This is a genomic window from Streptomyces sp. NPDC093510 (assembly GCF_040683555.1).
Taxonomy (GTDB): Bacteria; Actinomycetota; Actinomycetes; order Streptomycetales; family Streptomycetaceae; genus Streptomyces.
The window spans coordinates 171,736-278,733 of sequence record NZ_JBFBEE010000009.1 but is presented as its reverse complement, the minus strand read 5'-3'; the positions used below and the strand labels follow the sequence as shown (position 1 = coordinate 278,733).

The 106,998-nt window shown below is 70.7% G+C and carries 94 protein-coding genes, 2 tRNA genes and 1 riboswitch (1 of these 97 only partly in view); of the genes, 56 read left to right on the top strand and 40 right to left on the bottom strand.

Annotated features, from left to right (window positions below):
• Positions 1-386 precede the first annotated feature (386 nt).
• Positions 387-2,795: a DEAD/DEAH box helicase gene (locus tag AB0N81_RS17020; RefSeq protein ID WP_365358861.1), complete on the bottom strand. Its 2,409-nt coding sequence runs from the start codon at positions 2,793-2,795 to the stop codon at positions 387-389.
• 463 nt (positions 2,796-3,258) lie between these two features.
• On the opposite strand from AB0N81_RS17020, the gene AB0N81_RS17015 reads away from it, so the two are divergent.
• Positions 3,259-3,996 (top strand): ferritin-like fold-containing protein, encoded by a 738-nt coding sequence (locus tag AB0N81_RS17015; protein WP_365358859.1) that lies wholly within the window; start codon positions 3,259-3,261, stop codon positions 3,994-3,996.
• A gap of 128 nt (positions 3,997-4,124) precedes the next feature.
• On the opposite strand, the gene AB0N81_RS17010 is transcribed toward AB0N81_RS17015, so the two are convergent.
• The 4 genes from AB0N81_RS17010 to AB0N81_RS16995 form a co-directional block, all read right to left on the bottom strand.
• A complete protein-coding gene (locus AB0N81_RS17010; RefSeq protein WP_365358857.1) occupies positions 4,125-4,394 on the bottom strand; it encodes a hypothetical protein in 270 nt (89 codons plus the stop codon).
• Positions 4,395-4,596: 202 nt separating this feature from the next.
• Entirely contained in the window at positions 4,597-4,824 is a 228-nt protein-coding gene (locus tag AB0N81_RS17005) for a DUF3107 domain-containing protein (RefSeq protein ID WP_055565193.1), read from the bottom strand.
• A gap of 139 nt (positions 4,825-4,963) precedes the next feature.
• Positions 4,964-5,605, bottom strand: a complete 642-nt coding sequence (locus AB0N81_RS17000; RefSeq protein ID WP_362999487.1) for a TetR/AcrR family transcriptional regulator — start codon at positions 5,603-5,605, stop codon at positions 4,964-4,966.
• A 189-nt stretch (positions 5,606-5,794) separates the two neighbouring features.
• Positions 5,795-6,022 carry a hypothetical protein gene (locus AB0N81_RS16995; protein WP_365358854.1) on the bottom strand — a complete coding sequence of 76 codons (228 nt, stop codon included), beginning with the start codon at positions 6,020-6,022 and terminating at the stop codon, positions 5,795-5,797.
• A gap of 190 nt (positions 6,023-6,212) precedes the next feature.
• Here AB0N81_RS16995 and AB0N81_RS16990 point away from each other — a divergent pair, with 190 nt between their 5' ends.
• From AB0N81_RS16990 to moeZ, 12 genes are all read left to right on the top strand, one after another.
• Positions 6,213-7,214 carry an alpha/beta hydrolase gene (locus AB0N81_RS16990; protein WP_365358852.1) on the top strand — a complete coding sequence of 334 codons (1,002 nt, stop codon included), beginning with the start codon at positions 6,213-6,215 and terminating at the stop codon, positions 7,212-7,214.
• A gap of 8 nt (positions 7,215-7,222) precedes the next feature.
• Positions 7,223-8,725, top strand: coding sequence for a DUF3152 domain-containing protein (locus AB0N81_RS16985; RefSeq protein ID WP_365358850.1), 1,503 nt, complete (start codon positions 7,223-7,225; stop codon positions 8,723-8,725).
• A gap of 69 nt (positions 8,726-8,794) precedes the next feature.
• Complete coding sequence (locus AB0N81_RS16980) at positions 8,795-8,887, top strand: Ms4533A family Cys-rich leader peptide (protein WP_365358848.1); 93 nt, start codon at positions 8,795-8,797, stop codon at positions 8,885-8,887.
• Positions 8,888-9,072: 185 nt separating this feature from the next.
• The gene (locus AB0N81_RS16975; protein ID WP_365358846.1) at positions 9,073-10,803 is read left to right on the top strand and encodes an ABC transporter substrate-binding protein; all 1,731 of its coding nucleotides are present in this window, start codon (positions 9,073-9,075) and stop codon (positions 10,801-10,803) included.
• Entirely contained in the window at positions 10,800-11,735 is a 936-nt protein-coding gene (locus tag AB0N81_RS16970) for an ABC transporter permease (protein WP_365358844.1), read from the top strand. The genes AB0N81_RS16975 and AB0N81_RS16970 overlap by 4 nt, the downstream gene beginning before the upstream one ends.
• The gene (locus tag AB0N81_RS16965; RefSeq protein ID WP_365358842.1) at positions 11,732-12,730 is read left to right on the top strand and encodes an ABC transporter permease; all 999 of its coding nucleotides are present in this window, start codon (positions 11,732-11,734) and stop codon (positions 12,728-12,730) included. Before AB0N81_RS16970 ends, AB0N81_RS16965 begins: the two co-directional genes overlap by 4 nt.
• On the top strand, positions 12,727-14,439 hold the full coding sequence (locus tag AB0N81_RS16960) for an ABC transporter ATP-binding protein (protein WP_365358840.1): 1,713 nt from the start codon (positions 12,727-12,729) through the stop codon (positions 14,437-14,439). The genes AB0N81_RS16965 and AB0N81_RS16960 overlap by 4 nt, the downstream gene beginning before the upstream one ends.
• A gap of 202 nt (positions 14,440-14,641) precedes the next feature.
• Complete coding sequence (locus tag AB0N81_RS16955; RefSeq protein ID WP_365358990.1) at positions 14,642-16,510, top strand: DUF3492 domain-containing protein; 1,869 nt, start codon at positions 14,642-14,644, stop codon at positions 16,508-16,510.
• The gene (locus AB0N81_RS16950) at positions 16,507-18,081 is read left to right on the top strand and encodes a hypothetical protein (protein ID WP_365358838.1); all 1,575 of its coding nucleotides are present in this window, start codon (positions 16,507-16,509) and stop codon (positions 18,079-18,081) included. The genes AB0N81_RS16955 and AB0N81_RS16950 overlap by 4 nt, the downstream gene beginning before the upstream one ends.
• 150 nt (positions 18,082-18,231) lie before the next feature.
• Positions 18,232-19,188 (top strand): NAD-dependent epimerase/dehydratase family protein, encoded by a 957-nt coding sequence (locus AB0N81_RS16945; RefSeq protein ID WP_365358836.1) that lies wholly within the window; start codon positions 18,232-18,234, stop codon positions 19,186-19,188.
• Positions 19,176-19,922, top strand: a complete 747-nt coding sequence (locus AB0N81_RS16940) for a spherulation-specific family 4 protein (protein WP_365358834.1) — start codon at positions 19,176-19,178, stop codon at positions 19,920-19,922. Before AB0N81_RS16945 ends, AB0N81_RS16940 begins: the two co-directional genes overlap by 13 nt.
• A 63-nt stretch (positions 19,923-19,985) precedes the next feature.
• On the top strand, positions 19,986-21,164 hold the full coding sequence (gene moeZ / locus AB0N81_RS16935) for an adenylyltransferase/sulfurtransferase MoeZ (protein ID WP_365358832.1): 1,179 nt from the start codon (positions 19,986-19,988) through the stop codon (positions 21,162-21,164).
• A 65-nt stretch (positions 21,165-21,229) separates the two neighbouring features.
• On the opposite strand, the gene AB0N81_RS16930 is transcribed toward moeZ, so the two are convergent.
• The 3 genes from AB0N81_RS16930 to AB0N81_RS16920 form a co-directional block, all read right to left on the bottom strand.
• Positions 21,230-22,804: an alpha/beta hydrolase gene (locus tag AB0N81_RS16930; RefSeq protein WP_365358830.1), complete on the bottom strand. Its 1,575-nt coding sequence runs from the start codon at positions 22,802-22,804 to the stop codon at positions 21,230-21,232.
• 71 nt (positions 22,805-22,875) lie between these two features.
• Positions 22,876-24,426: an alpha/beta hydrolase gene (locus AB0N81_RS16925; RefSeq protein WP_365358828.1), complete on the bottom strand. Its 1,551-nt coding sequence runs from the start codon at positions 24,424-24,426 to the stop codon at positions 22,876-22,878.
• A gap of 138 nt (positions 24,427-24,564) precedes the next feature.
• Positions 24,565-27,372, bottom strand: a complete 2,808-nt coding sequence (locus AB0N81_RS16920) for a lysylphosphatidylglycerol synthase domain-containing protein (protein ID WP_365358826.1) — start codon at positions 27,370-27,372, stop codon at positions 24,565-24,567.
• Between the two features lie 173 nt (positions 27,373-27,545).
• Here AB0N81_RS16920 and AB0N81_RS16915 point away from each other — a divergent pair, with 173 nt between their 5' ends.
• The 6 genes from AB0N81_RS16915 to nudC all read left to right on the top strand — a co-directional run bounded on the left by AB0N81_RS16915 (position 27,546) and on the right by nudC (position 38,567).
• The gene (locus AB0N81_RS16915; protein ID WP_365358824.1) at positions 27,546-27,935 is read left to right on the top strand and encodes an MGMT family protein; all 390 of its coding nucleotides are present in this window, start codon (positions 27,546-27,548) and stop codon (positions 27,933-27,935) included.
• A gap of 167 nt (positions 27,936-28,102) precedes the next feature.
• A complete protein-coding gene (locus AB0N81_RS16910; protein ID WP_365358822.1) occupies positions 28,103-31,633 on the top strand; it encodes an ATP-dependent DNA helicase in 3,531 nt (1,176 codons plus the stop codon).
• Positions 31,634-31,769: 136 nt separating this feature from the next.
• Positions 31,770-32,468 carry a hypothetical protein gene (locus tag AB0N81_RS16905; protein ID WP_365358820.1) on the top strand — a complete coding sequence of 233 codons (699 nt, stop codon included), beginning with the start codon at positions 31,770-31,772 and terminating at the stop codon, positions 32,466-32,468.
• 83 nt (positions 32,469-32,551) lie between these two features.
• Positions 32,552-36,139 (top strand): UvrD-helicase domain-containing protein, encoded by a 3,588-nt coding sequence (locus tag AB0N81_RS16900; RefSeq protein WP_365358818.1) that lies wholly within the window; start codon positions 32,552-32,554, stop codon positions 36,137-36,139.
• 10 nt (positions 36,140-36,149) lie between these two features.
• Complete coding sequence (locus AB0N81_RS16895) at positions 36,150-37,553, top strand: dipeptidase (RefSeq protein WP_365358817.1); 1,404 nt, start codon at positions 36,150-36,152, stop codon at positions 37,551-37,553.
• Positions 37,554-37,619: 66 nt separating this feature from the next.
• Entirely contained in the window at positions 37,620-38,567 is a 948-nt protein-coding gene (nudC, locus tag AB0N81_RS16890) for an NAD(+) diphosphatase (protein ID WP_365358816.1), read from the top strand.
• Positions 38,568-38,588: 21 nt separating this feature from the next.
• On the opposite strand, the gene AB0N81_RS16885 is transcribed toward nudC, so the two are convergent.
• On the bottom strand, positions 38,589-38,831 hold the full coding sequence (locus AB0N81_RS16885) for a mycoredoxin (RefSeq protein ID WP_365358814.1): 243 nt from the start codon (positions 38,829-38,831) through the stop codon (positions 38,589-38,591).
• A gap of 69 nt (positions 38,832-38,900) precedes the next feature.
• On the opposite strand from AB0N81_RS16885, the gene AB0N81_RS16880 reads away from it, so the two are divergent.
• From AB0N81_RS16880 to AB0N81_RS16860, 5 genes are all read left to right on the top strand, one after another.
• Entirely contained in the window at positions 38,901-41,192 is a 2,292-nt protein-coding gene (locus AB0N81_RS16880) for an ATP-dependent DNA helicase UvrD2 (RefSeq protein WP_365358988.1), read from the top strand.
• 162 nt (positions 41,193-41,354) lie between these two features.
• Positions 41,355-41,696: a hypothetical protein gene (locus AB0N81_RS16875; protein ID WP_365358812.1), complete on the top strand. Its 342-nt coding sequence runs from the start codon at positions 41,355-41,357 to the stop codon at positions 41,694-41,696.
• Positions 41,697-41,865: 169 nt separating this feature from the next.
• Entirely contained in the window at positions 41,866-42,234 is a 369-nt protein-coding gene (locus AB0N81_RS16870; RefSeq protein ID WP_055555173.1) for a WhiB family transcriptional regulator, read from the top strand.
• Complete coding sequence (locus AB0N81_RS16865) at positions 42,231-42,554, top strand: hypothetical protein (RefSeq protein WP_365358810.1); 324 nt, start codon at positions 42,231-42,233, stop codon at positions 42,552-42,554. Before AB0N81_RS16870 ends, AB0N81_RS16865 begins: the two co-directional genes overlap by 4 nt.
• Positions 42,555-42,671: 117 nt before the next feature.
• Positions 42,672-42,863, top strand: coding sequence for a hypothetical protein (locus AB0N81_RS16860; protein ID WP_365358808.1), 192 nt, complete (start codon positions 42,672-42,674; stop codon positions 42,861-42,863).
• 36 nt (positions 42,864-42,899) lie between these two features.
• Here the strand turns inward: AB0N81_RS16860 and AB0N81_RS16855 are convergent, their stop codons facing one another.
• The 3 genes from AB0N81_RS16855 to AB0N81_RS16845 are packed head-to-tail and all read right to left on the bottom strand — an operon-like array spanning position 42,900 to position 45,662.
• Positions 42,900-44,315 carry an AarF/ABC1/UbiB kinase family protein gene (locus AB0N81_RS16855; RefSeq protein WP_365358806.1) on the bottom strand — a complete coding sequence of 472 codons (1,416 nt, stop codon included), beginning with the start codon at positions 44,313-44,315 and terminating at the stop codon, positions 42,900-42,902.
• Positions 44,316-44,356: 41 nt separating this feature from the next.
• Complete coding sequence (locus AB0N81_RS16850) at positions 44,357-45,547, bottom strand: TOMM precursor leader peptide-binding protein (protein ID WP_365358986.1); 1,191 nt, start codon at positions 45,545-45,547, stop codon at positions 44,357-44,359.
• Entirely contained in the window at positions 45,510-45,662 is a 153-nt protein-coding gene (locus tag AB0N81_RS16845) for a hypothetical protein (protein ID WP_365358804.1), read from the bottom strand. Before AB0N81_RS16845 ends, AB0N81_RS16850 begins: the two co-directional genes overlap by 38 nt.
• A gap of 105 nt (positions 45,663-45,767) precedes the next feature.
• Between AB0N81_RS16845 and AB0N81_RS16840 the strand changes: the two genes are divergently transcribed.
• From AB0N81_RS16840 to AB0N81_RS16825, 4 genes are all read left to right on the top strand, one after another.
• Positions 45,768-46,391 carry a M48 family metallopeptidase gene (locus tag AB0N81_RS16840; RefSeq protein ID WP_365358802.1) on the top strand — a complete coding sequence of 208 codons (624 nt, stop codon included), beginning with the start codon at positions 45,768-45,770 and terminating at the stop codon, positions 46,389-46,391.
• Between the two features lie 117 nt (positions 46,392-46,508).
• On the top strand, positions 46,509-48,176 hold the full coding sequence (locus AB0N81_RS16835) for a TerD family protein (protein ID WP_365358800.1): 1,668 nt from the start codon (positions 46,509-46,511) through the stop codon (positions 48,174-48,176).
• An 11-nt stretch (positions 48,177-48,187) separates the two neighbouring features.
• On the top strand, positions 48,188-48,868 hold the full coding sequence (locus tag AB0N81_RS16830) for an AIM24 family protein (protein WP_365138632.1): 681 nt from the start codon (positions 48,188-48,190) through the stop codon (positions 48,866-48,868).
• Positions 48,869-48,884: 16 nt separating this feature from the next.
• On the top strand, positions 48,885-49,640 hold the full coding sequence (locus AB0N81_RS16825; protein WP_365358798.1) for an AIM24 family protein: 756 nt from the start codon (positions 48,885-48,887) through the stop codon (positions 49,638-49,640).
• Between the two features lie 65 nt (positions 49,641-49,705).
• Here AB0N81_RS16825 and AB0N81_RS16820 read toward each other — a convergent pair whose 3' ends face one another.
• Both AB0N81_RS16820 and AB0N81_RS16815 read right to left on the bottom strand, forming a co-directional pair.
• Positions 49,706-50,230 carry an NUDIX hydrolase gene (locus tag AB0N81_RS16820; protein WP_365358796.1) on the bottom strand — a complete coding sequence of 175 codons (525 nt, stop codon included), beginning with the start codon at positions 50,228-50,230 and terminating at the stop codon, positions 49,706-49,708.
• Positions 50,227-51,696 (bottom strand): zinc-dependent metalloprotease, encoded by a 1,470-nt coding sequence (locus AB0N81_RS16815; RefSeq protein ID WP_365358794.1) that lies wholly within the window; start codon positions 51,694-51,696, stop codon positions 50,227-50,229. The genes AB0N81_RS16820 and AB0N81_RS16815 overlap by 4 nt, the downstream gene beginning before the upstream one ends.
• A gap of 191 nt (positions 51,697-51,887) precedes the next feature.
• Here AB0N81_RS16815 and AB0N81_RS16810 point away from each other — a divergent pair, with 191 nt between their 5' ends.
• The 4 genes from AB0N81_RS16810 (at position 51,888) to AB0N81_RS16795 (ending at position 55,021) form a co-directional block, all read left to right on the top strand.
• Complete coding sequence (locus tag AB0N81_RS16810; protein ID WP_365358792.1) at positions 51,888-53,000, top strand: SDR family oxidoreductase; 1,113 nt, start codon at positions 51,888-51,890, stop codon at positions 52,998-53,000.
• 114 nt (positions 53,001-53,114) lie between these two features.
• Positions 53,115-53,576, top strand: a complete 462-nt coding sequence (locus AB0N81_RS16805; protein WP_365358790.1) for a molybdenum cofactor biosynthesis protein MoaE — start codon at positions 53,115-53,117, stop codon at positions 53,574-53,576.
• A 122-nt stretch (positions 53,577-53,698) separates the two neighbouring features.
• On the top strand, positions 53,699-53,869 hold the full coding sequence (locus AB0N81_RS16800; protein ID WP_365358788.1) for a hypothetical protein: 171 nt from the start codon (positions 53,699-53,701) through the stop codon (positions 53,867-53,869).
• Positions 53,870-53,929: 60 nt separating this feature from the next.
• Positions 53,930-55,021 (top strand): PDZ domain-containing protein, encoded by a 1,092-nt coding sequence (locus tag AB0N81_RS16795; RefSeq protein WP_365358786.1) that lies wholly within the window; start codon positions 53,930-53,932, stop codon positions 55,019-55,021.
• Between the two features lie 78 nt (positions 55,022-55,099).
• Here AB0N81_RS16795 and AB0N81_RS16790 read toward each other — a convergent pair whose 3' ends face one another.
• Positions 55,100-55,639 (bottom strand): PPA1309 family protein, encoded by a 540-nt coding sequence (locus AB0N81_RS16790; protein WP_365358784.1) that lies wholly within the window; start codon positions 55,637-55,639, stop codon positions 55,100-55,102.
• 159 nt (positions 55,640-55,798) lie between these two features.
• Between AB0N81_RS16790 and AB0N81_RS16785 the strand changes: the two genes are divergently transcribed.
• The 4 genes from AB0N81_RS16785 to AB0N81_RS16770 all read left to right on the top strand — a co-directional run bounded on the left by AB0N81_RS16785 (position 55,799) and on the right by AB0N81_RS16770 (position 61,134).
• Positions 55,799-58,792, top strand: a complete 2,994-nt coding sequence (locus AB0N81_RS16785; protein WP_365358984.1) for a UPF0182 family protein — start codon at positions 55,799-55,801, stop codon at positions 58,790-58,792.
• A gap of 50 nt (positions 58,793-58,842) precedes the next feature.
• A tRNA-Met gene (locus AB0N81_RS16780) sits at positions 58,843-58,916 on the top strand.
• Positions 58,917-59,149: 233 nt separating this feature from the next.
• Positions 59,150-60,970, top strand: a complete 1,821-nt coding sequence (locus AB0N81_RS16775) for a sel1 repeat family protein (RefSeq protein WP_365358782.1) — start codon at positions 59,150-59,152, stop codon at positions 60,968-60,970.
• Positions 60,971-61,060: 90 nt separating this feature from the next.
• Positions 61,061-61,134 (top strand) — tRNA-Met (locus tag AB0N81_RS16770).
• Positions 61,135-61,226: 92 nt separating this feature from the next.
• Here AB0N81_RS16770 and AB0N81_RS16765 read toward each other — a convergent pair.
• The 4 genes from AB0N81_RS16765 to AB0N81_RS16750 all read right to left on the bottom strand — a co-directional run bounded on the left by AB0N81_RS16765 (position 61,227) and on the right by AB0N81_RS16750 (position 64,739).
• Complete coding sequence (locus AB0N81_RS16765) at positions 61,227-62,363, bottom strand: ABC transporter substrate-binding protein (protein ID WP_365358780.1); 1,137 nt, start codon at positions 62,361-62,363, stop codon at positions 61,227-61,229.
• Positions 62,364-62,482: 119 nt separating this feature from the next.
• Positions 62,483-63,379: an ABC transporter permease gene (locus AB0N81_RS16760; RefSeq protein ID WP_365358778.1), complete on the bottom strand. Its 897-nt coding sequence runs from the start codon at positions 63,377-63,379 to the stop codon at positions 62,483-62,485.
• Positions 63,376-64,152, bottom strand: coding sequence for an ABC transporter ATP-binding protein (locus AB0N81_RS16755; protein WP_365358776.1), 777 nt, complete (start codon positions 64,150-64,152; stop codon positions 63,376-63,378). The genes AB0N81_RS16760 and AB0N81_RS16755 overlap by 4 nt, the downstream gene beginning before the upstream one ends.
• A gap of 170 nt (positions 64,153-64,322) precedes the next feature.
• Positions 64,323-64,739 (bottom strand): Fur family transcriptional regulator, encoded by a 417-nt coding sequence (locus AB0N81_RS16750; RefSeq protein ID WP_365358773.1) that lies wholly within the window; start codon positions 64,737-64,739, stop codon positions 64,323-64,325.
• A gap of 138 nt (positions 64,740-64,877) precedes the next feature.
• Here AB0N81_RS16750 and AB0N81_RS16745 point away from each other — a divergent pair, with 138 nt between their 5' ends.
• A complete protein-coding gene (locus tag AB0N81_RS16745; protein ID WP_365358771.1) occupies positions 64,878-66,347 on the top strand; it encodes a catalase in 1,470 nt (489 codons plus the stop codon).
• Positions 66,348-66,413: 66 nt separating this feature from the next.
• Here the strand turns inward: AB0N81_RS16745 and AB0N81_RS16740 are convergent, their stop codons facing one another.
• Both AB0N81_RS16740 and hisN read right to left on the bottom strand, forming a co-directional pair.
• Positions 66,414-66,821 (bottom strand): CBS domain-containing protein, encoded by a 408-nt coding sequence (locus AB0N81_RS16740; RefSeq protein ID WP_365358769.1) that lies wholly within the window; start codon positions 66,819-66,821, stop codon positions 66,414-66,416.
• 214 nt (positions 66,822-67,035) lie between these two features.
• Positions 67,036-67,836, bottom strand: a complete 801-nt coding sequence (hisN, locus tag AB0N81_RS16735; RefSeq protein ID WP_365358767.1) for a histidinol-phosphatase — start codon at positions 67,834-67,836, stop codon at positions 67,036-67,038.
• A 181-nt stretch (positions 67,837-68,017) separates the two neighbouring features.
• On the opposite strand from hisN, the gene AB0N81_RS16730 reads away from it, so the two are divergent.
• Positions 68,018-68,623, top strand: a complete 606-nt coding sequence (locus AB0N81_RS16730; protein WP_365358765.1) for a TetR/AcrR family transcriptional regulator — start codon at positions 68,018-68,020, stop codon at positions 68,621-68,623.
• Positions 68,624-68,651: 28 nt separating this feature from the next.
• Here AB0N81_RS16730 and AB0N81_RS16725 read toward each other — a convergent pair whose 3' ends face one another.
• The 4 genes from AB0N81_RS16725 to AB0N81_RS16710 form a co-directional block, all read right to left on the bottom strand.
• Positions 68,652-68,975: a multidrug efflux SMR transporter gene (locus AB0N81_RS16725; protein WP_362996345.1), complete on the bottom strand. Its 324-nt coding sequence runs from the start codon at positions 68,973-68,975 to the stop codon at positions 68,652-68,654.
• 112 nt (positions 68,976-69,087) lie between these two features.
• Entirely contained in the window at positions 69,088-70,098 is a 1,011-nt protein-coding gene (gene rsgA / locus AB0N81_RS16720) for a ribosome small subunit-dependent GTPase A (protein ID WP_365358764.1), read from the bottom strand.
• A gap of 16 nt (positions 70,099-70,114) precedes the next feature.
• Complete coding sequence (aroA, locus tag AB0N81_RS16715) at positions 70,115-71,464, bottom strand: 3-phosphoshikimate 1-carboxyvinyltransferase (protein ID WP_365358762.1); 1,350 nt, start codon at positions 71,462-71,464, stop codon at positions 70,115-70,117.
• Positions 71,465-71,496: 32 nt separating this feature from the next.
• Positions 71,497-72,231: a M50 family metallopeptidase gene (locus AB0N81_RS16710; protein ID WP_365358760.1), complete on the bottom strand. Its 735-nt coding sequence runs from the start codon at positions 72,229-72,231 to the stop codon at positions 71,497-71,499.
• A gap of 49 nt (positions 72,232-72,280) precedes the next feature.
• Here AB0N81_RS16710 and AB0N81_RS16705 point away from each other — a divergent pair, with 49 nt between their 5' ends.
• The 10 genes from AB0N81_RS16705 to AB0N81_RS16660 all read left to right on the top strand — a co-directional run bounded on the left by AB0N81_RS16705 (position 72,281) and on the right by AB0N81_RS16660 (position 82,362).
• Positions 72,281-73,096, top strand: a complete 816-nt coding sequence (locus AB0N81_RS16705) for an SOS response-associated peptidase (protein ID WP_365358758.1) — start codon at positions 72,281-72,283, stop codon at positions 73,094-73,096.
• Between the two features lie 19 nt (positions 73,097-73,115).
• The gene (locus AB0N81_RS16700) at positions 73,116-73,754 is read left to right on the top strand and encodes an alpha/beta family hydrolase (RefSeq protein WP_365358982.1); all 639 of its coding nucleotides are present in this window, start codon (positions 73,116-73,118) and stop codon (positions 73,752-73,754) included.
• Positions 73,755-73,985: 231 nt separating this feature from the next.
• Positions 73,986-74,669 carry a sigma-70 family RNA polymerase sigma factor gene (locus tag AB0N81_RS16695; RefSeq protein WP_365358756.1) on the top strand — a complete coding sequence of 228 codons (684 nt, stop codon included), beginning with the start codon at positions 73,986-73,988 and terminating at the stop codon, positions 74,667-74,669.
• Positions 74,666-74,974, top strand: coding sequence for a mycothiol system anti-sigma-R factor (gene rsrA, locus AB0N81_RS16690; RefSeq protein WP_365358755.1), 309 nt, complete (start codon positions 74,666-74,668; stop codon positions 74,972-74,974). The genes AB0N81_RS16695 and rsrA overlap by 4 nt, the downstream gene beginning before the upstream one ends.
• Before the next feature lie 141 nt (positions 74,975-75,115).
• Positions 75,116-76,462: an HD-GYP domain-containing protein gene (locus AB0N81_RS16685; RefSeq protein ID WP_365358753.1), complete on the top strand. Its 1,347-nt coding sequence runs from the start codon at positions 75,116-75,118 to the stop codon at positions 76,460-76,462.
• A complete protein-coding gene (locus AB0N81_RS16680) occupies positions 76,459-77,718 on the top strand; it encodes an HD domain-containing protein (protein WP_365358751.1) in 1,260 nt (419 codons plus the stop codon). Before AB0N81_RS16685 ends, AB0N81_RS16680 begins: the two co-directional genes overlap by 4 nt.
• Before the next feature lie 137 nt (positions 77,719-77,855).
• Positions 77,856-78,836 (top strand): hypothetical protein, encoded by a 981-nt coding sequence (locus AB0N81_RS16675; RefSeq protein WP_365358749.1) that lies wholly within the window; start codon positions 77,856-77,858, stop codon positions 78,834-78,836.
• Positions 78,837-78,899: 63 nt separating this feature from the next.
• Positions 78,900-79,550 (top strand): peptide deformylase, encoded by a 651-nt coding sequence (gene def / locus AB0N81_RS16670; RefSeq protein WP_365358747.1) that lies wholly within the window; start codon positions 78,900-78,902, stop codon positions 79,548-79,550.
• A gap of 314 nt (positions 79,551-79,864) precedes the next feature.
• Positions 79,865-80,989 (top strand): epi-isozizaene synthase, encoded by a 1,125-nt coding sequence (gene cyc1, locus AB0N81_RS16665; protein WP_365358745.1) that lies wholly within the window; start codon positions 79,865-79,867, stop codon positions 80,987-80,989.
• Positions 80,986-82,362, top strand: a complete 1,377-nt coding sequence (locus AB0N81_RS16660; RefSeq protein ID WP_365358743.1) for a cytochrome P450 — start codon at positions 80,986-80,988, stop codon at positions 82,360-82,362. The genes cyc1 and AB0N81_RS16660 overlap by 4 nt, the downstream gene beginning before the upstream one ends.
• A gap of 99 nt (positions 82,363-82,461) precedes the next feature.
• Here AB0N81_RS16660 and AB0N81_RS16655 read toward each other — a convergent pair whose 3' ends face one another.
• From AB0N81_RS16655 to AB0N81_RS16620, 8 genes are all read right to left on the bottom strand, one after another.
• Positions 82,462-83,484, bottom strand: a complete 1,023-nt coding sequence (locus AB0N81_RS16655) for a ribonucleotide-diphosphate reductase subunit beta (protein ID WP_365358741.1) — start codon at positions 83,482-83,484, stop codon at positions 82,462-82,464.
• Positions 83,484-85,892, bottom strand: coding sequence for a ribonucleoside-diphosphate reductase subunit alpha (locus tag AB0N81_RS16650; protein WP_365358739.1), 2,409 nt, complete (start codon positions 85,890-85,892; stop codon positions 83,484-83,486). Before AB0N81_RS16650 ends, AB0N81_RS16655 begins: the two co-directional genes overlap by 1 nt.
• Before the next feature lie 129 nt (positions 85,893-86,021).
• A riboswitch (cobalamin riboswitch) is annotated at positions 86,022-86,152 on the bottom strand.
• A 54-nt stretch (positions 86,153-86,206) separates the two neighbouring features.
• Positions 86,207-86,722, bottom strand: coding sequence for a GNAT family N-acetyltransferase (locus tag AB0N81_RS16645; RefSeq protein ID WP_365358737.1), 516 nt, complete (start codon positions 86,720-86,722; stop codon positions 86,207-86,209).
• Between the two features lie 81 nt (positions 86,723-86,803).
• Positions 86,804-88,432 (bottom strand): monocarboxylate uptake permease MctP, encoded by a 1,629-nt coding sequence (mctP, locus tag AB0N81_RS16640; RefSeq protein WP_365358735.1) that lies wholly within the window; start codon positions 88,430-88,432, stop codon positions 86,804-86,806.
• Positions 88,429-88,683, bottom strand: coding sequence for a DUF3311 domain-containing protein (locus AB0N81_RS16635; protein ID WP_365358733.1), 255 nt, complete (start codon positions 88,681-88,683; stop codon positions 88,429-88,431). Before AB0N81_RS16635 ends, mctP begins: the two co-directional genes overlap by 4 nt.
• 121 nt (positions 88,684-88,804) lie before the next feature.
• Positions 88,805-89,002, bottom strand: coding sequence for a YbdD/YjiX family protein (locus AB0N81_RS16630; RefSeq protein WP_365358731.1), 198 nt, complete (start codon positions 89,000-89,002; stop codon positions 88,805-88,807).
• The gene (locus AB0N81_RS16625) at positions 88,999-91,149 is read right to left on the bottom strand and encodes a carbon starvation CstA family protein (protein ID WP_365358980.1); all 2,151 of its coding nucleotides are present in this window, start codon (positions 91,147-91,149) and stop codon (positions 88,999-89,001) included. The genes AB0N81_RS16630 and AB0N81_RS16625 overlap by 4 nt, the downstream gene beginning before the upstream one ends.
• Before the next feature lie 112 nt (positions 91,150-91,261).
• Complete coding sequence (locus AB0N81_RS16620; protein ID WP_365358978.1) at positions 91,262-92,047, bottom strand: GntR family transcriptional regulator; 786 nt, start codon at positions 92,045-92,047, stop codon at positions 91,262-91,264.
• 326 nt (positions 92,048-92,373) lie between these two features.
• On the opposite strand from AB0N81_RS16620, the gene AB0N81_RS16615 reads away from it, so the two are divergent.
• From AB0N81_RS16615 to AB0N81_RS16600, 4 genes are all read left to right on the top strand, one after another.
• A complete protein-coding gene (locus tag AB0N81_RS16615; protein ID WP_365358729.1) occupies positions 92,374-93,648 on the top strand; it encodes an extracellular solute-binding protein in 1,275 nt (424 codons plus the stop codon).
• A 94-nt stretch (positions 93,649-93,742) separates the two neighbouring features.
• On the top strand, positions 93,743-94,732 hold the full coding sequence (locus AB0N81_RS16610; protein ID WP_365358727.1) for a sugar ABC transporter permease: 990 nt from the start codon (positions 93,743-93,745) through the stop codon (positions 94,730-94,732).
• Positions 94,729-95,559 (top strand): carbohydrate ABC transporter permease, encoded by an 831-nt coding sequence (locus AB0N81_RS16605; protein ID WP_365358725.1) that lies wholly within the window; start codon positions 94,729-94,731, stop codon positions 95,557-95,559. The genes AB0N81_RS16610 and AB0N81_RS16605 overlap by 4 nt, the downstream gene beginning before the upstream one ends.
• A gap of 6 nt (positions 95,560-95,565) precedes the next feature.
• Positions 95,566-97,074, top strand: coding sequence for a glycoside hydrolase family 3 protein (locus AB0N81_RS16600; RefSeq protein ID WP_365358723.1), 1,509 nt, complete (start codon positions 95,566-95,568; stop codon positions 97,072-97,074).
• A gap of 138 nt (positions 97,075-97,212) precedes the next feature.
• Here AB0N81_RS16600 and nagB read toward each other — a convergent pair whose 3' ends face one another.
• Together nagB and AB0N81_RS16590 are read right to left on the bottom strand one after the other, a co-directional pair.
• Positions 97,213-97,998 carry a glucosamine-6-phosphate deaminase gene (nagB, locus tag AB0N81_RS16595; RefSeq protein ID WP_365358721.1) on the bottom strand — a complete coding sequence of 262 codons (786 nt, stop codon included), beginning with the start codon at positions 97,996-97,998 and terminating at the stop codon, positions 97,213-97,215.
• 242 nt (positions 97,999-98,240) lie between these two features.
• Positions 98,241-99,011: an SDR family oxidoreductase gene (locus AB0N81_RS16590; RefSeq protein WP_365358719.1), complete on the bottom strand. Its 771-nt coding sequence runs from the start codon at positions 99,009-99,011 to the stop codon at positions 98,241-98,243.
• Positions 99,012-99,104: 93 nt separating this feature from the next.
• On the opposite strand from AB0N81_RS16590, the gene AB0N81_RS16585 reads away from it, so the two are divergent.
• Positions 99,105-99,722, top strand: a complete 618-nt coding sequence (locus AB0N81_RS16585; RefSeq protein WP_365358717.1) for a TetR/AcrR family transcriptional regulator — start codon at positions 99,105-99,107, stop codon at positions 99,720-99,722.
• A 313-nt stretch (positions 99,723-100,035) separates the two neighbouring features.
• The gene (locus AB0N81_RS16580) at positions 100,036-101,502 is read left to right on the top strand and encodes a PAS domain-containing sensor histidine kinase (RefSeq protein ID WP_365358976.1); all 1,467 of its coding nucleotides are present in this window, start codon (positions 100,036-100,038) and stop codon (positions 101,500-101,502) included.
• Positions 101,503-101,711: 209 nt separating this feature from the next.
• Here the strand turns inward: AB0N81_RS16580 and AB0N81_RS16575 are convergent, their stop codons facing one another.
• Together AB0N81_RS16575 and AB0N81_RS16570 are read right to left on the bottom strand one after the other, a co-directional pair.
• Positions 101,712-101,969, bottom strand: a complete 258-nt coding sequence (locus AB0N81_RS16575) for a WhiB family transcriptional regulator (RefSeq protein ID WP_016639615.1) — start codon at positions 101,967-101,969, stop codon at positions 101,712-101,714.
• Between the two features lie 316 nt (positions 101,970-102,285).
• Positions 102,286-103,254 carry a diacylglycerol kinase family protein gene (locus tag AB0N81_RS16570; RefSeq protein ID WP_365358715.1) on the bottom strand — a complete coding sequence of 323 codons (969 nt, stop codon included), beginning with the start codon at positions 103,252-103,254 and terminating at the stop codon, positions 102,286-102,288.
• 80 nt (positions 103,255-103,334) lie between these two features.
• Between AB0N81_RS16570 and AB0N81_RS16565 the strand changes: the two genes are divergently transcribed.
• Complete coding sequence (locus tag AB0N81_RS16565) at positions 103,335-103,793, top strand: hypothetical protein (protein WP_365358713.1); 459 nt, start codon at positions 103,335-103,337, stop codon at positions 103,791-103,793.
• A gap of 17 nt (positions 103,794-103,810) precedes the next feature.
• On the opposite strand, the gene AB0N81_RS16560 is transcribed toward AB0N81_RS16565, so the two are convergent.
• From AB0N81_RS16560 to AB0N81_RS16550, 3 genes are all read right to left on the bottom strand, one after another.
• Positions 103,811-104,842 carry an RNA polymerase sigma factor SigF gene (locus AB0N81_RS16560; protein WP_362996290.1) on the bottom strand — a complete coding sequence of 344 codons (1,032 nt, stop codon included), beginning with the start codon at positions 104,840-104,842 and terminating at the stop codon, positions 103,811-103,813.
• Complete coding sequence (locus tag AB0N81_RS16555; protein ID WP_030780840.1) at positions 104,839-105,252, bottom strand: anti-sigma regulatory factor; 414 nt, start codon at positions 105,250-105,252, stop codon at positions 104,839-104,841. The genes AB0N81_RS16560 and AB0N81_RS16555 overlap by 4 nt, the downstream gene beginning before the upstream one ends.
• Positions 105,253-105,498: 246 nt before the next feature.
• Positions 105,499-105,759: a UBP-type zinc finger domain-containing protein gene (locus AB0N81_RS16550; RefSeq protein ID WP_365358711.1), complete on the bottom strand. Its 261-nt coding sequence runs from the start codon at positions 105,757-105,759 to the stop codon at positions 105,499-105,501.
• Positions 105,760-105,805: 46 nt separating this feature from the next.
• Between AB0N81_RS16550 and AB0N81_RS16545 the strand changes: the two genes are divergently transcribed.
• Positions 105,806-106,998: the 5' portion of a Na+/H+ antiporter gene (locus tag AB0N81_RS16545; RefSeq protein ID WP_365358709.1), read on the top strand. It continues 406 nt past the right edge of the window; only the first 1,193 of its 1,599 coding nucleotides appear in the window; it begins with the start codon at positions 105,806-105,808; the stop codon falls past the right edge of the window.

The window sequence follows — 106,998 nt, the reverse complement described above, 5'->3', positions numbered from 1 at the left end:
TCCGCCGCGTCGGGTGCGCCCGCCTTCGTCCGCCCCCCACGTCGGCCCGGCCGCGCTCGGCTGTTCACGACTTGCTCGTCGAGCGGGTCCCGAGTCCCGCCGCGTCGGGCGCGCCCGGCTTTGGACGTTTGCCCGCGTCGGGCCCGGCCGTGCTCGGCCATCTGCGGTTACTTATCGGTGGTCGGCGGCTTGCGACTTGCTGACCGCAGCCATCTGCCTGCGGTCGTTTTCCCGCGTCGGTCTGCGCGCGGCCGCCTGTCCCGGTCGGCTCAGCCGCGACGGGGCGTGGTCGCCGGGCGGGTGAGGTGGTGGCTTGGCCTGGGGGTGGGAAGCGTGAAGGCCCGCCCCCGGGTGGGGGCGGGCCTTCGGAGTGGCGGGAGGCGGAGTTAGCTCTCCGCGGTCTCCACCGGCTCTGCCTTCTTGCGCGTCCGTCGGCGCGGTGCCGCTGCCGGGGCAGCCTCGGCCTCTGCCGTGTCCGCCGGGGCGGCCGCGGCCTTGCGCGTACGACGGCGGGGCGTGGGCTCCTCCGTCGCCTGGGCCGGGATGCCGGCCTCGGCGGTGTCGACGGCCTTCGCCGCCGTCTTGCGGGTGCGGCGCTTGGGCTTCTCGGCTTCGGGCGCGGTGGCTTCGGGGGCTGCCGCCTCGGTGGCCTTCTCCGCTGCCGTCTTGCGGGTGCGGCGCTTGGGCTTCTCCGCTTCGGCCTCGGTGGCCTCCGGGGTGACGGTCTCGGTGGCCTTCTCCGCCGCGGTCTTGCGGGTGCGGCGCTTCGGCTTTTCGGGCTCCGCCTCGGGGGCTGCCGCTTCGGCGACGACCTTTTCGGCTGCCGTCTTGCGGGTGCGGCGCTTGGGCTTCTCCGCTTCGGTCTCGGTGGCCTCCGGGGTGACGGTCTCGGTGGCCTTCTCCGCTGCCGTCTTGCGGGTGCGGCGCTTCGGCTTCTCCGCCTCCGCCTCGGGGGCTGCCGTCTCGGCGACGACCTTTTCGGCTGCCGTCTTGCGGGTGCGGCGCTTGGGCTTGTCCGCCTCGGTCTCGGTGGCCTCCGGGGTGACGGTCTCGGTGGCCTTCTCCGCTGCCGTCTTGCGGGTGCGGCGCTTCGGCTTCTCGGGCTCCGTCGCTGCCTCGGGCTCCGTGGCCTCCGGGGCGGCGGGCTCGGGGGCCTTCTCCGCCGCGGGCTTGCGGGTGCGACGGCGCGGCTTCGTCGGGGCCTCCGGCTCGGCGACGGGGGCCGCGGCAGGTGCTGCCGGGGTCTCCGTCTCGACGGCCGTGGCCTCGGACGCGGCCACGGCCTCCGACGCGCCACCGGCGCGGGTGCGCCGACGGCGGCGCGGGGTGCGCGGCTCGGTCACCTCGGCGACAGGAGCGGCCTGGGCGACCGGAGCGGCCTGGGCCGTCGAGGTCTCCGGAGCCGTCGGGGCCGACGTGGTGGTCGTGTCGAGCGGGGTGCCCGCTCGCGTACGGCGGCGGCGACGCGGCGTGCGCGCGGGGCGCTCACCCTCGGCGGCCGCCGGGCCCGAACGGTCCCGGTCACGGTCGCGGTCGCGATCCCGGCCACGGTCGCGGTCCTGCGTACGACCACCGCCGGAACGGCCACCACGGCCGCGCCCACCGGTCTCGCCGAGGTCCTCGACCTGCTCCGCGCCCAGACCCGCACGGGTCCGCTCGCCACGCGGCAGAACACCCTTGGTGCCCGCCGGGATGTTCAGCTCCTCGTACAGGTGCGGGGAGCTTGAGTACGTCTCGACCGGGTCGCTGAGGCCCAGGTCCAGCGCCTTGTTGATCAGCTGCCAGCGCGGGATGTCGTCCCAGTCGACCAGCGTGATCGCGATGCCCTTGGCACCCGCGCGGCCGGTGCGGCCGATGCGGTGCAGGTACGTCTTCTCGTCCTCGGGGGACTGATAGTTGATGACGTGCGTGACGCCACCGACGTCGATGCCGCGCGCGGCGACGTCCGTGCAGACGAGCACGTCCACCTTGCCGTTGCGGAACGCGCGCAGGGCCTGCTCGCGCGCGCCCTGGCCGAGGTCGCCGTGCACGGCGCCCGAGGCGAAACCACGCTTCTCGAGCTGCTCGGCGATGTCGGCGGCGGTCCGCTTCGTACGGCAGAAGATCATCGCGAGTCCACGGCCTTCGGCCTGGAGGATGCGCGAGACCATCTCGGGCTTGTCCATGTTGTGCGCGCGGTACACGTGCTGCTTCGTGTTCGCGACGGTCTGGCCCTCGTCGTCCGGCGCGGTGGCGCGGATGTGCGTGGGCTGCGACATGTACCGACGGGCGAGGCCGATGACGGCGCCCGGCATGGTCGCCGAGAACAGCATCGTCTGGCGCTTCGCCGGAAGCATGTTGATGATCTTCTCGACGTCGGGCAGGAAGCCCAGGTCGAGCATCTCGTCGGCCTCGTCGAGGACGAGGCACTTGACGTGCTTGAGGTCGAGCTTGCGCTGGCCCGCGAGGTCGAGCAGACGGCCCGGGGTGCCGACGATGACGTCGACGCCCTTCTTGAGGGCTTCGACCTGCGGCTCGTAGGCCCGGCCGCCGTATATGGCGAGGACGCGGACGTTACGCGCCTTGCCGGCGGTCAGGAGGTCGTTCGTCACCTGCTGGCAGAGCTCGCGGGTGGGGACGACGATGAGAGCCTGCGGCGCCTCGGTCAGCTGCTCGGGGGTGGCGCGGCCCGCCTCGACGTCGGCAGGGACGATCACGCGCTCGAGGAGCGGGAGGCCGAAGCCGAGCGTCTTGCCGGTGCCGGTCTTGGCCTGGCCGATGACGTCCGTGCCGGAAAGGGCGACGGGGAGCGTCATCTCCTGGATGGGGAAGGGGGTGATGATGCCGACGGCTTCAAGGGCCTCGGCCGTCTCGGGAAGAATCCCGAGCTCTCGGAAAGTCGTAGTCAGGGCTATGCCTCTTCTGTGAGACGCGGCGTGAGGCGAACGCTGGGGGTCGTGACCGTGCCACTACCGCCGGCCGCTTGGGGGGCGGGCCGGGGGCGCGGGACCACTGCCGGCGCTCGAGCGCTCTTACCGCTGAGGTTCCCTCCTCGTGCCGTACGCACCTGTGCGCACCGCCCGGAGGGCTGTCGGGTCGGAGCCGATCGGGCCACCGACCGGGCATCCTCATTCGTACGGCCCGACGAATATTCGGCGGTCGCATTACCACTGTACCGCTAAATCTCGCATGTGTGTCCGGCGAATTCGTCACATGGTCGTCGTCACAGTGACTGACCAGGGCCTTACGCGTTCCGGCAAGCGGGCTATTGTGCGCTTCATGGAGACGCCTGACACCGCCGCTGAATCCGCCCCCGAACCCACCGGGATCGCCGCCCAGGACTGGGCGAAAGCTTCCGCCGAGCCCCAGTACCGCGCCGCCGTCGTGGATCTCCTCGGCGCGCTCGCCTACGGGGAGCTCGCGGCGTTCGAGCGGCTCGCGGAGGACGCGAAGCTCGCGCCGACGCTCGGCGACAAGGCGGAGCTGGCGAAGATGGCGTCGGCGGAGTTCCACCATTTCGAGCAGCTCAGGGACCGGCTGTCGGCGATCGGCGCGGAGCCGACCGAGGCGATGGAGCCGTTCGTCGCCGCGCTCGACGGCTTCCACCGCCAGACCGCGCCGTCCGACTGGCTGGAAGGCCTCGTCAAGGCGTACGTCGGCGACTCGATCGCCAGCGACTTCTACCGCGAGGTCGCGGCCAGGCTCGACGCCGATACGCGTGAGCTCGTGCTCGGCGTCCTCGACGACACGGGCCACGCGAGCTTCGCCGTGGAGAAGGTGCGCGCCGCGATCGAGGCGGACCCCCGCGTGGGCGGGCGGCTCGCGCTCTGGGCGCGGCGGCTGATGGGCGAGGCGCTCTCGCAGTCGCAGCGGGTGGTCGCGGACCGTGACGCCCTGTCGACCATGCTGGTCGGGGGCGTGGCCGACGGGTTCGACCTCGCGGAGGTCGGGCGGATGTTCTCGCGGATCACTGAGGCGCACACGAAGCGAATGGCTGCGCTGGGCTTGGCGGCGTAGATCGGCTCGGGGCCGCTGCGCGGTCTGCTGCGGGTCCGCTGTGGCTGGTCGCGCAGTTCCCCGCGCCCCTGAAAAGCCCGCCCGAGTTCCCCAGGGGCCGGGGGAAGCCCCAGAGCCCGTTTCAAGGGTTACGCCGTTGCCGAGCGGTGCAGTCTGTTGCTTGTCGGGCGGAGCAGCAGGGACAGCAGGGCCGTGGAGACGGCCAGTGCTCCCAGGAGTGTCGCGGGGGCGTGGCCGGGGCCGAGCGCCATGTGTGTGATGAAGGCGCCGACGAGTGCGCCCGCGGGGCCCGTCGACAGGACCAGGCTGCGGGCCGGCAGCCGGTGCGCGAAGCGGTGTGCGGCGGCCCAGGCCAGGGCCAGGCCGAGCAATGTGGAGCCGAGTGCTTCCAGAAACACGGTGATGCCCTCCCTCGCGGCCAGGTGCAAATCGGTCGTAGCCGGTGTACCCCAGGCCACCGGAACGCAACCCTCCATGATCGGGTGACGTCGGCGTTTCCGCGTACAACACATCCGCGTACAACACATCCGCGTACAACACAGGAGAACGGCCCGGTGGTTGAGACCACCGGGCCGTTCTCACAAGATCCACCAGAGCGCCCTACAGAGCGCTGAATCCCACCTTGCGCGCGGTCGGCTCGCCCAGCTCCACGTACGCGAGGCGGTCGGCCGGAACCAGGACCTTGCGGCCGTGGTCGTCCACGAGGCTCAGCAGCGGCGACTTGCCGGTCAGCGCCTCGGACACCGCGTGCTCGACTTCCTCGGCGCTCTGGCCGCTCTCCAGCACGATCTCGCGGGGCGCGTACTGCACGCCGATCTTGACCTCCACGGCTTTGTCCCTCCGACGGTCAGTCTGTGCGCGGCCGTCCGCGCCGTACCCAGCACACATTAGCCCGGTGAGGGGACGCGGACGGACGCGGCCGTGCACGCCGGTAGCGAACACGGGACGGGAACAAAAACGCGAGGGCTCAGTGGCCTTCCGTGCCGTGCAGCGGGAAGCCCGCGATGCCGCGCCAGGCGAGCGACGTGATCAGCTGCACCGCCTTCTCGCGGGGGACCGTGCTGTCGCTGGCCAGCCAGTAGCGGGCGACGACCTGGGAGTACCCGCCGAGGCCCACGGCGAGGAGCATCGCCTCGTCCCTGGGCAGGCCGGTGTCCTCCGCGATGACCTCGCAGATCGCCTCCGCGCACTGGAGCGTGACGCGGTCCACGCGCTCGCGCACCGCCGCCTCGTTCGTCAGGTCCGACTCGAAGACCAGGCGGAACGCGCCGCCCTCGTCCTCGACGTACGCGAAGTAGGCGTCCATCGTCGCGGCGACACGGAGCTTGTTGTCCGTGGTGGACGCCAGCGCCGTGCGCACGGACTGCAGGAGCGACTCGCAGTGCTGGTCGAGCAGGGCCAGGTAGAGGTCGAGCTTGCCCGGGAAGTGCTGGTAGAGCACGGGCTTGCTGACTCCGGCGCGCTCGGCGATGTCGTCCATCGCCGCCGAGTGGTACCCCTGTGCGACGAATACTTCCTGGGCCGCCCCCAGGAGCTGGTTGCGTCGGGCACGGCGCGGCAGCCGTGTGCCCCGCGGGCGCGCCGCCTCTGTCTGCTCGATGGCTGTCACGCCGCCTCCCAAATGGTCCGATGTGCGGTGAGCGCCGCGCCGCCATCGTACTTTTCGGTAACAGCGATGTGCGCGGTGCGAGCGCAGAATTTCACGGACTGGACGACCATAGAAGGGCCGTCCAACGGTGCGTAACGGGGCAAACGCGAGCAGGTCAGCGGTCCTGGCCCGCTCGCCTGCCCGTTCCGCTCAGCGGTAGTCGTCCTCGTCGAGGGTCACGACGCGGGCCTGCTCCGCGAGGTCGGCCTCGTCGGCGGAGGCGGGATCGGCCCCTTCGAGGGAATCGTCCCTGCGCGGGGTCAGCTCCGTCTGCTGCTCCGCCGCGTCCGCCTCCGGGGCCTCGACGTCGGCCCCGGCCGCGGCGGCCACGTCGGCGTCTGTCTCGAAGGTCTCGGGATCACTCGGGTCGACACTCATGTATGGCTCTCTTCCCTTGCGGTACTTGGTGGCCCTGTGCGGGTGCGAGTGCCCTGTACCCCCTCTTTTCATGACTCCTCATGACTCTTTCGAGCCTAGAAGAGACCTGGGCGGGGCGCTACGCGATCTGTGTGCAGTCTGTGACAGCGAACACGTGAACTACCGCGTGATCGTCTCGTAACATTGCCGCATGTCTTCGACCGAGCTGCCGAACCTGCTGGCCGCCGCCGCCGCGCCCAAGCCGGGCGCCGTGGCGGTCGCGGAGGGGGAGCGGCTCGACTCGGTGGCCCTGCCCGGCCTCTCGCTGACCGTGCGCTCCCGGCCCTCGACCGGCCCCGGCCTGCCGCCCGCGCTGTACGTGCACGGGCTCGGCGGGTCCTCGCAGAACTGGTCGGCGCTGATGCCCCAGCTGGCGGACATCGTCGACTGCGAGGCGATCGACCTGCCGGGGTTCGGCGATTCCCCGCCGCCGGACGACGGGGACTACTCCATCACCGGGCATGCCCGCGCGGTCATCCGCTATCTCGACGCTCGCGACCGCGGCCCGGTCCACCTCTTCGGGAACTCGCTGGGCGGCGCCATCACGACGCGCGTCGCCGCGGTCCGCCCCGACCTGGTCCGTACGCTGACGCTGGTCTCGCCCGCCCTGCCGGAGCTGCGGGTGCAGCGCACGGCGGTGCCGACCGGACTGCTCGCGGTGCCCGGGGTCGCCGGCCTCTTCACCAGGCTCACCAGGGAGTGGACGGCCGAGCAGCGCGTACGGGGCGTCATGGGGCTCTGCTACGGCGACCCGGCGAAGGTCACGCCGGAAGGTTTCAGCGCGGCGGTCCGCGAGATGGAGCGCAGGCTCCAGCTCCCCTACTTCTGGGACGCGATGACCCGCACGGCGCGCGGCATCGTGAACGCGTACACGTTGAGCGGCCAGCACGGGCTGTGGCGGCAGGCGGAGCGGGTGCTCGCGCCGACCCTGCTCGTCTACGGCGGGCGCGATCTGCTCGTCTCGTTCCGCATGGCGCGCCGGGCGGCGGCCGCCTATCGCGACTCGCGGCTGCTCACGCTGCCCGACGCGGGCCATGTGGCGATGATGGAGTATCCCGAGAGCGTGGCGACGGCTTTCCGTGAACTCCTCGTCGACACCGGCGAGTTGAGCAAGGTGGGCCGTAACGGCTCGCGCACGGGTTCGGGGAGCTGAGGCGGCGCGTGGGACGTCACAGCCGCCGCGATCCGGCAGACACGACTGACAACACCAGCACCTCGGGCACACCGCTTCCCCGCGACGTGAGCCCTGGCGCGACGCCCGGCACGGGGCGACGCAGACGAGCGGCGGAGAACGCCGCACCGCACGACGGCACGCCCGCGCACGGCACGCCCGCCCACGGAACCCCCGCCCACGGCACGCCTGCGCACGGCACCCCCGCCCACAGAACCCCTGCCCACGGCACGCCTGCGCACGGAACCCCCGCCCACGGAACCCCCGCCCACGGCACGCCTGTTGACGGGGCGGCGCCCCGTCCGACCCCGCCCCACGGCGTGCCGCACGTCCGTGGTGGGCACCCCGAGCAGCGGGAGCCCGGCGGGGGCTGGGGCGACGTCCCCGGTACTGGCGGCGGGCCCCAGGTCAGGGGTCAGCACAGTGTCCCCGGGCCCCGGCAGGACTACGTGGCCGCGTTCCCCGACGGGGAAGGCGCCGCGGATGAGCCGGAGCCGGGGCCGGAGCCGGACGGCGCGCGGCCGCCGCGGCCCCGCGACCCGTACGCCTCCGTGACCGACTGGGCCGCCGTCCCCGAGCCCCGTTCGGGCGGCCGGGGCGGCGACTTCTTCGACGGCGACGGCGACGGCGACGACGGCGAGGCGAGCGGCGACGGCAAGAAGCATGGCCGGGGCCGCGTCATCGCCGTGGCCGCGGCCGCCGCCACGGCCACGGTGCTCGCGGTTGTCATGGCGGGCCAGCTCGCCGGCGGCGGCAAGGAGTCCGGCGTGCGGACCAAGGCCGCCCCGGGCGGCGCGCGCGACACCGACGACCCCGCCTCCCGCTCGGACCGCCGTCCGACGCCCGCCGAGGCGCCTAACGAGGCCCCGGCGACGTACGAGGAGAAGATGGCGGAGGAGAGGCCGCTGGACGCGAAGCTCAAGGCGTCCGGCGACTTCGAGGCGATGCCGGGGTTCGAGAAGGCACCCGGCAAGGGGCAGCTGTTCCGTTATCGCGTCGACGTGGAGAAGGGTCTCGGCCTGGACGGCAGGCTCTTCGCGCAGGCCGTGCAGAAAACCCTCAACGACGACCGGAGTTGGGCCCACGCCGGGGCCCGTACCTTCGAGCGGATCTCATCGGGGAAGCCCGATTTCGTCGTCACGCTCGCGAGCCCGGGAACGACCGCAGCCTGGTGTGCGAAATCGGGTCTCGACACCACTCAGGACAACGTGTCGTGCGATTCCGCGGCGACGGAACGCGTGATGATCAACGCCTATCGATGGGCGCAGGGCGCGAAGACCTACGGCGACGCCGTCAAGAAGAAGTACGGCAGCGCGATCTTCCCCTACCGGCAGATGCTGATCAATCACGAGGTCGGGCACCGGCTCGGCTTCAACCACACGGACTGCACGAAGGACGGGAGCCTCGCGCCCGTCATGCAGCAGCAGACGAAATTCCTCGAACACGACGGGATCAAGTGCAGGGCCAATCCCTGGGCCTTCCCGAAGAGTTGAGGCGGTGCGGTGTCCGAGTCCGCGGGCACCGCTTTGACATCTGTCGGAAGTTCGTTCATATTTCTCCGCATGTCGAAGAGTCACGCCCCGTCGAGCGCCGCCATTGAGCTGGCGCTGTTCGGCGTGACCGCGCTCTGCGTGGCCGACATCCACTGTTGCTGACGCCCGCCCCGGCGAGTGCGTCGCTCTTTTCCCAGCCTTGGCTTCCGATAGCCGCTTTCGGCTGTCCGTAGCCGTTTTCCGCTGTGTTTTCACGCCTTCTCCGGGGCGAGCTCCGCGTCATTTCAGCTCGTTTCCTGTTGATCCGCTGCCCTTTTCCGCAGCGACCCCCGAGAGGTCTTCTTCCGATGCGTCGATCGTCCGTCACAGCACGCCGCGTGGCAGCGGCATCCGTCAGCCTGGCCCTGGCCTCGGGCGTCGTCGCCTGCGCGGGTCCGAAGGACAACGGCGCCGGGGGCGGCGGCGACGGCAAGCCCGCCAAGGGCGGCACGCTCACCGTCCTCAACCGCGACCCGCAGACCGACTTCGACCCCGCCCGGCTCTACACCTCCGGCGGCGGCAACGTGCCGAGCCTCGTCTTCCGCACCCTGACCACCCGCAACCGCGAGGACGGCGCCAAGGGTGCCGAGGTCGTGCCGGACCTCGCCACGGACCTGGGCAAGCCGAGCAAGAACGCCACGGTGTGGACGTACACCCTGAAGAAGGGCCTCAAGTACGAGGACGGTACGCCGATCACCTCGGCGGATGTGAAGTACGGCATCGAGCGGTCCTTCGCCGCCGAACTCAGCGGTGGAGCGCCCTACTTGAGGGACTGGCTCGTCGGCGGGGACAAGTACCAGGGGCCATACAAGGACAAGAGCGGCAAGGGACTCGGGTCCATAGAGACGCCCGATGAGCGGACCATCGTCTTCCATCTGAACAAGCCCGAGGGCGAGTTCCCCTACCTGGCGACCCAGACGCAGTTCACGCCGGTACCGAAGAGCAAGGACAAGGGCACCAAGTACGAGGAGCACCCGCTCTCCTCCGGGCCCTACAAGGTCGTCGAGAACCAGAACGACGGCGAGCGGCTGCGCCTGGAGCGCAACCCGCACTGGTCCGCGAAGAACGACCAGGAACGGAAGGCCTACCCCGACGTCATCGACGTACGGTCCGGTCTCGACTCGTCCGTCATCAACCAGCGGCTCGCCGCGAGCCGGGGCGCGGACGCCGCCGCCGTCACCACCGACACCAACCTCGGCCCGGCCGAACTCGCCAAGGTCACCGGCGACAAGGAACTCGCCTCGCACGTCGGCACCGGACACTTCGGCTACACCAACTACCTCGCCTTCAACCCGAAGGTGAAGCCGTTCGACGACCCCAAGGTCCGCCAGGCCATCTCGTACGCCGTGGACCGCTCCTCGGTCGTCAACGCGGCGGGCGGCTCCTCGCTCGCCGAGCCCGCCACCACGTACCTGCCGAACCAGAAGTCCTTCGGATACACGAAGTACGACCACTTCCCGGCGGGCCCGAACGGCAACCCGAAGAAGGCCAAGGAGCTCCTGAAGGAGGCCGGTCACAAGGACGGGCTCACCATCACGCTCACGCACTCCGACGCCAAGGACTTCGAGACCAGCCCCGAGATCGCCACCGCGATCCAGGACGCGCTCAAGAAGGCCGGGATCACCGTCAAGCTGGCGGGGCTCGAGGACAACGACTACAAGGACAAGAGCCACAGCGCCGAGGACGAGCCCGGCCTCTTCCTCGCGCACTGGGGCGCCGACTGGCCCTCCGGCGGCCCCTTCCTCGCCCCGATCTTCGACGGCCGGCAGATCGTGGAGGACGGCGCCAACTTCAACTCGGGGTTCCTGGACGACAAGTCCGTCAACGACGAGATCGACGAGATCAACAAGCTGACCGACCTGAAGGCCGCCGCCGAGCGGTGGGGCGCCCTCGACAAGAAGATCGGCGAGAAGGCGCTGACCGTGCCGCTCTTCCACCCGGTCTACAAGCGCCTGTACGGCAAGGACATCAAGAACGTCGTCATCAGCGACTGGACCGGCGTCCTCGATGTCTCCCAGGTCGCGGTGGAGTCGAAGTGACGGTCCGCACGCTCTTCTGGGGGCGGCTGCGCGAGCAGCGCGCCGCCCTCGTGGCGGCGGGCGTCGTCGCCCTGCTCGTCGTCGTGGCGCTCGCCGCGCCGCTGCTCACCGCCCTTGAGGGGCAGGACCCCACCTCGTACCACCCGGACCTCATCGACTCGGCGCGCGGTGGCGTGCCGGTCGGCCCGTTCGGCGGGATCAGCGGCGAGCACTGGCTCGGCGTCGAGCCGCAGACCGGGCGTGACCTCTTCGCGCGCCTCGTGTACGGGGCGCGGGTCTCGCTCGGCGTCGCGTTCGCCGCGACCGTCGTGCAGCTGTTCATCGGGATCGCGGTCGGCATCGCCGCCGGATTCGGCAGCCGGTGGGTGGACCAGGTGCTCAGCAGGGCCACCGACGTACTCGTGGCGCTGCCGCTGATGGTCTTCGCGCTCGCGCTGATGGCGGTCGTGCCTGACGGCTTCCCGCGGCCCGTGCTCGTCGCCCTGATCATGGGCCTCGTCGGCTGGGGCGGTGTGGCCAGGATCGTGCGCGCGCAGACCGTCACGCTCAAGGAGCTCGACCACGTGGCCGCCGCCCGGCTCAGCGGCTGGGGCGGCGTGCAGATCGCCCGGCGCGAGCTGCTGCCCGCGCTCGCCGCGCCCGTCATCACCTACGCCGCGCTGCTCGTCCCCGCGAACATCACCTTCGAGGCGGCGTTGTCCTTCCTCGGCGTGGGCGTGAAGCCGCCCACCGCGTCGTGGGGGCAGATGCTCACGTCCGCCGACGTCTGGTACCAGGCGGCGCCGCAGTACCTGCTGTACCCGGCGGGCGCGCTGTTCGTGACCGTGTTCGCGCTCACCGTCCTCGGCGACGGCGTGCGCACGGCGCTCGACCCGCGGGCCGCGTCGCGGCTGCGGATCGGGACCGGCCGGAAGCGGGAGGCCCGCGCATGACCGGCTTCTCCGGCTTCCTCGTGCGGCGCCTTCTCGGTGCCGCCGCCACCCTCCTCGCCATCTCCGTGATCATCTACGCGGTGTTCTACGCCGCGCCGGGCGACGTCGCCCAGATCACCTGTGGTTCGCGCTGCTCGCCTGCCCAAGTGCAGCAGGTCGCCGCGCAGTTGCGGCTCGACGACCCGCTGTATGTGCGCTACTGGGACTTCCTCCAGGGCGTCGTCGTCGGCCAGGACTACTCGACGGGCACCGGCACCGAGCACTGCGGCGCGCCCTGCCTCGGGATCTCCTACCAGAGCGACCAGCAGGTCACCGCGCTGATTGCGGCGAAGCTGCCGGTCACGGCGTCGCTCGCGCTGGGCGCCATGGTGCTGTGGCTCGCCCTCGGCGTCGGCACCGGAGTGCTCTCCGCCTGGCGGCGCGGCCGGATCGGCGAGCGCGTGCTGACCGCCGTCACGCTCGCGGGCACCGCCACGCCCGTGTTCGTGATCGGCCTGCTGCTGATGATCGTGGTCTGCGGACAGTTGCAGTGGCTGCCCTTCCCGCAGTACGTCGACTTCGTGGACGACCCGACGCAGTGGGCGTGGAACCTGCTCCTGCCGTGGCTGTCGCTCGCACTCATCGAAGCCGCCAAGTACGCGCGGCTGACCCGGTCCTCGATGCTGGAGACCCTCGCCGACGAGCACGTGCGGACCTTCCGCGCCTACGGCGTGGGGGAGCGGTCGATCATCGGCAAACACGCGCTGCGCGGCGCCGTCGCGCCCGTCATCGCGCTGACCGCCAACGACTTCGGGTCGATGTTCGGCGGTGCCGTGCTCACCGAGACGCTGTTCGGCCTGCCCGGCCTCGGACGCGAACTCGTGCACGCCGTCAAGGTCGTCGACCTGCCGGTGGTCGTCGGTCTCGTCATGGTCACCGGCTTCTTCGTGGTGCTCGCCAATGCCGTCGCGGACCTCCTGTACGCGGTGGCCGACCGACGGGTGGTGCTGTCATGAGTCTCGTGCAAGTCACGGATCTGCGCGTGGTGTTCGGCTCCGGGCGCGGGGCCGGGTCCGGGTCCGGTGCCGGTGCCGGTGCCGTCCGGGCCGTGGACGGGGTCTCCTTCACGCTGGAGAAGGGCGGCGCACTCGCGCTCGTCGGCGAGTCGGGGTCCGGCAAGTCCACCGTGGCGTCCGCACTGCTCGGGCTCCACCGGGGAACGGGCGCGCACGTCAGCGGATCGGTGCTGGTCGACGACGTCGACGTACAGGCGGCGTCCGAGGCCGAACTGCGCGGGCTGCGCGGCGGAAAGGCCGCGATGGTCTTCCAGGACCCGCTCTCCTCCCTCGACCCGTACTACGCGGTGGGCGACCAGATCGCAGAGGTGTACCGCGTGCACACGGGCGTGTCCCGGCGGGCCGCACGCGCGCGTGCCGTGGAGGTGCTCAGCCGGGTCGGCATCCCCGACGCCGCGCGCCGATCCCGTTCCAGGCCGCACGAGTTCAGCGGCGGCATGCGTCAACGCACGCTCATCGCCATGGCGTTGGCGTGCGAGCCTGCGCTGCTGATCGCCGACGAACCGACCACGGCGCTCGACGTCACCGTGCAGGCCCAGATCCTCGACCTGCTGCACACGCTGCGCGACGAGACCGGCATGGGGCTGCTCCTGGTCACCCACGACGTGGGCGTCGCCGCGGAGAGCGTCGACGAGGTCCTGGTCATGCGGGACGGGCGCGCGGTGGAGCGCGGGGCGGTGCGGGAGGTGCTGGGTGCGCCCCGGGAGGCGTATACGCAGGAACTCCTCAAGGCCGTGCCACGGGTGGACGCGCCGCCGGTACCGCGGGCGACCCCGGCGGTGCCGGCCGGTGAGGCGGGTGAGACGGGTGAGGCAGGTGAGGTGGATGAGGTGGATGAGGTCGTGCTCGAAGCCGTGGGACTGCGGCGGGAGTTCGGGCGCGGCAGGCGCGCGGTCACCGCCGTCGACGACGTCTCCCTCACCGTCCGCCGCGGGGAGACCCTCGGCGTCGTAGGCGAGAGCGGCAGTGGCAAGACCACGCTCGGCCGGATGCTGGTGGGCCTCCTGGCGCCCACCGCGGGGCAGCTTCGGCATGGGGGCGCGGAGACGTCCGGTGGGCGGGTCGTTCCCGGTGGGCGGGTCGTTCCCGGTGTGCAGATGGTGTTCCAGGACCCCGTCTCCTCGCTCAATCCACGGCGTTCCGTCGGCGAGTCCGTCGCCGATCCGCTGCGCGCGCGGGGCGAGAGCGACTCCTACGTACGGGGGCGTGTGCGCGACCTCCTGGAGCGCGTCGGCCTCGATCCGGCGCACTACGACCGCTACCCGCACGAGTTCAGCGGCGGGCAGCGCCAGCGCGTCGGCATCGCGCGGGCGCTCGCCGCGGAGCCCCGGCTCATCGTGTGCGACGAGCCGGTGTCGGCGCTCGACGTGACGACGCAGGCCCAAGTGACGGCGCTGCTCGGTGAGTTGCAGCGAGAACTGGGGCTCGCACTGGTCTTCGTCGCGCACGACCTCGCCGTCGTGCGTCAGGTCAGCGACCGGGTCGCGGTGATGCGGCAGGGCCGGATCGTCGAGCACGGAACCGTGGACGAGGTCTATGGATCGCCGCAGGACCCGTACACGCGACGCCTGCTCGCCGCTGTGCCCGCGCTCGACCCGGAGGCGGCGGCGCGGCGGCGAAAGGACCGCAGGGAACTGGCCGCAGCCTGACCCTCCGTAGCGAAAAGGGGCTTCCGGAGTGCTATAGCGCGACGGAACGCGACCGGCGCGGGAAAGTTACTGCCGTTCACCCCTTCTGGTGGCGCGATGGACAACCGTCCGTCGCGCCACCTGCATGACCGCATACGTTCGTCCCGCTGCGAGCCGCCCGGTCGAAGGGCGGCTCACCGAACGGGAGATCGGGGGTGCGCTCGTGCGCGTCGGACTGCTTACGGAGGGTGGCTATCCGTATGTGAGCGGTGAGGCGAGGCTCTGGTGCGACCGGCTCGTACGGGGGCTCGGGCAGCACGAGTTCGACCTCTACGCGCTCAGCCGCAGCGAGCGGCAGGAAGCGCAGGGGTGGGTCGAACTGCCGCCCCAGATAGGCCGGGTGCGCACGGCGCCGCTGTGGACCGTCGACGACGAGGCACTCCGCGCGGCGGGCCCGCGCGGCGGCCGCGGACGCCACGCCCGTCGCCGCTTCACCGAGCACTTCGGGGAGCTGGCGGGGGCGGTGTGCCGGGGTGGCTCGCGTGGCGCTGGCGGCTCGGGTGGTTCCGGTGGCGCGGGTGGCTCTTCCGGCTTCGGCCGCTTCGGCCGCTTCCGTGATGGTGAGACCGCTTCGGGGGGCACTCGCGGCGACGCGGCGGACCGTTTCAGCAACGCACTGTACGGGCTCGCCGAACTCGCCCGCGACGAGGGCGGACTGGTAGGCGCACTGCGTTCCGAGTCCGCCGTCCGCGCGCTGGAGCGCGCCTGCCGCGCGCCCGGCGCGCTGCGCGCCGCCCACGCCGCGCGGGTACCCGACCTGCTCACCGTCGTGGACCGGATGGAGCAGGCCCTGCGGCCGCTCTCGCTCGACTGGTACGGGCCCGACGAGCTCGGCGCCGTCGACCTGTGCCACGCCACCTCCGGCGGACCCGCGGCGCTGCCCGGCCTGCTGGCCGGGCACTTCTCCGGCGTGCCCTTACTCGTCACCGAGTACGGCGTGCAGCTGCGGGCGCGCTACCTCGCCGCGGGCGACATGGACCTGAGCGAGCCGGCGCGGGCGCTGCTCGCCTCCTTCCACGGTCTCCTCGCCGCCGAGGTGTACCGCCGCGCCACGATCATCACCCCCGGCAACACCCACGCCAGGCGCTGGCAGGAGCGCTGCGGCGCCGACCGCGCCAAGCTGCGCACGGTCCACCCCGGCATGGAGGCCGACCGCTTCTCCGAGATCGGCGAGGGAGGCTACGACGACTTCCCCGCCGACCACGACACGCTCCTGTGGGTCGGCCGCATCGAGCCCGCCAAGGACCTGATCTCGCTGCTCCACGCCTTCGGGGAGATCCGGAAGGAAGTGCCGGGAGCGCGCCTGCGGATCGTCGGAGCACCGGTCGAAGGGCCCGAGGCCCTGGCCTACCTCGCGCACTGCCGAGCCCTCGCCGCCCAGCTCTTCCCGTACGAGGCGGACGGCGCGCACTCCGTCGGCGACAACCCCGTCTCCTTCGAGGAGATCGGCGGGCCCGACGCGCCCGGACTGGCCGACGCGTACGCCTCCGCGGGCGTCGTCGTCCTGTCCAGCGTCGTCGAGGGCTTCCCGATCAGCCTCGTCGAGGCCATGTTCTGCGGACGCGCGACCGTCTCGACGGATGTCGGCGCGGTGGTGGAGGTCATCGGCGGCACCGGGCTCGTCGTGCCGCCGCGCAATCCGCGGGCGCTCGCGGAGGCGTGCGTGGCACTCCTGCGGGCCCCCGAGCGCTGCGCGCGCCTGGGTGCGGCGGCGCGGGCGCGGGCCCTCGAGCTCTTCACCGTCGAGCAGAACGTCGCAGCATTTCGAAGCATTTACCTGGAGATCGTCTCGCACTGCCCGGTGCACAGGGACGCGGTGGACGAGGCGGGCGAACCGGTGCCGTTCGCGAACCCGGCGGAGGCGTATCTCCCGGGGCGGTGGGCGGTCTCGGTGGGGCCGGCGTCCGGGGCGGAGCCGGGGGCCGAGGGCGGCGGCGTACCGAGTTGGGCCGTGTCGAGTCGGGCCGTGCCGGAAGAGGCTCCCGTGTCTCCCGCGTCTCCCGTGTCCGAGTTGAAGGGGGCCTCCGTATGAAGCGGCACGAGGGCGCGGGTGCCTTCGGCGCCCTGGACGCGCCGCGCGCCCCGCAGGGCGTGACCGCATGGGACCCACGGTCCGAGGAACTCCTCGCGGAGACGGCTCCGACGCCGATCGCCGGTGACAGTGACAGTGACAGTGCGAGTGACGACGGCGACGGTGACGGGGACAGCGACAGCGGATGGGACGCGCGCGGCAAGGGCGGCCGCGGCGACAGCGGTAGCGATGCTGATGGCGACCGCAGTGGCGAGGGCGCTGGCGGTGGCGCTGGCGGCGGCGCCGGCGGTGGTGCCGGCGGTGGTGCTGGCGGTGGTGCTGGCGGTGGCGGAACGCGTGGTTCCGGAAGCGCCCCCCTCCCCACCTCCCGGGCCAAGACCCCGAGGCGCGGCGCCGCCGACCCCGTGAAGGCCCTCATGCACCGCCACCGCGAGCTGTGCGAGCGCGCCGTCGATCCGCTGGACATGGCGGCGGGCCTGGAGGCGCACGGCGTCACCGACCGGGTGGCCGCCCGCTTCCGGCACCGGGACGTGTTCGCACTGGCCGAGGAGATGTACGCGCGCGTGCCTCGCGGCGGCGACGACCCAGGACGTACCGCCTCCGACGGCACACACGACGTACCAGAAGTGCCGCGCGGCTGGGCCCTGTTCGCCCTGCTGCCTGGCGCGGCGTGCGCGGCGACCGTGGCGGGACTCGGCATCAGCGGGATCGGCGGCAGCGACGGGATCGGCGGGGGCGGCGACCCGGGCGAACTCGGCGAGGGAAGCGCGCGGTTCCTGACCGTGCCCTTGGGTGTACTCGCCGTGTGCGTGGCCCTGCGCATCGCCCTGCGGTACGGGCCGCTGCGTGCCGTCACCCACCAGACGCCCGCCACGCGCGCGTGGGTGTGCTGGCTCCTCGCGTACGCCCTGCTCGGCGACGGTGTCCTGAAGGCCGTCATCGTGGGCGGCCCCGACGGACCCGGTGACCTCTGGGACCCGGCGACCGCCCCGCTCCTCGGCCTCGCCCTGGCCGTCGCGCCCGCGATCTGGTGCGCCCGCCTCTTCGCTGTACGGGCCGGGGGGCGGCTCGCCGCGAGCCGCGGACTCGATGAGTTCGCCGCCTCCGTAAGGCCGTGGCTGCTCGGAGTGTTCGCCCTCTTCCTGGGGGCGCTCGGAGCGCTGCTCGCGCTGTCGTACGCGCTCCTCGGTACGGCGGGCGACACCCGGCACGGCGGGGAACCGGCACTCTTCGGAGCCGCCGTGCCCGGAGTCGCCGCCCTCGGAGCCGCCGCCCTCGGAGCGCTGCTGCTGCTCGCCCGGCTCCTCGGCGTCTACGGCTTCACCCGCGCCCCCGCCCTGCTGCTCGGCGCCGCGGGCGCCTGCGAGGCGGCCGCCCTGGCCTCGGTGTTCGCGGGCCGGCTGCCGGGGTGCGACGCGCTGGCCGAGCCCGTCACGGCCGCCGTCGACGCGTGGGGCCCCGGCGTCGTACCGGCCGCCGCCTGCGGTGTCGCCGCCCTCGTCCTGCTGGTCCACGCGGCCAGGACCCTGACCCTCGCCTCGGCCCACGCCGGTTCGCGTGATGCGCCGTGAACCGCCGCCCGCAGACCCATCAGACCACTCTCCCGCGGGGCCGACACCGCGGGCCGGACCCCGTGCACCACGTCAACCTCCCGAAGGAGAAAGACAGATGACCACCCGCAGCCGTCTCCGCCGCCGTGCGGCCACCCCGGGAGGCGCCCGATGAGGGTGCTGCTGATCGGAGCCAACGGATACCTCGGCCGGTTCGTCGCCGACCGGCTGCTCGCCGACCCGGCGGTGCAGCTCACCGCACTCGGCCGCGGCGACGACTCGGACGTACGGTTCGACCTCGCCAGCGGGAGCCCCGGCGCGCTCACCCGCTTCCTGGACGCCGTGCACCCGGGCGTCGTCATCAACTGCGCCGGCGCCACCAGGGGCGGCGCCCGCGAGCTGACCCGGCACAACACCGTCGCCGTCGCCACCATCTGCGAGGCCCTGCGGCGCAGCGGCTGCGGGGCGCGCCTCGTACAGCTGGGCTGCGGCGCGGAGTACGGGCCGAGCCAGCCGGGGTCCTCGACGGCCGAGGACGCGGTGCCGCGGCCCGGCGGGCCCTACGGCGTGAGCAAACTGGCCGCCACCGAGCTGGTGCTCGGCTCCGGGCTCGACGCCGTCGTCCTGCGGGTCTTCTCGCCCGCGGGCCCCGGCACCCCCGCCGGATCGCCGCTCGGGCGGCTCGCGGAAGCCATGCGGCGCGCGATGCAGGCGGGGGACGGCGAGCTCAAGCTCGGCGGGCTCGGCGTGCAGCGGGACTTCGTCGACGTGCGCGACGTGGCACGCGCCGTGCACGCCGCCTCGCTCTCCGCCGCGCAGGGCGTCGTGAACATCGGCGCGGGCCGGGCCGTACGGCTGCGTGACGCCGCCGCCGTCCTGGCCCGCGTCGCCGGGTACGGCGGGGCGCTGCACGAGCTCGACCAAGTGCCCGTGCGGGCATCCATCGGCCACCCCCGGAGCGAATCGGAGCACGGGCTGCCGGCCGCCGCGTACCCCTACCCGGACGGCTGCGGCAGCTGGCAGCAGGCCGATGTGCGCACCGCGCGCGACCGGCTCGGCTGGCGGCCCCGCATCAACCTCGAAGAGTCACTCGCCGACATCTGGATGGAGGCCGCATGCCGCATCTGACCAGGACCACCAGGGGTGCCGCGAGCACCGAGGTAAGCATCGGCTTCGGCATCCCCGGCTTCGCCCACCCTCTCGTCGCCCCCGTCGAATGGTCCGAACTCACCCGCCCGGGCACCCCTTTGAAGTGGGTTGTCCTGAATGTCGCCAACGGTCCGGGGGAGCGGCCCGACCCGCGCTGCCTGGAGGCGGCGGGCCGACTGCGGAACGCGGGCGTCCGCGTGCTCGGCCACCTCGACACGGCGTACGGGGCCCGCTCCTTCGGAGAGCTGGTCTCCGACGCCCACCGCTACCTGGACTGGTATCGGGTCGACGGCTTCTCCCTGGACCGCTGCCCGACCGGCCGGGCGGCGCTGCCGGAGGTGCGCAGGACGGTCGCGACCCTGCGCGCCCTGATCGACGACGCGCACATCGTGCTCGGGCACGGCACCCACCCGTACCCCGGATACGCCGAGACGGGCGACCAGTTGGTGACCTTCTCGGGCCCCTGGAGCGACTACCGCTGGTCGCAGGTGGCCGAGTGGACAGCCGACTACCCGCCCGAGCACTTCTGCCACTTCGTACACGGCATGCCGCGCGGTCACCTGGAGGAGGCGCTGCGCATCGCCCGCTGGCAGGGCGCCTCGACGATCTACTTCACGGACCGGGTGGACGGCGGTCCGGGCGACCCCTGGGAGTCCATGCCCGGTTACTGGGACGAAATCGTCTCGCGTATCGGAACAGGTGTCTCGGAATGAAGAAGGGCGTGGCAGTGTTACTTGCAGAACAACCGTTCCGCATTACCGACCAACGGAGTCCCCGTGTCGCTGCCACCCCTGGTCGAGCCCGCATCCGAGCTCACCGTCGATGAGGTTCGCAGGTACTCCCGCCACCTGATCATCCCTGACGTCGGGATGGACGGGCAGAAGCGGCTGAAGAACGCCAAGGTGCTGTGTGTCGGCGCCGGTGGCCTCGGGTCGCCGGCGCTGATGTACCTGGCCGCGGCCGGTGTCGGCACGCTCGGCATCGTCGAGTTCGACGAGGTCGACGAGTCCAACCTGCAGCGGCAGATCATCCACAGCCAGGCGGACATCGGCCGCTCCAAGGCGGAGTCCGCGAAGGACTCGGTCCTCGGCATCAACCCGTACGTGAACGTGATCCTCCACGAAGAGCGGCTCGAGGCCGACAACGTGATGGAGATCTTCGGTCAGTACGACCTGATCGTCGACGGCACGGACAACTTCGCGACCCGCTACCTGGTCAACGACGCGTGCGTGCTCCTCAACAAGCCGTATGTGTGGGGTTCCATCTACCGCTTCGACGGCCAGGCGTCCGTCTTCTGGAGCGAGCACGGCCCGTGCTACCGCTGCCTCTACCCGGAGCCCCCGCCGCCCGGCATGGTCCCCTCCTGCGCCGAGGGCGGCGTGCTCGGCGTGCTGTGCGCGTCGATCGGCTCCATCCAGGTCAACGAGGCCATCAAGCTCCTCGCGGGCATCGGCGAGCCGCTGGTCGGCCGCCTGATGATCTACGACGCCCTGGAGATGCAGTACCGCCAGGTCAAGGTCCGCAAGGACCCCGACTGCGCGGTCTGCGGCGAGAACCCCACCGTCACCGAGCTCATCGACTACGAGGCCTTCTGCGGCGTCGTGTCCGAGGAGGCCCAGGAGGCGGCGGCCGGTTCGACGATCACTCCCAAGCAGCTCAAGGAGTGGATCGACGCGGACGAGAAGATCGAGATCATCGACGTGCGCGAGCAGAACGAGTACGAGATCGTCTCGATCCCCGGCGCCAAGCTGATCCCGAAGAACGAGTTCCTCATGGGCACCGCCCTTCAGGACCTGCCGCAGGACAAGAAGATCGTCCTGCACTGCAAGACGGGTGTCCGCAGTGCGGAAGTCCTCGCGGTGCTGAAGTCCGCGGGCTTCGCGGACGCGGTGCACGTGGGCGGCGGCGTGATCGGCTGGGTCCACCAGATCGAGCCCGAGAAGCCGGTCTACTAGGCGTAGCGCCTGAACGGACACGGGCCCGCACCTTGCAGGTGCGGGCCCCTCCGCATGTCCGGTCCTCAGGACGAGCAGACCTTGCCGTCCTTCGGGGCCCTGCCGTCCAGCAGATACGTGTCGATCGCGCCGTCCACGCAGTCGCTGCCGTTGCCGTACGCCCCGTGGCCCTCGCCCTTCCAGGTCAGATGGACGCCGACGTCCTTGCCGAGCTCGTCCGCCATCTTGCGGGCGCCTTCGTAAGGCGTCGCCGGGTCGCCGGTGTTGCCGACGACGAGGATCGGGGCGGCGCCGGGCGCGCTCACCTCGGGGGAGTCGTGCAGTCCGGCCACAGGCCACTCGTGGCACCAGCCTGCCGTGTCCCAGCCGAGGAACTCCCCGAAGACCGGCGATATTCCACGGAACCGGTCCAGACGCTTCTCCGCCTCTGCCGGCGTGGTCCGCGCCTTGGCGTCCAGGCAGGAGATCGCGCGCTGCGAGTGGCTCTGCGTGCTGTACCGCCCCGAGGCGTCGCGTTCGTTGTACGCGTCGGCGAGCTGGAGCAGTGCCGAGCCGTCGCCCTTCTCGGCGTCATCGAGGCCGCGGGTCAGCGCGGGCCAGGTCTGCTTGCTGTAGAGGGTGACCAGGATTCCGGTGTGCGCGAGGGACTCGGTCAGCTTCCGGTCGCCCGAGGTACGCATCGGCTTCGCGTCCAGGCGCTCGAACAGCTTCTCTATCTTCGCGGAGCCCGCCTTAGGGTCCTGGCCGCGGGACTTGAAGTAGTTGTCGAGGGCACGCTGGAAGCCCCTCGCCTGGTTCTCCGCGTGGCCGATCGAGTCCGCGCTCGGGTCGACGACCGCGTCGAACACGAGGCGGCCGACGCGCCGGGGGAACAAGTGGGCGTACGTGCCGCCGAGTTCGGTGCCGTACGAGACGCCGAGGTAGTGCAGCTTGTCGTCACCGAGGACCTGGCGCATGACGTCCATGTCGCGGGCGGCTTCGACGGTGGAGATGTGCTCGATCAGCTTCTTCGAGCCCCGCGCGCAGCCCGCACCGAAGTCGGCCGCGTCCTCGAAGTACGCCTTCTCCTCGGCCCGGGTGTCCGGTGTGAGGTCGACCTTCTTCTCGGCGGCCTGCGTCGCCCTGTCGTCCCGGCAGCGCACGCCCTCGCTCGCCGCGACCCCGCGCGGGTCGAAGCTCACCAGGTCGTACCGCTCGCGCAGCGTGTCGTACGAGTCGGCGAAGGACGGGAGGCCGGAGACGCCCGAGCCGCCGGGGCCGCCGAAGTTGAAGAGGAGGGACCCGATGCGGTCGCCCTTGCCCGTGCTTCTGGCGCGGATGAGGGCGATGCCGATCGTCTCGCCGTCCGGCTTGCCGTAGTCCAGCGGGACCTTCAGCGTCGAGCACTGCCACTCGGCGCCCGGAGCACTGCCGCCCTCGGGCGCCTCGCAGCGGCTCCAGTCCAGCTTCTGGGACGTCAGCGAGGCGGGCAGGGTCGATGAAGGGTCAGGCTTGGGCCGCGGCTCGGGAGCGGTCGCCGAGGGGCCCTTCCCGTCGCTTCCGTCCCCGTCCCCGTCGTCGGACGAGCCGCAGCCGGCGGCCAGGCCCGCCACCAGCACTCCTGCGGCGGCCAGGGCCGTGGACCGTACAAAACGCTGCATAGAAGCGCTTCCCCCCTTGGAAGACAGTTCAGGCCATAGTAGGCGGGGCCTGTGACAACGGCCGGGGGTGGTCAGGAGCAGACCGTTCCGGTCTTCGGGACCGCCCCCTTCAGCAGATAGCCGTTCACGGCGTCCCGCACGCACTTGTTCTTGCTGTCGTACGCCCCGTGCCCCTGGCCCTTGTACGTCAGCTCGACGCCGACGCCCTTGCCGAGCGCCTGCGCCATCTTGCGGGCGCCCTCGTACGGTGTGGCCGGATCGCCGGTGTTGCCGATGACGACGATCGGCGGCGCGCCCTCGGCGCTCACGTCGGGGTGGTCGGCCTGGCCCTCGACCGCCCAGTCGGTGCACCCGACCATGCCCCACGCCAGATAGTCACCGAACAGCGGCGAGGCCTCGCGGAACTCGGGGAGCTTCTTCTCGACATGCTCCGCGGAGTAGCGCGCCTTGTCGTCCGCGCAGTTGATCGAGATGTTGGCGGACTGGATGTTGTTGTATTCGCCGTCCTCGTTGCGCCCGTTCATCGAGTCCGAGAGTGCCATCAGGATCTTGCCGTCACCGTCGTAGGCCTCTTCGAGGCCCTGGGTGAGGTACGGCCAGAAGTCCTTGGAGTACAGGGACTGCGCGATGCCGTTGGTGGCGGCGGTCTGCGTCAGTTCACGGGGCGGCAGACCGGTGATCGGCTTGCTGTCCAGGTCCTTCAGGAGCTTCGCGATCCGCTCCTTGACGTCCTTCTCCGTGTCGCCGACCGGGCAGTCCTCCGCCTGGGACGTGCAGTCCTTCGCGAAGTTGTCGAGCGCCAGCTGGAACCCCTCGGCCTGCCCGAGCGAGCCCTGTTCGGCGTTCTCGGTGGGGTCGACGACCGCGTCGAAGACGGCCCGCCCCACCTTCTTGGGGAACAAGTGTGCGTAGACGCCGCCGAGTTCGGTGCCGTACGAGATGCCGAAGTAGTGCAGCTTGTCGTCGCCGAGGACCTGGCGCATCAGGTCCATGTCGCGGGCCGCGTCGGTGGTGCGGACGTGCGGGAGCGTCTTGCCGGCGTTCTTCTCGCAGCCGCTGTTGAAGGCCTTCACGTTGTCGAGGAGTTTCTTCTTCTCGGCCTCGTCGTCGGGTGTGGAGTCCTGCTGGAAGTACGTGTCGAGCTCGTCGTCGTCCTCACACTCGATGCCCGCGCTGCGGCCGACGCCCCGCGGATCGAAACTCACCAGGTCGTAGCGGGTGCGCAGCTTGGCGTAGTCCTCTCCGAAGGCGGGCAGTGTGGTGATGCCCGAGCCGCCGGGGCCGCCGAAGTTGAAGACGAGGGACCCGATGCGGTCCTCCTTGCCGCCGCTCGAGGCCGCCTTGATCAACGCGATGTCGATCGTGTCGCCCTTCGGCTTCGCCCAGTCGAGGGGCGCCTTCATGGTGGCGCACTGCCACTCGGCGCCGCCCGGCAGCGGGGACGGGGCGTCACCGCCGCCTTCGGAGGCGGCGGGCGCGGGGCAGTCCTTCCAGCTCAGCTTCTGAGCCGACAGATCCTCGTCCTTGGAGTCGTCGCTGCCGCCGCACGCCGCGAGCGTGGCGGACAGGAGCAGGGTGGCGGCGGCCAGCGCGGTGGCGCGCGGCTGGGACTGTGTGGGCATGCCCTCATCCTGAAGGGGGAGCTGACAGGACGCTCGGGGCACGGGCCGTGTGGGTGAGGAATCGACTCCTGAGGATGCTGGAGGCTTGCCGGCCGTCGGCGTCAGCCCTCGGTGATCCGGCGGACCGCGTCCGTGCGGTCAGAGCAGTCCCTTCCTTGTCAGGTGGTTGAAGAACAGCCACCCCGGAAGGACCGGAAGCCACAGCGTCAGGAGCCGGTAGAGCAGCACCGCGGGCGCCGCCACGTCCTTGGGCACGCCCACCGCGATCAGACCGAGGGTCAGCGTCGCCTCGACCGCGCCCACACCGCCGGGCGTCGGTGCCGCCGACCCCAGGGCGTTGCCCGCGAGGAAGACGACCGCGACGCTCGCGAGGCTCAGCGACGTCATCTCTTCGTTGCCGAACGCACGCACCGAGGCGTCCAGGCAGAGCACGAACATCAGGGTGAGCAGCAGCATCCCGCCGATGCCTGTGAGCAGCTTCTGCGGCCGCTGCAGCACGTCCAGCATGCGCGGCACGACACCGGCGAAAAGCGACCGCACGCGCGTGACGACGAATTTCCGCAGGAACGGGATGGCGGTCACCACGAGGACCAGCACCGCGACCGACAGCAGACCGGCGATGACGGTGCGGGACGGCGTGAACGACGGCGTCTTCTCCGTCCCCGTCAGATAGCCGAAGATCAACAGCAGCAGGATGTGCGAGCCGAGCCCGAAGAGCTGCGAGGCACCGACACTCGCCACCGCGAGTCCCGAGCGCACCCCGGACCGCTGCAGGAACCGTGTGTTCAGCGCGACACCGCCGACCGCCGCGGGCGCCACGATCTTCACGAACGACCCGGCGACCTGCGCCGCCACCGCGCGTAGGAACGGCACCCGCTCCGGCACGAAGCCCAGCAGGCTCATCGCGGCGGCGAAGTAACTCAGCGCGGAGAAGCCCACCGCGGCGGCCACCCAGCCCCACTCCGCCTCCTGGAAGAGGGTGCCGAATTCGACGTGAGTGAGCTGTGACAGCAGGAAGTAGGCGCCGATGGCACCGGCGATGAAGCTGATCAGTGTGCGCGGCCTGATCCGCTCCAGCTGCGCCGGCTCGACCGGTGCCGTCGGGCGGATGAGCAGGACCTGATGGCGGATCTGGGTGAGCAGATCCTCCTCGCGGGCCTGCTCCAGGGCGTCGTCTATGGCCTGTTTCTCGGCCTGCCGCTCCTGCTTGGCCGCCTGCTTCTCCTGCTTCTGGGCCTGCTTGTCCGCCTGCTTGTCCGGCCGGCCGTCCTCGGAGACCTCCGCGCGTACGGTCTGCCGGGACTTGCGGGAGGCTTCCAGGACGGCCTCGCGCTCGCGCTGGGACCGTTCCCGGGCCAGCTTGGCCAGCGTGGAGCGGGTGGAGCGGGTGAGGGCGATGGGCTGCAGCAGGGGCAGACAGTCGGCCACCGCGTCCGGGCCGAGGATCTCGACGGCGGTGGCGACCGCGCGCTCGGCGCCCACCCGCAGGCCGAGTGCGGCCAGGAGCTGGGCGATGTCGATGCGCAGGACCAGGTCGCCCGCGGCGATCTCACCGCCGCGCAGGTCCGTGAGGATCACGGTGCCGGAACGATCCACCAGAATCGCGTCGCCCGCGAGCCTGCGGTGCGCGATCCGCCGGGACTGCAGTGCCTGCACCTGCCGCCAGGTGTCGCACAGCAGTTCGTCCGTGATGGCGTCGTCCGGCAGAGAGTCCAGGGAGCGGCCCCCCGTGTGCTCGTAGACGAGCATCACGGCGTCGGGGCCGAGCTCGGAGGTCGCGATCAGCTTGGGCGCGTTCGCCCCGGCCGCGATGGCCGCGTACGCGAGAAGGGCCTCCTGCTCCAGGGCCTGGCGCAGCGACTGGAGGCTGCGCCGCTGGGTGATGCCCCGCAGGGTGAGCCGCCGCCAGACGCGGTAGAAGAAGCCCTGCGCCTGCTGCTCGCGGTCGATGACCGTGACGTCGAGCGGTGGACCGTCTTCCAAAGTGACGAAATAGCGGCGGCCGCGGTCGCCGTGCTCGCTGTCCGGGGCTTCCTCGCGGGCGGCGCTCACGGGGCGGAAGCCGACGTGCCGCAGGCCCACGAGCAGCGTCTGCCCGGTCGGCCGCACGTTCGGTGAGCCGACCGCGTAGAGCGTTCCGTACGCCACGGCCCAGCCGATGAGCACCGTCAGGATGATCGAGAACGGCGTCGTGTAGCCGGTGACCAGCATCGTGAACGCGTCGAGCAGCAGCACCACGAACAGCACCAGGCGCCAGCGCGGTCTGCGGGACATGCCGACGGCCGTCATGTACGCGATCACGGGCGCGAGATAGCCGTGCACCGGATCGGTGAACGCGTGGAGGTCGGCGGGGGACGGCTTGGTCAGCGCGTCCTGGATGGAGTCGGGGGCGGCCTTCGCGACCCAGAGGTCGGTGGCCAGCGTCACGCCGTGCGCGAGCACGGCGGCCAGCACGCCGTCGGCGATGCGGAGCCCGTCCCGCTTGATCAGCCGCTCGATCGCGAAGGCGACGGGGACGAGCAGCACACCGATGCTGGCGATCAGACCGGCGACCTTGATCAGCAGATCGGGCGCCTGCTCCGTGCCCTTGTCGATGTCCTGTTCGAGCCCGGACGTCGTGCCGTGTGCGAACGCGGCGATGGCGAGCAGCACCGCGATGGCGAGGACGCCGACGAGGAGCCGCATGAGGTCGGAGGGGCGGTGCACGCGCGCCGCGAGGAGCGGTTCGTCGCCCGCGACGCGGTCGGTGTGCGCCCCGGCGTCGGCGCAGTCGGACCCCTGGCCGAGGTCGTGGCCGGCGTCGTGTCCGACGCCCTGCTTTTCGTCGTTCTCGCTGGTCAGGGCGCGCTCACCGGTGTCCGGGTGTGACTCGGACGCAGAGGTGCCCGCCTTCTCATCGGGATGCACGCCCTGCCGCTCCGTCGTCTCTTCTTGATCTCGTATCACCAGTCACCGCCCGCACGATGGTGGCATGTCCTGCTCGTGGAGGGAGGCATCAGGGGGCAACGCAAGGCTGCGAAGTGGTCACGAAACGACACTTTGCGCCCTGCCGTCCGGGCTGCGGCACACTCTGTGCCGAGCCCGTCACCGTGTCGGTGGGATGCGGCAGGATGGACCGGATGAGCGAGTTGCCGGAGTACGCGGAACGGGTCCTGGAGGTCGCGGAACTGATCCCTCCGGGTCGGGTGATGACCTACGGAGACGTGGCCGAGTGGCTGGAGGAGGGCGGCCCGCGACAGGTCGGCCGCGTCATGGCCCTCTACGGAGGGGGTGTCCCGTGGTGGCGCGTGGTGCGCTCGGACGGCGTGCTGCTGCCGGGCCACGAACTGCGTGCCCTGGAGCGGTACCGCGAGGAGGGCACACCGCTGCGACAGGCGTCGCGCGCCGCCCAGGGGCATGTCCCGAAGCTCGACATGCGGCAGGCCCGGTGGGACGGCGGCGCGGCAGGCGGGGCTGAAGGCGACGCTGCGGGGCACACGCGCCCTCGGGCTCCGGAGGCTCACACCTGACAGCTTCCGGCATCCGGCGGCCCGACGGGGGACCGGTGGCCCGTACGGGGGAAGCCACGCGTCCTCCGCGCCCACTGGCGTAGCGTCGACAGCACACACCCCCTTCACCCCGCGGCCACCGCGCAGCCGCTCTTCGACCAGCACACCCACCAGGACCGGCGACCCACGTGAGTTCCCCTTCTTCCACTCGGCACATCCGGCACCCGTCGCACCACCAGGTACGACAGGGGACCCGGGATGTCTACCGACTGGTGCGTACACCGCCGGCTCCGATGGATCCCCCTCGCTTGGACGCAGGTCAGCAGGGTGTGGTTGACCACAAGCGGGGGCCGCTGCTGGTTCTGGCGGGGCCCGGCACGGGCAAGACCACCACCCTCGTGGAGGCCGTCGCCGCCCGGGTCGCCGAGGGCGGGGACCCCGCGCGGATCCTCGTGCTCACCTTCAGCCGCAAGGCGGCGGTGGAGCTGCGCGACCGCATGGCGCTGCGCATAGGGGCGGCGCGCGCCCCGCAGGCCACCACGTTCCACTCCTTCTGCTACGCCCTCGTCCGGGCCCACCAGGACGCCGACCTGTTCGTGGAGCCGCTGCGGCTCCTGTCGGGACCCGAGCAGGACGTGGCGGTACGTGAACTGCTCGCGGGCCAGATCGACCTCGCGCAGGAGGGCCACGGGCACATCCGCTGGCCGGACGAACTGCGCGCCTGCCTCACCACCCGCGGCTTCGCCGACGAGGTGCGCGCGGTCCTGGCCCGCAGCCGTGAGCTGGGCCTCGGACCGGACGCACTGGACGCCTTCGCGCGTCGCAGCGGACGGCCCGACTGGGGAGCGGCGGCGGCCTTCCTCGCCGAGTACCTGGACGTGCTCGACCTCCAAGGAGTGCTCGATTACGCGGAGCTGGTGCACCGCGCGGTGCTGCTCGCGCGCCGTCCCGAAGTGGCGCGGGCGCTCGGCGCGCAGTACGACGCGGTGTTCGTGGACGAGTACCAGGACACCGATCCGGCCCAGGTACGGCTGCTGCACGCGCTGGCCGGCGGGGGGCGCAACCTCGTCGCCTTCGGCGACCCCGACCAGTCGATCTACACCTTCCGGGGCGCCGATGTGAACGGCATCCTGGAGTTCCCGCACGACTTCCCGCGCGTGGACGGCACCCCGGCGCCCGTCGCGGTCCTGACGACGTCCCGCAGGTCGGGCGAGCAGCTCCTCGACGCCACCCGGCTGCTCACCCGGCGCATGCCGCTGACCAGGCTTCCTGCGGAGAAGGTGCGGGCCCACCGCGAGCTGTCGCCGGTCAGGGACGGCGGCCGCGTCGAGGTGTACACGTACCCGACCGCCGGCACGGAGCTCGACAACATCGCGGACATCCTGCGCCGCGCGCACCTGGAGGACGGCGTCCCGTGGGGGGAGATGGCGGTCCTGGTCCGTGCGGGCGCCCGCACGATCCCCGCCGTCCGCCGCAGCCTTAGCGCGGCAGGTGTCCCCCTGGAGATCGACGGCGACGACATCGCCCTGCGCCACGAGCCGGCGGTGACGCCGCTCCTGACGGCACTTCGGGTGGTGGCCACGGCGGTCGTTTCGGAGACGGCTGATGCGGAGGCGGTCGTTTCGGAGACAGCTGATCCGGAGACGGCCGTCCCGGAGAGCGCTGAAGCCGCCTGCGACGGCATGGAAGCCGCCGCCTGCGACGGCATGGAAGCCGCCGCCTGCGACGGCACGGAAGCCGCCGCCTCCGACGGCACGGATGCCGCCGTGTCCGGCACGGAAGCCGCCGTGTCCGGCGCGGAAGCCACCTCACCCGGCCCCGAACCCACCACCCCCGCCTGGCTCGACACCGAGACTGCCCTGACCCTCCTCACCTCCCCCCTGGCCGGCATGGACGCCGCCGATCTGCGCCGCCTGGGACGCGCCCTGCGCGAGGAGGAGCGGGCGGCGGGCAACCACCTGCCGCCGCCCTCCGACGAACTGCTCGCCCGCGCCCTCGCAGAGCCGGAGCGGCTCGTCGCGCACGATCCGACGTACGCACGGGGAGCCCAGCGGCTCGGCGCGCTGCTCCGTAAGGCCCGGGAGCGCCTCGCGGGCGGCGGCACCGCCGAGGAGGCGCTGTGGGAGCTGTGGGACGGCACGCCGTGGCCCAGGCGCCTGGAGCGCACCGCGCGCCGCGGCGGCGCGGCCGGCCGCAACGCCGACCGTGACCTCGACGCGGTGTGCGCCCTGTTCGCCGCCGCGGCCCGCGCGGAGGAGCGCACGGGCGGGCGGGGCGCTCTCAACTTCCTGGAGGAGACCGAGGCGCAGGACATCGCCGCGGACACGCTCACGCGCCGGGCGGCACGCCCCGACGCTGTACGCCTGATGACGGCGCACCGCTCCAAGGGCCTGGAGTGGCGGCTCGTCGTCGTCGCGGGCGTCCAGGAAGGTCTCTGGCCCGATCTGCGCCGCCGCGGCTCCCTCCTGGAGGCCGACCGCATCGGCCGCGACGGTCTGGCCGAACCGCTCACGCCTGGAGCGCTCCTCTCCGAAGAGCGCCGTCTGTTCTACGTAGCGGCCACGCGCGCGCGTGAACGCCTCGTCGTGACCGCGGTGAAGGCGCCGGCGGACGACGGCGACCAGCCGTCCCGCTTCCTCACCGAACTCGGCGTCGAACCCAAGGACATAACAGGCCGCCCGCGCCGCCCCCTGTCCGTCGCCGCGCTCGTCGCCGAGCTGCGCGCCACCACCGTCGACCCGCGCGTCACGGACACCCTGCGCGAGGCGGCGGCCCAGCGCCTGGCCCGCCTCGCCGCCCTCAGAGACGCCGACGGCCGCCCCCTCGTGCCGGCGGCGCACCCCTACCGCTGGTGGGGCATGTACGAACCGACGGCGAGCGCGGTCCCCCTCAGGGACCGCGACAAGCCCGTCGTGCTCTCCGGAAGTGCACTCGACCAGCTCGCCAACACCTGCTCCCTGCAGTGGTTCCTCGGCCGTGAGGTGAAGGCGGACGCACCCGCGACCGCCGCCCAGGGCTTCGGCAACGTGGTGCACGTCCTGGCCGACGAGGTGGCCTCCGGGCGCACGCCCGCCGACCTCGACGTCCTCATGGAGCGCCTCGACTCGGTGTGGGACGCGCTCGCGTTCGACGCTCCCTGGAAGTCGGCGCAGGAGAAGGAGCACGCGCGCGTGGCGCTGGAGCGCTTCCTCCAGTGGCATGTCGACTCCAACGGCGCCCGCGCGGGCCGCGCCCCCGTCGCCAGCGAGCACGACTTCGACGTGACTCTGGAAGCGGGTCCCTACGAAGTGCGCGTGCGGGGCTCCATGGACCGGGTCGAACAAGACGCGGAAGGCCGTGCCTACGTAGTCGACTTCAAGACCGGCAAGCAGGCCCCGACCGCCGCCGAGGTCGCCCGCCACCCGCAGCTCGCCGTCTATCAGCTGGCGGTCCGCGAGGGCGCCGCCGACGAGCTCTTCGAAGGCGTACGTCCCGAACCGGGCGGGGCCGAACTGGTGCAGCTGCGCCAGGGCGCCGCCAAGAAGAACGGCGGCGAGGCCCTTCCGAAGGTGCAGGCCCAGGAGGCACTCTCCGGAGAGTGGATCGGCGACCTCCTCGCGACAGCCGCGGGCAAGGTCCTCGACGAACGCTTCACGCCCACCACGGGCCAGCACTGCACCCACTGCGCCTTCCGTGCCTCGTGCAGCGCACGCCCGGAGGGCCGCCACGTGGTGGAGTGACCCGGCCCGTCGCACCCGTGGCGATTGTCACGTCACGTCACCCGCGGGCATAGCAGCCCCAGAAGCAATCTAAAGTCTCCGTAAAGACATACTGTGCGCCGGCTGAGGGTGCACCTTTTCGAGGAGAAGCGCGTATATGGCAGCCAACCGGAAGCTCCTGGCAGTGGCCGCGGCGTGTGCCGCCGCCGTCATCGGTGTCACCGGCTGCGGTGGCGACGGCGGTGACAAGGACCCCTTCGACGGCATGAGCGCCGACAAGATCGCCGACAAGGCATCCAAGGCTTCCAAGGACGCCGGTTCCTTCACGATGAAGGGCCAGATGAAGCAGAAGGGCGAGGCGAGCAACATCGAGTTCGCCGTCGCCGAGTCCGGCGACTGCAAGGGCACGATGGGCTCGCAGAAGTCGGGCACCGCCGAGTTCCTCTCCGTCGGAAAGGTCTCGTACGTCAAGGCCGACGACAAGTTCTGGGAGGGCCAGGGCGGCAGCGCCGCAGCCGAGCTCGTCAAGGGCCGCTGGGTGAAGTCGGCCGCCAAGGAGGACAGCGTCTGCAACCCGGACGACATGTTCAAGTCCGACAAGCTCAAGAACCTGAAGCGTGAGGACGACTCCGAGGTCGACGGCAAGAAGGCCGCCGTCCTCACCCAGAAGAAGGGCAAGGAGACCACCACCTTCTACGTCGCCATGGAAGGCAAGCCCTACTTCCTGAAGGTCGTGAACAAGGGCAGCGACGACCCGGGCTCGATCACCTTCGGCGGTTACGGCAAGCCCGTCGACGTCAAGGCCCCGCCGGCCAAGGACGTCGTCGACCCGCAGAAGCTCGCTTCCGGTTCCTGACGTCACCCGTCCCATGAGCGCGCGGTGGCCGCTCACATCCGGGCCCGCCCCGGTTGTCAGTGGCCACCGCTAGCCTCTCTGACGTGTCACCTCGCATCACCGACCCCGAGCAGCTCAAAGAGCTCCTCGGCATCCCGTTCACCCCGGAGCAGACGGCGTGCATCACCGCGCCGCCCGCCCCGCAGGTGATCGTTGCCGGAGCGGGGTCGGGCAAGACGACAGTGATGGCGGCGCGCGTGGTGTGGCTGGTCGGCACCGGTCAGGTCGCTCCGGAGCAGGTCCTCGGCCTGACGTTCACGAACAAGGCGGCGGGGGAGCTCGCCGAGCGCGTGCGCCGGGCCCTCATCAGGGCGGGCGTCACCGACCCCGACGCGGTCGACCCGGACAATCCGCCGGGCGAGCCGGTCATCTCCACGTACCACGCCTTCGCGGGCCGCCTCCTCACCGACCACGGCCTGCGCATCGGCCTGGAGCCGACCTCCCGCCTCCTCGCCGACGCCACCCGCTTCCAGCTCGCCGCGCGCGTGCTCCGCGAGGCCCCCGGGCCCTACCCCGCGCTGACCCGCTCCTTCCCCGACCTCGTCAGCGATCTCCTCGCCCTCGACAGCGAGCTCGCCGAACACCTCGTACAGCCCGAGCGGCTCCGCGCCTACGACACCGGACTGCTGCAGGCATTGGAAGGTGCGAAGCTCACCAACGCCGACCTGCGCAAGGTCCCCGAGACCGCGGCGGCCCGGCTCGAACTGGCCGAGCTCGTCGGGCACTACCGTGCGGCCAAGCGCTCCCGCGACCTCCTCGACTTCGGTGACCAGATCGCCCTCTCCGCGACACTGGCCCGTACCCGCGCGGAAGTCGGCGAGATCCTCCGCGACGAATTCCGCGTCGTCCTCCTCGACGAGTACCAGGACACGTCGGTCGCCCAGCGCATCCTCCTGTCCGGCCTCTTCGGAGGCGGCACGGGCCACCCGGTGACCGCGGTCGGCGACCCCTGTCAGGCCATCTACGGCTGGCGCGGCGCATCCGTGGCCAACCTCGACGACTTCCCCGAGCACTTCGCGTACGCCGACGGCAGCCCCGCCACCCGCCACGCGCTCAGCGAGAACCGCCGCAGCGGCGGCCGCCTCCTCGACCTCGCCAACGGCCTCGCGGAGCCCCTGCGCGCCATGCACGCGGGCGTGGAGGCCCTGCGCCCCGCGCCGGGCGCCGAGCGCGACGGCGTGGTGCGCTGCGCCCTGCTGCGCACGCACGCCGAGGAGATCGACTGGCTCGCCGACTCGATCGCCCACCTCGTCCGCACCGGCAAGTCGCCCGGCGAGATCGCCGTCCTGTGCCGCACGGCGACCGACTTCGCCGAGATCCAGTCCGCGCTGGTCGCCCGTGACATCCCGGTGGAGGTCGTCGGCCTCTCCGGACTGCTGCACCTCCCCGAGGTCGCCGACCTCGTCGCCGTCTGCGAAGTCCTCCAGGACCCGGGGGCGAACGCCTCCCTGGTGCGGCTCCTGACCGGCCCGCGCTGGCGCATCGGCGCCCGCGACCTCGCCCTCCTGGGCCGCAGGGCCCGCCTCCTAGTCCGCCCCGGGCACGCCGCTCCCGACGACCCGGACCGACGCCTCGCCGAAGCCGTCGAAGGAGTCGACCCGGCCGAGGTGATATCGCTCGCGGACGCGCTGGACACGTTCCTGGAGTCACCCCTCGACCCGGCCGACGCCTCCGGAGCGGACGATGGGCTGCCCTTCTCGGCGGACGCCAGGGTGCGCTTCGCCCGGCTCGCCGCCGAACTGCGCGAGCTCCGCCGATCGCTGGCCGACCCGCTGATGGACGTGCTGCACCGCGTGCTCGCCGTGACCGGGCTCGAGGTGGAGCTCTCCGCGTCCCCAGGCGCCCTGGCGGCCCGCCGCCGCGAGACGCTGTCCAACTTCCTGGACGTCGCCGCCTCCTTCGCCGCGAACGACAGCGGTGCGTCACTCCTCGCCTTCCTCGGCTTCCTGCGCACCGCCGCGCAGTACGAGAAGGGCCTCGACAACGCCCTGCCGGGCGGCGAGAACACCGTCAAGGCGCTCACCGCCCACAAGTCCAAGGGCCTGGAGTGGGACGTCGTCGCCGTCCCCGGCCTGGTCAACGGCGTCTTCCCGAGCGCGCAGGGGCGCGAGAAGTGGACGGCCCAGGCCAAGGTCGTCCCGCACGAGCTGCGCGGCGACGCGGCCACACTGCCCGACATCGACGCGTGGGACGCCAAGGGCATGAAGGCCTTCCACGAAGCGATGAAGGACCACCAGCGCACGGAGGAACTCCGCCTCGGATACGTGACCTTTACCCGCCCCCGCTCCCTCCTCCTGGGATCGGGCCACTGGTGGGGCCCCTCCCAGAAGAAGCCGCGCGGCCCCTCGGACTTCCTCCAGGCCCTGCACGACCACTGCGCGGCCGGCCACGGCGAGATCGAGGCATGGGCCGACGCGCCGGCCGAGGACGAGGAGAACCCCGCCCTCCACGAGGCGACCGCCGACCAGGCGTGGCCCCTCCCGCTGGACGATGCCTCCCTGGCCCGCCGCCGCGCCGCCGCGCAGACGGTCCTCGCCCACCTGGACCGCCTGACGGGAGAGAGCACCCCGGAGCCCGCCCGCTCCCACGTAGAGGCCCACCCGTCGGCGCATGACGACGTGCCCCCGGCCGACGACCCGGAATGGCCACCCCCTCCGGAGGATGACGAACCTCCCTACGAAGACCTCGGCGCCCCCGACGCCGACCCGGCGGACTGGGACTCGCTGGCCACCGAGCGCCCGGCGGCCCCGCACCCCGCGGACGCACCGGGCAGGGACGGCCACGCGCGCGTGCCGCACCCCGCCCCCGTACCCGACGCCCGCCCGCACCCCGCCGACCGCGTCCCGGACAGCCGCCCCGCCCCGGAGGAGCCCGGCACCCGGCTCACCCCGGAGGAAGCCCGCACTCTCGCCTCCTGGGACCGGGACCTGGATGCCCTCACCGGCGAGCTCCTGCGCGCCCGCGAGGCCGTCAGGGACGTTCCCGTGCCGCCGTCGCTCACCGCGTCCGAACTGATGCGCCTGGCCGCCGACCCGGACGGCTTCGCGCGGGACCTCGCACGGCCCATGCCGCGCCCGCCGCAGCCCGCGGCCCGCCGAGGCACCCGCTTCCACGCCTGGATCGAGTCCCGCTTCGAAGAGCTCACCCTGCCGATGCACTTCCCGGAAGACCTGCCGGGCAGCGGCCCCGACGAGGCCGAGATCGCCGACGAGCGGGACCTGGACGCACTCAAGGAAGCGTTCGAACGCACCGAGTACGCCCACCGCGCGCCCTACCGCGTCGAGGTCCCCTTCCAGTTCGTGATCGCGGGCCGCGTCATCAGGGGCCGCATCGACGCCGTCTACAAGGAAGGTGACGGCGCCGACGCGACGTACGAGATCGTCGACTGGAAGACCAGCCGCACCCGCACCGCCGACCCCCTCCAGCTCGCCGTCTACCGCCTCGCCTGGGCCGAGCAGCAGGGCGTCCCCCTGGAGTCGGTGAAGGCCGCCTTCCTCTACGTACGCAGTGGGGAGACCGCCTGCCCGAGGGACCTCCCGGACCGTGCCCGGCTGGAACGCCTCCTGCTGGACGAACCGGCCGGTGTCCCCGGTGACGAGCCGCCGGACGAGCCGGCCCCGGATGGCGGATAGGCTCGTGACCATGAGCGAGACACCGGACAGCGCCGTCCGCACGTACATCGAGAACCACCGCGCCGCCTTCCTCGACGACCTCGCCGAGTGGCTGCGCATCCCGTCCGTGTCGGCTCAGCCCGACCACGCCGGGGACGTGCGCCGCAGCGCGGAATGGCTCGCCGCCGCACTCAAGGAGACCGGCTTCCCGACCGCGGAGATCTGGGAGACGCCCGGGGCCCCCGCTGTCTTCGCCGAGTGGCCCTCCGACGACCCGCAGGCCCCCACCGTCCTCGTCTACGGCCACCACGACGTCCAGCCCGCGGCCCGCGAGGACGGCTGGAACACCGACCCCTTCGAGCCCGTCGTCCAGGGCAAGCGCCTCCACGCGCGCGGTGCCGCCGACGACAAGGGTCAGGTCTTCTTCCACACCCTCGGCGTCCGCGCCCACCTCGCGGCCACCGGCCGCACGGCGCCCGCGGTCAACCTCAAGCTGCTCGTCGAGGGCGAGGAGGAGTCCGGCTCACCGCACTTCCGCGCGCTCGTCGAGGCCCACAAGGACCGCATCGCCGCCGACGCGGTGATCGTCTCTGACACCGGCATGTGGTCGGAGGACACCCCGACCGTCTGCACGGGCATGCGCGGCCTCGCCGAGTGCGAGATCGAACTGCACGGCCCCGACCAGGACATCCACTCCGGCTCCTTCGGCGGTGCCGTGCCGAACCCCGCCACCGAGGTCGCCCGCCTCGTCGCCGCCCTCCACGACGAGCACGCGCGCGTGGCGATCCCCGGCTTCTACGAAGGCATCGTCGAGCTCACCGACCGCGAGCGGGAACTCTTCGCCGAGCTGCCCTTCGACGAGGGCCGCTGGCTGAACACGGCCAAGTCGCACGGCACCCGCGGAGAGGCCGGGCACACCACCCTGGAGCGCATCTGGGCCCGCCCCACCGCCGAGGTCAACGGCATCGGAGGCGGCTATCAGGGCGTGGGAAGCAAGACGATCATCCCGTCGTCCGCCCTGGTGAAGCTGTCCTTCCGGCTGGTCGCGGGCCAGGACCCCGACCACGTGGAGAAGGCCGTGCGCGCCTGGGCCGCCGACCGCATCCCCGCCGGCATCCGCCACACGGTCACCTTCAGCGCCGCCACGCGCCCGTGCCTGACCCCGCTCGACCACCCGGCCCTGCAGTCCGTCGTGCGCGCGATGGGCCGGGCCTTCGAGCAGAAGATCCGCTTCACGCGCGAGGGCGGCTCGGGACCGGCCGCGGACCTCCAGGACGTCCTCGGCGCGCCCGTGCTCTTCCTCGGCATCTCCGTGCCCTCCGACGGCTGGCACGCGCCGAACGAGAAGGTCGAGATCGACCTGCTGCTCAAGGGCGTCGAGACCACCGCCTACCTGTGGGGCGACCTCGCGGAGAACTGGCGCGATGCACACTGAGAACCGCCGGACCGCCGGACCCGTCCCACCGAACAACCCATTCCATCGGGGGAGTTGGAAGCACCTGTGACCACCTGGACCGACCGCACCGCAGACCGGCCCCTCTCGCTGACCGCGCAGAGCGGCATCGACCGCGCGGCGCACCACCGCATGGACGAGGCGTGGCTGGCCGCCGCCTGGAGCCACCCCACGACCCGGGTCTTCGTGGTCTCCGGTGGCCAGGTGCTCATCGACGAGACACCGGAGGGCGACACCGAACTGGTGATGACACCGTCCTTTGAAGCCCCCCTCACGGAGGAGCACCGCTACTTCCTGGGCACGGACGACGACGGCGTCAGCTACTTCGCACTCCAGAAGGACACCCTGCCGGGCCGCATGGACCAGTCGGCGCGCCCCGCCGGACTGCGCGAGGCCGGGCTGCTGCTCTCCCCGCGGGACACGGGCCTGATGGTGCACGCCGTCGCCCTGGAGAACTGGCAGCGACTGCACCGCTTCTGCTCGCGCTGCGGCGAGCGCACCGTCATCGCGGCGGCCGGCCACATCCGCCGCTGCCAGGCCTGCGGCGCCGAGCACTACCCGCGCACGGACCCCGCCGTGATCATGGCCGTCAGGGACAGCGAGGACCGCATCCTCCTCGGCCGCCAGATGCACTGGCCCGAAGGACGCTTCTCCACCCTCGCGGGCTTCGTCGAGCCGGGGGAGTCCATCGAGCAGTCGGTGCGGCGCGAGGTCTTCGAGGAGGCGGGAGTCACGGTCGGCGACGTCGAGTACGTCGCGAGCCAGCCCTGGCCCTTCCCCTCCAGCCTCATGCTGGGCTTCATGGCCGACGCCACCTCTTCGGAGATCAACGTCGACGGCGAGGAGATCCACGAGGCCCGCTGGTTCTCCCGGGAAGACCTGCGGGCCGCATTCGAGTCCGGGGAGGTCCTGCCTCCCTACGGCATCTCGATTGCGGCCCGGCTGATCGAGCTCTGGTACGGCAAGCCCCTGCCGAAGCCGGGGAGCGTCGGCTAAGCCGCTAAGCCGCTAAGCCGCTCAGACGGCCAGCTTCTGCTTGACCTGCGCCAGCGAGGGGTTCGTGAGCGTCGAACCGTCCGGGAAGAGAACGGTGGGAACCGTCTGGTTTCCGCCGTTCGCCTTCTCGACGAAGGCCGCGGAGTCCGGGTCGTGCTCGATGTTGATCTCGGTGTACGCGATGCCCTCACGGTCCATCTGGCCCTTGAGGCGGCGGCAGTAGCCGCACCACGTGGTGCTGTACATCGTCACAGTGCCCGGCATGTCTTTTGTGCTCCTTCGTTGCTCGGGGTGCGTCATCGCAATGGATCGAACGTACGCGACCCGGCCACCATTCCCGTATTAGTACGACCGGCTCCGCCTCCCTGTGGACAACCGGCTCACCCGTCCCCCGCGACCTGGCAAGCTGGCTGGGTGACATCAGCAACGCACTCCACCCTCTTCCCGCAGGTACCGGACTCTCCCGACGCGGTGCTCGACGGGCTCGACCCCGAGCAGCGCGAGGTCGCCACCGCCCTGCACGGGCCGGTGTGCGTCCTCGCGGGTGCCGGCACCGGCAAGACACGGGCGATCACGCACCGGATCGCCTATGGGGTGCGCGCCGGAATGCTCCAGCCCGCCAGTGTGCTGGCCGTCACCTTCACCAACCGCGCCGCGGGCGAGATGCGCGGCCGCCTCCGCCAGCTCGGCGCCTCCGGCGTCCAGGCCCGCACGTTCCACTCCGCGGCCCTGCGCCAGCTCCAGTTCTTCTGGCCGAAAGCAGTCGGTGGCCCGCTGCCCCGCATCGTCGACCGCAAGATCAAGCTCGTCGCGGACGCGGCCGCCGCCTGCCGCATCCGGCTGGACCGCAACGAGCTGCGGGACCTCACCAGCGAGATCGAGTGGTCCAAGGTCACCCAGACTGTCCCTTCGGACTACGCGGCAGCCGCAGCGAAGTCCGGCCGGGACGTCCCGCGCGACCCGGCCGAGATCGCCCAGCTCTACGCTGCGTACGAGGACCTCAAGCGCGACCGCGCCGTGATCGACTTCGAGGACGTGCTGCTCCTCGCCGTCGGCATCCTCCAGGACCGGCACGACATCGCCGAACAGGTCCGGTCCCAGTACCAGCACTTCGTGGTGGACGAGTACCAGGACGTGAGCCCGCTCCAGCAGCGCCTCCTGGAGCTGTGGCTCGGCGAGCGGGACAGCCTCTGCGTCGTCGGCGACGCCAGCCAGACGATCTACTCCTTCACCGGCGCGACCCCCGACCACCTGCTGAACTTCCGCACCCGCCACCCGGGGGCGACCGTCGTCAAGCTGGTCCGTGACTACCGCTCCACCCCCCAGGTGGTCCACCTGGCCAACGGGCTGCTCTCCCAGGCCCGCGGCCGCGCCGCCGACCACCGCCTGGAGCTGATCTCCCAGCGCGAGCGCGGCGCCGAGCCGGTCTACACGGAGTACGTGGACGAACCGGCCGAGGCCGAAGGCGCCGCCCGCCGCATCCGCGCGCTCCTCGCCGACGGCGTCCCCGCCAGTGAGATCGCCATCCTCTTCCGTACGAACTCCCAGTCGGAGATCTACGAGCAGGCGCTCGCCGACGCCGGCGTGCCCTATCAGCTCCGCGGGGCCGAGCGGTTCTTCGAGCGCACCGAGGTGCGCGAGGCGGGCGCGGCCCTGCGCGGCGCGGCCCGCTTCGGCGGCAACGACGCCCTCCTCGACGACGTGGTCGACCTCCCCTCCCAGGTGCGGGCTGTGCTCTCCACCAAGGGCTGGACGACCGAGCCGCCCGCGGGCTCGGGCGCGGTCCGTGACCGCTGGGAGTCCCTGGCCGCGCTGGTGCGGCTTGCCGAGGACTTCGCGCGGGCCAGGCCGGAGGCGACCCTCGCCGACCTCGTGACCGAACTCGACGAGCGGGCGAACGCCCAGCACGCACCCACCGTGGAGGGCGTCACCCTCGCCTCGCTGCACGCGGCAAAGGGCCTGGAGTGGGACGCCGTGTTCCTCGTGGGCCTCGCCGAAGGCATGATGCCGATCACGTACGCCAAGACGGACGAGCAGATCGAGGAGGAGCGCCGCCTCCTCTATGTGGGGGTCACCCGCGCCCGCGTGCACCTCTCCCTCTCCTGGGCTCTCTCCCGCTCGCCGGGCGGCCGTCCGAGCCGCCGCCCCAGCCGCTTCCTGGACGGCCTGCGGCCGGGCTCAGGGGCGGGTTCGGCGGCCCGTGCCGCGGGTGGCGGTCCCGGTGGCGTCGAGCGCGGCAGCGGGGGCGGGACGACCGTCACGGCGGCGGGCCGCCGTGAGCGCAAGAGCCGTACCCCGGCCCGGTGCCGGGTCTGCGGACGGACGCTGACCGACGCGGGCGAGATGAAGCTCATGCGGTGCGAGGCCTGCCCGTCCGACATGGACGAAGGGCTCTACGAACGGTTGCGGGAGTGGCGCTCCGGCCAGGCGAGGGAGCTGGGGCAGCCCGCGTACTGCGTCTTCACGGACAAAACCTTGATCGCCATCGCGGAGGCCGTGCCCGACGACGAGGGCGAGCTGGCACGCATCCCCGGGGTCGGCGTCCGTAAGTTTCGTCGCTTCGGCGCCGATGTCCTCGCTATCTGTGCAGGTCAGGAGCGTGTAAGGGGCGCCGATGGAGAATGATTCAAACTCGTCGAAAAAATAGTTTGCGCATGCGCGAGGAAGACCCATAGGTTCTTAACACGGAAACGGCGGCTTCTCCGAAGCCCCGGTTCCGTGCTGTACTTGTCAGTCCGCAGGATCGGTTCGGTCGATCCCCTAGACGCCGAGAGGAGGCGAATTCCAGTGATCAGCATCAACGAGAGCTTCATCAGCACCGCGAAAATGACCGATCGCTCGGTCGTCGCTTCCTGCCTGCTCGGCTTCTCGAACCAGGGCACCGGTCTGTCCGGCGGCATCCCCGCCGTGCGTCCGATGTCTTCCTCCCTGCCTCTCGCCGGTCTTCCCGTCCGCGAGGCCAATGAGGGCAATGAGCGACCGACCAAGGCACCGGAAGCAGCAGTAGCGGAGGCGCAGGCCCAGGCCTATGCCTTTGCGGCAGCCGGTGCCGGATTCCGGAAGCAGACGACGCAGCACCACACGATGTGGGCCTTCCGTGGGCTCGAACCCTGGAGTGATCCAGTCTGATCCTCGATCAGACAGGCGCCTTCAGGGCCGCGGAACCCCACCCGGGATCCGCGGCCCTTCTGTTTTCCCCAAAACAGGGAGACAGAGCGAAGGGGCCGACAGCAAGACCCGGTACCAGCCGCCAACCGGCCGACCCAGGCCGGCACGACCAGACGAGGAAAACACCACCGTGCAACTCGAAGCGCACGCCCCGTCCGTACCGCCTTCACAGACGCTCCCCCCGCCCGCACCCACGGAGGACCCGACCTTGACTCCCCTCACCGCGCTCACCGCGCTCGACGACGCCATCGAGAACCTCGGCGTACCCGTCCCCTGCCGTGCCTACGACCCGGAGGTCTTCTTCGCGGAGTCCCCGGCCGACGTCGAGTACGCCAAGTCCCTCTGCCGTACCTGCCCGCTGATGGAGGCCTGCCTCGCCGGCGCCAAGGAGCGGCGTGAGCCGTGGGGCGTCTGGGGCGGCGAGCTGTTCGTCCAGGGTGTCGTGGTTGCCCGGAAGCGGCCCCGTGGCCGCCCGCGCAAGAACCCGGTCGCCGCATGAGCACCGCCGGAACCATCGACCGTCCCCTGACGCACGACCCCAAGAAGCAGGCCCCGATGAAGGCAGCCACCAGCGAGCCCGCAGGCTCCGCGACCCGAGACTTCACCACCACCGGCACGCACACCGCGCGCCAGAACAGGACCCGTGAGATGCAACTCATCCCAGAAGCCATGGCTCGTGCGCATATGCACGAACGCATGCGTGAGGCCGAGGCTCAACGCCCGGCCGAGCGCCTGATGGCGGCCCGCCGCATGCAGCGCCGCGCGGAGCGCGCCTCGCTGCGTGCCCGGCGCGCGCTCGCCATCGCGGTCATGCAGTAAGAGCCGCTGAGGCGGCTCGGCACGATGACAGACAGATGCGGGGGGCGGTCCGAACGGACCGCCCCCCGTGGTGCGTTGTGCTCACCGATCGACCCGGTACGGCGATATGGTCGCCCGGTGGACCAGCAGAACCCCCGGCCCGCGGAGTCGGAGAACCTCGTGTGCTCCCGCTGCGGCACGGTCGCCGAAGGCACGCCACCGACCTGGACCTGCTCCGTGGAGAACGGCACCCGCCACTACTTCTGCGACGCCTGCGCGCGGGAGAACATCAGAGCCATCGAAGGACGCCTCGACTCCGACTGGTGGTGAGGCCGCCGGCGAACCGTCGGTGAACCCCGCAGCGGCTCAGACCTCCGCCGCCGCGCTGTCCTTCTCGGTCTCTTCGTGCCCCGCAGCTGCCTCGTACTCGTCGTATTCCTCGTATTCCTCGTATTCCTCGTACTCCACGAAGCCGGGGAGCCACTCCTCCAGCTCGTCCCGCATCCGTACCGTCGCGCCCAGTTGGCACAGCACCCCGATCGTGCTCGTCGTCACGCGGTGTATCAGCAGGTACGCCGGGGGCAGGTTCAGATACCGGCCCAACTGGTAGGCAGGGGAGCGGACATCGGCCAGCCGGGCCGCCTGCTTGCGCATCCAGGCGCGGGTGAAGGTGTACTCGTCCACCGCCGTGGGCTCGATGATCGGCAGCAGATAGTCGAGGACCGCCTGCGGTTCCAGCTCGACGGACTCCTTGACGAAGCCCTCCTCGCACAACATGTCGTACACGGCGTCGGCCTCGCCCTCCAGCGTCATCCGCAGCGACCGCCCGATGGTCGGGGGCAGCCCGTCGGGCAGCCGGTCGACGGTGCCGAAGTCGAGGACACCGAGGCGGTAGCCACCCTTCTCGTCGGGCAGCAGACGGAAGTTGCCGGGGTGCGGGTCGGCGTGCAGCAGTCCCGTGCGCGACGGGCCGGAGAAGAGGAAGCGGGCCAGAAGCTGGCCGGCCCGGTCGCGCTGCTCCTGCGTGCCGTCCGCGATCACCTGTGAGAGAGGTGTCCCGTCCATCCACTCGGTCACCAGGACCTGCTCGCTCTGGTGCACCACCCGGGGCACCACCACGTCGGGGTCGTCCGCGAACTCCTCGGCGTGTGTCTGCTGGGCCTGTGCCTCCAAGCCGTAGTCGAGCTCCTCCGAGACGCGGTCGCGCAGCTCGGCGATGAGCGGCTTGATGTCCATCCCCGGAATCAGCGGCCCCAGAAGGCGGGCGAAGCGGCTGAGCTGGGTGAGGTCGGACAGCAGCGCCTCGCCCGCTCCGGGGTACTGGACCTTGACCGCCACCTCACGGCCGTCCGTCCAGACGGCCCGGTGGACCTGCCCTATCGACGCGGCGGCCGCCGGCTTGTCCTCGAACTCCAGGAAGAGGTCGCGCCAGTCCTCGCCGAGCCGCTCGTCGAGAACGGAGTGCACGGTGCGGGTCGGCATCGGGGGCGCCGCTTCCTGCAGCTTCGTCAACGCCGTGCGATACGGTCCCGCGATCTCCTCCGGCAGCGCGGACTCGAAGACGGACAGCGCCTGTCCGAACTTCATGGCGCCGCCCTTCAGCTCGCCGAGGACCTTGAAGAGCTGCTCCGCCGTGCGCTGCTGCAGCTCGCGCCCCACGATCTCCGCCGACTTGCCGCCGATCCGCTTGCCGAGCCCCCAGGTCGCGCGCCCAGCGAAGCCGAGTGGCAGCGCGGCCAGTTTGGCGGTTCGGGTGACCGCCTTCCGGGGAAGATCAGACATGCGCCCCTCCAAGTCCCAGACAGCCGCGCCTTGTCAGGCGGTTACCCGGCCATTGTTGCGTGCGGCTCCGTGCCGGCGGAGGGCCGATCCCCCTTAACGGACACGCCCGCCCCACAAGAGCATGATGGATGCGGAGAAATCGGGCTCGAGTGCCACTCGAATCCGGGGACAGAGGCCATCCACCGCACCCCCGCACCGGCCGATGACCCCCGGTCCAGGAAAGTGAGAGCGTGCCCCGCCGCCAGCCCGGCGACCGACGTCGACAGGGCCAGGTCGCACGCGGGCACCTGGCGCGCATGCCCGGCGGAGCGCCACTGGGCCAGCATCCGGGGCCAGGTGGGGTCGCGGTCCGCGCGCTGCCGGAACAAGCACTCGGCACACGCGGTCGTCCCCGGCAGGACCAAGGGGCCCACCACGCCCGTCCCCTCGATCACTCCGGCGTAGAGATGCGGGGTGCCGGACGCGAGCAGTTGCTCGGCCGCGGCGGGTGCCGGAGCGTACGCGTCCAGACCGTCCCTCGGCGCGATGATCACGAGGGACAGGCCTGCTTCGCCCTCGGGCTCGGTGGACCGGTGGGGCTGCCGTGGTGGCCGGGGCGGCCGGCCGGGTGCCGATAGACGCACGATCCGGCGCGCGGTCGTGTCCCTGCGCTCCCCGACGGACTCGACGGGCAGGCCGCCCGGTGCGACGTCCCACGGCTGCACATGGCCGCCGTCCAGCACATCGACCCGGCCGACGCCCGCGCCCGCCAGTACGGAGGCCACGACGGCGCCGACCCGCCCGGCGCCCTGGACCCGCACCCGCATGGCCCGGCGCGCCGCGATCTTTGCCATCGCATCGCCCGGCTCGGGCGACAGGAGCGACATCGAGGCCAGGTCGGCCCGCAGCCGGTCCATGACGTCGCCCCGCTCGCGCAGCGAATCGGCCGCAGGGCCGCCTCCCGTCGAGTCGTCGAGCAGGCCGGCCCGCGAGAGCTCGCCCAGGAGTCTGTCCACGTGCCCGTCGGGCAGGCCCATCCGCCGAGCCTCCTCGCGCAGGAGCGGCACTCCGCGGGTGCCGTCCAGCAGAGTCAGGAAGCTGCTCGTCGCCGTGTCCATCGGGCCGAGCACCAGGGCGTGCGCGGGCGCCACCCCGAATTGCACCGTGCTCAGATCCCGCCAGCCGCGGCGCAGGGCGGGCTTCAAGATCGGATGCTTAGTCGTCACGGTCGTCCCGGTCGCCGTAGTCGTCATGGTGGTCGCGGTCGTCATGGTCGTCCCCCGTCGGCCGGTCGTCGCGGTCCCGTACGCCGCGCCGATCGAATGCCAGAATGCCCGCCTCACCGGACGCCTGCGTCGCGTTGTCCACAGGCGGTGGGTATTCGTCGTACTAATCAAACGGACGGGGAGCGGAACAGCGCCGAACCGTCCCGGAGGCGGGACTTCCCCCATGCCCAGCGGGTAACGTCGGGGCGTGCCCGCCGACCCGTCCCCTCGCGTCGCTGGGGAGACCTCAGCGCGTCGCGCCGGAGCTCCGCAGCGCAGCACGACCAGCCCGGCACCGTCCGGTGCGGGGGCCAGCGCGGTCGAGGTCAGACGGAGTGCCCGTCGCCGCAGAACGGTCTCCGCGTACCGGGAGGGCGACCGCACCGTCGTCCTCATCCCCGCCCGTATGTCCGAGGCGGAGGAACAGCGCTGGGTGAACGTGATGCTGGACAAGCTCGCGGCCCAGGAGAGCAAGCGGCTCCTCGGCGACGCGGAGCTCGCCGAGCGCGCCGGGCAGCTGTCCGACCAGTACTTCGACGGCCGGGCCAGACCGGCCTCCGTTCGCTGGGTCACGAACCAGAACACGCGCTGGGGTTCCTGCACTCCGGCCGAGGGCAGCATCCGCCTTTCGCACCGACTGCAGGGCATGCCCGAGTACGTCGTGGACTACGTGCTCGTCCATGAGCTCGCCCACCTTCTCGTCCCCGGCCACGGCCCGCGTTTCTGGCGGCTCCTGGAGGCCTATCCCCGGACCGAGCGGGCCCGCGGGTACCTCGAGGGGGTGGTCGCGGCCGGTCGGCTGCCCCATCTCCCCGCCGCCCGCGAGGAGTGAACGTCCGCCGGATCTCGCGGTTGTGTAGCGGGTCTGTACCGGCTTGGCCCGCCGTCGGACTTTGCCGTTAGCCTGACGCGACGTATTCACATTCGGGATGGGGGACGGTCGTTACGTATGGCCAGGGAATTCCAACGCGGCCACAAGGCCAAGGTCAGTGACCTCACTGCGGGGACCGATCTGTACGTCGGTGTACAGATCTCCGCACCGGGACTGACGTTCGACATCAGTTGCTTCGGCCTGGACGCGAGCGAGCGGCTCTCGGACGACCGTTACTTCATCTTCTTCAACCAGCCGAAGTCCCCCGAGGAGTCGATCCAGCTCCTGGGCGCGCAGGCGGGCGACACCGAGTCCTTCCGCGTCACGCTCGACCGCATCCCGCAGCAGATCCAGCGCCTGTCGTTCACGGCCACGATCGACGGCGCGGGCCAGATGTCGCAGGTCGCCTCCGGGTACGTCCGTATCGTCGCGGGCGGCGAGGAAGTGGCGCGCTACGCCTTCAGCGGCGCGGAGTTCTCCACGGAGCGCGCCGTCATGCTGGGCGACTTCTACATGAAGGACGTCTGGCGCTTCGCCGCGATCGGCCAGGGCTTCGACGGCGGACTCGACGCGCTCCTGAAGAACTTCGGCGGCGAGGTCGCCGAGGAGGAGCCCGCCGCCCCGCAGCCGCAGTCCGCCGCGCCCTCCTTCGCGCCGCCCGCGTTCGGCGCCCCCGCGGCCGCCACGCCGCCCCCGGCACCCGCTCCCGCCCCGGCACCCGCCCCCGCGCAGAGCTTCGCGCCGCCACCGGGCGCCACCCCGCCCCCGACCCCGGCGCCCGCTCCCGTGGCCCCGTCGGTGCACGCCGCGCAGACCGTCGTGGCCCCGATGAACCAGCCGCCGGGAGGAGCCGTGCCGCCTCCGCCGGCCCCCTCGCCGTACGGGCAGGTCCCCGGCCAGCAGCAGGCTCCGGGCCCGAGCGCGCCCCCGCCGCCCGGCTACGGCCAGCAGCCGCAGCCCCCGATGCCCCCCGGCTACGGGCAGCAGCCCCCCGCCCCCATGCCCCCGCCCGGCTACGGGCAGCAGCCCCCCGGCGGCCAGTTCCCCGGCCAGCCCGTCGCCCCGCAGGGCGCGGCACCCCAGGGAGCCGGTGTGGCCGCCGCCCTCCAGAAGTACCGCGAAGCCCCCACCGGACAGCGCTGGACGCAGCAGAACGAGAAGCTGATCCGCGTCGACCTGGGCGTCGCCGACCAGGCGATCCTCGCCCGCCAGGGCAGCATGGTGCTCTACCAGGGCAAGGTCGAGTTCAGCTACAAGGGCGCGGGCTTCGCGGGCCGCATCGTGGGCAACTCCACCGGCCAGGAGATGCAGCTGATGCGCTGCTCCGGCCGAGGGCAGGTCTTCCTCGCAGAGGAAGGCACCCACCTGCACCCCATCGAGCTCCAGGGCGACGCGATCTGCATTTCGGCGGAGAACGTCCTCGCCTTCGACGAGACGCTCCAGCACGAGGTGCGCAGGATCGAGGGCCACGGCATCCCCGGTGGCGCGCTGTTCGTCATGCAGTTCCAGGGCACCGGCACGGTCATCGTGAAGACCCACGGCGTGCCCGTCGTGCTGCCCGTCACGCCGACGACCTTCGCCGACTGCCACGCCGTCGTCGCCTGGTCGGCCGCCGCCCAGGCGATCGTTTCCAGCCAGGTCCGGCTGCGCAGCAACGCGTACGCGGGATCCACGGGGGAGAGCGTGAACCTCCAGTTCCGTGGCGCGCCCGGCAATTTCATCGTCGTCCAGCCGTACGAGGTCTGAGGGAGCCCGTCATGAATCAGCAGCTCGCGGGCTTTGCTCCCGCACCTGTCGCCGCCCGCATGGAGAACCACGGCCACCACATGGTCAAGGTGGCCATGCAGACCGGCAACGACCTCCTCGCGCGCGTGGGCTCGATGGTCGCCTACGAAGGGTTCGTGCAGTACGAGCCGAATCCGCCCGCCGTCCGCCAGGTCGCGCGCGAGTGGATGACCGGCGAGGGCGCCCCCTTGATGAAGTGCTCCGGAGACGGCCTTCTCTACCTCGCCGACTACGGAGCAGACGTCGTCGTCATCAACCTTGCGGGTGACTCCCTCTCCGTGAACGGCACCAACCTCCTCGCCTTCGACGCGTCCCTCCAGTGGGGCGTCGAGCGGGTCAAGGGCATGGCCAAGTTCGCCGGACAGGGCCTGTGGAACATCAAGATCTCCGGTCAGGGCTGGGTCGCGCTGACGTCCCGGGGCACCCCGATCGTCGTCGACTGCGGCCGCGGCGAGGACGAGACGTACGTCGACCCGGACGCCCTCATCGCCTGGTCCCCGAACCTCAAGGTGAAGGGCAAGCGCAGCTTCAAGGCCGGCTCCCTCATCGGGCGCGGCAGCGGCGAGGCCTACCAGATGGGCTTCTCCGGAGAGGGCATCGTCGTCGTACAGCCCAGCGAGGACAGCACCGACCGTCTCCGAGCACGGGGCTGAGGGGGAGCAACACACCATGCAGAGCCCACTTTTCGCACACGCCGAACAGCAGACCCAGGAGCGTTACTCCGTCCAGAATCCGCAGCTGCTGCGGGTCGCCCTGGAGGGCCACGACGACGTCCTGGCCCGCAAGGGCGCGATGGTCGCCTATCAGGGGCTGATCGAGTTCGACGCCGAGTACCAGAGCCAGGGCAACCAGCGTGCCCGCGCGCACACCGGCGAGGGCCTGGACCTGATGCGCTGCCACGGCCAAGGCACGGTCTACCTCGCCAACCTCGCCCAGTACATCCACGTCGTGGACGTGGACCAGGACGGCCTGACCGTGGACAGCAGCTACGTTCTCGCCATGGACTCGTCGCTGACCCACCAGGTCATCGCCGTCGACAGCCAGTACGGCATCTCCGGCTCGGGCAAGTACCAGCTCAACATCAACGGACGCGGCAAGGTCGCCCTGATGACGTCGGGCCAGCCGCTGATGATGCAGGTCACGCCGGACCGGTACGTCAACGCCGACGCCGACGCGATCGTCGCGTGGTCCAACGGCCTGCGCGTCCAGATGCAGGCCCAGACCCACTCCTCGGGCGTCTGGCGGCGCCGCGGCAACACGGGTGAGGGCTGGGAGCTGAGCTTCATGGGCCAGGGGTACGCCCTCGTCCAGCCCAGCGAGATGCTGCCGCCCCAGAACGCGGTCATCGGGCGGGGCGCCGGGGCACAGTTCGGCGTGGGCCAGCAGGGCGCCCGCGGGCAGAATCAGGGCAACGTCTGGAGTTAGTCCGGACGCGCCATCTCTCATGCGTAAGGGACGTCCGACATGGCGGACGCCCCTTACGCATGCGGTCAGAGCCTGGCGCGCGTCGCCTCTACGAGACGTACGACCGACTCGTCCGCCACCCCCGCCACCTCGTCGTACGCGAACCAGCGCAGGTCGAGGGACTCGTCGCTGATCGCCTCGACGGCGTCGGACGGGGCGAGTGCCGCGTACTGCACGTCGAGGTGCTGCGTGCACGGGCCCGGGATCGGGTGCCGGTCGAGGCGGACCGGGCCGCCCGGGAGAAGCGTCAGGCCTGTCACACCCGATTCCTCCGTGGCCTCGCGCAGCGCCGCCGCGGCCAGGGTCGGGTCACCCGGCTCGCAGTGGCCGCCCATCTGGAGCCACATCTGCAGCTTCCTGTGCAGCGTCAGCAGCACGCGCCCGCGCGAGGGGTCGACGACCAGCGCGCTGGCGGTCACGTGCCCGTCCGTGCAGGCCTTCCACATGCCGTTCTCGGGGTGGGCGGCCAGGTGGTCCAGGTAGTACTGGCGCAGCTCTTCCTGGTCCTCGTAACCCTTCAGTACGAGGACCGCGTCGTCATGAAGACTCACTTGCCGTCTTCGTCCTTGCCGTCGTCGTCGCCGTCGTTGCCCTCGGTGTCCTTCTTGAGGTCCGGCTTGGTGGAGCCGCCCGCCGCCTCGCCGAGCATCTTGTCCAGCTCGGAGAAGTCCATCTGCTCGCGGTGGACGAAGCCGTCCGGGTCGTCCAGGTCGGATGCCGTCGGCAGCATGTCGGGGTGCTCCCAGAGGCCGTCGCGGCCGTCGACCCCGCGCGCGTCCGTGAGCGAGGCCCACAGGCGCGAGGCGTCCCGCAGGCGGCGCGGGCGCAGCTCCAGGCCGATCAGCGTGGCGAACGTCTGCTCCGCGGGGCCGCCCGTCGCACGGCGGCGGCGCAGCGTCTCCCGGAGGGCGTCGGCGGACGACAGGCGGGGCTTGGCGGCGGCGTGCACCACGGCGTCCACCCAGCCCTCGACGAGCGCGAGAGCCGTCTCCAGGCGGGCCAGAGCGGCCTTCTGGGCGGGAGTGTCCTCCGGCTGGAACATGCCCTGCTGGAGCGCCTCCTGCAGCTGCTCCGGATTCTGCGGGTCGAGCTGGCCGACGACGTCCTCCAGCTTGGCCGTGTCGACCTTGATCCCGCGGGCGTATCCCTCGACGGCGCCGAACAGGTGCGAGCGCAGCCACGGGACGTGGGCGAAGAGCCGCTGGTGGGCGGCCTCGCGCAACGCCAGGTAGAGCCGCACCTCGTTCTTGTCGATGCCCAGGTCCTTGCCGAAGGCCTCGATGTTCACCGGGAGCAGCGCGGCCTTGCCGGACGGGCCGAGCGGCAGGCCGATGTCGGTGGAGCCGACGACCTCTCCGGCGAGCACGCCCACGGCCTGGCCGATCTGCTGGCCGAACATGGCGCCGCCCATGGAGCGCATCATGCCGATCAGCGGGCCCGCCATGGCCTGCATCTCCTCGGGCAGCACATCGCCCATGGCCAGGCCGACACGCTCGGCCACCGGGTCGACGAGTTCCTTCCAGACCGGCAGGGTCGCCTCGACCCACTCGGCGCGGCTCCACGCCACGGCCGTGCCGGACCCGGACGGCAGCGACGTCGCGTCGTCCAGCCACAGGTCGGCCAGGCGAACGGCCTCCTCGACGGCGGAGCGCTCGCCGGGGCCGACGCTGGCGTCCTTGGTGCCGTCCGCCGTGCCCTGGGACACGGTCTGGCGGGCGATGTCCTTGGCCATGTCCCAGTTCACCGGGCCGCCCTCGTACGAGAGCATCTGGCCGAGCTGCTGGAACGCGGCACCCAGGTCGTTCGGGTTCATCGAACCGAACATCGCGGCGAACGGATTGTCGCCGCCGCCGGGACCGCCTGCTCCGGGGAAGCCCCCGAAACCGAACGGGTTCGCGGGGCCACCGGCGCCCTGTCCCCCGCGCTGTCCCTCTCCAGGGGATTCCTTCTTCTTGCCCTCGTCGCCGTCTTCCGGCTCCTCCGGCGGAAGGCCGAATCCGAATGGGGTGTCACTCACGGGATTCCTCGGCTCGTCAGGCCGCCGGTATCGTTCCGGCGGCGGCTGCCCTACAACACCACCCAGCGTAGACACCGTGACGGGTTCGAGCCTCGGTGCTTCGCCGACTCATGGCCTGCGGCAGGATGGATGCCACCTGGTACGTACGCGTCATACACGTACGTACTGAAGACAACCGCTGGAGACGCCCGGTGAGTTCCCCAGATCCACAGGTTCGCGCAGCGCGAAACCCCTCAACCCCCGCGCCCGTCCGAGGGCCCGTAGTCGCCGTCACCGGCGCCGCCTCCGGTGTGGGCGCGCTGCTGACCGAGCGCCTCGCGGCGTCGGAGGCGATCAAGCAGGTCATCGCCATCGACGAGCGCCGGGGCGACTGCACCCAGGCGCAGTGGCACATCCTGGACGTACGGGATCCGGCCATCGCGGAGAAGCTGCGCGGGGCGGACGTCGTGGTGCACCTGGCGCTCGATCTCGACCTGGAGACCGACGGCGCGGCCCGCACCGCGTACAACGTACGCGGCACCCAGACCGTGCTGACGGCGGCCGCGGCCGCGGGCGTGCACCGGGTCGTGCTCTGCACGTCGGCGATGGTCTACGGAGCGCTGCCCGACAACGAACTGCCCCTCTCCGAAGACGCCGAACTGCGCGCCACCGCCGAGGCCACCGGTGTCGGGGACCTCCTGGAGGTGGAGCGTCTCGCCCGCAGGGCGCCCCGCGCGCACCCCGGCCTCAACGTCACCGTCGTACGGCCCGCGATCCTGGTCGGCGGCACGGACACGGCCCTCACGCGCTACTTCGAGTCGCCCCGGCTCCTCGTGGTGGCGGGTTCGCGTCCCGCCTGGCAGTTCTGCCACGTCGAGGACCTGTGCAGCGCTCTGGAGCACGCCGTCCTGGAGAAGGTCGACGGCGAGCTGGCCGTCGGCTGTGACGGCTGGCTGGAGCAGGAGGAGGTCGAGGAGCTCAGCGGAATCCGGCGCATGGAACTGCCCTCGACGGTCGCGCTCGGCGCCGCCGCCCGGCTGCACCGCATCGGCCTCACGCCGTCCCCCGCCGGTGACCTCGCGTACACGATGTACCCCTGGGTGGTCAGCGTCAGCAGGCTGCACGACGCCGGGTGGCGGCCGCAGTGGACCAACGAGGAAGTCCTCTCGGAACTGCTCGAGGAGGTCTCCGGGCGGCGCACCGTGGCCGGCCGGCGGCTCGGACGCAAGGACGCGACGGCCGCGGGCGCCGCGGGCGCGACGGTCGCGCTGCTGGGCGCGGCGGCGGTGGTGCGCAGGGCGCGGAAGGCGCGGCGGAGGATCTGAGACGCGCCGTCGTCGTCCCGTGGGCAGCCCTGTAGGGAGCTCCAAGGCGACACGCGCGCGTGCCGGGCGAAAGGTCTATTCCGCGATGCCCGTGCCGTGCGGCACCATGGCCGCATGGCACGCACCACGATGGACCACCCCGGCGAGCAGGCCGCGCAGGACCCGATCCGCCTCCTCGCGATCCGTGACACCCCGCTCTCCCTGGACGAGGTCTTCCAGGCCGTCGGCGACGACGCGGCGGGCGGCACGGCGCTCTTCGTGGGGACCGTGCGCAACCACGACGGCGGAGCGGACGTCGACGAGCTGGGGTACTCGACCCACCCCACCGCCGAGGCCGAGATGCGCCGGGTGGCGGAGAAGGTCGTCGCCCGGTTCCCGGTGCGTGCCCTTGCCGCTGTGCACCGCGTCGGGGACCTCGCCGTCGGGGATCTCGCGGTGGTCGTGGCCGTCTCCTGTCCGCACCGCGCCGAAGCGTTCGACGCCTGCCGCATGCTGATCGACGACCTCAAGCACGAGGTGCCGATCTGGAAGCACCAGCGCTTCTCCGACGGCAAGGACGAATGGGTGGGCGCGTAGCGCCTCACCGTGTGACAGGCGCTCCGGTTGCGTAACCGGACCCCTGCCGTGAGCGTTGGCCATGTGGATGGTTAATCTGCTGATCAGTCAGTTGCGGTGGCTCATGGGGTCGGGAGGTCGACATGGCATCACTTGCCTGGTTGCTGATTCCGCTCCTGGCAGCCGTCGGTGCGGGTCTGTGGGGCAGCTGGGCCGCCCGCAACCGCAAGTCCGGCCGTACGGGTGACAACCATGAGCTGAACGGCTACGCGGCCTTCCGCGAGGCGATGGAGAAGTCCCGCACCGGGACGTGAAGCCCCCGGACGGACCGGCCCCGGGGGTGCCCTCACAGGCAGGTCCCGTACTGTCGTTCCATGCCACGCCGCACCGCGACGATGCTCGCCTCCACCTTGATGCTGATCGCGCTGCTCTGCGCCGGGGTACTCATCAAAGTGCCGTACTCGGAGATGTCTCCCGGGCCCACGGTGAACACCCTCGGCGACCACGACGGCGAACCGGTGCTGCAGATCTCCGGACGCAAGACGTATCCCACGACCGGCAACCTCAACATGACGACGGTCAGGGTCACCAGCGCCAACTACAACCTGAACCTGGCGGAGGCCGTCTACGGCTGGCTGGCGCACGACAACATCGTGGTGCCGCACGACACGCTCTACCCGGACGGCAAGACCGAGCAGCAGTCCTCCCAGGAGAACGCCGAGGAATTCAGCCAGTCGCAGGAGAGCGCCAAGGTCGCCGCGCTCAGGCAGCTGGACATCCCGGTGAAGTCCCAGGTCATCGTCTCCACCGTCATCAAGGGCGACCCGGCGGAGGGCAAGCTGCACGCGGGCGACGTCATCCGCAAGGTGGACGGCAAGCCCGTCAAGGAGATGACGGACGTCGCGAAGCTCGTCACCGATCACAAGCCCGGCGACACCGTCACGTTCACGATCGTCCCGGTCAAGGTCGCGGCAGCCGCCGAGAAGGCGGGCAAGGAACCGACCAGGACCGAGGACATCAAGATCACGACGAAGGGCGCGGAGGACGACGCCGACCGTGCGGTCGTCGGCATCAAGGCGGGCACCGACCACACCTTCCCGTTCACGATCGACATCAAGCTGGCCGACGTGGGCGGCCCCAGCGCCGGCCTGATGTTCGCCCTCGGCATCGTCGACAAGCTGACCCCCGAGGACCTCACCGGCGGCAAGTTCGTGGCCGGTACGGGCACCATCGAGGACAACGGCAAGGTCGGACCGATCGGCGGCATCGAGATGAAGACCGTCGGCGCGCGCGACAAGGGCGCCGAGTACTTCCTCACGCCGAAGGGTAACTGCGCGGCCGCTGCCGAGGACGTCCCCGACGGGCTCACGCTCGTCAAGGTGGACACCATCGCCGACGCCGCGAAGTCCCTGGAGAAGATCCGCAAGGGCAACACCGACGACCTGCCGAAATGCAGCGCGAGCTAGTCGGCCCGGAAGCGCCCTGAGACAGCTGTACGCGGGTGGGGGCACCCACCCGCGTACAGAACGGAGTACGACGAACCGTTACGCGAACGTCGCCGCGAGCGCCTCGGCCAGGCCCGGCACCAGGTCCGAGCCGGTGAGGACCTCGGTCGGCGAGTCCTTCTCGCGCAGCCGCAGCGCGGACTCACGCGCACCGTCACGGAGCACCGCGACCGTCATACGGACCTCCTGACGGTCCGGGTGCTCGGCCACCCACTTCGCGAGCTGCGCCTCACCGAGACCGTCCGGGACGGTCGCCTCGGCGGACGGCGGCAGCATCAGACGCTCCACCGTGAGGGCGCAGCCCGCCACCGCGTCCGGCCACGCGATGGTGCCGAGGAACTCGTCCAGCGGTTTGTCCGCGGGGATCTCCTCCTGCTCGATGGGGGTCAGGCCGGCGTGCTCCACGCCGTCGTCGAGGCCGAGCTGGGAGGCGAGGCCGGGTTCTTGGGTACGCAGTCGCGCCGTGTCGACCAGCGCGAAGAGGCGGGCGGGCCGGTCCCAGCCGAGGCCGGATACGTACTCGTCGATCTCGAGTACCGCCCGGGTGAGGGGGCTCGCTGCCATGGGAGTGTTGGACATGGTCACAATCCTGCCTCGTTAGTCCCGAGAAACGGGAACCGAGTAAAGCGTAGGTAAGTTGCATAGGTGTGGCTCCACGATCTCCGGGGCCTGACGGACCAACAGCGAATCAACACCGAATCAACAGCGAACTTCGAGGTGCGCACCTTGGCTTTCCAGATGCCGGACCGCGGCGGAGGCCCGACCGGGCCACGGATCAGAGTGGGCCGACCCTCCCGGCGCGTCCGGACCCTGCTCATGACACTGGGGGTCCTTGCCGTACTGGCCATGGCCTTCGTCATGTTCTCGGGGTTCTGGACGGACTGGCTGTGGTACCGCTCGGTCAAGTACTCATCGGTCTTCACGACGACCCTGTCGACAAAGATCGGCCTGTTCTTCGTCTTCGGCCTCCTCATGGCGGTCGCAGTCGGGGTGAACATCTGGCTGGCGCACCGGCTGCGCCCGCCGCTGAGTGCCATGTCGATGGAGCAGCAGAGCCTCGACCGGTACCGCATGGGCATCGCCCCCTACAAGAAGTGGCTGCTCATCGGGGTCACCGCCCTGGTCGGGCTGATCGCGGGGGCGTCCGCCGCGGGACAGTGGCGCACCTGGCTCCTGTGGGTCAACGGCGTGCCCTTCGGTCAGAAGGACCCCCAGTTCCACATGGACGTGGCGTTCTTCGCGTTCGACCTGCCCTGGTACCGCTTCCTGCTGGGCTTCGGCTTCGCGGCCACCGTGCTCTCCCTGGTCGCCGCCGCCCTGACGCACTACCTGTACGGCGGGCTGCGGATCACCAGCCCCGGGGCGCGCGCCACCGCCGCGGCCACCGGGCATCTCTCGGTGCTGCTCGGCGTCTTCGTCTCGCTCAAGGCGATCGCGTACTGGCTCGACCGGTACGGCCTCGCGGTGAAGTCCAGTGACTTCAAGGCCACGGGCAACTGGACGGGACTGCGGTACGTCGACGCGAACGCGTACCTGCCGGCGAAGACGATCCTGTTCTGCATCGCCGTCATCTGCGCCATCCTCTTCTTCGCCACGCTGTGGCGGCGCACCTGGCAGCTGCCGGTCATCGGCTTCGGCCTGATGGTGCTCTCGGCGATCCTCATCGGCGGGCTCTACCCCGCGATCGTCCAGAAGTTCCAGGTCCAGCCGAACGAGCAGGCCAAGGAAGCGCCGTACATCGAGAAGAACATCGAGGCCACCCGCCACGCCTACGGCATCAACGGTGTGAAGCCGCAGGACTACAAGGGCGCGGGCAAGGTCGACGAGGACTCGAAGAAGAAGCGCGAGGACGCGGACACGGCGGCCAACTACCGGCTGAACGACCCGAACATCGTCTCGCCGACCTTCCAGCAGCTGGAGCAGGAGCGCAGCTACTACCAGTTCCCGAAGACGCTGGACGTCGACCGCTACAACGGCCAGGACACCATCATCGGCCTGCGCGAGCTGAACGTGAACAAGCTCGACAAGCGGAACTGGATCAACGACCACTTCGCCTACACCCACGGCTATGGAGCGGTCGCCGCCAAGGGCACGGAGACCAAGCCGGGCTCCAAGGGTGCCCCCGCGTTCACCGAGTCCGGCCTGCCCACCAACGGCACCATCGGTGAGTACGAGCAGCGGATCTACTACGGCGAGAAGACGAGCCAGTACTCGATCGTGGGCGGGCCCCAGAAGGAGCTCGACTACGAAGAGGACGGCGGCGGTCAGAAGACCTACAGCTACAAGGGCGACAGCGGCGTCAACCTCTCCAACCCGATCAACCGCGCGGCGTACGCGGTGTCCTTCGGAGAGCCGCAGATCCTGTACTCCGGAGCCATCGGCGAGGGATCACGGATTCTCTACAACCGCACTCCGAAGGAGCGCGTCGAGGCGGTGGCCCCGTGGCTGACCATCGACGGCGACGTCTATCCGACGGTCGTCGACGGCCGCATCCAGTGGGTCGTCGACGCCTACACGACCAGCAACGGCTATCCGTACGCCTCGCGGACGACGCTCGGTGACACCACCGCCGACTCCCTGTCGCAGGCCGACAGCCAGCGCACGGTGATCGCCCAGCAGAACCAGGTCAACTACATCCGGAACTCGGTGAAGGCGACCGTCGACGCGTACACCGGTGACGTCAAGCTCTACACCTGGGACGACAAGGACCCGGTCCTGAAGACCTGGAAGAAGGCTTTCCCGGGCACCGTCAAGGACAAGAGCGACATCCCGCCGAAGCTGATGGACCACCTGCGCTACCCGCAGGACATGTTCAAGGTCCAGCGCGAACTGCTGACGAAGTACCACGTCACGGACCCCGGCCAGTTCTACAACGCGAGTGACGCGTGGCAGGTGCCGAACGACCCGACGAAGAAGGACGACAGTGCGGTCCCGCCGTACTACCTGTCCCTGAAGTCGCCGGGCCAGACGCAGCAGCAGTTCTCCCTGACGACGACGTTCACCCCGAGCGAGCGGCCCAACCTACGGGCCTTCATGACGGTCGACGCCGATGCCAGAAGCGCGAACTACGGAAAGATGCAGCTGCTCAGAGTCCGCGGCGACGTCGACGGTCCCGAACAGGTGCAGAACAAGCTGAACTCCATGACGGAAGTCGGCAACTTCGTCCGTGACATGAAGGGCGCCGACTCCGACGTCCTCTACGGCAATCTGCTGACCGTGCCACTGGACGACGGCTTCCTGTACGTCGAGCCCGTCTACGTACAGGGACGCAAGTCGGCGTATCCCCTCCTGAAGAAGGTCGCTGTGTCGTACGGCACGGAGACCGCCTTCGCGGACTCCCTCAGCGAGGGCCTCAACCAGGTCTTCAGTGCCGAGGGGGCCACCAAGCCACCGGCCGAGGATCCGGGCGGTGACGAGCCGCCCAAGCCCCCGAAGACGAGCGACCCGACGGTCCAGGACGCGCTCGACGACGCCCAGAAGGCCTTCGAGGAGGGTGAGGCGGCCATGAAGGAGAACAACTGGAAGGAGTACGGCGAGGCGCAGGACCGCCTCCAGGAGGCTCTGGAGCGGGCCGAGGAGGCCTCGGCGAAGGCCAAGGAGAAGGACGACAAGGCCGCCGACAAGAACGCCGACAAGGGCGCCGACAAGAACGGCGACAAGGACGCTGACCAGGCTGCCGACAAGAACGGCGGCGCGGACGCGGACAAGCCGGAGCCCGACAAGACCGAGTAGTGAGTGGTCAAGAGGCCCCCTCGCGCCGTGGTACGGTTACATCACAACGGCGCGGGGTGGAGCAGCTCGGTAGCTCGCTGGGCTCATAACCCAGAGGTCGCAGGTTCAAATCCTGTCCCCGCTACTGCAAGGTGAAGGCCCGGATCCTTACGGATCCGGGCCTTCGTCGTGTGTGCCCGGTGCCGGTGCCCGTCGTGTGCGGGTGTCCTATGCCAACACACGTGAACGGCGCGCTGCGGGGGGAGAGTTGGGAGATCTGTGTTTGACTTATCTCTCTGTGGGCATGTCGACAAAACGCTGAAGTGACCTCACTGGCTGCGGTATACCAGGTGTACCCAGGTTGCAGGTGGTGCGACGATGGACGTTATGGGGGACAAGGCAACTCTGTTGGAGACAGGGCGGTTTGTGCAGCCGGCCGACCGGGAGGATCCCGGGGCGGCCGCGGAGGAGATGCGCCACCGGCTGGCCGCGGAGGCCGGCGACGTGGACTCCATGAGCGTTCTCGGAAGCCTTCTGCTGCGCCGCGGTGACCTCGACGGGGCCGAATCTCTGCTGCGCGCGGCGACCGCCGAGGGCGACCGCGCCGCCGCCAACAACCTCGGAGTCCTCCTCCACCAGCGCGGATACGCCGACGAGGCGGCCGGCTGGTGGCGGGTCGCCGCCGTCGCAGGATCCGCCGCGGCCGCGCACGCGCTCGGGCGCCACCACCGCGAGCGCGGCGACGAGCCGGCCGCCGAGTACTGGCTGCGCCAGTCCGCCGAGCAGGGCCACACCCTCGGGGCGTACGCGCTCGCGGACCTCCTGGAGCACCGCGGTGACGTCGGCGCCGAGCGCTGGCTCAGGGTCGCCGCCGAGCGCGGCCACCGCGAGGCCGCGTACCGCCTGGCGCGCTCGCTCGACCGGCGGGCCGGCGCGGAGCGCACCGAGCCGTCCCCGCGCGCGGGACGTGGCGACGACGCCGCGCGCACGCCCGCCGACGAGGCCGAGCAGTGGTACCGCCAGGCGGCCGCCCGCGGCCACCGGCGCGCCGCGCTGCACCTCGGCGCGATCCTGGAGCGGCGCGGCGAGCTGAAGGAGGCCGGCCGCTGGTACCTCAACTCCGCCAAGGACGGGGAGGCCAGGGCGGCCTGCGCGCTCGGCTTCCTGCTGCGTGACGCGGGCGACGAGGAGAGCGCCGCCGTGTGGTGGCTCAAGGCCGCCCAGGACGGCGACGGGAACGCCGCGAACGCGCTGGGTGCGCTGCACGCCGAGCGGGGCGAGACGCAGACCGCCGAGCGCTGGTACCGCGCCGCCATGGACGCGGGCGACGTGAACGGCGCGTACAACCTCGGGCTGCTCTGCGCCGAGCAGGGCCGCACCGCGCACGCCGACCAGTGGTACCGCCGCGCCGCGTACGCAGGACACCGTGAGGCGGCCAACGCGCTCGCCGTGCTGCTGCTCCAGGGCGGCGACGCGGCGGGGGCCGAGCCGTGGTTCTCCAAGGCCGCGGAGGCGGGCAGCGTCGACGCCGCGTTCAACCTCGGCATCCTGTACGCGAGCCGGGACGACGAGGGCGCCGCCCTGCGGTGGTACGAGCGCGCGGCCGCCGCCGGGCACACCGACGCCGCGCTCCAGGTCGGCACCGCGCGGCTGCGCGAGGGCGAGGACCAGGAGGCCGAGCGGCACCTGCGGTGCGCGGCGGGCGGCGGCAGCGCCGAGGCGGCGTACCGGCTCGGCATGCTGCTCGACGCGCGGCGCCCCCCGGCGGGCCCGCCCGCGCTCGGTGAGCCCGCAGCGGAGAAGACCGAGTGCGAGGAGTGGTACGAGCGGGCCGCCCAGCAGGGACACCGGCGGGCCCAGGTGCGGGTGGGCATGCTCGCGTCGGGCCGCGGCGACATCGTCGAGGCCGCGCGGTGGTACCGCAAGGCCGCGGAGGCCGGCAGCCGGAACGGCGCGTTCAACCTCGGGCTGCTCCTTGCCCGTGAGGGCAGCGAGCCGGAGGCCGCGCTGTGGTGGACGCGGGCCGCCGACGCGGGGCACGGGCGGGCGGCGCTCCGCCTCGCCCTGCTGTACGCCCGGCGCGGGCAGCTGGCACAGGGGCAGCGGTGGGCCTCGCGGGCGGTCGACCTCGGCCCCGCGGAGGTCTCCGAGCGGGCGGGGCGTCTGCGCGAGGCCCTGCGGCAGGAGCTTTCCGCGTAGCTCCGCCCCGGGGCCCGCGGGGCCTGTCGGAGAGCCCGGCAGAACGGATTTGCGCTGGTCGTAGCGTTGACGTACTGTTGTGTTTACCGACGCGGGGTGGAGCAGCTCGGTAGCTCGCTGGGCTCATAACCCAGAGGTCGCAGGTTCAAATCCTGTCCCCGCTACTGAAACCGAAGGCCCGGAACCGATCAAGGTTCCGGGCCTTCGGCGTGCTCAGTATTCTCGGCGTGCTCGGCGTCCGTGTCTCGTGCCGGTGCTACTTGTGCCCCACCGCCTCCTCGTACAGCGTGCGGTCCACCGCCTTCTTCTCCGGCACCTTGTCGCCCTTCGAGACGCCCGCCGCGCGGTACGCGTCCTGGAGGCGGTCCGTCGTGCCCTTGCGGATCTCCCAGTCCATGCGCAGCGGCGGGGTGGACAGCAGGACGTCCTCGTCCGTGTCCAGGAGCTTGGCGAGCTTCGTCGCGAAGGCCTTGTCCGCCTTGTAGTCGCCCGCGAAGTACGTGTTCACCGTCCGGATGTACGCGCGCAGCAGCGCGACACCGGCGTCGGGGTCCTTCTTGAGGAGGTTCGGGCCGAAGAGGAGGCCGCCCAGCGGTTCGGCCTGGGGCTGGCCGCCCAGGAACGCGTACCGCTTGTCGCCGTCGACCTTGCGCCAGACCGGGTCGAGCAGCCAGGCCGAGTCGGTGCCGCCGTTCTGGAGGGCGGTCAGGACGTCCGCCGAGCCCAACTGCTGGAACTGGATCTCGTCGAGCCCGCCGCCGTGCTTCTTCAGCGCCTTGTTCATGGGGTACGCGATGACGGACCCCTTGCCGATCATCGTGCCGAGCTTGCGGCCCGCCATGGGGACGCGGGCCGCGGTCTCGTCCTTCTTCAGGCGTACCCACAGTCCGCTCTTGGAGCGGGGGTCCGGGGAGAAGTTGCCCGCCGTCCACTTGATGTCGAATCCGCTGGTGATGCCGTTCATCACGGCTGCTTCCGGAGCCGCCCACTGGGCGTCGACATCGCCCTTCGCGAGCAGGGGGAGCGCGTCGGGGGTGGGCAGCACCTTGAGGTCGACGTTCAGGTTCTCCTTCGCGAACTCGCCCTTCTCCACGGCCATCTGGAGGGGCGCGACGTACTCGGCGCTCAGGGTGCCGGTCGCGATCGTGAGGCTGCGCTCATCGGCGAGCGGTTCGGGCGCGGGCGTGTCCGGGGCGCAGCGGGCCGGCTTCCTGTCGGGGGACAGGTCCGCGGGATCGGTCCAACTGCCCTTGCCGCAGCCGGGGACGGAGGTGACGGTGCGGGGCTCGGTCGGGGCGGCCGCCTCCCGGTCGTCGTCGCTCTTCGCGCAGCCCACGGCGGCGAGCAGCGAGCCCGCCACGAGCAGTGACAGTGCGGTGGTGCGGGTGCGCATGGCGCCTCCGAGCGGTCTTCTACGTAGACGTAGGGCACGTGGACGTAGGGCACGTATACGTAGGGCACGTGGACGTACAGCACACATGCGTAAGGCACGTATACGTACAAGGGTCCGGGTCATGACTGGCTCCGGCCGCGGTCGCGCGGTGCCCAGGGTGTGAGCAACCGGCCCGCGATCCGCACCAGTTCGGAGAAGACGACGCCCAGCAGGGCGACACAGACGATGCCGACGAACATCACGTCGTTCTGGAAGAGCGCGCGCGAGTCGAAGATCAGGTGGCCGAGGCCGTCGGCCGCCGCGATCTGCTCCGAGGCGACGATCACCAGGACGGCGACTCCCGCGGCGATCCGCGCGCCGACGAGGACGGCGGGCAGGGACGCGGGCAGCAGTACGTGGCGGAACATCTGCCAGGGCGAGGCGCCGAAGACCTGGCCCGCGTCGCGGTGTCCGGAGGGTACGGCGAGGACCGCCGCCATCGTCGAGATCCAGACGAAGAAGAAGACCGTGGTGGCGACGAGGGCGATCTGCGGGCCCTCTCCCAGGCCGAACATGTTGAGGAAGACGGGGAGGAGCGCCAGCTTCGGGACGACGTACAGCGCGTCGAGGGTGGGTTCGAGAGCGGCTCGTACGACGGAGAGCGAGCCCATCAGGAGGCCCAGCGCGTACCCGGCGACCGTGCCGATCGCGTACCCGGCGAGCACGCGCTTCAGCGTGGCCCACACGTCCGGCCACAGCTCGCCGTCCGCCGCGCGGTGCCAGCCGTCCTCCAGGATGGTCTGCGGCGCGGGGTAGACGCGGTCGTCGATCCAGCCCCGGACGGCGGCCAGCTGCCACAGCAGGATCAGCGCGGCGGGCACGCCCACGGCGAGCGACAGTTCCAGGGCGCGGCGGCGGCGATGGGTGCGGACCGGGTGCAGCTCTTGCGGGCCGGGCCTTCTGACCAGTACGTATTCGCGCGAGGCGTCGCCCGGGGCGTCCCGTGGGGCGGGGCTCTTGCCGGTGGTGGTGGTCATGCCGCGGCCTCCGTGCCGACCTCGGCCCGCAGCAGCTCCCACAACTCGCTCTTGAGCTCGGTGAACTCCGGTGCCGTGCGGACCTCTCCGGTGCGGGGGCGCGGGAACGGCGGGCGGCGCTCGGCGATGACGCGGCCCGGCCGGGCCGACATCACCAGGACGCGGTCGCCCAGGACGATGGCCTCTTCGAGGCTGTGCGTGATGAACAGGGTGGTGGTCCGGGTGTTCTGAGTGAGGGCGAGGAGCTCATCCTGAAGGATGGTGCGGAGCTGGGCGTCGAGGGCCGCGAAGGGCTCGTCCATCAGCAGGATCTCGGGCTCCACGGCCAGCGCGCGGGCGATCGCCACGCGCTGGCGCATGCCTCCGGAGAGGGCGGCGGGGTAGGCGTCGGCGAAGTCCGCGAGGCCCATGCGGGTCAGCCAGTCCCTGGCCCGGGCGTTGGCCTCCTTGCGGGGGACGCGCTGGATGTCCAGGCCGAACCTGACGTTGGCCTGGACGGTCTTCCAGTCGTAGATGCCGTAGTCCTGGAAGATCATCGCGACGGGGCGCCGGGCGGCCGTGCGGATGCTCAGCTCGCCGGAGCTGGGGCGCAGGAGGCCGGCGGCGATGCGGAGGAGGGTCGACTTTCCGCACCCCGAGGGGCCGACGACGCAGGTGAACTCGCCGGGGGCCATGTCGAGGTCCATGGGGCCCAGGGCGTGCACCGCCCTTGGGGCCCGGCCGAAGGTTCTGGTCACTGCGCGGGCGCGGAGTTTGGGGTGCGGATCTTCCACGGCTTCTCCTCGCGGAGGGCAGGCGGATGTCGGGCGCCGCAGAGAATATGACGATCAGTCAGATACTGGAAGGGGTCGGCACCGGCCGTGAGGTGCACGACGAAGACCCCCGGCACCATGAGGTGCCGGGGGCCTTCGGGGTGTTGTCGATGTTCGTGGCCGCGAAAGGCCTACGCCGTCGCGCAATTCGGGCAGACGCCCCGGTACGTGACCTCCACGTCCTCGACCGTGAAGCCGAAGCGCTCCGAGTCGGGGAGGCTGGCGAGGGGGTTGCCCGTGGGGTGGACGTCGCGGATGGCGCCGCAGCGCGCGCAGACCAGGTGCTGGTGGGGGCGGTGCGCGTTCGGGTCGTACCGCTTGGCGCGGCGGTCGGTCGAGACTTCGAGGATCTCGCCGAGGGTCACGAGCTCGCCCAGTGTGTTGTAGACGGTCGCCCTGGAGATCTCGGGCAGCTTGTCCGTGGCGCGGGCGTGCACCTCGTCCGCCGTGAGGTGGACGTGGTCCCCGTCGAGGACCTCGGCCACGACGCGCCGCTGCGCTGTCATGCGCCAGCCGCGTCCGCGCAGTCGTTCCAACAGGTCACTCATGGAAGCCAGCCTAACAGGCAGGGGACTCAGTCCCGAACGGGTGTGACTTTGGATTCTCGCTTGACTTAGACAAAGTCCATCGTAGGATCGAGTACGGCAAACGCCAAGGGACAGGGCCGACGGACAGGACTTGCAGGAATGACGCAGGAGGCGCACGTGACGCAGGGACCGCTCACCACGGAGGCCGGCGCGCCGGTGGCCGACAACCAGAACAGCGAGACCGCGGGCGTCGGCGGACCGGTTCTGGTGCAGGACCAGGCGCTGCTGGAGAAGCTCGCCCACTTCAACCGCGAGCGGATCCCGGAGCGGATCGTGCACGCACGCGGTGCGGGTGCGTACGGCACCTTCACGCTGACCAGGGATGTCTCGCAGTGGACGCGTGCGAAGTTCCTCTCCGAGGTCGGCAAGGAGACCGAGACGTTTCTGCGGTTCTCCACCGTGGCCGGAAACCTCGGTTCGGCCGACGCTGTGCGCGACCCGCGCGGCTGGGCGCTGAAGTTCTACACCGAAGAGGGCAACTACGACCTCGTCGGCAACAACACCCCGGTGTTCTTCATCAAGGACGCCATCAAGTTCCCCGACTTCATCCACACCCAGAAGCGGGACCCATACACGGGCTCGCAGGAGGCGGACAACGTCTGGGACTTCTGGGGCCTCTCCCCGGAGAGCACGCACCAGGTGACCTGGCTCTTCGGCGACCGCGGCATCCCCGCCTCGTACCGCCACATGGACGGCTTCGGCTCGCACACGTTCCAGTGGAACAACGAGGCCGGTGAGGTCTTCTGGGTCAAGTACCACTTCAAGACCGACCAGGGGATCAAGAACCTCACCGCCCAGGAGGCGGAGATCCTCGCGGGCAAGGACCCGGACTCCCACCAGCGCGACCTGCGTGAGTCCATCGAGCGCGGCGACTTCCCGTCCTGGACCGTGCAGGTGCAGATCATGCCGGCGGCGGACGCGGCGAACTACCGCTTCAACCCGTTCGACCTCACGAAGGTGTGGCCGCACGCGGACTACCCGCCGATCGAGATCGGCAAGCTGGAGCTCAACCGCAACCCGGAGAACGTCTTCGCCGAGGTCGAGCAGGCCATCTTCAGCCCCGCGCACTTCGTGCCGGGCATCGGCCCCTCCCCGGACAAGATGCTCCAGGGCCGCCTCTTCGCGTACGGCGACGCCCACCGCTACCGCGTCGGCATCAACGCCGACCACCTGCCGGTGAACCGCCCGCACGCCACCGAGGCGCGCACCCACTCCCGTGACGGCCTCCTGTACGACGGCCGCCACAAGGGCGCGAAGAACTACGAGCCGAACAGCTTCGGCGGACCGTTCCAGACGGACCGGCCGCTGTGGCAGTCCGTCCCGGTCACGGGCGGCACCGGCAACCACGAGCCGGCCAGGCACGCCGAGGACAACGACTTCGTGCAGGCGGGCAACCTCTACCGCCTGATGTCCGAGGACGAGAAGGGCCGCCTGATCGAGAACCTGGCGGGCTTCATCTCCAAGGTCTCGCGCGACGACATCGCGGAGCGCGCGATCGACAACTTCCGTCAGGCCGACGGTGACTTCGGCAAGCGGCTGGAAGCCGCGGTCCAGGCCCTGCGCGGCTGACCAGCACCACTTGTCGTAGGAGAGCGGCGGGCCGGTTCCCTCACGGGGGCCGGCCCGCCGCCGCGTTCAGCCCGCCATCGTGGCGGTGGCCGCCGCGCGCCGGTCGGGTGCCCAGCAGCGGATGATGTCGCGGACCGAGACGATGCCGGTCGGCTCGTTCCCGTCCATGACGACCAGGTGCCGGAAGCCGCCGTGCGACATGGCGTCGGCGGCGTCCTCCAGGGTCCACGAGGGGCAGGCGAAGACGATCTCCGTGGTGGTGTGCGTGCCGGCGATCTCCTGGTCCGGGTCCTGGCCGAGGCCCAGGGAGATGAGGATGTCCCGCTCGGTGAGGATGCCGATGCCACAGGTGTCGTGGTCCAGGACGACGGCCGCGCCGACGCGGCGGGCCGCCATCAGGTGGGCGGCCTGACGGAGAGTGTGGGCGGGGCCGATGGTGAGGACCATCGAGCTCATGGCGTCGCGGACGAGCATGGGCGTGAGCCACCTCCTTGGTGAAACCGCGGCCTCCCGGTGGGCGAAGGATTGCCTCCGCTACCTGCTGGAGAACGGATTCACAAGTTCACAAGTGGGGGGACTCTCAGAGTTGCAGCCATGCCGGAGCCCAGCAAGAGGGTGCGTGCGGTCAGTTCAGGGCGTGCGGCGCGCGGGCGTGCGCCGGCCGAGCCGCCCGGAGCCGCTCGCGCGCTCAGTAACGCTGGTTGAGATAGCCGAGCAGCTCGTCGTGGAGCAGGCCGTTCGACGCGGCCGCGTTGCCGCTGTGCGGGCCCGGCCTGCCGTCGAGACCGGTGAAGCTGCCGCCCGCCTCCGTCACCACGATCGCGTTCGCCGCCATGTCCCAGAGCGAGAGCTCCGGCTCCGCGCAGAGGTCGACCGAGCCCTCGGCGACCATCATGTACGGCCAGAAGTCGCCGTAGCCGCGGGTGCGCCAGACCGCGCGCGTCAGGTCCATGAAGCCGTCAAGACGCCCCTGCTCCTCCCACCCCGTCAGCGAGGAGTACGCGAACGAGGCGTCCTGGAGCCGCGAGACCTTGGAGACGTGCAGCCGGGTCGCCGAGGTGAGCGAGCGGCCCGTGTACGCGCCGCCGCCCTTCGCGGCCCACCAGCGGCGGCCGAGCGCGGGCGCCGAGACGACGCCGACCACCGGCTGATAGCCCCCCTCGCCCGCCTCCATCAGCGAGATGAGCGTGGCCCACACGGGCACACCCCGTACGTAGTTCTTGGTGCCGTCGATCGGGTCGATCACCCAGCGGCGCGGTCCCGTGCCCTCGACGCCGTACTCCTCGCCGAGGATCGCGTCGCGCGGCCTGGCCCGCTGGAGGTTGCCACGGATCAGCTCCTCGGCGGCCTTGTCGGCCTCGCTCACCGGCGTCATGTCCGGCTTGGTCTCGACCTTCAGGTCGAGGGCCTTGAACCGGGCCATGGTCGCGGCGTCGGCGGTGTCCGCGAGGACGTGGGCGAGACGCAGATCATCGTGGTAGTCGGGCATGGGTGAACAGTATCGATCTCGTTCGGCACGATCCACAGCGCCGGGCGGCGGGCGCGCTCGCCCGCGCACGCGCCGGAGCTGTCGACAGCGCGCCGGAGCTATTGACAGTGCTGCTGAGCGCGTCAACTCTGGCACGGGAGCCCCTTTGGGCCTGTCCGGCCCTGGGCCCGGGGAGGCAACGATGCCTGCAGCACGGGAATCCTTACTGGACGCGGCGTACACGGCGCTCGCGCGGCGGCCGTGGCCCGGCGTCCGCATGGTCGACGTCGCGGCCACCGCCGGGGTGTCCCGGCAGACCCTGTACAACGAGTTCGGCAGCAAGGACGGCCTGGCCCGCGCCCTGCTTCGGCGCGAGACGGACGGCTATCTGCACGGCGTCGAGCGGGCCCTCGCCGAGGAGCGCGAACCCGCCGACCGGCTCGCCGCGGTGGCCGCCTGGACGGTGGGCGCGGCCCGCGGCAACGCGCTCGTACGGGCCGCCCTCACCGGCTGCTGGAGCGAGCGGCTGCCCGTGCCGAGCCGGGCCGCCGGGTCGACCTCTTCGGTACCGGCGCAGCGCCGCGCGGACGCGGGGGTGCCCACCGCCGCCGAACTGCTCGCGCTCGTACGGGACCGGGCCGTGCTCGCGCTCGGCGGCCGGGGCAGAGCCCGGGACCCCGAACTCGCCCGTGCCTGCGAGAGCGCCGTCCGCCTCGCCCTGTCGTACGTCGTCGCACCGGCCGGCAACGACGACGACCCCGCGGAAGTGGTCCGCGGGGCCATAGGGCGCTGGGTGGGCGCCAAGTAGACGCGGGCGCCGGTTGTGTTCGATACAGCTAGTGCGCGGAGCCCGACAGCTGGAGTCCGATCACGCCGATGATGACGAAGGAGATCGAGACGATCTTCAGCGTGGAGACCAGGTCGTCGAGGAAGATCATGCCGTAGATGGCGGTGCCCGCGGCGCCGATGCCCGTCCAGACCGCGTACGCGGGCCCCACGTCCAGCTTCTTCAGCGCGAGGGTCAGGAGACCGAAGCTGCCGAGGGCGAAGCAGGCGAACGCGATCGTGGGCCAGAGCCTGGTGAATCCGTGCGACAGCTTGAGACAGACCGCGAAGCCGGTCTCGAGAATCCCGGCGACGATGACCAGCAGCCACGCCATGTCCATGCCTCCCCGTACTCGTCCACGATCCGCGGCCACTTCGCCCGGCCTGCATCCGGCTGGGTGCGATTATGCATTTACCTTCGCCGTCGTGGCGCAAACAACGCGGAGGTCAGTCGTCGTCTCGTCGCTCCCGTGTCGAGAGCAGCCTGCGCAGTGAGTAGAGGCGGGCCGGGTCCGCGTGCCCGGCGGCCACCCAGGCGTCCAGAGCGCAGTCCTTCTCGTCGTGGCTGCAACCGCGCGGGCAGTCCGCCGTCCCCGGCTCCAGGTCGGGGAAGGCGAGGATGACGCGGGACGGGTCGACGTGGTGGAGACCGAACGACCGTACGCCCGGCGTGTCGATCACCCAGCCGCCCACATCCGCGAGCGGCAGTGCGAGCGCGGACGTCGTGGTGTGCCTGCCGCGGCCCGTGACCGCGTTGACGTGCCCGGTCGTACGCCGCCGCTCCTCCGGGACGAGCGCGTTGACGAGCGTCGTCTTGCCGACCCCCGAGTGCCCGACGAAGGCGGTGACCTTGCCGTCGAGCAGTTCGTGGATCCGCGCGAGCTCCGCGCCGTCGGTGAACTCCTCGCGGCTGGTGACCACATAGGGGATGTCGAGGGTGGAGTAGGTCTCCAGGAGCTTGTCGGCGGAGGCCAGGTCCGACTTGGTCAGGACGAGGACGGGCTCCAGACCGCCGTCGTACGCCGCCACGACGCACCGGTCGATCAGCCGCGGCCGCGGCTCGGGATCGGCGAGCGCCGTGACGATGGCGAGCTGGTCGGCGTTGGCGACGACCACCCGCTCGTACGGATCGTCGTCGTCGGCGGTGCGTCGCAGGACGGACGTGCGCTCCGCGATCCGCACGATCCGGGCGAGTGTGTCCTTCTTGCCGGAGAGGTCCCCGACCACCGCGACCCTGTCACCCACCACGGCGGCCTTGCGGCCCAGCTCGCGGGCCTTCATCGCCATCACGATCCGGTCGTCGACCAGGACGGTGAGCCGGCCCCGGTCGACGGTGAGGACCATGCCCTCGGCCGCGTCCTCGTGCTTGGGCCTGGTGTGGGTGCGGGGGCGGTTGCCCTTGCGGTTGGGGCGGACGCGGATGTCGTCCTCGTCGGGGTTCTTGCCGTAGCGGCGCATGTTCTCGTTCCGCCCGTCAGTTCCCGAGCATCCCGGTCCAGAGGTCGGGGAAGTCCGGGAGCGTCTTCGCCGTCGTCGCGACGTTCTCGATCTGCACGCCCTCCACCGCGAGGCCGATGATCGCGCCCGCGGTCGCCATGCGGTGGTCGTCGTACGTGTGGAAGACGCCGCCGTGCAGCCGGCGCGGCCGGATGTGCAGGCCGTCGGCGGTCTCCGTGACGTCGCCGCCCAGTTCGTTGATCTCCTTGGTCAGCGCGGCAAGGCGGTCCGTCTCGTGCAGGCGCAGGTGGGCGACGCCGCGCAGCGTCGAGGGGGAGTCCGCGAGGGCCGCGACCGCCGCGATGCCGGGGGTGAGCTCGCCGACCTCGCTGAGGTCCACGTCGATGCCGTGGATCGAGCCGGAGCCGGTGAACACCAGTCCCTGCTCGGTCAGTTCGCAGGAGCCGCCCATCTCCGTGAAGATCTCGCGCAGCGCGTCGCCGGGCTGCGTGGTGCGGGCAGGCCAGTCGGGGACGGTGACCGTGCCACCGGTGACCAGAGCCGCGGCGAGGAACGGCTGGGCGTTCGACAGGTCGGGCTCGATGGTCAGGTCGCGGCCGAGGAGGGCGCCGGGAGCGACCCGCCACACGTTCGGCTCGCCGCCCGCCTCGGGGGTGTCCACCTGGGCGCCGACGGCGCGGAGCATGTCGACGGTCATCCGGATGTGCGGCATGGACGGCAGCGGGCCGCCCACGTGCCGGACCTCCACGCCCTGGTTGAAGCGCGGACCCGAGAGCAGCAGGGCGCTGACGAACTGCGAGGAGGACGAGGCGTCGATCTCGACCCGGCCGCCCTCCAGGGCGCCGCCGCCGTGCACGGTCAGCGGCAGCGCGCCGGGGCTGCCCTGAGAGGCGTCGTCGATGCGGGCGCCGAGTGCGCGCAGGGCGTCGATGACGCCGTGCAGGGGCCGCTCGTACGAACGGGGGTCGCCGTCGAAACGGATCGGGCCGTCCGCGAGGGCCGCGACCGGGGGAAGGAAGCGCATGACCGTACCGGCGTTGCCGACGTCGACCGTGGCCGGACCGTGCAGGCGCGAGGGGATCACGCGCCACGCCTCGCCGGACGTGTCCTTGCCGCCCGCGACGGACGAGCTCGACGACACGGTCTCGTCGATGCCGACGCCCATCGCGCGGAGCGCGCCCGCCATCAGCAGGGTGTCGCGGGAGCGCAGCGGGCGGCGCAGCCAGCCCGGCTCGGCGGCCAGCGACGCCAGGACCAACGCGCGGTTGGTGACCGACTTCGAACCGGGGACGTGGACCGTCGCGGTGACGGCTCCGCTTGCGTGCGGGGCGGGCCAGAGGGCGGTGTTCGCCGGGGTTTCGGTCATGCCCTCACTTTAGTGGCTGGCCGGGACGCCGCTCAGACGTCAAGGAGCCAGCGCGCCCCGCCCATCAGGGAGCAGAGCGAGACGGCGTGGAAGAGGAAGAGCCACAGGCCCGCGGGGGCGTGCGTGAGCCGCGCCAGCTGGTCCGCGTCCGAGTCGCCCGCGCCCCCGCGCCTGCGCTTGGACTGCAGCTCGAAGGCGGGACGTACACCGCCCAGGAGCAGGAACCACACCACCGCGTACGCGAACGCCGCCTGTACGTCGGTGTTCGCCAGCCAGGAGACGACCAGGAACGTGCCGCCGGTGAGGATCACGGTCAGCGCGCCATACGCGTTGCGGATCATGACCAGCATCACGACGAGCAGCGCGGTCGCGATCCACAGGAACGCCGTGATGCGCCCCGAGGCGAGCAGCGCCGCGCCGCCCAGGCCGAGCAGCGGGGGCGCGGTGTAGCCCGCGGCCGCGGTGAGGATCATGCCGAGCCCGGTGGGCCTGCCGCGCGAGACGGTCAGGCCCGAGGTGTCGGAGTGCAGCCGGATGCCGTCGAGGCGGCGCCCGGTGAGCAGGGCGACCAGGCCGTGGCCGCCCTCGTGCGCGATGGTGATGGCGTTGCGGGCGAGGCGCCATATGGAGTGCGGCACGACGACGGCGAGGGCGACGACGCCGGCCGCGATCACCAGCCACTGCTCGGGCGCCGGCTGGGTGCCGAAGACGCGGTCCCAGAGGTCGGTCAGGCCGGCGTCAGCGGCGGTTTCGATTCCTATGGCCATTGCTGGGACCGGCTCCTCTGGTGGTACGGGGTCTGGCAGTCTGGCACGTATGTGCGGACGGTATGCATCCAGTCGTAGGCCCGAGGATCTCGCGGCGACCTTTGAGATCGAGAAGTGGGAGCCGGAGGAGGCGCTGGCCCCCGACTTCAACGTGGCGCCCACGAAAGAGGTCTACGCGGTCCTGGACCGTCCCCTGAAAGACGCCGAGGACCAGCGTCCGGTTCGCCAGCTGCGCACCCTGAAGTGGGGCCTCGTGCCCTCCTGGTCCAAGACGCCCGAGGGCGGCGCGCGGATGATCAACGCCCGTGCGGAGACCGTCCACGAGAAGCCCTCCTACCGCCGCGCCTTCACCTCCCGTCGCTGTGTCATCCCGGCCGACGGCTATTACGAGTGGGTGACCGCGCCCGACGAACGGCAGCTGGAGGTCGAGGGCAAGAAGAAGCGGCCCCGCAAGCAGCCCTACTTCGTGACGCCCGCCGACGGCTCGGTCTTCGCCATGGCGGGGCTCTACGAATTCTGGCGGGACAAGACGCTGCCCGACGAGCACCCCCTCGCCTGGTGGGTGACCTGCACGGTGATCACCACGGAGGCGGAGACCACGCCCCTCGCCGTCGCCCCCGAGGAGGGCCCGCGCTCCCTCGCGGACATCCACCCGCGCATGCCGCTGATGCTCACGCCGGACCGCTGGGACGCCTGGCTGGACCCGTCCCGTACGGACGCCGAGGACCTGCGCACTCTCCTGGAGCCGCCGCCGCACGGACTGATGCGGGCCTTCCCGGTGTCCACCGCCGTGAGCAACGTGCGCAACAACGGTCCGGAGCTGCTGAAGGAGCTCGAAGGACCCGAAGAGGGCACACTCTTCTGACGTGACGCACGTGACACATATGACGCAGAGCGAGACGGTCGGGACCGACGCCGGCACGGCACGGATCACCTGGCACCCGGCCACGAAGAAGGCCAGGTTCGTGCTGGCCGTGAGCCACGGCGCCGGCGGCGGCATCGAGGCCCGCGACCTCCAGGCCCTCGCCGCCGCGCTGCCCGCGCACGGCGTGACCGTCGCCCTCGTGGAGCAGCCCTGGCGTGTCGCGGGCAAGAAGCTCGCGCCCGCGCCGAAGACGCTGGACACGGGGTGGCGCGGCATCTGGCCGGCGCTGGAGAAGAAGGGGCTCCCCGTGATCTCGGGCGGCCGCAGCGCGGGCGCGCGCGTGGCCTGCCGCACGGCGGTCGAGCTGGGCGCCGCCGCCGTCCTCGCCCTGAGCTTCCCGCTGCACCCGCCGGGCAAGCCGGAGAAGTCCCGCGCCGACGAACTGCTCGGCGCGGGGGTGCCCACGCTCGTCGTGCAGGGCGGCAACGACCCCTTCGGGAAGCCCGCCGAATTCCCCGAAGGCACGTACGAACTGGTGGAGATTCCGTACGGCGACCACGGGTTCGCCGTGCCCAAGCGCGCGGACATCGGGCAGGACGAGGCAGTGAAGCGCATCACGGACGGCGTCACCCGGTGGACGGGAATGTTGGACGGGTGACCTCTGTTGTTGCGGACAGACGGTGAACACCGTTGACAGCTGTTCGTACGAGAGGGAGTCCGCCGCATGGGTTCGACCATCTGCCCGAACCGCTCCAGCGCCTCTGACCTGGAGTGGACGGTGCTGAGCGCACCCAAAACCGCATCTATTCGGGCGGCGCGGGGACCGGGTCGTCGTCTATCCTCCGATTCGAGTGGGGCTGCTTTCGGCCTCGTCACGTCGTTGGAGGAGGTGGGTCCGGTCACTGGGACCGACGCAGGGACCGAGCACGGCCAGGCGGAGCAGCCCCGAGAGAGTTCGGAGACTTCCGAGACGGCCGCGGAGCGCACGGCCCGCTTCGAGCGGGACGCACTGACGTTCCTCGACCAGATGTACTCGGCGGCGCTGCGCATGACGCGCAACCCGGCGGACGCGGAGGACCTGGTGCAGGAGACCTACGCCAAGGCGTACGCGTCGTTCCACCAGTTCCGCGAGGGCACCAACCTCAAGGCGTGGCTGTACCGCATCCTCACCAACACCTTCATCAACTCGTACCGCAAGAAGCAGCGCGAGCCCCAGCGCAGCGCCGCCGAGGAGATCGAGGACTGGCAGCTCGCGCGCGCCGAGTCGCACATGTCCACCGGTCTGCGCTCAGCCGAGTCGCAGGCGCTGGACCACCTGCCGGACTCGGACGTGAAGCAGGCTCTGCAGGCGATCCCCGAGGAATTCCGCATCGCCGTCTATTTGGCCGACGTAGAAGGCTTTGCGTACAAGGAGATCGCGGACATTATGGGGACACCCATCGGTACGGTGATGTCCCGACTGCACCGGGGCCGCCGCCAGTTGCGCGGCATGCTGGAGGACTACGCCCGTGAGCGCGGGCTCGTCCCGGCGGGTGCCGGGGAGTCGAACGGAACGAAAGGCTCGGGCTCATGAGCTGCGGAGAGCCGCACGAGACTGACTGCAGTGAAGTCCTGGACCATCTCTATGAGTTCCTCGACCACGAGATGCCGGACAGCGACTGCACCAAGTTCGAGACGCACTTCGAGGAGTGCTCTCCGTGCCTGGAGAAGTACGGCCTCGAGCAGGCGGTCAAGAAGCTGGTGAAGCGCTGCTGCGGCCAGGACGACGTCCCTGTCGACCTGCGCGCCAAGGTGATGGGCCGCATCGACCTCATCCGCTCCGGACAGACCGTCCCCGAGCAGGACGTCACCCAGGACGCGGCCCCCTCGGAGGCCTGACCGCCCGGGGCCCGCTCCAGGGCCCCGCTCCAGAACCCGTTCTCCTCTCCCGTCACTCGAACGTGCTAATTACCGGCAGCCGGGCGCTGGCCGGTGGACCGCCGTTCTAGTCTCCGGACCGGAAACGGGGAGGAGAACTCCATGCGGTCGGTGCCGGTGCGGGCCCGCGTCTACATCCTGTGCGTCGCCCTGACCGGCCTCGCCTGCGCCGTGCCCGCGGCGGGCGAGCACCCGTCGTGGCCGGCCGTGGCGCTCCTCGCCGTCCTGTACGCCGGGTGCGAGCAGATCACCCGATGCCGCTTCGTCGGCCGCCGCGCCCCCCGCGGCCTCGCCACCTTCTTCCCCGTACTCCTGGCCGGGGTGTTCCTGCTGCCGCCGTCGGCCGCCGCGCTCGTCGCCGTGCCCGGCGCGCTGCTCGCCCGCGTCGACCGGCGCCCCCGCTGGGTGCGCCGCATCTGGCGCGCCGCCCAACTCGCCCTGGCAGCCTGGGTGTCCGCGCGGGTGTACGCGGCGCTGGGCGGCCCCGCCGCCAGTACCGCCCCCGACTTCCCGTACGTCCTCGGGCCCGCCGGAGCCACCGTGCTGGCGTTCTCCGCCGTGCTCACCGCGCTGGACGGCGGCGTCCTGGTGACCGCCGAACGCGTCCCGGCGCGGACCGCCTGGCGCGGCCTCTTTTTGCGCTCGCTCGCCCCCGTCACCGTGCACGGCCTCGCCGGCCTGATGATGGCGGTGCTCTGGACCAGCCCCTACGGCCCCGCCGCCGCCCTGCTCGTCCTGCTCCCGATGGGCGTCTCCTGCTGGGTCTTCGCGCAGTACCACCGCGAGCGGGCCGCCCACCAGGCCACCATCCGCGCCCTCGTCCAGGCCGTCGACATCAAGGACAAGTACACCCGCGGGCACAGTGAGCGCGTCGGCCGCGCCTCCGTGATGATCGCGCGCGAGCTGGGCATGGACGACGAGCGCGTCGAGGTCCTGCGGTTCGCCGGAATCCTGCACGACGTCGGCAAACTCGGCGTGCCCACCCGGCTGTTGCGCAAGGACGGGCCGCTGACGCCGGAGGAGCGGCGCGTGATCGAACTGCACCCCGAGTACGGGCACGAGATGGTGCGCGGCATCGGCTTCCTGGGCGAGGCGCGGGCGGCGATCCTGCACCACCACGAACGGATCGACGGCAGCGGGTACCCGTACGGCCTCGCGGGCCCGCAGATCCCCGAGTGCGCGCGGGTGGTGGCGGTGGCCGACGCCTTCGACGCCATGACGTCCACGCGGTCCTACCGAAGGGCCCGGCCCGTCGAGGCGGCCGTGGCCGAGCTGATCCGCTGCGCCGGCGCACAGTTCGACCCCGAGATGGTCGGGGCACTGGCGCGGGCCTTGGACCGGCACGGCTGGCACCCCGAGGTCACGGCGGACGTGCCCGAACAGGGCGGCGGCCTGCCGCCCGGCCCCGACCTGCCCGCGCCCGCGGTACCCCGTACGGCGGCCCGGTGAACGCCGCGCCCCGCCTGCCCCCGACGGTCACCTGCCTGGCCGCGCTGCTCGCCGCCGTCTCCCTCGCCTGGACGCTCTGGCACGGCATCACCGAGAGCCGGGCGGCCCTCGCCTTCGGCGTGCTGATCGCCCTCGGCGAGCTGGCCCGGTGGGGGAGCGGCGGGGACCGGGAGCCCGCGCCGCTCGGTGCCGCGGGGGCGCTCGCGTACGCCCTGCTCGGTGAGAGCTCCGGGCGGGCCACGCACCACGGAGTGCTGCAGGTGATCGCCGTGGTGGTCGCGGCGGCCCTCGTGGGAGCGGTGCCGAACGTGGCGCTCGGCCGCGGACCCACGCTGGACCACATGGCGCGACGCGTGCTGACCGCGGGGTTCGCCGCGGCCTGCTTCCAACCCCTCTACAACTCCGGCAAATTGGGGGAGTGGGTGGGGCACGGGCCGTACTTCGCGCTCGTCATCGTCGCCCTGCTCGTCCTCACCGCGCTCTGCGACGCCGTCCTCGCCGCCGTGACGGCGCACGCCCGCACCCGGTGGCCGTTCGGGCCGCTGCTGCGGGAGGAGCTGCGGGCGATGCCCGGCATCGGCTCCGCCGTCTGCGCGACAGGTGCCGTGATGGCGCTCGCGGTGGCCGTGGCGGGCCTGTGGGCGCTGCCCGTCTTCAGCCTTCCGCTGCTCCTCACCCAGCTGTCCTTCCGGCGGTACGCGGCGGTGCGGGCGACCTACCGGCAGACCATGGCCTCCCTGGCCAGGGCCACCGAGATCGCCGGATACACCCCGCAGGGCCACGCCCACCGCGTGGCCGGGCTGAGCCGGGCCGTGGGGCGGGACCTCGGGCTCTCCGCGACGGACCTCACCGTCCTGGAGCACGCGGCGCTGATGCACGACATCGGGCAGCTGTCCCTCGTCGACCCCGTCCCCGAAGGGGCCACCGCCGCGCTCCCCGAGGCGGAACAGCGGCGAATAGCCCTGCTCGGCGGCGCCGTCGTCCGGCAGACGGGGGTGGACGCCGCCGTCGCCGTCGTGGTGGAGCGCCAGGCCGACCCGTACCGCGAGCAGCCCCTCACCGCGCGTATTGTGCGGACCGCGAACGCGTACGACGAGATGGCGCGGGGAGAAGGACCCTCAGGGGCGCTGGGCGGCCCCCTCCACGCCCTGGAGAGGCTGCGCCTGGCGACCGGCCGCGACTATCAGCCGGAGGTCGTGGAGGCCTTGGCGCGGGTGCTGTCCAGGAATGGCCTTACCTCGAGCGCGGCTGGGTAACCCATGGGTAATGAGCGGCTGTCCGACCGTACGTGGTTGGATGCGAAGAAGAGGGCGCGCGGGGGTACGACCCGACGCCGTGCCCGAACGAGATGTGACCTACGCATTACGTGGCAGGCGGGAATCAGGCGGGAATCGTGAGGATCTTCGGCAAGGGACGGCACCGGCCCTCCGCCTCATGGCGGCAGGCGACCGACCGCGCGTTCACGCTGATCGGCGACGGCCGGTACGAGGACGCGGGGGCACTGCTCACGCGCGCGGCGGATCTGGAACCCTGGCTGTCCGAGTCCTGGTTCAACCTGGCGCTGCTGCACAAGTTCCGGCACGACTGGGAGCAGGCGCGGGCGGCCGGGCTGCGTGCCGTCGCGCTCCTGGACCGCTCCGCGGGCGCCCCCGACTGGTGGAACGTCGGCATCGCGGCGACCGCCCTTCAGGACTGGCCCCTGGCCCGCCGCGCCTGGCAGGCGTACGGCCTGCGGGTGCCCGGCGGTGTGGCCGCCTCCGGCGAGCCCACGGGCATGGACCTCGGCAGCGCGGCCGTGCGGCTCTCCCCGGAGGGCGAGGCCGAGGTCGTGTGGGGCCGCCGCCTGGACCCGGCGCGCATGGAGGTCCTGTCCATTCCGCTGCCCTCCTCGGGGCGCCGCTGGGGCGAGGTCGTGCTGCACGACGGCGTCCCGCATGGCGAGCGGACGACGGCGGACGGACACTCGTACCCCGTGTTCGACGAGATCGAGCTGTGGGCGCCCTCGCCCGTGCCGACCTGGGTGGTCCTCCTGGAGGCCGCCACCGAGGACGACCGGGACGCCCTGGAGCGGCTCGCGGCCGACGCGGGCTTCGCCGCCGAGGACTGGTCGTCGTCCGTGCGGCTGCTCTGCCGGATGTGCTCCGAGTCCCGGATGCCGAGCGACGAGGGCGACGGCGAGCACCTGGACCCGCACGACCACAGCGAGCCCGGGCATCCGGGCCCGCTCGGCCACCGCAGTCCGGGCGCGCTCTGGGTGCCGGAGCGCGAGTGCGGCCTCGCGGCGCCCGCGGGCCTTGTGCGCGGCCTGCTCGACGGCTGGGTGGCGGACAGCCCGGATTCCCGTGACTGGCGGGATCTCGAAGAGGTCTGCTGACACTTCGCCGTAGGCTGTACCGGCACAAACTCTTGAGGGTTCCAAGGAAGGCGTACGGCGGACATGGCGCAGGACACTGAGCAGCAGGCTTCCGGCGGGGTGCTCCCCGTCGACGACGAGGGCTTCGTCATCGACACGGAGGACTGCGAGGAGCGTGAGACGGCCTACCGCGAGCGCGGCACGTCCCGGCCGATCACGGTCGTCGGCAACCCGGTGCTGCACAAGGAGTGCAAGGACGTCACGGCCTTCGACGACGACCTCGCGAAGCTGATCGACGACATGTTCGCGACCCAGCGCGTCGCGCAGGGCGTCGGCGTGGCCGCCAACCAGGTCGGCGTCGACCTGAAGGTCTTCGTCTACGACTGCATGGACGACGACGGCGTGCGCCACGTCGGCGTGGTCTGCAACCCGGTGCTCCAGGACCTGCCGGCCGACCGGCGCAGCCTCGACGACTCGGGCGAGGGCTGCCTCTCCGTCCCCACCGCCTACGCCCCGCTGGCCCGCCCGGACTACGCCGAGGTGACCGGGCAGGACGAGAAGGGCAACCCGATCAAGGTGCGCGGCACGGGCTACTTCGCGCGCTGCCTGCAGCACGAGACGGACCACCTGTACGGCTACCTGTACATCGACCGTCTCTCCAAGAGGGAGCGCAAGGACGCGCTGCGGCAGATGGAAGAAGGCACCCCGCGCTACCCCGTGGTGGCCAATGACTGACTCCCGCGGCGCCTGAGAGGCGCGGGAACCGCGTGACGCGAGCGGCCCCTGGTTCAGGAACTACCTCCTGACCAGGGGCCGTTGGCATGTGCTGACCCAAGCCGCTCGCCTGTGCGAGCAAATCAAGCTGCCAGTGATCCATATTCAGTCACGTAAGGGGATGTTCTCGGCACTGGGGGGTAGTGAATGGCGCAAATCTGTTCCCTGAACGGTCAGTTGTGGTGCTGAATGGAAAGCGCGGGGATACGCAACGGCGCGCGCCCGGCACGGCGGGAGGGGCGTGTGTCCTCAGGGCGGCTGAAAGGGGTTTGTTCGTGCCTGCATATTCCGGAAGCACTTCACCGACACATCCACACGCACGGCCACGTTCGTCGGCGGTATCGGTGCCGCCGGCACTGGCCCTTCCGGTGATCGAAGCAGCCTTCCCTCGCCGTCTGCATCCGTATTGGCCAAAGCTTCAGGAGAAGTCCAGGACCTGGCTGCGCGAAATGCGGCTGATGCCCCCGGACAAGGTCGAGCGGTACGCGGACAGCCTCTGCTACACGGATCTGGTCGCGGGCTACTACATTGGCGCGCCGGACGAGTTGCTCACCGCGATAGCGGACCTCAGCAGCTGGTTCTTCGCCTGGGACGACCGGCACGACCGGGACTCCGTGCACGGCAGGGCGGCCCAGTGGCGGCGGCTGTGCCGTGGCCTGCACGGCGCCCTGAACACCCCCAGGCAGTACCTGCACCACAGGGACCCACTGGTCGCGGGGTTCGCCGACTGTGTCCAGCGCCTGTACTCCTTCCTCGGCCCCAGCTGGAACGCCCGGTTCGCCCGGCACTTCCACCCGGTGATCGAGGCGTACGACCAGGAGTTCAGGAACCGGCGCTTCGGCACCGTGCCCACGGTCGAGGCGTACATCGAGCTGCGCCGCCTCACGTTCGCGCACTGGGCGTGGATCGACCTCCTGGAACCCACCGCGCGCCGCGAACTGCCGGGCGCCGTACGGAGACACCCCGCGTACCGGCGGGCGGCACTGGCGACCCAGGACTTCTCGGCCTGGTACAACGACCTGTGCTCCCTGCCGAAAGAACTCGCGGGAGACGAACTCCACAATCTCGGAATCAGTCTCATCCAGCACGAGGGAATGCGACTCGAAGAGGCGGTGCGGGAAGTCCACAGGCGCGTCAGCCAATGCGTCACGGACTTCATCGAAGCAGAACAGGAAGTGCTGCTGTTCGTCGAAGAATTGGCGGACGAAAGTGAGGGTGGCAGGGAACTCGCGGACGCGGTGAAATCATGCGTCTTCAACATGCGGAACTGGTTCTCTTCCGTGTACTGGTTCCATCATGAATCCGGCCGCTATCGGGTGGACAGCTGGGACGACAGGTCCATGCCCCCGTATGTGACGGAAACAGCCCTGGCGGAAAACGAACTGGTAGGTGAGGAATGAGCGTCGAATCCGCAATACCCGCGCCGGCCACTCCCGGAACCGGCCCGCTGCGCACCCCGCCCCTCGTCCGCGGCGGAGCCCCCGTGCTCGGCCACGCCTGGAACCTGGTGCGCGACCCGCTCGGCTTCCTCTCGGCGCTGCGCGACCACGGGGACCTCGTACGGATCAGGCTGGGACCCAAAACGGCCTACGCGGTGTGCGATCCGGAACTGGTCGGAGCCATGCTGAAGAACCCCGAGTACATCGTCGGCGGACCGCTCTGGGACACCCTGGAGGTGCTCCTCGGCAAGGGCGTGGCGACCAGCAACGGCAGACTGCACCGGCGCCAGCGGCGCATGATGCAGCCCGCCTTCAGGCCCGAGCGGATCGCCGACTACGCCAAGGTGATGGAGGAGGAGGCGCGCGCCACGGCGGCCCGCTGGCAGCCGGGCGCCACCGTCGACGTGAGCGCCGAGATGTTCCGCACGGCGGTGCGCATCGTCTCGCGCTCGCTCCTGGAGGTCGACTCGATACGGGACAAGGCGGACCGGATCGCCGACTCGCTGCACACCGTCTTCGACGGGCTCTACCGCAGGATGGTGCTCTCGGTCGGCCCGCTCCACCGCGTGCCGACCCCCGCCAACCGGCGGTTCGAGAGGGCGCTCGCCGATCTGCACGCGCTCGTCGACGAGATCATCGCCGAGCGCCGCGCGGCCGGACCAGGCGCCCCGGACGACCTGCTCGCCGAATTGCTGCGGGCCAGGGACGAAACCGGGGAGCCCATAGCCGACCAGGAGATCCACGACAACGTCGTATCGCTCGTCGTGGCGGGCGCGGAGAATGTCGCGTCGACGCTGGCGTGGACGTTCCACCTGCTGACCGAACACCCCGAGCAGGAAAGGCGGTTGGTTGAAGAGGTAAATTCCGTGGCCCCGGATCGCGCGATCACATTCGCCGATCTCAAGGAGCTGCCGCACACCCGCAATGTCGTCACCGAGGCGATGCGTATCCGGCCTGCCGCCTGGATATTCACGCGCAGGGCCGTGGCCGAAACCGAACTGGGCGGCTTTTCGATTCCGGCGGACGCCGACCTCGTCTACAGCGTGTACGCGATGCAGCGCGACCCGCGTTCCTTCGAGCGGAACCTCGAGTTCGACCCCGACCGCTGGAATCCGGAACGAGCCGGTGACGTGCCGGAGTTCGCGATGATGCCGTTCGGCGTCGGCAACCGGAAGTGCCCCGGGGACCACTTCAGCCTGGCCGAACTCGCCCTGATCCTCGGGACGGTGGTGCCGAAGTGGCGTCTTGAGCCGGTCGAGGAGACCGACATCCGCACCCGGGTCGGCATCACCCTGCACCCCAAGCGGCTCGTCCTGCGGGCCGCACCGCGCTGACGCGCTGACACGGCAAGGTGCCCGCCCCCGTCCGGCAGAACGGGGGCGGGCACACCGGCGCGCGTCCAGGACTCGTCCAGGATGCGTCCCAGGACTCGTCTAGAACTCGTCGTCGAAGGAGACCGAGCCCTCCACCGCGACCTGGTAGGCCGAGGGCCGCCGCTCGAAGAAGTTGGTCAGCTCCTGGACACCCTGCAGCTCCATGAAGGAGAACGGGTTCTCGGAGCCGTAGACCGGCGCGAAGCCGAGGCGCTGCAGACGCTGGTCGGCCACGCACTCCAGGTACGCGCGCATCGAGTCGGTGTTCATGCCCGGCAGACCGTCACCGCACAGATCGCGGGCGAACTGCAGCTCGGCCTCGACGGCCTCCTTCAGCATGTCCGTGACCTGCGTCTGGAGCGCGTCGTCGAAGAGCTCCGGCTCCTCCTTGCGGACCGTGTCCACCACGTCGAAGGCGAAGCTCATGTGCATCGTCTCGTCGCGGAACACCCAGTTCGTGCCGGTCGCCAGGCCGTGCAGCAGACCGCGGCTGCGGAACCAGTAGACGTAGGCGAATGCACCGTAGAAGAAGAGGCCCTCGATGCACGCCGCGAAGCAGATCAGGTTGAGCAGGAAACGGCGGCGGTCGGCCTGCGTCTCCAGCCGGTCCAGCTTCTCGACCGAGTCCATCCACTTGAAGCAGAACTGCGCCTTCTCACGGATGGAGGGGATCTCCTCGACCGCGTCGAACGCGGCCGCCCGGTCCTCGGGATCGGGCAGATAGGTGTCGAGCAGCGTCAGATAGAACTGGACGTGCACAGCCTCCTCGAAGAGCTGACGGCTCAGGTAGAGCCGCGCCTCGGGGGAGTTGATGTGCTTGTAGAGCGTCAGCACCAGGTTGTTGGAGACGATCGAGTCACCGGTCGCGAAGAACGCGACGAGGCGGCCGATCAGGTGCTGCTCCTCGGGCGTCATCTTCGCCAGGTCGGCGACGTCCGAGTGGAGGTCGACCTCCTCGACGGTCCACGTGTTCTTGATCGCGTCCCGGTAGCGCTCGTAGAAGTCCGGGTAGCGCATGGGGCGCAGGGTCAGCTCGAAGCCCGGGTCGAGGAGGTTCTTCTCGCTGTGGGTCGTGGAGCTCATTACTGGCAGGCCTCGCAGGACTCGGGGTTTTCCAGGGAGCAGGCGACGGCCTCGGGGTCGGTCACCTGCTGGGGGGCGGGGGCGGTGGCGGCGGCGTTCGAGCCGCCGGCCGCGCGGGCGATGCGGGTGGCGGGACGCGAGCGCAGGTAGTACGTGGTCTTCAGACCCCGCTGCCAGGCGTAGGCGTACATCGAGGAGAGCTTGCCGATGGTCGGCGTCTCCATGAAGAGGTTGAGCGACTGCGCCTGGTCCAGGAAGGGCGTGCGGGCGGCGGCCATGTCGATCAGGCCGCGCTGCGGGATCTCCCACGCGGTGCGGTACAGCGCGCGGATGTCCTCGGGAATCCAGTCGAAGCCCTGCACCGAGCCGCTGGCCTCGCGCAGCGCCTCACGGGTGTGCGCGTCCCACACGCCCAGCCGCTTGAGCTCCTCCACCAGGTAGGCGTTGACCTGGAGGAACTCGCCGGACAGCGTCTCGCGCTTGAACAGGTTGGAGACCTGCGGCTCGATGCACTCGTAGACACCGGCGATGGAGGCGATGGTCGCGGTCGGCGCGATGGCCAGCAGCAGCGAGTTGCGCATGCCGGTGGCGGCGATACGCTCCCGCAGCGCCGCCCAGCGCTCCGGCCAGGTCAGCTCGACACCGTAGTGGTCGGGGTGCAGGACGCCGCGCGCGGTGCGGGTCTTCTCCCAGGCCGGCAGCGGCCCGTTGCGCTCGGCGAGGTCGGCGGACGCCTCGTACGCGGCGAGCATGATCCGCTCGGAGAGGCGGGTCGACAGAGCGCGCGCCTCGGGGGAGTCGAAGGGCAGCTTCAGCTGGAAGAAGACGTCCTGCAGACCCATCGCGCCCAGGCCCACCGGACGCCACTTGGCGTTGGAGCGCCCGGCCTGCTCGGTCGGGTAGAAGTTGATGTCCACGACCCGGTCGAGGAAGGTGACGGCCGTGCGGACGGTCTCGTCCAGCCGCTCCCAGTCGATGTCACCGGCGGCCGTGTCCACGAACGCGCCGAGGTTCACCGAGCCGAGGTTGCAGACGGCCGTCTCCCCGTCGTCCGTCACCTCCAGGATCTCCGTGCACAGATTGGAGGAGTGCACCGTGTGACCGGGCTCCGCCGTCTGGTTGGCGGTGCGGTTGGCGGCGTCCTTGAAGGTCAGCCAGCCGTTGCCGGTCTGCGCCAGGGTGCGCATCATGCGGCCGTACAGGTCCCGGGCCGACATGGTCTTCTTCGCGAGCCCGGCGGCCTCCGCCTTCCGGTAGGCGGCGTCGAACTCCTCGCCCCACAGATCGACGAACTCCGGCACGTCCGAGGGCGAGAACAGCGACCACTCCTGGTCGGCGGCGACCCGGCGCATGAACTCGTCGGGAATCCAGTGCGCCAGGTTGAGGTTGTGCGTGCGGCGCTGGTCCTCACCCGTGTTGTCGCGCAGCTCCAGGAACTCCTCGATGTCGGAGTGCCAGGTCTCCAGGTAGACCGCGGCGGCACCCTTGCGGCGCCCGCCCTGGTTCACGGCGGCGACCGAGGCGTCCAGGGTCTTCAGGAACGGCACGATGCCGTTGGAGTGCCCGTTCGTCCCGCGGATCAGCGACCCCCTGGAGCGGATGCGGGAGTACGAGAGGCCGATGCCGCCCGCGTGCTTCGAGAGGCGCGCGACCTGGTGGTAGCGGTCGTAGATGGAGTCGAGCTCGTCCAGCGGGGAGTCGAGGAGGTAGCAGGACGACATCTGCGGGTGCCGGGTGCCGGAGTTGAAGAGCGTCGGCGAGGACGGCAGGTAGTCCAGGCGGCTCATCAGGCCGTACAGCGCGGCGACTTCGTCGACGGCTCGCACGCTCCCGTCCTCCGCGAGGCCGCTCGCGACGCGCAGCATGAAGTGCTGCGGGGTCTCGATGACCTGCCGGGTGATCGGGTGGCGCAGCAGATAGCGGCTGTGCAGCGTGCGCAGGCCGAAGTAGCCGAAGCGGAAGTCCGCGCCGTCCGCGAGCGCGGCCTCCACGAGCGCGTCGAGCCGCGCCGCGTGCTCGGTGGCGAAGGCCGCCGTGCGGTCGGCGATCAGACCCTCGCGGTGACCGACCGTGATCGACTCGGTGAAGGTGCGCACGCCCTGCGAGGCGGCCTCGGCGGCGATGGAGAGGCTCAGCAGCCGGGCGGCGAGCTTGGAGTACGCAGGGTCCTCGGAGATGAGCCCCGCGGCCGCCTCGGTCGCCAGCTCCCGCAGCTCCGACTCGTCGGCCCGTGCCGACCGGCCGCGCAACGCGGCGGCGGCGACCCGGCCGGGGTCGGCGTCGGGGAGGTCGGCGGTGAGGTCGGTCAGGGTGCGCAGCAGCACGGCCCCTGGTCCGTCGGTACCCACAGTGCTGTCGGTGGGCTGCGGTGACAGCGCTGACGCAGGTTCGGCAGGCGCGATGGTCACGTGGAGCTCTCCCTCGCTCGGCTCTGGGCCTCATGGAGGGGATGGCACACACGGGCGCACCCGGGCAGGGTGGCGTACCGCGTCCACCGGCCCATTCCACGAGGCCCGGACGGTCGGCACCCGGCCGGACGGCTCGGGTGCACTGTCGGCAGGTCTTCGGACTCCGCGTACGACAAATGCGCACACGTCTACCGTTGCGGGACAGTTCCGGACTTGCACCGGATTCCCCTGCGGCGACAGCGAGCATGAGCATACATCTTGTGCCGCGTTTCTGAAGCAGGCCCACATCTTGTGTCGGCTCGCGGGGGCGGGGCCTAGAGTGTCAACGCGTAGGTGCGCAGCGGGAGGTCGGGGAGGGGGCACCAGTCGCGCTCCGGCGTCCGTACGAAGCCGAGGCGTTCGTAGAGCCGGTGGGCGGTCCGCATCGAGGGCGAGGAGGACAGAACGAGCCGGTCACGGCCCGCGTCCCGGGACCGCTGGACGCACGCGCGCACCAGTATCTCGCCGACGCCCCGGCCGCGCGCCGCGTGCGCGACCGCCAGCATGCGGATCTCCGTCTCGCCGTCCCGCGCGATGTCCGCCATGGGCCCGCCGGCCGGTACGAAGGTCACGCCGCCGAGGAGCCCGTCGGCGGCGCCGCCGACGGGCTGGTCCGCCACCGCCACCAATATCTCGGCGTGCGCCGCGCGCCCCGCCACGTCCCGCAGTACGGGCAGATAGCGGTCCTCCGCCCCGTAGTCCAGATGTCCGTCGTCGAGATAGGCCTGCGCGGTGAGGTCGCCCAGTGCCGCGTACTCCTCGGGGTGTGCCCGCCTGATCGTGATGTCCATGCCGCGCAGTGTGCAACAGGGACACGACAAGGGGCCGCCGGTTTTTTCCGGCGGCCCGAGTCGTGTGCGCGGTGGTACGGGTCAGTGCCCCGCGCCCGCCGTCGCCTTGGGCAGTTCCTGTATGACGCCGGGGTCGCCCGCGTCCGCCGTGTAGTCCTCCGGCGACGTCTCGTCGATGCCCTCGGGGGCCTTCAGCGCCTTCAGGACGAAGGTGAGGACCACGGTCACGACCACGTTCAGGACGAACGCGGTGAGGCCGATGTAGCCGATCTCGCCGATGCCGGGGATCGTGTCGGAGGAGCCGCCGAAGTGCTTCTGCGTGGGCGAGGCGACGCCGTACGCGGCGAGCGTGCCGTAGACCATGCCGACCACCCAGCCCGCGAGCAGCGCCCAGCGGTGGAACCACCGGGTGAACAGGCCGCCGACCAGGGCGGGCATCGTCTGCAGGATCCAGATGCCGCCAAGGAGCTGGAAGTTGATCGCGACGGTCTTGTCCATGCCGAGGACGAAGACGAGGGCGCCCACCTTCACCATGAGCGAGACCAGCTTGGAGACCTTCGTCTCCTGCTCGGGCGTCGCGTCGGGCTTGAGGAAGTCCTTGTAGATGTTCCGGGTGAAGAGGTTCGCGGCCGCGATGGACATGATGGCGGCCGGGACGAGCGCGCCGATGCCGATCGCGGCGAAAGCGACGCCCGTGAACCAGTCGGGGAACATGTCCTCGAAGAGCTGCGGGATCGCCAGCTGGCCGTTGTCGACCTTGACCCCGGCCGCGATCGCCATGAAGCCGAGCAGCGCGAGCAGGCCCAGCATCAGGGAGTACAGGGGCAGGATCGTGGTGTTGCGGCGGATCACGTTGCGGCTCTTGGAGGAGAGCGTCGCCGTGATCGAGTGCGGGTACATGAAGAGCGCGAGGGCCGAGCCGAGCGCCAGCGTCGCGTACGTCCACTGGCCGGCCTCCGGCGGCGCGAGCGCGCCGCGCGGCTTGTCGGTCGCCGGGTTGGTCTGCGAGAACGCCTCGCCCGCCTTGGCGAAGATGTCGTCGAAGCCGCCGAGCTTGATCGGGATGTAGATGATCGCGACGATGATGACGAGGTAGATCAGGCCGTCCTTCACGAACGCGATCAGCGCGGGCGCCCGCAGCCCCGACGAGTACGTGTACGCGGCGAGCACCGCGAACGCGATCAGCAGCGGCAGGTCCTTGATGAACCAGTGGGTGTCGGGGCCGCCGCCGATCCCCATGACGTCCAGGACGGCCTGGATGCCGACCAGTTGGAGCGCGATGTAGGGCATCGTGGCGAGGATGCCGGTGACCGCGACGGCCAGCGAGAGGCCCTTGGACCCGAAGCGACCGCGCACGAAGTCGGAGGTGGTCACGTAGCCGTGCTTGTGCGAGACCGACCACAGGCGCGGCAGGAAGGTGAAGATCAGCGGATAGACGAGGATCGTGTACGGCACGGCGAAGAAGCCGGCCGCGCCCGCCGCGTAGATCGCCGCGGGGACGGCCACGAAGGTGTAAGCGGTGTAGAGGTCGCCGCCGAGCAGGAACCAGGTGACCCAGGTGCCGAACGAGCGGCCGCCGAGGCCCCATTCGTCCAGGCTCTGGTCGTTCTCGGCCTTGCGCCAGCGGGCCGCGAGGAAGCCCATGACCGTGACCGCGACGAAGAAGAAGATGAAGACCGCGAGGGCGACGCCGTTGACTCCGTCGTTCATGACCGCGCCCCTTCCTTGCGTGCGCGCTGGTCACGCTGCCACAGCTTGTACGCGATCATCGTGAGCACCGTGGAGATGAGCACCCACAGCATCTGGTACCAGTAGAAGAACGGGATGCCGATGAACGTCGGTTCGATCCTGGCGTAGGAGCTCACCCACAGCATCGCCACGAAGGGCGCGACAAGGCAGACGGCGATGACCACGCGGACCGGCGTGACGACCGGTCTGTTCACTTCAGGCGCATCTGGCATAGCGCGGCTCCGTTCCCTCACTCATCCCGTGCTTAACGTGCGGGAAATCTAAGCGAGAGTCTTGATCTATGGAACCCCTGTCCGGATAACGGACGAGTGACTATGCGGTCGATGTGCCTGCTCAGCAGCAGCGGAACCCCTGCCGGGGGTCCGACTCCTGCTGGTCTGTTCGCATACGCTCAAAAGTGCGGCGGCTGGGGACGGTTACGGTCGGATGGTCCCTTCGTAAATGAGCCACATAGCGGTCGTACGCCGACTCGTCCGTCAACTCCCGCGCGTACCAACGGATCCACCGCAGGCCCCGCAGCACCCACGTCACGTGGTGAGCTCCCGCTTCTCCTCGCGTTCCCGCTCCTCCTCGAGCTCCCGCTTCTCCTCCGCCGTCGGGAAGAGCCCGGCAGGCGCGGTCAGCTTCGACTCCACGTACGGCGCTTCGCTCAGCCGCGACGCGGCGGGACGGCGGACGTGCCTGACGCACACGCGTGCCGCGTCCAGGATGACGACGACGATGAGCAGCGCGAGCGCCGCCGAAAGCACGCCGTCCACGGTGGAGTTGGTGACGACGGTGTGCATGTCGTCCATCGTCTCGGCGGGCGGCAGGATCTTGCCCTCGTCGATGGCGTCCTGGTAGTTCGCGCGCTGCTGGAAGAAGCCGACGCGCGGGTCGCTGGAGAACACCTTCTGCCAGCTCGCGGTGAGCGTCACCGTCGCGTCCCAGGCGAGCGGAATCCCGGTGATCCAGGCCCACTTGAGGCGCCCGGACTTCACGAGCAGCGTGGTGCAGACGGCGAGGGCGACGGCCGCGAGGAGCTGATTGGCGATGCCGAAGATCGGGAAGAGCTGGTTGATCCCGCCGAGCGGCTCGTGCACGCCCACCCACAGGAAGTACCCCCACAGGCCGGTGACGAGCGCACTGGTGATGACAAGACCGGGCTTCCAACTCACCTTCCTGAACGGCTTGTAGACGTTCCCCAGCATGTCCTGAAGCATGAAGCGGCCCACGCGTGTGCCCGCGTCCAGCGCGGTCAGGATGAACAGCGCCTCGAACATGATCGCGAAGTGGTACCAGAAGGCCCGCATCGAGCCGCCGGTGACCTTCGAGAAGATCTCCGACACACCGACCGCGAGCGTGGGCGCGCCGCCGGTGCGGGAGAGCAGCGAGGACTCCTCGACGTTCTTCGCGGCCTGCGCCAGATCGGCCGGCGAGATGGAGTACCCGAAGCCCGCGACGGCCTTCGACGCCTCCTGCACGGTGTCGCCGACGACGCCCGCCGGCGCGTTCATCGCGAAGTACAGGCCCGGGTCGATGATCGAGGCCGCGACGAGCGCCATGACCGCGACGGACGACTCCATCAGCATGGAGCCGTAGCCGATCATGCGGACCTGCGTCTCCTTCTGGATCATCTTCGGCGTCGTGCCCGAGGAGATCAGCGCGTGGAAGCCGGACAGCGCTCCGCAGGCGATGGTGATGAAGACGAAGGGGAAGAGCGAGCCCGCGAAGACGGGGCCGTCGCCGCGCGAGGCGAAGTCGGTCACCGGGTCCATCTTCAGCGTGGGCAGGGTGACCACGACGCCCAGCGCGAGCAGGACGATGGTGCCGATCTTCATGAAGGTGGAGAGGTAGTCGCGCGGCGCCAGGAGCATCCACACCGGCAGGATCGAGGCGACGAACCCGTACGCCACCAGCCAGATGACCAGCGTCGAGGGCGCCAGCGTGAAGGTGTCCGCGAGGGACGACTCGGCGACCCAGCGGCCCGCGACGAGCGCGAGCAGCAGCAGCGCGATGCCGATCAGGGAGACCTCGCTGACCCGGCCGGGGCGCAGGACCCGCAGGTAGAAGCCCATCAGCAGGGCGATCGGGATGGTCATCGCGATGGAGAAGGTGCCCCACGGCGACTCGGCGAGGGCGTTGACGATGACCAGCGCGAGCACCCCGAGCAGGATGATCATGATGGCGAAGGTGGCGAGCAGCGCGGCGGCCCCGCCGAACGGGCCGATCTCCTCGCGCGCCATCTGCCCGAGCGACTTGCCGTCGCGCCGCGTCGAGAAGAACAGCACGACCATGTCCTGCACGGCGCCCGCGAGGACAACGCCGACGATGATCCAGATGGTGCCGGGCAGGTATCCCATCTGGGCGGCGAGGACCGGGCCCACCAGCGGTCCGGCGCCCGCGATCGCCGCGAAGTGGTGACCGAGCAGCACGCGCCGGTCGGTCGGGTGGAAGTCGATGCCGTTGTCGAGCCGTTCGGCCGGGGTGGCGCGGGTCCTGTCGACCTTGAGGACCTTGTACGCGATGAACTTCGAGTAGAAGCGGTACGCGATGGCGTACGTGCCGAGGGCTGCCGCGACCATCCAGGCGGCGGACACCTCCTCGTCGCGGGCGAGCGCCAGGACGGTCCATCCCGTGGCGCCGACCAGCGCGACGAGGGACCAGATGACGATGGATCGAGGGTTCGCTCTGCGCACCGGGTCGTCCTCCCGCTCATCGTGCGGTGGCATTCGTCGTGCGGTGTTCATCGTGCGATGACGGGAGGAACGTAGAACAGTGGCGTGATCCGCGCCAGACCTCGGACGGGTGTCAGTCCGTGGGTCTCTTGAGGCGCGCCACGAACTTGTACCGGTCGCCCCGGTAGACCGAGCGCACCCACTCCACCGGCCGGCCGTCGCCGTCCTGCGAGTGCCGCGACAGGAGCAGCATCGGCAGGCCGACGTCGGTGCCGAGCAGGCCCGCCTCGCGCGGGGTGGCCAGTGAGGTCTCGATGGTCTCCTCGGCCTCCGCGAGGTGCACGTCGTACACCTCGGCGAGTGCCGTGTAGAGCGAGGTGTACTTGACCAGGGAGCGGCGCAGCGCGGGGAAGCGCTTCGCCGACAGGTGCGTGGTCTCGATGGCCATCGCCTCGCCGTTGGCCAGCCGGAGCCGCTCGATGCGCAGGACGCGGCCGCCCGCGCTTATGTCGAGCAGTCCCGCGAGGGTGTCGTCGGCGGTGATGTAGCCGATGTCGAGGAGCTGCGAGGTCGGCTCCAGGCCCTGGGCCCGCATGTCCTCGGTGTACGAGGTGAGTTGGAGGGCCTGCGACACCTTCGGCTTGGCGACGAACGTGCCCTTGCCCTGGATACGCTCCAGACGGCCCTCGACGACCAGTTCTTGCAGGGCCTGGCGGACCGTCGTGCGGGAGGTGTCGAACTCGGCGGCGAGCGTGCGCTCCGGGGGGACGGGGGTGCCGGGCGGCAGCGTCTCCGTCATGTCCAGCAAGTGCCGCTTCAGGCGGTAGTACTTGGGCACGCGCGCGGTGCGGCCGACCGTCGCGGCCTCGGCCGGGGGCGCGCCCACCTCGGTCCCGGTACTGCCCGCCTCAGTGCCCATGTGCTGCCTCTCCGGCTCCTGTGCTGCTGCCGTCACCGGCTCCTCCGTCTGTCGCGGCTCACATCGTGGCACGTACCGGGCCATGGGGGCGCCCCCTGGTCGAGCGAAGTCGAGAGCTTGGGGGAAGACTCTGCCTGCTCAGGTGTCGGTCCGATAACGGACGCGACAGCCCTTCTTATACACCCTTGACACCCCTAAAGGTCTAGGCCAAGCTCCCCGTACTGGTCTACACCATTAAAGACCAGGTTCCAGTCCCACGGGCAGATCTCGGTCCATTCGGTCGCTGCGGGTGGGGGGTTGACTGGCATCCCTTGAGGAGGGTGAACGTGAAGCGCAAGCTCATAGCGGCCATCGGTGTCGCGGGCATGTTGGTCTCGGTCGCGGCCTGCGGCAGTGACGACGAGGACAAGAAGTCCGGCGGGGCGGACGGCTACAAGGGCGAGACGCTGACGCTCTGGGCGATGGACGGTTCGACCCCGGACAAGTGGCAGAAGGACGTCACGGCCGCCTTCGAGAAGAAGACCGGCGCCAAGCTGAAGTTCGAAGTCCAGCAGTGGAACGGCATCCAGCAGAAGCTGACCACGGCCCTCTCCGAGGAGAACCCGCCGGACGTCTTCGAGATCGGCAACACCCAGACCGCCGCGTACGCCAAGACCGGCGGCCTCGCCGAGCTCGGCGACCTCAAGGAGTCGATCGGCGCCGACTGGACCGAGTCGATGAACAAGGCCTCGGTCATCGACGGCAAGCAGTACGCCGCCCCGTGGTTCGTCCTCAACCGCGTCGTGGTCTACAACAAGAAGATCTGGGCCGAGGCCGGCATCAAGGAGCTTCCGAAGACCCGCGCCGAGTTCCTCAAGGACCTCAAGCAGATCGGCGAGAAGACCGACGCCGAACCGATCTACATGCCCGGCCAGAACTGGTACCACTTCGTCGGCCTGACCATCGGCGAGGGCGCCGAGCTGGTCAAGAAGGACGGCGACAAGTACGTCTCCAACCTGGACGACCCGAAGGTCGCCAAGGCCATGAAGACCTACAAGCAGTTCGCGGACCTCTCCAGGGCCCCCAAGAACAAGGACGAGGCCACCCCGCAGCAGGCCGAGGTCTTCGCCAAGGGCAAGACCGGCGCCTTCATCGGCATGAGCTGGGAAGCTCCCACCGCGATCAAGGCCAACCCGAAGATCGAGAAGGACATCGGCTTCTTCACGATCCCCGGTGAGACGGCGGACAAGCCCGAGGGCGTCTTCCTCGGCGGCTCCAACCTCGCCATCGCCGCGACCAGCAAGAAGCAGGAGCTCGCCAAGGAGTTCCTCAAGATCGCGCTGTCCGACAAGTTCGAGGGCCAGTTCGCCAAGGAAGGCGGCACGATCCCGAACAAGAAGGCCCTGGAGTCCAACCTCAAGGGCAACCCGGCCGCCGAGGCCGCGGCCCCCGCCACCTCCGGCGGCGGCACCACCCCGCTGATCCCGGAGTGGGGCGCGGTCGAGAACCCGCCGAACCCGATCAAGAACTACATGACCGCCGTGCTCAACGGTAAGTCTCCTGAGGCCGCCGCCAAGCAGGTCGAGGGCGAGCTCAACAAGCGCCTGTCGCAGAAGCAGTAAGAACGCCCCTCTTGCCGGGGGCGGCGGGTGACACGCCCTCGCCGCCCCCGGCACACCTCTGCGTACCGCGATGCCCACGAAAGAGATGGCGAGCATGACCGTGCAGAAGACCGAACGGCCGCCCTCCGGCCCGACGGAGGTGCAGACACCGGCAGGCGGGCCAGGGCCGAATGCCCCGCGCAAGGGGCCCAGGCGTCTGGCCGGGCTGACGCCCTATCTGCTCCTTGCCCCCGCGATCATCGTCACCCTGCTGCTGCTCGGCTGGCCGCTGGTCAACAACGGGATGCTGTCGTTCCAGAACCTCAACATGCGGCAGTTCATTCTGCACTTGACCGAGTGGAACGGATTCGACAACTACAAGGAGGTCCTCACCGGCGAGGACTTCTGGCGGGTCACCGGCCGCTCGGTCGCCTTCACCGCCGTCAACGTCGTGCTGATCATGATCCTCGGCACGCTGGTGGGACTCCTTCTCGCGCGTCTCGGCCGGAAGATGCGCACCTTCCTCCTGGTCGGCCTCGTGCTCGCCTGGGCGATGCCCGTCGTCGCGGCGAGCACGGTCTACCAGTGGCTGTTCGCGCAGCGCTTCGGCGTCGTCAACTGGGTGCTCGCCAAGATCGGCTTCGAGTCGATGGCCGACCACGACTGGCTGGCCACGCAGTACTCGACCTTCTTCGTCGTCCTGCTGCTGATCGTCTGGATGTCCATCCCCTTCGTGGCCATCAACCTGTACGCCGCCACGACCACCATTCCCAAGGAGCTGTACGAGGCCGCGTCGCTCGACGGCGCAGGGGCCTGGAAGCAGTTCACCCAGGTCACGATGCCCTACCTGCGGCCCTTCCTCTACGCCACGACGTTCCTCGAGATCATCTGGGTCTTCAAGGCGTTCGTGCAGGTCTTCACGATCAACGAGGGCGGCCCCGACCGGCTCACCGAGATCCTTCCCGTCTACGCCTACATCGAGGGCATGGGCAACCAGCACTTCGGCATGGGTGCCGCGATCGCGCTGCTCACTATCATCATCCTGCTGGCCATCACCTCGTTCTACCTGCGGATCGTGCTCAAGCAAGAGGAGGACGAGCTGTGAAGCGCTCGCTGATGGGCCGGCTGTGGCCCAACCTGGTCGCTGTCGTCATCTTCGTCTTCTGCGTCTTCCCCGTGTACTGGATGTTCGCGACGGCCTTCAAGCCGACCGGCGACATCATCGCCGAGGACCCGGTCTGGTTCCCGACCGACGCCACCTTCGAACACTTCAAGACGGCGGTGGACGCCGACCACTTCTGGACGATGGCGGGCAACTCCCTCATCGTCACGCTCCTCGCGGTGGTCTTCTCGCTCATCATCGGCGTGACCGCGGCGTTCGCCCTGGCCCGGATGCGCTTCAAGGGGCGGCGCGGCTTCATCATCGGCTTCATGCTGGCGCAGATGGCGCCCTGGGAAGTCATGGTCATCGCGATCTACATCATCGTGCGCGACGCGGACATGCTGAACAGCCTGATCCCGCTGACCCTGTTCTACATGGTGATGATCCTGCCCTTCACCCTCCTCACGCTCCGTGGCTTCGTCGCCGCCGTGCCCAAGGAGCTGGAGGAGTCCGCCATGGTCGACGGCTGCACCCGCATGCAGGCCTTCCGCCGGGTGATCCTGCCGCTGCTCGCGCCGGGCCTGATGTCGACCTCACTCTTCGGCTTCATCACCGCCTGGAACGAGTTCCCGCTGGTCCTCGTGCTCAACAAGGAAGCCGGGTCCAAGACCCTGCCGGTGTGGCTCTCCAGCTTCCAGACCAACTTCGGCGACGACTGGGGCGCCACCATGGCGGCCGCCTCGCTCTTCGCCGTCCCGATCCTCATCCTCTTCGTCTTCCTGCAGCGCAGGGCCGTCAGCGGCCTGACCGACGGCGCAGTGAAGGGATAACGCCTGATGACGACACTCACGACGCACGCCGGTGACACCCTCACCCGCAACGCCCTGGCCGTCCTGCAGCCCGGCTTCGACGGCACCACCGCCGCCCCGGACTGGCTGCGCCGCCGGATCGGCGAAGGTCTCGCCTCCGTCAGCCTCTTCGGCCGCAACGTGCAGAACGCCGATCAGGTGGCCGCCCTCACCGCGCAGCTGCGCGCCGAGCGTGACGACCTCCTGATCGCCATCGACGAGGAGAGCGGCGACGTCACCCGCCTGGAGGTGCGCACCGGCTCCTCCTACCCGGGCAACCACGCGCTCGGCGCCGTCGACGACACGACGCTGACCCGTGAGGTCGCCGCCGACCTCGGCCGGCGCCTCGCCGCCTGCGGCATCAACCTCAACTGGGCGCCGTCGGCCGACGTCAACGCCAACCCCGACAACCCCGTCATCGGCGTACGCTCCTTCGGCTCGGACCCCGAACTGGTGGCCCGGCACACCGCCGCGTACGTCGAGGGCATGCAGTCGGCCGGCGTCGCCACCTCCGCCAAGCACTTCCCGGGGCACGGCGACACCGCGATCGACTCGCACCACTCCGTGCCGGTCATCGACGTCGACCGGGATGTCCTGAACTCCCGTGACCTGGCCCCCTTCCGCGCCGCCATCGCCGCCGGCACCCGGGCCGTGATGAGCGCCCACGTGCTGGCCCCGGCCCTGGACCCGGACAACCCCGGCACGCTCTCCCGCCGCATCCTGACCGGCCTGCTCCGCGAGGAGTTCGGCTACGACGGCCTCATCGTCACCGACGGCATGGACATGCAGGCGATCGCCGGCACCTACGGCTTCGAGCGCGGCTGTGTCCTCGCCATCGCTGCCGGCGCCGACGCGATCTGCACGGGGGGCGGGCCCTCGGACGAGGGAACCGTGCTGCGGCTGCGGGACGCCTTCGTCGCGGCGGTCCGCTCGGGCGAACTGCCCGAGGAACGTCTCGCCGACGCGGCCGACCGCGTCCGGGCCCTGGCGGGCTGGGCCGTCGCATCGCGGACTCCGGGCACGGCCGACCGCCCGGGGAGCGCGCCCGACTCGGGGATCGGTCTGGTCGCGGCCCGCCGCGCGCTGACCGTCACCCGCGGCGCGACCTACGCGGCCCCGGTCACCGAGGCCCCCTACGTCGCCACCTTCTCCCCGCTCCCCAACATCGCGGTCGGCGACGAGACCCCCTGGGGCGTCACCGCCGAACTGGAGCGCCGCTTCCCCGGCACCGAGTCGGGCACCTTCTCCGGCGACGGCGCGGGCGTCCGGGCCCTCGCGGCGGCGGGCGAACGCCGCATCGTGGCCGTGGTCCGCGACGCGCACCGCCACGCCTGGATGGCGCAGGCCGTGGACACCCTCGTCTCGGCCCGCCAGGACACGGTCGTCGTGGAGATGGGCGTCCCCCAGTCCGCCCCGGCCGGCGCCCTCCACATCGCGACGCGCGGTGCGTCGCGGGTCTGCGGCGAGGCGGCGGCGGAGGCCATCGTCGCAGGCTGACCCACCCACCCCGCGAAGCCCACCCCGCGAAGCCCACAACGCGAAGCCCACCACGTGAGAGGGGCGCCCCCGGCCGGGGGCGCCCCTCTCACTGTCCGTCGTCCTGCAGACCTGCCAGTTCTACAGTCCGGTCAGTTCTTACAGTCCCTGCCAGTCCGGCTTGTTCGCGTACGTGTGCCGGAAGTAGTCCGCGAGCTTCAGCTTGGACGCGGCGGCCTCGTCCACCACGACCGTGGCGTGCGGGTGCAGCTGGAGCGCGGAGGCGGGCACGACCGAGGCGACAGGACCCTCCACCGTCGCGGCCACCGCGTCCGCCTTGCCCTCACCCGTGGCGAGCAGCACCAGGTGCCGCGCCTCCAGGATCGTCCCGATCCCCTGGGTGATGACGTGGTGCGGAACCTGCTCGATGTCCCCGTCGAAGAAGCGCGCGTTGTCCACCCGCGTCTGCTCCGTCAGCGTCTTGATGCGCGTACGGGAGGCGAGCGACGAGCACGGCTCGTTGAACCCGATGTGCCCGTCCGTGCCGATCCCGAGCAGCTGGAGGTCCACGCCTCCGGCCTCGGCGAGCGCCTTGTCGTACGCCACACACGCCGCCTGCACGTCCTCGGCGCTGCCGTCAGGACCCATGAAGGATGCCTCGCTCAGCCCGAGCGGCTCGACGACCTCACGAAGGACCACGGAGCGGTACGACTCGGGGTGCCCGGGCGGCAGCCCCACGTACTCGTCGAGCTGGCAGATGCGCGCCCGCGTGGCGTCCACGGCACCGGACGCGACCTTGGCGGCCAGCGCTTCGTAGATGGGCAGCGGGGTGGAGCCGGTGGCGACACCGAGCAGGGCGTCAGGCTTACGGCGCACCAGGGCGGCCATGGCCTCCGCGATGAGCTCGCCGCCTGCCTTGGCGTCCGGGACGATGACAACTTCCACGCTGGGGCCTGCCGATCTGAAGTGGGGTCTCAAGCGGACTGGTGGTATAGACCAATCTAGCAGAGCTGCCCGGAACCGCGCCGCCCGATCGGCCGATTCCTCCGGCCCCCGCGGCGGCCATTTCTCCCGTCTCCGATCCATGCTCGGCTCTCCCTGCCGCCTCCGCCCGTCGAGCGGCAGCGACCCCCGCGCCCCCGCCCTCCCCGCCCGTCCCTCCGGGGCCCGCCACGGGGGGTCCGCCGTCACGCCCCCAGCATCGATCCGCCCGTCGCGTCGATGTACTGACCGGTGACCCACCGTGCGTCGTCCGAGGCCACGAAGGAGACGACGTCCGCCACGTCGTCGGGCTGGCCTATGCGGCCGAAGGTCGAGTACCCCGCCATCTCCGCGCGCTGCGCCTCGGGGATGCCGTCCATCATTTCCGTCTGGATGATGCCGGGCGCGACCGCGTTGACCGTGATCCCGCGCGGGCCGAGCTCCTGGGCCAAGGTGTGCGTCAGCACGTTCACCGCGCCCTTCGTCATCGAGTACGCCACGGTGACCGGGAAGGCGATGCGCGTGACGCCCGACGAGATGTTGATGATCCGTCCGCCGTCGCGCAGCCGGTCGAGCCCCTTCTGGACGACGAAGAACAGCGCCTTGGTGTTGACCGCGAACACGCGGTCGTACTCCTCCTCGCGCACCTCTGTCACGTGGCTGTACAGACCGATGCCCGCGTTGTTCACCAGGATGTCCAGACCGTCCGCGTGCCGGTCGAACTCCGTCCAGAGCGCCTCGGCGTCACCGGGCACCCCCAGCTCCGCTCCGATCGCGAAGGCGGAGCCGCCCGCCGCCTCGATCGCGGCCACCGTCTCCTTCGCCGCCACCTCGTTGCTGCCGTAGTGCACGGCGACCCGCGCCCCGTCCCGGCCGAGCCGCTCGGCGATGCTCCGCCCGATGCCCCGGCTGCCACCGGTGACCAGCGCCGTCCTGCCCGCGAGCTTGCCCTGCTGGTTCCCCTCGAACGCACCCATGTCAGGCGCCCCCTCTTTCTCTAGTGGTCGCTACAGAAAGAACGCTACCCCACACCCGGCCTCTTTTGCTAGTGCCCGCTATACAATTCACCCATGGCGACGAAACAGCGTGGACGCCCCCGCTCCTTCGACCGCGAGACGGCTCTGGAGCAGGCGATCCGTACGTTCTGGGAGAACGGGTACGAGGCGACGTCCGTCGCGGATCTCACGCGCGTCATGGGCATCGGGGCCCCCAGCCTCTACGCGGCGTTCGGCGACAAGCGAAAGCTCTTCGACGAGGTCGTCGTGCGGTACGGGGCGACGCACGGAGCCTTCGGCGGCCGCGCCTTCGAGGAGGAGCCGACCGTGCGGGCCGCTGTGTCGCGGATGCTGCACGAGGCCGCGGCCGAGTTCACGCACCCGGACCGCCCCCGCGGCTGCCTCGTCATCACCGCGGCCACCAACTGCACGACGCCGGAGGTGGAGGAGACCCTGCGCGAGCGGCGGAACGCCACCGTGGCGGGCTTCGAGTCCCGTATCCGCGCGGCCGTCGCGGCGGGGGAGCTGCCCGACCACACCGATCCCGTGGCTCTCTCCCGTTTCACGGCGGCGGTCTTCCAGGGAATGTCACAGCAGGCCAGGGACGGCGCCACCAGGGACGATCTGGAGGCGGTGGCCGATCTCGCCATGCAGGCGTGGCCGCGACAGCAACAAACATCCGTCGACGCATAGACACAGGAGAATGGTCTAGTCCACAATGCGTGGGTAAAGCCTCCGCTCTTCCCGCACAGAAGAGCGGATCGAGGAGCCGGCGCTCTCTGCCCTGACCGCGTCGGGATCCTCGACGATCGGCTGTTCAGTACCGCACATTCTGGCGGCCGATGCACCTGAAGGGCTGCGGTGCCGTGGGCGGGTTGAGGGTCCCGCCCTGGCGCCGCGGCTCGTCGGGAACGTACGAACCCTCCGGAACCGACGTACGAATCCTCCGGAACTGCGGGGCGCTGCCCCACCGGACGCGAAAGGTACGCTCGCACACGTGCCCTCCATGAACGACCTCGTACGCCAGCACACCGCTCTCGGTGACTCCGATCTCGAGTGGCTCCATCTGCTGGTATCGGAGTGGCAACTGCTCTCCGACCTCTCCTTCGCCGACCTGGTGCTCTGGGTGCCCACGCGCGACGGGGCCCGCTACGTCTCCGTGGCGCAGATGCGGCCCAACACCGGCCCCACCTCCTATCAGGACGACATGGTCGGGCACCTCGTGCCGCGCGGCCGCCGCCCGCTCCTCGACGCCGCCCTGGACGAGGGCCGCATCGTGCGCGAGGGCGACCCGGAGTGGCGTGAAGAGGTCCCGGTGCGCGTCGAGTCCATTCCCGTACGCAGGGAAGGGCGGGTCCTGGGCGTCATCGCCCGCAACACCAACCTGCTCACCGTGCGCACCCCTTCGCGTCTCGAACTGACCTACCTCCAGTCGGCGTCGGACCTAGCACAGATGATCGCGGCGGGGTCGTTCCCGTTCCAGGGGCAGCAGGTCGACATGGACGCCTCCCCGCGCGTGGGCGACGGTCTGCTGCGGCTCGACGCCGACGGCGTCGTGCAGTACGCGTCGCCGAACGCGCTCTCCGCGTACCACCGTCTCGGTCTCGCGTCGGACCTCGTCGGCCACCACTTGGGTACGGCGACGGCCGAACTCGCCCCGTCCCGCGGGCCGGTGGACGAGGCGCTGGCCAAACTGGCGAGCGGCTGGGCGCCGCGCGAGTTCGAGATCGAGGGCGGCGACGGAGTCATCCAGCTGCGCGCGATCCCGCTCAAACCCAAGGGCCCCCGCATCGGTTCCCTCGTCCTCGTGCGCGACGTCACCGAACTCCGCCGTCGCGAGCGGGAGTTGATCACCAAGGACGCGACCATCCGGGAGATCCACCACCGGGTGAAGAACAACCTCCAGACGGTCGCCGCGCTGCTGCGGCTGCAGGCCCGCCGCATCGACTCGGTGAAGGGTCGCGAGGCTCTCGAAGAAGCCGTGCGCCGCGTCGGTTCCATCGCGATCGTCCACGAGACGCTCTCCCAGAATCTCGACGAGCGCGTGGAGTTCGACGAGATCGCCGACCGGGTGCTCGCGATGGTCGCCGAGATCTCGCCCGGCAAGGTCGCGGGCCGGCGCACCGGTCGCTTCGGAATCCTGGACGCGGAGGTCGCGACGCCGCTGTCGATGGTGCTCACGGAGATTCTGCAGAACGCTCTGGAGCACGGCTTCCGCGAGGGGGACACCGGCACGGTCGAGGTGTCCGCCGTGCGGGGCGGCACCAGCAAGGAAGTGCGACTGCTCATCACCGTCCAGGACGACGGCATCGGCCTGCCCGAGGACTTCGACCCGCACCGCTCCGGCAATCTCGGCCTGCAGATCGTCCGCACACTCGTCGAAGGGGAGCTCGGCGGCACCTTCGACATGGTCCGCGCCCCGGAGCGCGGTACGCGCGTGATCCTGGACATTCCGGTGCGCGGAGACAAGTAGCGTCGGCGAACGGTCGAGCGGGGCGGACGGTCGAGCGGGGCGGACGGAACACGACAGACGAAAGCAGTGAGCCCCGGACCTGTGTGGTCCGGGGCTCACTGCTCACGTTGCGATGCGCATCGGGGGTACTGCGCGGCTGCGGCTCGGGGGCGGGAGTTGCGTACTCGCTGTACGCGCCGCCAAGCTCAGGCTCGTGGGGGGCGTGAGCGTCAGGCGCTGGCCTGGCGTGCACGGTTGCGAGCGGCGCGGCGCTTCATTGCACGGCGCTCGTCCTCGCTGAGGCCACCCCAGACGCCGGAGTCCTGGCCGGACTCGAGCGCCCACTGCAGGCACTGCTCCATGACGGGGCAGCGGCGGCAGACGGCCTTGGCTTCCTCGATCTGCAGCAGCGCAGGACCGGTGTTGCCGATGGGGAAGAAGAGCTCGGGGTCTTCCTCGCGGCAAACGGCGTTGTGACGCCAGTCCATGGCTGCTACCTCTCCTTGGTATTACATGCGGGTTGCTTGTGAATGTGAACGCTTTCACGAATCCCCCCGCACGGGAAGGGCCGACGCCCAGTTGCCTGGTGTGGACCTGTGGTGGAGGAGGGGTTCTGGCTCTCTGTGGGGCCGATGTTGCGGGCCGTCCCGATCGCCATGTAGAGATTCGCAAACCTCGGCGGCGGATACAACCCCTTCAGGAAAGTTTTTTTTGATTCCTCAGTGTCGACTGGGTCACAGCCGTACTTCCATGGGGTGGACCCTGGCCTAAACGTTCGAGTGAAAGGACTTTAGCCCCTTCTACTCACACAATCACACGCAGTGCACGGCGTACGCCTGTGAACGTCACGCTCGTCCGCAGCCCCAAGTGGTCACCGTCCATCTGGAGGGGCAGGGGCACCTTCGAATGCAAGGTGAAGTCCGTGAGGTCGTGGAGCGTGACCGCGTGCTTACCGTGCGGTCCGCGTTCCGGCGTCGACGTCAGGAGCTGGGTGCCGTACCGGGCCACGGCGGCCGTCGAGAGCTTCTTCAGACCCAGCACGTCAAGGCCGGTGTCGAAGGAGGCGCGCGGGGACGCGTACAGAGGGCGATTGCCCAGGTAGGAGTAGGGGGAGGTGTTGCAGACTATCGACAGCACCAGGTCGGTCACCGGGTCCTCGCCGGGCCGCTCCAGCGTGATCATCCCGTGCCTGCGGTGGGGCTCGTCGATGAACTGGCGGAGCACCTGGCGCACATAGAGGGCATGGGTCGAGCGCCGGCCGAGCTCGCGCTGCTGTTCGACTCTGCCCACCACGCCGCCGTCGAAGCCGAGACCCGCGCAGAACGTGAACCAGCGCGAGGGCACCGCCTCGTCCTCGGTGCCCGGCGTGCCGCCCGCGATGCCCAGGCCCACCGTGCGCTCACTGCCCTCGCGCAAGGCGTCCAGCAGGGCGCCGGTGGCCTCCACGGCGTCGTTCGGCAGCCCCAGGGCGCGTGCGAAGACATTGGTGGAGCCGCCGGGGACGACGGCGAGGCGGGGGAGGCGGTCCGGATCGGGGCCGTGGTGCAGCAGTCCGTTGACGACCTCGTTGACGGTGCCGTCGCCGCCGAGGGCCACGACGAGCTCGATGTCCTTGCTCTCCGCGGCCTGCCGGCCGAGGTCCCTGGCGTGGCCGCGGTACTCCGTGGTGACCGCGTCGAGTTTCATCTCGCTCGCCAGTGCGTGGACCAGCACATCACGCGTACGCGCACTGGTGGTGGTAGCCGCCGGGTTGACCACGAGAAGTGCACGCATGCGAAGCAGACTACCTAGCGCTCTTTACACGGCCTAGACCGAGGTGCCGGGGCGGACACCCCCGGAGCTACCCTGCTGGGGTGAGTACTGAGCGGAAAACCACCCCCGAAGCCCCGGAGTCGCCCGAGCCGGGCACGCGACCCGCGCGGGTGACCGCCGCCGCTGTCCTGGTCGCGCTGGAGGGCGTCGCCCTCCTTGTCGGGGGCGTGTACATGCTCGTGATGGGCCTCGCCGGATCGCCCGACGACCCGCGCACGGCCGCGACCGGGGGCGTCACCCTGATCGTCCTCGCGCTGCTCCCGCTGCTCGCGGCGCGCGGGCTGCTGAAGCTGCGCAGGTGGAGCCGCGGGCCCGCGATCATCACGCAGGTCATGGCGCTTCCGGTGGCCTGGCAGATGCTGCAGGCCGACAGTGCGGCGATCCCGGCCGGCATCGCCCTCGCGGCCGCGGCGGTCGCCTCGCTCGTCCTCCTGGTTAACCCGGTGACGACCGAGGCCCTTGGAATCCAGGGCCCCGGCAGCGTGCAGGACCAGAAATAGTCCGCTACGGAGAGTGACTACTCCTCGACGAGGAGCTTCTCCCGCAGCTGTGCGAGGGTGCGCGCCAGCAGGCGGGAGACGTGCATCTGGGAGATGCCGACCTCCTGCGCGATCTGCGACTGGGTCATGTTGCCGAAGAAGCGCAGGAGCAGGATGCGCTTCTCGCGCGGCGGCAGGTCCTCCAGGAGGGGCTTGAGCGACTCGCGGTACTCGACGCCCTCCAGGGCCTCGTCCTCGGCGCCCAGGGTGTCCGCGACGGCCGGGGACTCGTCGTCCGTGTCGGGGACGTCCAGGGACAGCGTGGAGTAGGCGTTGGCCGACTCCAGGCCCTCCAGGACCTCCTCCTCGGAGATGGCCAGCTTCTCGGCCAGCTCGTGCACGGTGGGGGAGCGGCCGTGCAGCTGGGACAGCTCGGCCGTCGCCGTCGTCAGCGCGAGACGCAGTTCCTGGAGGCGCCGCGGAACGCGGACCGCCCACCCCTTGTCGCGGAAGTGCCGCTTGATCTCACCGACGACGGTCGGTGTCGCGTACGTGGAGAACTCGACGCCGCGCTCCGGGTCGAAGCGGTCCACGGACTTGATCAGGCCGATCGTGGCGACCTGGGTGAGGTCGTCCAGGGGCTCGCCGCGGTTGCGGAAGCGGCGGGCCAGGTGCTCGACGAGCGGCAGATGCATGCGGACCAGCTGGTTGCGCAGCTCCGCGTACTCCCGACTGCCGCCGTCCAGGGTGCGCAGCTCGATGAACATCGCGCGTGCGCCGCTGCGGTCCTGCGGATCGTGCCGGCCGTGCTGGTGCTCGCTCATGTTTCCCGCCCGTCGCCCGCCGCCCCGGCCGGAGAGCTGCTTGAGCTCGTCCTTGGCGGTCGGCTCTGCCTGCTCCGACACATCGGCCACCCTCAGCGGACCCGGCTGGTCCGGCTCCTCCGGGTGCGGTTTGGCCTGCTGCTCGGGGATTCCGGTGGTCATACGGCGCAACCCCTCCCTGCCGGCGGCGGGCAGACCCTGTGTGCCGCGCTCTTCGTCCCGCACCGGCCCGTCCCCGTCCCTCACGCCGGCCCGGGTCCCGCGCCGCGCTTCTTGTAGAGACTGATCGAGACGGTGTTGTCCTCGGCGACGGTCGAGTCCACCTGGCCCGCGAGGGCCGACAGCACCGTCCAGGCGAAGGTGTCCCGCTCCGGGGCCCGGCCGTCGGTCGTGGGCGCCGAGACCGTCACCTCCAACGAGTCGTCGACGAGCCTGAAGACGCAGCTGAGCACCGAGCCGGGCACGGCCTGCTGGAGCAGGATCGCGCAGGCCTCGTCGACCGCGATGCGGAGGTCCTCGATCTCGTCGAGAGTGAAGTCCAAACGCGCCGCGAGGCCGGCAGTCGCCGTCCGCAGCACCGACAGGTAGGCACCCGCAGCCGGAAGGCGGACTTCCACGAAGTCCTGATTCCCGGGCTCGCCTGCGATCTGGGACACCCTCACCTCCAAGGTGGTACAAGCACTTTCGGGGTTCCGGGTCCGCCGCCGTGCGGTGGTCCGGACTGCGTCACACGGGTAACGCACCACGTCGTTCTGCGGTGACGCTACCGCGCTCCCCAGCTCCGTGTCCCGGGGACCCCGCCTGATGCTGTCACTCATAGTAAGCCTATGAGTACGGACAGTGGCTAGGGGTCGCGCAAGCCCAATTGGAAAGAACAAGCGCCGGGTTGACGTACCCAGGCGTCAGACGATCGAACCGTCCACAAAGCACCAGCGCCAGCTCTCGCCCGGCTCGAAGGTCCTCATCACAGGGTGTGAGGTCTCCTTGAAATGCGCCGTCGCGTGCTGGAAGGGCGACGAGTCGCAGCAGCCGACATGACCGCACTCCAGGCACAGCCGCAACTGGACGGGGTGGCTGCCGGCCGCCCGGCACTCGAGACACGTATCGCTCAGCGGTGACACCTCGGGGTGCGGCAGCGCTGCGACATGCGGGCACTCGTTCATGATTGCCAGGTTACGACGGGAACACGGAGGGCGGAGGGGTCTGCCGATGGACGTATTGCCCCTGGTGGGACTGATCGCGGCGAGCGCCGTGGTGGCCGGGGCGGCGCGCAGGACCCCGGTGCCGGCACCGCTGCTCCTGGTCGCGGTGGGGCTCGCCGCCTCCTACCTGCCCGGAGTGCCCGACTACCACCTCGATCCGCACATCGTGCTGCCGCTGCTCCTGCCGCCACTGCTGCACACGGCCGCCCTGGAGAGCTCCTATCTGGACCTGCGCGCCAACATCAGGCCCGTCGCGCTGCTCTCGGTCGGGTACGTCCTCTTCGCCACGCTCGCCGTCGGCTGGCTCGCCTACCTGCTCATCCCCGACCTGCCGCTGACCGCCGCGCTCGTCCTCGGCGCCGTGATCGCGCCCCCGGACGCGGTCGCGGCGACCGCCATCGCGCGCAGGGTGGGGCTCCCCTCGCGGATCACCACGATCCTGCAAGGCGAGTCCCTGGTGAACGACGCGACCGCGATCACCGCCTACAAGGTGGCCCTCGCGGCGGCGGTCGGCGAGGGCGCCAGCTGGTCGGGCGGGGTCCGGGAGTTCCTGGTGGCCGCGGTCGGCGGCGTCGGCGTCGGGCTGCTCCTGATGGTGCCGATCCACTGGCTGCGCACCCACCTCAAGGAGGCGATGCTGCAGAACACGCTGTCCCTGCTCATCCCCTTCGTCGCGTACGCCGCCGCGGAACAGGTCGGTGCCTCCGGAGTGCTCGCCGTGGTCGTCGTCGCCCTCTACCTGGGCCACCGCTCCTGGCAGGTCGACTTCGAGACGCGGCTGCAGGAGGCCGCGGTGTGGAAGGTCGTCGCGTTCATCCTGGAGTCGGCGGTCTTCGCGCTCATCGGACTGCAGCTGCCCGTCGTCCTCAGGGGGCTCGGCGAGTACAGCGTGGCGCAGGCCGTCTGGTACGCGGTCGGGGTCTTCGTCTTCGTCGTGGTGGTGCGCTTCGTGTGGTCGTATCCGGCGACGTATCTCCCGCGCGGGGTGTCGGCGCGGATCAGGGAGCGCGAGGGCGACATGGACTGGCGGCGGCCGCTGATCGTCAGCTGGGCCGGGATGCGCGGCGTGGTCTCGCTGGCCATCGCCTTCTCGATCCCCCTCGTCATGGACGACGGAGAGCCCTTCCCGGCGCGCAACCTTGTCCTGTTTCTTACGTTCACCACGGTGATCGGGACGCTCGTCGTGCAGGGACTCTCGCT

Bases quoted from the DNA above. Each gene is read 5' to 3' on its own strand.
- AB0N81_RS17020 (WP_365358861.1), bottom strand. From the start codon at position 2,795: ATGACGCTCCCCGTCGCCCTTTCCGGCACGGACGTCATCGGCCAGGCC.
- AB0N81_RS17015 (WP_365358859.1), top strand. From the start codon at position 3,259: ATGGAGACGCCTGACACCGCCGCTGAATCCGCCCCCGAACCCACCGGG.
- AB0N81_RS16995 (WP_365358854.1), bottom strand. From the start codon at position 6,022: ATGAGTGTCGACCCGAGTGATCCCGAGACCTTCGAGACAGACGCCGAC.
- AB0N81_RS16990 (WP_365358852.1), top strand. From the start codon at position 6,213: ATGTCTTCGACCGAGCTGCCGAACCTGCTGGCCGCCGCCGCCGCGCCC.
- AB0N81_RS16980 (WP_365358848.1), top strand. From the start codon at position 8,795: ATGTCGAAGAGTCACGCCCCGTCGAGCGCCGCCATTGAGCTGGCGCTG.
- AB0N81_RS16975 (WP_365358846.1), top strand. From the start codon at position 9,073: ATGCGTCGATCGTCCGTCACAGCACGCCGCGTGGCAGCGGCATCCGTC.
- AB0N81_RS16965 (WP_365358842.1), top strand. From the start codon at position 11,732: ATGACCGGCTTCTCCGGCTTCCTCGTGCGGCGCCTTCTCGGTGCCGCC.
- AB0N81_RS16960 (WP_365358840.1), top strand. From the start codon at position 12,727: ATGAGTCTCGTGCAAGTCACGGATCTGCGCGTGGTGTTCGGCTCCGGG.
- AB0N81_RS16950 (WP_365358838.1), top strand. From the start codon at position 16,507: ATGAAGCGGCACGAGGGCGCGGGTGCCTTCGGCGCCCTGGACGCGCCG.
- AB0N81_RS16945 (WP_365358836.1), top strand. From the start codon at position 18,232: ATGAGGGTGCTGCTGATCGGAGCCAACGGATACCTCGGCCGGTTCGTC.
- AB0N81_RS16940 (WP_365358834.1), top strand. From the start codon at position 19,176: ATGCCGCATCTGACCAGGACCACCAGGGGTGCCGCGAGCACCGAGGTA.
- AB0N81_RS16930 (WP_365358830.1), bottom strand. From the start codon at position 22,804: ATGCAGCGTTTTGTACGGTCCACGGCCCTGGCCGCCGCAGGAGTGCTG.
- AB0N81_RS16925 (WP_365358828.1), bottom strand. From the start codon at position 24,426: ATGCCCACACAGTCCCAGCCGCGCGCCACCGCGCTGGCCGCCGCCACC.
- AB0N81_RS16915 (WP_365358824.1), top strand. From the start codon at position 27,546: ATGAGCGAGTTGCCGGAGTACGCGGAACGGGTCCTGGAGGTCGCGGAA.
- AB0N81_RS16905 (WP_365358820.1), top strand. From the start codon at position 31,770: ATGGCAGCCAACCGGAAGCTCCTGGCAGTGGCCGCGGCGTGTGCCGCC.
- AB0N81_RS16895 (WP_365358817.1), top strand. From the start codon at position 36,150: ATGAGCGAGACACCGGACAGCGCCGTCCGCACGTACATCGAGAACCAC.
- AB0N81_RS16885 (WP_365358814.1), bottom strand. From the start codon at position 38,831: ATGCCGGGCACTGTGACGATGTACAGCACCACGTGGTGCGGCTACTGC.
- AB0N81_RS16865 (WP_365358810.1), top strand. From the start codon at position 42,231: ATGAGCACCGCCGGAACCATCGACCGTCCCCTGACGCACGACCCCAAG.
- AB0N81_RS16855 (WP_365358806.1), bottom strand. From the start codon at position 44,315: ATGTCTGATCTTCCCCGGAAGGCGGTCACCCGAACCGCCAAACTGGCC.
- AB0N81_RS16850 (WP_365358986.1), bottom strand. From the start codon at position 45,547: ATGACGACTACGGCGACCGGGACGACCGTGACGACTAAGCATCCGATC.
- AB0N81_RS16835 (WP_365358800.1), top strand. From the start codon at position 46,509: ATGGCCAGGGAATTCCAACGCGGCCACAAGGCCAAGGTCAGTGACCTC.
- AB0N81_RS16830 (WP_365138632.1), top strand. From the start codon at position 48,188: ATGAATCAGCAGCTCGCGGGCTTTGCTCCCGCACCTGTCGCCGCCCGC.
- AB0N81_RS16825 (WP_365358798.1), top strand. From the start codon at position 48,885: ATGCAGAGCCCACTTTTCGCACACGCCGAACAGCAGACCCAGGAGCGT.
- AB0N81_RS16805 (WP_365358790.1), top strand. From the start codon at position 53,115: ATGGCACGCACCACGATGGACCACCCCGGCGAGCAGGCCGCGCAGGAC.
- AB0N81_RS16800 (WP_365358788.1), top strand. From the start codon at position 53,699: ATGGCATCACTTGCCTGGTTGCTGATTCCGCTCCTGGCAGCCGTCGGT.
- AB0N81_RS16795 (WP_365358786.1), top strand. From the start codon at position 53,930: ATGCCACGCCGCACCGCGACGATGCTCGCCTCCACCTTGATGCTGATC.
- AB0N81_RS16790 (WP_365358784.1), bottom strand. From the start codon at position 55,639: ATGTCCAACACTCCCATGGCAGCGAGCCCCCTCACCCGGGCGGTACTC.
- AB0N81_RS16785 (WP_365358984.1), top strand. From the start codon at position 55,799: ATGCCGGACCGCGGCGGAGGCCCGACCGGGCCACGGATCAGAGTGGGC.
- AB0N81_RS16775 (WP_365358782.1), top strand. From the start codon at position 59,150: ATGGACGTTATGGGGGACAAGGCAACTCTGTTGGAGACAGGGCGGTTT.
- AB0N81_RS16765 (WP_365358780.1), bottom strand. From the start codon at position 62,363: ATGCGCACCCGCACCACCGCACTGTCACTGCTCGTGGCGGGCTCGCTG.
- AB0N81_RS16760 (WP_365358778.1), bottom strand. From the start codon at position 63,379: ATGACCACCACCACCGGCAAGAGCCCCGCCCCACGGGACGCCCCGGGC.
- AB0N81_RS16750 (WP_365358773.1), bottom strand. From the start codon at position 64,739: ATGAGTGACCTGTTGGAACGACTGCGCGGACGCGGCTGGCGCATGACA.
- AB0N81_RS16745 (WP_365358771.1), top strand. From the start codon at position 64,878: ATGACGCAGGAGGCGCACGTGACGCAGGGACCGCTCACCACGGAGGCC.
- AB0N81_RS16740 (WP_365358769.1), bottom strand. From the start codon at position 66,821: ATGCTCGTCCGCGACGCCATGAGCTCGATGGTCCTCACCATCGGCCCC.
- hisN (WP_365358767.1), bottom strand. From the start codon at position 67,836: ATGCCCGACTACCACGATGATCTGCGTCTCGCCCACGTCCTCGCGGAC.
- AB0N81_RS16730 (WP_365358765.1), top strand. From the start codon at position 68,018: ATGCCTGCAGCACGGGAATCCTTACTGGACGCGGCGTACACGGCGCTC.
- AB0N81_RS16725 (WP_362996345.1), bottom strand. From the start codon at position 68,975: ATGGCGTGGCTGCTGGTCATCGTCGCCGGGATTCTCGAGACCGGCTTC.
- rsgA (WP_365358764.1), bottom strand. From the start codon at position 70,098: ATGCGCCGCTACGGCAAGAACCCCGACGAGGACGACATCCGCGTCCGC.
- aroA (WP_365358762.1), bottom strand. From the start codon at position 71,464: ATGACCGAAACCCCGGCGAACACCGCCCTCTGGCCCGCCCCGCACGCA.
- AB0N81_RS16710 (WP_365358760.1), bottom strand. From the start codon at position 72,231: ATGGCCATAGGAATCGAAACCGCCGCTGACGCCGGCCTGACCGACCTC.
- AB0N81_RS16705 (WP_365358758.1), top strand. From the start codon at position 72,281: ATGTGCGGACGGTATGCATCCAGTCGTAGGCCCGAGGATCTCGCGGCG.
- AB0N81_RS16700 (WP_365358982.1), top strand. From the start codon at position 73,116: ATGACGCAGAGCGAGACGGTCGGGACCGACGCCGGCACGGCACGGATC.
- rsrA (WP_365358755.1), top strand. From the start codon at position 74,666: ATGAGCTGCGGAGAGCCGCACGAGACTGACTGCAGTGAAGTCCTGGAC.
- AB0N81_RS16685 (WP_365358753.1), top strand. From the start codon at position 75,116: ATGCGGTCGGTGCCGGTGCGGGCCCGCGTCTACATCCTGTGCGTCGCC.
- def (WP_365358747.1), top strand. From the start codon at position 78,900: ATGGCGCAGGACACTGAGCAGCAGGCTTCCGGCGGGGTGCTCCCCGTC.
- AB0N81_RS16660 (WP_365358743.1), top strand. From the start codon at position 80,986: ATGAGCGTCGAATCCGCAATACCCGCGCCGGCCACTCCCGGAACCGGC.
- AB0N81_RS16655 (WP_365358741.1), bottom strand. From the start codon at position 83,484: ATGAGCTCCACGACCCACAGCGAGAAGAACCTCCTCGACCCGGGCTTC.
- AB0N81_RS16645 (WP_365358737.1), bottom strand. From the start codon at position 86,722: ATGGACATCACGATCAGGCGGGCACACCCCGAGGAGTACGCGGCACTG.
- mctP (WP_365358735.1), bottom strand. From the start codon at position 88,432: ATGAACGACGGAGTCAACGGCGTCGCCCTCGCGGTCTTCATCTTCTTC.
- AB0N81_RS16635 (WP_365358733.1), bottom strand. From the start codon at position 88,683: ATGCCAGATGCGCCTGAAGTGAACAGACCGGTCGTCACGCCGGTCCGC.
- AB0N81_RS16620 (WP_365358978.1), bottom strand. From the start codon at position 92,047: ATGGGCACTGAGGCGGGCAGTACCGGGACCGAGGTGGGCGCGCCCCCG.
- AB0N81_RS16610 (WP_365358727.1), top strand. From the start codon at position 93,743: ATGACCGTGCAGAAGACCGAACGGCCGCCCTCCGGCCCGACGGAGGTG.
- AB0N81_RS16600 (WP_365358723.1), top strand. From the start codon at position 95,566: ATGACGACACTCACGACGCACGCCGGTGACACCCTCACCCGCAACGCC.
- AB0N81_RS16590 (WP_365358719.1), bottom strand. From the start codon at position 99,011: ATGGGTGCGTTCGAGGGGAACCAGCAGGGCAAGCTCGCGGGCAGGACG.
- AB0N81_RS16585 (WP_365358717.1), top strand. From the start codon at position 99,105: ATGGCGACGAAACAGCGTGGACGCCCCCGCTCCTTCGACCGCGAGACG.
- AB0N81_RS16580 (WP_365358976.1), top strand. From the start codon at position 100,036: ATGAACGACCTCGTACGCCAGCACACCGCTCTCGGTGACTCCGATCTC.
- AB0N81_RS16575 (WP_016639615.1), bottom strand. From the start codon at position 101,969: ATGGACTGGCGTCACAACGCCGTTTGCCGCGAGGAAGACCCCGAGCTC.
- AB0N81_RS16570 (WP_365358715.1), bottom strand. From the start codon at position 103,254: ATGCGTGCACTTCTCGTGGTCAACCCGGCGGCTACCACCACCAGTGCG.
- AB0N81_RS16550 (WP_365358711.1), bottom strand. From the start codon at position 105,759: ATGAACGAGTGCCCGCATGTCGCAGCGCTGCCGCACCCCGAGGTGTCA.